The 113226-nt window shown below is 60.8% G+C and carries 108 protein-coding genes and 5 tRNA genes (2 of these 113 running past the window's edge); 67 read left to right on the top strand and 46 right to left on the bottom strand.

The window, feature by feature from the left end:
• The 3 genes in view from pflA to ACP8IT_RS09525 are tightly spaced (at most 56 nt apart) and all read left to right on the top strand, a layout consistent with a single transcriptional unit that may run on beyond the window.
• A protein-coding gene (gene pflA / locus ACP8IT_RS09535; RefSeq protein ID WP_005277788.1) for a pyruvate formate-lyase-activating protein crosses the window boundary here: on the top strand, positions 1 to 153 show its 3' portion. 717 nt of this gene lie to the left of the window's left edge; only the last 153 of its 870 coding nucleotides appear in the window; its start codon lies off the left edge, out of view; its stop codon occupies positions 151 to 153.
• Positions 154 to 164: 11 nt separating this feature from the next.
• On the top strand, positions 165 to 1403 hold the full coding sequence (locus ACP8IT_RS09530; RefSeq protein WP_284629110.1) for an alpha/beta fold hydrolase: 1239 nt from the start codon (positions 165 to 167) through the stop codon (positions 1401 to 1403).
• Between the two features lie 56 nt (positions 1404 to 1459).
• On the top strand, positions 1460 to 2365 hold the full coding sequence (locus ACP8IT_RS09525) for an SPFH domain-containing protein (protein ID WP_490289977.1): 906 nt from the start codon (positions 1460 to 1462) through the stop codon (positions 2363 to 2365).
• Positions 2366 to 2369: 4 nt separating this feature from the next.
• Here ACP8IT_RS09525 and ACP8IT_RS09520 read toward each other — a convergent pair whose 3' ends face one another.
• Positions 2370 to 3764 carry a peptide MFS transporter gene (locus ACP8IT_RS09520; protein ID WP_490289976.1) on the bottom strand — a complete coding sequence of 465 codons (1395 nt, stop codon included), beginning with the start codon at positions 3762 to 3764 and terminating at the stop codon, positions 2370 to 2372.
• A gap of 41 nt (positions 3765 to 3805) precedes the next feature.
• On the opposite strand from ACP8IT_RS09520, the gene ACP8IT_RS09515 reads away from it, so the two are divergent.
• Both ACP8IT_RS09515 and bioD read left to right on the top strand, forming a co-directional pair.
• The gene (locus ACP8IT_RS09515; RefSeq protein WP_490290604.1) at positions 3806 to 5080 is read left to right on the top strand and encodes an adenosylmethionine--8-amino-7-oxononanoate transaminase; all 1275 of its coding nucleotides are present in this window, start codon (positions 3806 to 3808) and stop codon (positions 5078 to 5080) included.
• Positions 5077 to 5751, top strand: coding sequence for a dethiobiotin synthase (bioD, locus tag ACP8IT_RS09510; RefSeq protein ID WP_490289975.1), 675 nt, complete (start codon positions 5077 to 5079; stop codon positions 5749 to 5751). Before ACP8IT_RS09515 ends, bioD begins: the two co-directional genes overlap by 4 nt.
• A 21-nt stretch (positions 5752 to 5772) precedes the next feature.
• Here bioD and ACP8IT_RS09505 read toward each other — a convergent pair whose 3' ends face one another.
• The 3 genes from ACP8IT_RS09505 to bcp all read right to left on the bottom strand — a co-directional run bounded on the left by ACP8IT_RS09505 (position 5773) and on the right by bcp (position 7933).
• Complete coding sequence (locus tag ACP8IT_RS09505; protein ID WP_490289974.1) at positions 5773 to 6759, bottom strand: HNH endonuclease signature motif containing protein; 987 nt, start codon at positions 6757 to 6759, stop codon at positions 5773 to 5775.
• A gap of 84 nt (positions 6760 to 6843) precedes the next feature.
• The gene (locus tag ACP8IT_RS09500; RefSeq protein WP_005284492.1) at positions 6844 to 7461 is read right to left on the bottom strand and encodes a TetR/AcrR family transcriptional regulator; all 618 of its coding nucleotides are present in this window, start codon (positions 7459 to 7461) and stop codon (positions 6844 to 6846) included.
• Between the two features lie 4 nt (positions 7462 to 7465).
• A complete protein-coding gene (gene bcp, locus ACP8IT_RS09495) occupies positions 7466 to 7933 on the bottom strand; it encodes a thioredoxin-dependent thiol peroxidase (protein ID WP_023023676.1) in 468 nt (155 codons plus the stop codon).
• Positions 7934 to 8030: 97 nt separating this feature from the next.
• On the opposite strand from bcp, the gene ACP8IT_RS09490 reads away from it, so the two are divergent.
• The 5 genes from ACP8IT_RS09490 (at position 8031) to ACP8IT_RS09470 (ending at position 12720) form a co-directional block, all read left to right on the top strand.
• Positions 8031 to 8309 carry a DUF3618 domain-containing protein gene (locus tag ACP8IT_RS09490; protein WP_005277817.1) on the top strand — a complete coding sequence of 93 codons (279 nt, stop codon included), beginning with the start codon at positions 8031 to 8033 and terminating at the stop codon, positions 8307 to 8309.
• A 58-nt stretch (positions 8310 to 8367) separates the two neighbouring features.
• On the top strand, positions 8368 to 9645 hold the full coding sequence (locus ACP8IT_RS09485) for a glutaminase (protein WP_490289973.1): 1278 nt from the start codon (positions 8368 to 8370) through the stop codon (positions 9643 to 9645).
• An 83-nt stretch (positions 9646 to 9728) separates the two neighbouring features.
• Positions 9729 to 10907: an ABC transporter substrate-binding protein gene (locus ACP8IT_RS09480; RefSeq protein ID WP_490289972.1), complete on the top strand. Its 1179-nt coding sequence runs from the start codon at positions 9729 to 9731 to the stop codon at positions 10905 to 10907.
• A complete protein-coding gene (locus ACP8IT_RS09475; RefSeq protein ID WP_126319676.1) occupies positions 10907 to 11962 on the top strand; it encodes a FecCD family ABC transporter permease in 1056 nt (351 codons plus the stop codon). Before ACP8IT_RS09480 ends, ACP8IT_RS09475 begins: the two co-directional genes overlap by 1 nt.
• Positions 11953 to 12720, top strand: a complete 768-nt coding sequence (locus ACP8IT_RS09470; RefSeq protein WP_490289971.1) for an ABC transporter ATP-binding protein — start codon at positions 11953 to 11955, stop codon at positions 12718 to 12720. The genes ACP8IT_RS09475 and ACP8IT_RS09470 overlap by 10 nt, the downstream gene beginning before the upstream one ends.
• 326 nt (positions 12721 to 13046) lie before the next feature.
• Here the strand turns inward: ACP8IT_RS09470 and ACP8IT_RS09465 are convergent, their stop codons facing one another.
• The 4 genes from ACP8IT_RS09465 to ACP8IT_RS09450 all read right to left on the bottom strand — a co-directional run bounded on the left by ACP8IT_RS09465 (position 13047) and on the right by ACP8IT_RS09450 (position 14799).
• Positions 13047 to 13310 carry an HNH endonuclease gene (locus ACP8IT_RS09465; protein ID WP_490289970.1) on the bottom strand — a complete coding sequence of 88 codons (264 nt, stop codon included), beginning with the start codon at positions 13308 to 13310 and terminating at the stop codon, positions 13047 to 13049.
• On the bottom strand, positions 13303 to 13659 hold the full coding sequence (locus tag ACP8IT_RS09460; RefSeq protein WP_490289969.1) for a WhiB family transcriptional regulator: 357 nt from the start codon (positions 13657 to 13659) through the stop codon (positions 13303 to 13305). Before ACP8IT_RS09460 ends, ACP8IT_RS09465 begins: the two co-directional genes overlap by 8 nt.
• A gap of 608 nt (positions 13660 to 14267) precedes the next feature.
• On the bottom strand, positions 14268 to 14612 hold the full coding sequence (locus tag ACP8IT_RS09455; RefSeq protein ID WP_298694167.1) for a hypothetical protein: 345 nt from the start codon (positions 14610 to 14612) through the stop codon (positions 14268 to 14270).
• Positions 14605 to 14799 carry a hypothetical protein gene (locus ACP8IT_RS09450; protein WP_298694165.1) on the bottom strand — a complete coding sequence of 65 codons (195 nt, stop codon included), beginning with the start codon at positions 14797 to 14799 and terminating at the stop codon, positions 14605 to 14607. The genes ACP8IT_RS09455 and ACP8IT_RS09450 overlap by 8 nt, the downstream gene beginning before the upstream one ends.
• 112 nt (positions 14800 to 14911) lie before the next feature.
• Between ACP8IT_RS09450 and ACP8IT_RS09445 the strand changes: the two genes are divergently transcribed.
• Positions 14912 to 15217 carry a helix-turn-helix transcriptional regulator gene (locus ACP8IT_RS09445; protein ID WP_298694171.1) on the top strand — a complete coding sequence of 102 codons (306 nt, stop codon included), beginning with the start codon at positions 14912 to 14914 and terminating at the stop codon, positions 15215 to 15217.
• On the opposite strand, the gene ACP8IT_RS09440 is transcribed toward ACP8IT_RS09445, so the two are convergent.
• A tRNA-Lys gene (locus tag ACP8IT_RS09440) sits at positions 15180 to 15255 on the bottom strand. The genes ACP8IT_RS09445 and ACP8IT_RS09440 overlap by 38 nt on opposite strands.
• A gap of 209 nt (positions 15256 to 15464) precedes the next feature.
• On the opposite strand from ACP8IT_RS09440, the gene ACP8IT_RS09435 reads away from it, so the two are divergent.
• Positions 15465 to 16670, top strand: coding sequence for a L,D-transpeptidase (locus tag ACP8IT_RS09435; protein ID WP_023016992.1), 1206 nt, complete (start codon positions 15465 to 15467; stop codon positions 16668 to 16670).
• A gap of 20 nt (positions 16671 to 16690) precedes the next feature.
• Positions 16691 to 17635 carry an MsnO8 family LLM class oxidoreductase gene (locus ACP8IT_RS09430; protein WP_490289968.1) on the top strand — a complete coding sequence of 315 codons (945 nt, stop codon included), beginning with the start codon at positions 16691 to 16693 and terminating at the stop codon, positions 17633 to 17635.
• A 28-nt stretch (positions 17636 to 17663) separates the two neighbouring features.
• Here the strand turns inward: ACP8IT_RS09430 and ACP8IT_RS09425 are convergent.
• Positions 17664 to 17739 (bottom strand) — tRNA-His (locus ACP8IT_RS09425).
• A gap of 49 nt (positions 17740 to 17788) precedes the next feature.
• The gene (gene orn / locus ACP8IT_RS09420) at positions 17789 to 18430 is read right to left on the bottom strand and encodes an oligoribonuclease (protein WP_005284470.1); all 642 of its coding nucleotides are present in this window, start codon (positions 18428 to 18430) and stop codon (positions 17789 to 17791) included.
• Between the two features lie 161 nt (positions 18431 to 18591).
• Here orn and ACP8IT_RS09415 point away from each other — a divergent pair, with 161 nt between their 5' ends.
• Positions 18592 to 20151 (top strand): alanine/glycine:cation symporter family protein, encoded by a 1560-nt coding sequence (locus tag ACP8IT_RS09415; RefSeq protein ID WP_490289967.1) that lies wholly within the window; start codon positions 18592 to 18594, stop codon positions 20149 to 20151.
• Here the strand turns inward: ACP8IT_RS09415 and cmrA are convergent.
• From cmrA to ACP8IT_RS09395, 4 genes are all read right to left on the bottom strand, one after another.
• Positions 20148 to 20948, bottom strand: a complete 801-nt coding sequence (gene cmrA / locus ACP8IT_RS09410; RefSeq protein ID WP_490289966.1) for a mycolate reductase — start codon at positions 20946 to 20948, stop codon at positions 20148 to 20150. The two genes, ACP8IT_RS09415 and cmrA, sit on opposite strands and share 4 nt — an antisense overlap.
• 363 nt (positions 20949 to 21311) lie before the next feature.
• A complete protein-coding gene (locus ACP8IT_RS09405; protein WP_284641491.1) occupies positions 21312 to 22154 on the bottom strand; it encodes a hypothetical protein in 843 nt (280 codons plus the stop codon).
• Between the two features lie 477 nt (positions 22155 to 22631).
• Positions 22632 to 22705 (bottom strand) — tRNA-Arg (locus tag ACP8IT_RS09400).
• Between the two features lie 40 nt (positions 22706 to 22745).
• The gene (locus tag ACP8IT_RS09395) at positions 22746 to 23669 is read right to left on the bottom strand and encodes a LysR family transcriptional regulator (protein ID WP_490289965.1); all 924 of its coding nucleotides are present in this window, start codon (positions 23667 to 23669) and stop codon (positions 22746 to 22748) included.
• A gap of 66 nt (positions 23670 to 23735) precedes the next feature.
• On the opposite strand from ACP8IT_RS09395, the gene ACP8IT_RS09390 reads away from it, so the two are divergent.
• The 6 genes from ACP8IT_RS09390 (at position 23736) to ald (ending at position 30814) form a co-directional block, all read left to right on the top strand.
• Positions 23736 to 25787, top strand: a complete 2052-nt coding sequence (locus ACP8IT_RS09390; RefSeq protein ID WP_490289964.1) for a bifunctional copper resistance protein CopD/cytochrome c oxidase assembly protein — start codon at positions 23736 to 23738, stop codon at positions 25785 to 25787.
• A 192-nt stretch (positions 25788 to 25979) separates the two neighbouring features.
• Complete coding sequence (locus ACP8IT_RS09385) at positions 25980 to 26576, top strand: single-stranded DNA-binding protein (protein WP_490289963.1); 597 nt, start codon at positions 25980 to 25982, stop codon at positions 26574 to 26576.
• A 110-nt stretch (positions 26577 to 26686) separates the two neighbouring features.
• On the top strand, positions 26687 to 28357 hold the full coding sequence (gene ettA, locus ACP8IT_RS09380) for an energy-dependent translational throttle protein EttA (RefSeq protein WP_005277855.1): 1671 nt from the start codon (positions 26687 to 26689) through the stop codon (positions 28355 to 28357).
• A 12-nt stretch (positions 28358 to 28369) separates the two neighbouring features.
• The gene (locus ACP8IT_RS09375) at positions 28370 to 28783 is read left to right on the top strand and encodes an acyl-CoA thioesterase (RefSeq protein ID WP_005277857.1); all 414 of its coding nucleotides are present in this window, start codon (positions 28370 to 28372) and stop codon (positions 28781 to 28783) included.
• Positions 28784 to 28825: 42 nt separating this feature from the next.
• Positions 28826 to 29464, top strand: coding sequence for a DUF8185 domain-containing protein (locus ACP8IT_RS09370; protein ID WP_005277859.1), 639 nt, complete (start codon positions 28826 to 28828; stop codon positions 29462 to 29464).
• Positions 29465 to 29722: 258 nt separating this feature from the next.
• Positions 29723 to 30814, top strand: coding sequence for an alanine dehydrogenase (gene ald, locus ACP8IT_RS09365; protein ID WP_023030326.1), 1092 nt, complete (start codon positions 29723 to 29725; stop codon positions 30812 to 30814).
• A gap of 132 nt (positions 30815 to 30946) precedes the next feature.
• Here the strand turns inward: ald and ACP8IT_RS09360 are convergent, their stop codons facing one another.
• Together ACP8IT_RS09360 and ACP8IT_RS09355 are read right to left on the bottom strand one after the other, a co-directional pair.
• A complete protein-coding gene (locus ACP8IT_RS09360) occupies positions 30947 to 31330 on the bottom strand; it encodes a globin (protein ID WP_005277863.1) in 384 nt (127 codons plus the stop codon).
• Positions 31331 to 32335, bottom strand: a complete 1005-nt coding sequence (locus ACP8IT_RS09355) for a mechanosensitive ion channel family protein (RefSeq protein WP_023017003.1) — start codon at positions 32333 to 32335, stop codon at positions 31331 to 31333. It abuts the gene before it with no gap.
• Between the two features lie 156 nt (positions 32336 to 32491).
• On the opposite strand from ACP8IT_RS09355, the gene ACP8IT_RS09350 reads away from it, so the two are divergent.
• On the top strand, positions 32492 to 33649 hold the full coding sequence (locus ACP8IT_RS09350) for a cystathionine gamma-synthase (protein WP_490289962.1): 1158 nt from the start codon (positions 32492 to 32494) through the stop codon (positions 33647 to 33649).
• Between the two features lie 26 nt (positions 33650 to 33675).
• Here ACP8IT_RS09350 and ACP8IT_RS09345 read toward each other — a convergent pair whose 3' ends face one another.
• Positions 33676 to 35547: an FAD/NAD(P)-binding protein gene (locus ACP8IT_RS09345; protein ID WP_490289961.1), complete on the bottom strand. Its 1872-nt coding sequence runs from the start codon at positions 35545 to 35547 to the stop codon at positions 33676 to 33678.
• A gap of 79 nt (positions 35548 to 35626) precedes the next feature.
• Between ACP8IT_RS09345 and ACP8IT_RS09340 the strand changes: the two genes are divergently transcribed.
• The gene (locus ACP8IT_RS09340) at positions 35627 to 36316 is read left to right on the top strand and encodes an SDR family oxidoreductase (RefSeq protein WP_490289960.1); all 690 of its coding nucleotides are present in this window, start codon (positions 35627 to 35629) and stop codon (positions 36314 to 36316) included.
• A gap of 4 nt (positions 36317 to 36320) precedes the next feature.
• On the opposite strand, the gene pepN is transcribed toward ACP8IT_RS09340, so the two are convergent.
• Positions 36321 to 38837 (bottom strand): aminopeptidase N, encoded by a 2517-nt coding sequence (pepN, locus tag ACP8IT_RS09335; RefSeq protein WP_490289959.1) that lies wholly within the window; start codon positions 38835 to 38837, stop codon positions 36321 to 36323.
• A 98-nt stretch (positions 38838 to 38935) separates the two neighbouring features.
• Here pepN and ACP8IT_RS09330 point away from each other — a divergent pair, with 98 nt between their 5' ends.
• Complete coding sequence (locus ACP8IT_RS09330) at positions 38936 to 39559, top strand: mycothiol-dependent nitroreductase Rv2466c family protein (protein WP_284610604.1); 624 nt, start codon at positions 38936 to 38938, stop codon at positions 39557 to 39559.
• Here ACP8IT_RS09330 and ACP8IT_RS09325 read toward each other — a convergent pair whose 3' ends face one another.
• A complete protein-coding gene (locus tag ACP8IT_RS09325) occupies positions 39560 to 39961 on the bottom strand; it encodes a hypothetical protein (protein WP_284610603.1) in 402 nt (133 codons plus the stop codon).
• A 119-nt stretch (positions 39962 to 40080) separates the two neighbouring features.
• Here ACP8IT_RS09325 and ACP8IT_RS09320 point away from each other — a divergent pair, with 119 nt between their 5' ends.
• Positions 40081 to 40560 carry a ribose-5-phosphate isomerase gene (locus ACP8IT_RS09320; protein WP_005277878.1) on the top strand — a complete coding sequence of 160 codons (480 nt, stop codon included), beginning with the start codon at positions 40081 to 40083 and terminating at the stop codon, positions 40558 to 40560.
• A gap of 89 nt (positions 40561 to 40649) precedes the next feature.
• On the opposite strand, the gene ACP8IT_RS09315 is transcribed toward ACP8IT_RS09320, so the two are convergent.
• A complete protein-coding gene (locus ACP8IT_RS09315; protein WP_484483921.1) occupies positions 40650 to 41483 on the bottom strand; it encodes an aldo/keto reductase in 834 nt (277 codons plus the stop codon).
• A 135-nt stretch (positions 41484 to 41618) separates the two neighbouring features.
• Positions 41619 to 41690: transfer RNA gene (locus ACP8IT_RS09310), tRNA-Gly, on the bottom strand.
• Positions 41691 to 41811: 121 nt separating this feature from the next.
• Here ACP8IT_RS09310 and ACP8IT_RS09305 point away from each other — a divergent pair.
• From ACP8IT_RS09305 to ACP8IT_RS09265, 9 genes are all read left to right on the top strand, one after another.
• On the top strand, positions 41812 to 42669 hold the full coding sequence (locus tag ACP8IT_RS09305) for a DUF1542 domain-containing protein (protein WP_302522024.1): 858 nt from the start codon (positions 41812 to 41814) through the stop codon (positions 42667 to 42669).
• 134 nt (positions 42670 to 42803) lie between these two features.
• Positions 42804 to 42877: transfer RNA gene (locus tag ACP8IT_RS09300), tRNA-Pro, on the top strand.
• 94 nt (positions 42878 to 42971) lie between these two features.
• On the top strand, positions 42972 to 44327 hold the full coding sequence (gene tig, locus ACP8IT_RS09295) for a trigger factor (RefSeq protein ID WP_490289958.1): 1356 nt from the start codon (positions 42972 to 42974) through the stop codon (positions 44325 to 44327).
• Between the two features lie 191 nt (positions 44328 to 44518).
• Positions 44519 to 45130: an ATP-dependent Clp protease proteolytic subunit gene (locus ACP8IT_RS09290; RefSeq protein WP_005277891.1), complete on the top strand. Its 612-nt coding sequence runs from the start codon at positions 44519 to 44521 to the stop codon at positions 45128 to 45130.
• A gap of 20 nt (positions 45131 to 45150) precedes the next feature.
• On the top strand, positions 45151 to 45774 hold the full coding sequence (locus ACP8IT_RS09285; RefSeq protein WP_005277894.1) for an ATP-dependent Clp protease proteolytic subunit: 624 nt from the start codon (positions 45151 to 45153) through the stop codon (positions 45772 to 45774).
• Positions 45775 to 46043: 269 nt separating this feature from the next.
• Positions 46044 to 47546, top strand: coding sequence for a peptide MFS transporter (locus ACP8IT_RS09280; protein WP_005277899.1), 1503 nt, complete (start codon positions 46044 to 46046; stop codon positions 47544 to 47546).
• Between the two features lie 323 nt (positions 47547 to 47869).
• A complete protein-coding gene (locus tag ACP8IT_RS09275) occupies positions 47870 to 49174 on the top strand; it encodes an inorganic phosphate transporter (RefSeq protein WP_005277901.1) in 1305 nt (434 codons plus the stop codon).
• A 3-nt stretch (positions 49175 to 49177) separates the two neighbouring features.
• The gene (locus ACP8IT_RS09270) at positions 49178 to 49468 is read left to right on the top strand and encodes a hypothetical protein (protein WP_005277904.1); all 291 of its coding nucleotides are present in this window, start codon (positions 49178 to 49180) and stop codon (positions 49466 to 49468) included.
• 164 nt (positions 49469 to 49632) lie between these two features.
• Positions 49633 to 49887, top strand: coding sequence for a hypothetical protein (locus ACP8IT_RS09265; protein WP_005277906.1), 255 nt, complete (start codon positions 49633 to 49635; stop codon positions 49885 to 49887).
• An 83-nt stretch (positions 49888 to 49970) separates the two neighbouring features.
• Here the strand turns inward: ACP8IT_RS09265 and fabG are convergent, their stop codons facing one another.
• A complete protein-coding gene (gene fabG, locus ACP8IT_RS09260) occupies positions 49971 to 50735 on the bottom strand; it encodes a 3-oxoacyl-ACP reductase FabG (RefSeq protein WP_284629140.1) in 765 nt (254 codons plus the stop codon).
• Positions 50736 to 50965: 230 nt separating this feature from the next.
• On the opposite strand from fabG, the gene clpX reads away from it, so the two are divergent.
• A complete protein-coding gene (clpX, locus tag ACP8IT_RS09255; RefSeq protein ID WP_023017073.1) occupies positions 50966 to 52261 on the top strand; it encodes an ATP-dependent Clp protease ATP-binding subunit ClpX in 1296 nt (431 codons plus the stop codon).
• A gap of 39 nt (positions 52262 to 52300) precedes the next feature.
• Here clpX and ACP8IT_RS09250 read toward each other — a convergent pair whose 3' ends face one another.
• Positions 52301 to 53059, bottom strand: a complete 759-nt coding sequence (locus ACP8IT_RS09250) for a TetR/AcrR family transcriptional regulator (RefSeq protein WP_005277915.1) — start codon at positions 53057 to 53059, stop codon at positions 52301 to 52303.
• Positions 53060 to 53467: 408 nt separating this feature from the next.
• Between ACP8IT_RS09250 and ACP8IT_RS09245 the strand changes: the two genes are divergently transcribed.
• Complete coding sequence (locus ACP8IT_RS09245; RefSeq protein ID WP_005277917.1) at positions 53468 to 54430, top strand: malate dehydrogenase; 963 nt, start codon at positions 53468 to 53470, stop codon at positions 54428 to 54430.
• On the opposite strand, the gene panC is transcribed toward ACP8IT_RS09245, so the two are convergent.
• Together panC and panB are read right to left on the bottom strand one after the other, a co-directional pair.
• Positions 54427 to 55248, bottom strand: coding sequence for a pantoate--beta-alanine ligase (panC, locus tag ACP8IT_RS09240; RefSeq protein WP_005284412.1), 822 nt, complete (start codon positions 55246 to 55248; stop codon positions 54427 to 54429). The genes ACP8IT_RS09245 and panC overlap by 4 nt on opposite strands.
• A gap of 11 nt (positions 55249 to 55259) precedes the next feature.
• Entirely contained in the window at positions 55260 to 56081 is an 822-nt protein-coding gene (panB, locus tag ACP8IT_RS09235) for a 3-methyl-2-oxobutanoate hydroxymethyltransferase (RefSeq protein ID WP_005277923.1), read from the bottom strand.
• Positions 56082 to 56138: 57 nt separating this feature from the next.
• On the opposite strand from panB, the gene ACP8IT_RS09230 reads away from it, so the two are divergent.
• The 5 genes from ACP8IT_RS09230 to ndk all read left to right on the top strand — a co-directional run bounded on the left by ACP8IT_RS09230 (position 56139) and on the right by ndk (position 61747).
• A complete protein-coding gene (locus tag ACP8IT_RS09230; RefSeq protein ID WP_035108406.1) occupies positions 56139 to 58871 on the top strand; it encodes a valine--tRNA ligase in 2733 nt (910 codons plus the stop codon).
• Positions 58871 to 60442, top strand: a complete 1572-nt coding sequence (folC, locus tag ACP8IT_RS09225; protein WP_005277926.1) for a bifunctional tetrahydrofolate synthase/dihydrofolate synthase — start codon at positions 58871 to 58873, stop codon at positions 60440 to 60442. Before ACP8IT_RS09230 ends, folC begins: the two co-directional genes overlap by 1 nt.
• Positions 60439 to 60933 (top strand): DUF4233 domain-containing protein, encoded by a 495-nt coding sequence (locus tag ACP8IT_RS09220; protein WP_005284398.1) that lies wholly within the window; start codon positions 60439 to 60441, stop codon positions 60931 to 60933. The genes folC and ACP8IT_RS09220 overlap by 4 nt, the downstream gene beginning before the upstream one ends.
• A gap of 5 nt (positions 60934 to 60938) precedes the next feature.
• Positions 60939 to 61250, top strand: coding sequence for a hypothetical protein (locus ACP8IT_RS09215; RefSeq protein ID WP_005277932.1), 312 nt, complete (start codon positions 60939 to 60941; stop codon positions 61248 to 61250).
• A gap of 86 nt (positions 61251 to 61336) precedes the next feature.
• On the top strand, positions 61337 to 61747 hold the full coding sequence (ndk, locus tag ACP8IT_RS09210) for a nucleoside-diphosphate kinase (RefSeq protein ID WP_005277934.1): 411 nt from the start codon (positions 61337 to 61339) through the stop codon (positions 61745 to 61747).
• Positions 61748 to 61894: 147 nt separating this feature from the next.
• Here ndk and ACP8IT_RS09205 read toward each other — a convergent pair whose 3' ends face one another.
• Positions 61895 to 62245 carry an ArsR/SmtB family transcription factor gene (locus tag ACP8IT_RS09205; protein WP_023017078.1) on the bottom strand — a complete coding sequence of 117 codons (351 nt, stop codon included), beginning with the start codon at positions 62243 to 62245 and terminating at the stop codon, positions 61895 to 61897.
• Positions 62246 to 62355: 110 nt separating this feature from the next.
• Between ACP8IT_RS09205 and arsB the strand changes: the two genes are divergently transcribed.
• The gene (arsB, locus tag ACP8IT_RS09200) at positions 62356 to 63420 is read left to right on the top strand and encodes an ACR3 family arsenite efflux transporter (RefSeq protein ID WP_023023548.1); all 1065 of its coding nucleotides are present in this window, start codon (positions 62356 to 62358) and stop codon (positions 63418 to 63420) included.
• Here arsB and ACP8IT_RS09195 read toward each other — a convergent pair.
• Positions 63417 to 64184 (bottom strand): hypothetical protein, encoded by a 768-nt coding sequence (locus ACP8IT_RS09195; protein WP_005277943.1) that lies wholly within the window; start codon positions 64182 to 64184, stop codon positions 63417 to 63419. The two genes, arsB and ACP8IT_RS09195, sit on opposite strands and share 4 nt — an antisense overlap.
• A gap of 223 nt (positions 64185 to 64407) precedes the next feature.
• Here ACP8IT_RS09195 and ACP8IT_RS09190 point away from each other — a divergent pair, with 223 nt between their 5' ends.
• From ACP8IT_RS09190 to ACP8IT_RS09150, 9 genes are all read left to right on the top strand, one after another.
• A complete protein-coding gene (locus tag ACP8IT_RS09190) occupies positions 64408 to 68271 on the top strand; it encodes a translation initiation factor IF-2 N-terminal domain-containing protein (protein ID WP_490289957.1) in 3864 nt (1287 codons plus the stop codon).
• Positions 68272 to 68495: 224 nt separating this feature from the next.
• Positions 68496 to 68801, top strand: coding sequence for a 50S ribosomal protein L21 (gene rplU, locus ACP8IT_RS09185; RefSeq protein WP_005277949.1), 306 nt, complete (start codon positions 68496 to 68498; stop codon positions 68799 to 68801).
• 43 nt (positions 68802 to 68844) lie between these two features.
• Positions 68845 to 69123, top strand: a complete 279-nt coding sequence (gene rpmA, locus ACP8IT_RS09180) for a 50S ribosomal protein L27 (RefSeq protein ID WP_005277951.1) — start codon at positions 68845 to 68847, stop codon at positions 69121 to 69123.
• A 563-nt stretch (positions 69124 to 69686) separates the two neighbouring features.
• Positions 69687 to 70886, top strand: coding sequence for an IS30 family transposase (locus tag ACP8IT_RS09175; RefSeq protein WP_490289838.1), 1200 nt, complete (start codon positions 69687 to 69689; stop codon positions 70884 to 70886).
• A gap of 34 nt (positions 70887 to 70920) precedes the next feature.
• Complete coding sequence (locus tag ACP8IT_RS09170) at positions 70921 to 71730, top strand: class C sortase (protein WP_490289956.1); 810 nt, start codon at positions 70921 to 70923, stop codon at positions 71728 to 71730.
• A gap of 75 nt (positions 71731 to 71805) precedes the next feature.
• Positions 71806 to 73338: a GTPase ObgE gene (obgE, locus tag ACP8IT_RS09165; RefSeq protein WP_284610815.1), complete on the top strand. Its 1533-nt coding sequence runs from the start codon at positions 71806 to 71808 to the stop codon at positions 73336 to 73338.
• A gap of 137 nt (positions 73339 to 73475) precedes the next feature.
• Positions 73476 to 74708 carry a glutamate 5-kinase gene (proB, locus tag ACP8IT_RS09160; RefSeq protein ID WP_005284367.1) on the top strand — a complete coding sequence of 411 codons (1233 nt, stop codon included), beginning with the start codon at positions 73476 to 73478 and terminating at the stop codon, positions 74706 to 74708.
• A gap of 22 nt (positions 74709 to 74730) precedes the next feature.
• Positions 74731 to 75660, top strand: a complete 930-nt coding sequence (locus tag ACP8IT_RS09155) for a D-isomer specific 2-hydroxyacid dehydrogenase family protein (protein WP_490289955.1) — start codon at positions 74731 to 74733, stop codon at positions 75658 to 75660.
• 156 nt (positions 75661 to 75816) lie between these two features.
• Positions 75817 to 76506 carry a metal-dependent transcriptional regulator gene (locus ACP8IT_RS09150; RefSeq protein WP_023030362.1) on the top strand — a complete coding sequence of 230 codons (690 nt, stop codon included), beginning with the start codon at positions 75817 to 75819 and terminating at the stop codon, positions 76504 to 76506.
• Positions 76507 to 76542: 36 nt separating this feature from the next.
• Here the strand turns inward: ACP8IT_RS09150 and ACP8IT_RS09145 are convergent, their stop codons facing one another.
• From ACP8IT_RS09145 to ACP8IT_RS09130, 4 genes are read right to left on the bottom strand one after another with little or no spacing between them, the layout of a single operon-like run.
• Complete coding sequence (locus ACP8IT_RS09145; protein WP_005284360.1) at positions 76543 to 77340, bottom strand: metal ABC transporter permease; 798 nt, start codon at positions 77338 to 77340, stop codon at positions 76543 to 76545.
• Positions 77328 to 78152, bottom strand: coding sequence for a metal ABC transporter permease (locus ACP8IT_RS09140; protein WP_237800918.1), 825 nt, complete (start codon positions 78150 to 78152; stop codon positions 77328 to 77330). The genes ACP8IT_RS09145 and ACP8IT_RS09140 overlap by 13 nt, the downstream gene beginning before the upstream one ends.
• Complete coding sequence (locus ACP8IT_RS09135; RefSeq protein ID WP_490289954.1) at positions 78149 to 78847, bottom strand: metal ABC transporter ATP-binding protein; 699 nt, start codon at positions 78845 to 78847, stop codon at positions 78149 to 78151. The genes ACP8IT_RS09140 and ACP8IT_RS09135 overlap by 4 nt, the downstream gene beginning before the upstream one ends.
• The gene (locus tag ACP8IT_RS09130; RefSeq protein ID WP_284624356.1) at positions 78844 to 79923 is read right to left on the bottom strand and encodes a metal ABC transporter substrate-binding protein; all 1080 of its coding nucleotides are present in this window, start codon (positions 79921 to 79923) and stop codon (positions 78844 to 78846) included. Before ACP8IT_RS09130 ends, ACP8IT_RS09135 begins: the two co-directional genes overlap by 4 nt.
• A gap of 225 nt (positions 79924 to 80148) precedes the next feature.
• On the opposite strand from ACP8IT_RS09130, the gene ACP8IT_RS09125 reads away from it, so the two are divergent.
• From ACP8IT_RS09125 to ACP8IT_RS09075, 11 genes are all read left to right on the top strand, one after another.
• A complete protein-coding gene (locus ACP8IT_RS09125; protein WP_490289953.1) occupies positions 80149 to 81417 on the top strand; it encodes a glutamate-5-semialdehyde dehydrogenase in 1269 nt (422 codons plus the stop codon).
• A gap of 4 nt (positions 81418 to 81421) precedes the next feature.
• Positions 81422 to 82348: a cutinase family protein gene (locus ACP8IT_RS09120; RefSeq protein ID WP_490289952.1), complete on the top strand. Its 927-nt coding sequence runs from the start codon at positions 81422 to 81424 to the stop codon at positions 82346 to 82348.
• An 18-nt stretch (positions 82349 to 82366) separates the two neighbouring features.
• Positions 82367 to 82984 (top strand): nicotinate-nucleotide adenylyltransferase, encoded by a 618-nt coding sequence (nadD, locus tag ACP8IT_RS09115; protein WP_005277988.1) that lies wholly within the window; start codon positions 82367 to 82369, stop codon positions 82982 to 82984.
• Positions 82985 to 83101: 117 nt separating this feature from the next.
• Entirely contained in the window at positions 83102 to 83545 is a 444-nt protein-coding gene (gene rsfS, locus ACP8IT_RS09110) for a ribosome silencing factor (RefSeq protein ID WP_490290603.1), read from the top strand.
• Between the two features lie 7 nt (positions 83546 to 83552).
• Entirely contained in the window at positions 83553 to 84251 is a 699-nt protein-coding gene (locus ACP8IT_RS09105) for a histidine phosphatase family protein (RefSeq protein ID WP_005277992.1), read from the top strand.
• Positions 84251 to 85048: a DegV family protein gene (locus ACP8IT_RS09100; RefSeq protein ID WP_237792450.1), complete on the top strand. Its 798-nt coding sequence runs from the start codon at positions 84251 to 84253 to the stop codon at positions 85046 to 85048. The genes ACP8IT_RS09105 and ACP8IT_RS09100 overlap by 1 nt, the downstream gene beginning before the upstream one ends.
• Positions 85049 to 85206: 158 nt before the next feature.
• Positions 85207 to 85884, top strand: a complete 678-nt coding sequence (locus ACP8IT_RS09095; protein WP_487282079.1) for a ComEA family DNA-binding protein — start codon at positions 85207 to 85209, stop codon at positions 85882 to 85884.
• Between the two features lie 20 nt (positions 85885 to 85904).
• Positions 85905 to 87308, top strand: coding sequence for a ComEC/Rec2 family competence protein (locus tag ACP8IT_RS09090; RefSeq protein WP_490289951.1), 1404 nt, complete (start codon positions 85905 to 85907; stop codon positions 87306 to 87308).
• Between the two features lie 7 nt (positions 87309 to 87315).
• Positions 87316 to 88284, top strand: a complete 969-nt coding sequence (holA, locus tag ACP8IT_RS09085) for a DNA polymerase III subunit delta (protein WP_284631084.1) — start codon at positions 87316 to 87318, stop codon at positions 88282 to 88284.
• A 10-nt stretch (positions 88285 to 88294) separates the two neighbouring features.
• Positions 88295 to 88684, top strand: a complete 390-nt coding sequence (locus tag ACP8IT_RS09080) for an ankyrin repeat domain-containing protein (protein WP_005284315.1) — start codon at positions 88295 to 88297, stop codon at positions 88682 to 88684.
• Positions 88681 to 89328, top strand: a complete 648-nt coding sequence (locus ACP8IT_RS09075; RefSeq protein WP_005284313.1) for a LysE family translocator — start codon at positions 88681 to 88683, stop codon at positions 89326 to 89328. Before ACP8IT_RS09080 ends, ACP8IT_RS09075 begins: the two co-directional genes overlap by 4 nt.
• Here the strand turns inward: ACP8IT_RS09075 and ACP8IT_RS09070 are convergent.
• Together ACP8IT_RS09070 and ACP8IT_RS09065 are read right to left on the bottom strand one after the other, a co-directional pair.
• A complete protein-coding gene (locus ACP8IT_RS09070) occupies positions 89325 to 90686 on the bottom strand; it encodes a type II restriction enzyme (RefSeq protein ID WP_490289950.1) in 1362 nt (453 codons plus the stop codon). The genes ACP8IT_RS09075 and ACP8IT_RS09070 overlap by 4 nt on opposite strands.
• On the bottom strand, positions 90679 to 91521 hold the full coding sequence (locus ACP8IT_RS09065; RefSeq protein WP_284629179.1) for a DNA adenine methylase: 843 nt from the start codon (positions 91519 to 91521) through the stop codon (positions 90679 to 90681). Before ACP8IT_RS09065 ends, ACP8IT_RS09070 begins: the two co-directional genes overlap by 8 nt.
• 430 nt (positions 91522 to 91951) lie before the next feature.
• On the opposite strand from ACP8IT_RS09065, the gene ACP8IT_RS09060 reads away from it, so the two are divergent.
• Complete coding sequence (locus tag ACP8IT_RS09060) at positions 91952 to 92530, top strand: TetR/AcrR family transcriptional regulator (protein WP_005278014.1); 579 nt, start codon at positions 91952 to 91954, stop codon at positions 92528 to 92530.
• Positions 92531 to 92628: 98 nt separating this feature from the next.
• Here ACP8IT_RS09060 and rpsT read toward each other — a convergent pair whose 3' ends face one another.
• Positions 92629 to 92892: a 30S ribosomal protein S20 gene (gene rpsT / locus ACP8IT_RS09055; protein ID WP_005278016.1), complete on the bottom strand. Its 264-nt coding sequence runs from the start codon at positions 92890 to 92892 to the stop codon at positions 92629 to 92631.
• 225 nt (positions 92893 to 93117) lie between these two features.
• Positions 93118 to 93654, bottom strand: coding sequence for a type II toxin-antitoxin system PemK/MazF family toxin (locus tag ACP8IT_RS09050; RefSeq protein WP_023017102.1), 537 nt, complete (start codon positions 93652 to 93654; stop codon positions 93118 to 93120).
• An 18-nt stretch (positions 93655 to 93672) separates the two neighbouring features.
• Here ACP8IT_RS09050 and lepA point away from each other — a divergent pair, with 18 nt between their 5' ends.
• From lepA to efeB, 4 genes are all read left to right on the top strand, one after another.
• Complete coding sequence (gene lepA, locus ACP8IT_RS09045) at positions 93673 to 95523, top strand: translation elongation factor 4 (RefSeq protein WP_490289949.1); 1851 nt, start codon at positions 93673 to 93675, stop codon at positions 95521 to 95523.
• Between the two features lie 246 nt (positions 95524 to 95769).
• Positions 95770 to 97671: a phospholipase C gene (locus ACP8IT_RS09040; RefSeq protein WP_490289948.1), complete on the top strand. Its 1902-nt coding sequence runs from the start codon at positions 95770 to 95772 to the stop codon at positions 97669 to 97671.
• A 3-nt stretch (positions 97672 to 97674) separates the two neighbouring features.
• Positions 97675 to 98796, top strand: a complete 1122-nt coding sequence (locus ACP8IT_RS09035) for an EfeM/EfeO family lipoprotein (RefSeq protein WP_490289947.1) — start codon at positions 97675 to 97677, stop codon at positions 98794 to 98796.
• Positions 98796 to 100022, top strand: coding sequence for an iron uptake transporter deferrochelatase/peroxidase subunit (gene efeB / locus ACP8IT_RS09030; RefSeq protein ID WP_490289946.1), 1227 nt, complete (start codon positions 98796 to 98798; stop codon positions 100020 to 100022). The genes ACP8IT_RS09035 and efeB overlap by 1 nt, the downstream gene beginning before the upstream one ends.
• A 399-nt stretch (positions 100023 to 100421) precedes the next feature.
• On the opposite strand, the gene ACP8IT_RS09025 is transcribed toward efeB, so the two are convergent.
• A complete protein-coding gene (locus ACP8IT_RS09025; protein ID WP_237800943.1) occupies positions 100422 to 101411 on the bottom strand; it encodes an HNH endonuclease signature motif containing protein in 990 nt (329 codons plus the stop codon).
• 157 nt (positions 101412 to 101568) lie between these two features.
• Here ACP8IT_RS09025 and ACP8IT_RS09020 point away from each other — a divergent pair, with 157 nt between their 5' ends.
• On the top strand, positions 101569 to 102945 hold the full coding sequence (locus ACP8IT_RS09020) for a M20 metallopeptidase family protein (protein WP_490289945.1): 1377 nt from the start codon (positions 101569 to 101571) through the stop codon (positions 102943 to 102945).
• A gap of 2 nt (positions 102946 to 102947) precedes the next feature.
• On the opposite strand, the gene ACP8IT_RS09015 is transcribed toward ACP8IT_RS09020, so the two are convergent.
• The 9 genes from ACP8IT_RS09015 to brnQ all read right to left on the bottom strand — a co-directional run.
• Positions 102948 to 103328: a hypothetical protein gene (locus ACP8IT_RS09015; RefSeq protein ID WP_023017110.1), complete on the bottom strand. Its 381-nt coding sequence runs from the start codon at positions 103326 to 103328 to the stop codon at positions 102948 to 102950.
• A complete protein-coding gene (locus tag ACP8IT_RS09010) occupies positions 103328 to 105127 on the bottom strand; it encodes a BCCT family transporter (RefSeq protein WP_490290602.1) in 1800 nt (599 codons plus the stop codon). Before ACP8IT_RS09010 ends, ACP8IT_RS09015 begins: the two co-directional genes overlap by 1 nt.
• 141 nt (positions 105128 to 105268) lie before the next feature.
• Positions 105269 to 106960 carry an FUSC family protein gene (locus ACP8IT_RS09005; protein WP_490289944.1) on the bottom strand — a complete coding sequence of 564 codons (1692 nt, stop codon included), beginning with the start codon at positions 106958 to 106960 and terminating at the stop codon, positions 105269 to 105271.
• Between the two features lie 60 nt (positions 106961 to 107020).
• Positions 107021 to 108469, bottom strand: coding sequence for an ATP-binding cassette domain-containing protein (locus ACP8IT_RS09000; protein ID WP_284624367.1), 1449 nt, complete (start codon positions 108467 to 108469; stop codon positions 107021 to 107023).
• Positions 108466 to 109287 carry an ABC transporter permease gene (locus tag ACP8IT_RS08995; protein WP_005278043.1) on the bottom strand — a complete coding sequence of 274 codons (822 nt, stop codon included), beginning with the start codon at positions 109285 to 109287 and terminating at the stop codon, positions 108466 to 108468. Before ACP8IT_RS08995 ends, ACP8IT_RS09000 begins: the two co-directional genes overlap by 4 nt.
• Positions 109284 to 110249, bottom strand: coding sequence for an ABC transporter permease (locus ACP8IT_RS08990; RefSeq protein WP_490289943.1), 966 nt, complete (start codon positions 110247 to 110249; stop codon positions 109284 to 109286). The genes ACP8IT_RS08995 and ACP8IT_RS08990 overlap by 4 nt, the downstream gene beginning before the upstream one ends.
• Positions 110246 to 111766, bottom strand: coding sequence for an ABC transporter substrate-binding protein (locus tag ACP8IT_RS08985; RefSeq protein WP_023017116.1), 1521 nt, complete (start codon positions 111764 to 111766; stop codon positions 110246 to 110248). The genes ACP8IT_RS08990 and ACP8IT_RS08985 overlap by 4 nt, the downstream gene beginning before the upstream one ends.
• 188 nt (positions 111767 to 111954) lie before the next feature.
• Positions 111955 to 112974, bottom strand: a complete 1020-nt coding sequence (locus ACP8IT_RS08980) for an LLM class flavin-dependent oxidoreductase (protein WP_490289942.1) — start codon at positions 112972 to 112974, stop codon at positions 111955 to 111957.
• Between the two features lie 192 nt (positions 112975 to 113166).
• A protein-coding gene (gene brnQ, locus ACP8IT_RS08975) for a branched-chain amino acid transport system II carrier protein (protein ID WP_490289941.1) crosses the window boundary here: on the bottom strand, positions 113167 to 113226 show its final stretch. Its footprint extends 1368 nt past the window's final position; 60 of the gene's 1428 nt are visible here — the last part of the coding sequence; the start codon falls outside the window, past its right edge — the gene reads right to left on this strand; its stop codon occupies positions 113167 to 113169.

The raw sequence follows: 113226 nt of genomic DNA, 5'->3' as shown, positions 1-113226 counted from the left end.
CGCGTCGAGGTCTTGCCCTTCCACAATATGGGCAAGGACAAGTGGGAGGGGCTCGATATGACCTACCACTTGGCAGATACCAAGCCGCCGAAACCGGAGGACGTGGAAAAAGTCCGCGACGTTTTCCGCGCAAAGGGCCTGGAGGTCTACTAACCTGGGTGGGCATGACTCACTACCGCCGCTTCGGCCACGATATTATTGAACACACCCTGGAAGTCCCGTGGGATTATGACAATCCGCGCGGGACTTTTGCTCTCTATGCCCGTGAAATCATCCCGCCAGGAGGCGAGGACCTGCCGGCGCTTTTGTACCTGCAGGGCGGCCCTGGGTTTCCGGCGCCGCGGCCGGTCAAGCCGACGGGGCTTATCGGCAAGGCGCTCGAGCGCTATCGCGTCATCCTCCTCGACCAGCGCGGCACGGGGCGTTCGCACCGCATCGATAGGCTGAGCCCCGCAGAAGAGCGCAGCGCCGAACACCTGGCCTTGCTGCGCCAAGACAATATCGTGCGCGATGCCGAGCGCCTGCGCGAGCACCTGGGGCTGGAGACTTGGTCCCTGTTCGGCCAGTCCTTCGGCGGCTTTTGCATCACCGCGTACCTGTCCCAAGCACCAGAGTCGGTCAAGCACGCGTTTTTCACCGGCGGCATCCCCACGCTGCAGGGCGCAGATCACCTCTACCGCGCGACCTTTAGCAAGCTCAAGGCCCGCCAGGAGCGCTTCTACCGCGAATTCCCCTGGGTGCAGCGCCGCATCGAGGAAATCATCGACCACCTCGATAATTCCGACGAGCGCCTGCACACCGGCGAGCGGCTGTCCTCGCTGCGCTTTCGCACCATTGGCACCGATTTGGGGCGGGGCACCGGCTTCGACGGCCTGGCCTACCTCCTGGAAGAGCCCTTCCGCACCGTGCGGGGAGAGAAGGTGCTGCGGGATGATTTCCTGTGGGGCATCGGCGAGCGCGTGAGCTTTGCGGAGGCCCCGCTTTATGCGGCGATCCACGAGTCCATTTATGCCGGCAGCGGCGGGCAGGCGGCGACGCAGTGGTCGGCACACCGCGTGCGCGAGGAGTTCCCGGAGTTTGCCGAGTCCGGCACCTGGCTGACCGGCGAGCATATTTTCCCGTGGCAGTTCGACGAGGACCCGGCGCTGCAAGCATTCAAGGAGGGTGCGCACGGCTTGGCGGAGCGGGAATTTACTGCGCCTTATGCGCTTGCCGATGCCCCCACCACCGCCGCCGCCATCTACCTCGACGATATCTTCGTTCCCCTGGAAGAATCCCTGGCCACCGCCGCGCACTTGGGCGATCTGCGGCCGTGGGTGACGAATGAGTACCAGCACAATGGCATCGGCGAGAACGGCGCGGAGGTGATGGGCAAGCTCTTTGCGCTTATCGATGACCACTAGCGAACGCTTTCTGCCTGTGCGAAAATTAATTTCACACACGTAGTTAGGGAGAGGAAATGTTGAGCTTAATCATCATCGGCGTCATCATCTTGCTGATTCTCGCCACCGTATTCGATGGGTACTACATCGTGCGTACCCGCGAGGCGGCCATCTTGGAACGGTTGGGTAAATTCCAGACGGTCGCCCACGCGGGCTTGCACTTCAAGATGCCCTGGATCGACCGCGTGCGCGATAAGATTTCGCTGCAGGTGCGCCAGCTGGACGTGATGGTAGAAACCAAGACGAAGGATAATGTCTTCGTCCAAATTCCGGTCGCGGTGCAGTACGAGGTCGTAGAGGGCCGCGAGCGCGAGGCCTTTTATATGCTGTCCAACCACGAGCAGCAGATCGTGGCCTATGTGCAAGATAATGTGCGCTCGTCGGTGGCGAATATGGGCTTGGATGAGTCCTTTTCCTCCAAGGACACCATCGCGCAGAACGTGGCGGCCTCGCTGCGGGATAATATGGCCGAATACGGCTGGAACTTCGTCAATACGCTGGTAACCGATATCCGCCCGGATTCCCGCGTGCGTGAATCCATGAACTCCATTAACGCGGCGCAGCGCGAGCGCGAGGCGGCCATCGCCCAGGCGGAGGCGGAAAAGATTCGCGTGGTCAAAGAAGCCGAGGGCGCTGCGGAGGCGAAGAAGCTGCAGGGTAGGGGCGTTGCTGAGCAGCGCAAGGAGATTGTAGAGGGCATCGCCCAGCAATACGAGCTACTGCGCGATGCCGGGGTCCAGGAATCCCCCGAGGTCCTCATGCTGGTATCGCAGTACCTCGATGCGATGGTCGATGTCTCGAATAACGGCCAAGCCTCCGTGCTTTACATGCCATCCAACCCGCAGGGCATGGGCGACCTGTTCAGCGGCATGCGCGACGTGCTCATGGCGGACCGCGCGCTCGACGAGTCCGCCGGGCGATAGGAGCCTACCTGCGCCGCAGGAGTAGCACCAGCCCCAGGATGACGGGGACGCCGCCCATGATGATGAGGTAGGTCGTTTCGGCGGATGCCGAGGTGGGATCGTACAGCTGCGACATCGAACCGGCCAGCGAGGTGCCGATGGCCATGGTGAGGAAGTACAGCGCGGAAAAGCGGGTGGCATAGGCCCGCGGCGCGTGGGCGGCGGATGCGGCCATGCCCACTGGGCCGATGAAGAGCTCGCCGAGAGACATCAAAAAGATGGTGCCCGCTAGCACGAGGAACGGCGTGGAATTTTCCCCGCCGCCGACAAAGGGCAGCAGGAGGAACATGCCTGCACCGGCGAAGATGATGCCGCAGCCCATGAGCGCGCGCCGCGAGTTGGCCCAGCGCGTCATGCCCGCGGCCAAGGGCAGCGAGAGTAACAGGATGAATAGCGGGTTGAGTGATTGCGTCCACGCCGGCGGGATTTCGAATCCGCCGATGGTTCGGTTGAGGCGCTGATCCGAATAGACCGCGAGCACGCCGTATATTTGCGGCTGCAGAGTCCAGTAGGCCGTCGAGCAGGCGAAGAGCGGAATGAAATCCAGGATGCGGCGCCGCTCATCCGCGGTGACCTGCGGGGATCGCAGCATGCTGGCAAAAAGCCCGGCCGCGGCCGCCACCGTGGCGATAAGAAGCAGCACCGTCAGCGTCCCCGGGGAGACGGTGATGACGAGCAGCACGCCGGCCAGGAGCGCGGCCAGCGCGACCAGCCCCGCCTTGCCTGGGGCCTGGGTAGGGTGAGGCGGGCGCGATGGCACATCTATCTTTTTCCGCAGCGCGCCGTAGGTGGCGCATCCGCAGCACATGAGCACCGCTGCGGCGAAGAATCCGGCGTGGTAGCCGTATTCCTCCGCCAGCCACCCAGTGAGCATGGGGCCAAAGAGCGCGCCGACATTGATGCCGAGGTAGAAAATCTGGAAGGCCCCGTCGCGCGCGCCGGCCTCGGCGGGAAAAGCGGCGCCCAGAATCGTAATCGCGGCGGTCTTGAGCAGCCCCGAGCCAAGCGCGAGCGGCAAGAGCCCGATGATGAGCCCAGCGGTGCCGGGGATAAGCGAAAGGGCAAAGTGTCCGCACACCAACAGCCCAGCGCCGGTAAGCAAGGTGCGCTCGGCGCCCAAGAGGCGGTCGCTGACCCAGCCGCCCACAAACGTGAAAAGATAGAGCAGGCTGCCGTACGCGCCGACGAGCGCGGTGGCCTGCGTTTGCTCCATGCCGAGCCCGCCGGAGGTGGAGTAGAGGTAGTACGCGAGGATGGCTTGCATGCCATAAAAGCTGAAGCGCTCCCACATCTCGATGCCCGCAACCGCCGGCAAAACCACGGGTACGCGGCGAATTGAACGCCGTTCAAGAACTTTCATAAAAAGGACTATAGCGGCCGAGAGTGTGTGCTAGATCTAATTTGGTGGATATTTCTACTAACGACATAGCGACAATCGATGCCCACCACATCTGGCACCCCTACGCCGAGCCCGGCGCGCCCACGCGCGTCGTGGAGTCGGCCGCAGGCGTCTACCTCACGCTTGCCGATGGCCCCCAGCTCATCGACGCCATGTCCTCCTGGTGGGCCGCCGCCCACGGCCACAGCCACTCGCGGCTTACCGCGGCCGCCAAGGAGCAGATCGACCGCATGAGCCACGTGATGTTTGGCGGGCTCACGCACGAGCCGGCGGCGCGGCTGACGGCCAATCTCATGGAGCTTACGCGCCACGACTTCGCGCAGGTCTTTTACGCGGACTCGGGATCGGTCTCGGTGGAGGTCGCCATCAAGATGGCCCTGCAATACCAGCAGGGGATTGGCCACTCGGAGCGCACCAAGATGCTGACCTGGCGCTCGGGCTATCACGGCGATACCTTCGCCGCGATGAGCGTGTGCGATCCCGATGGTGGCATGCACTCGATGTGGACCGGCACCCTGGCACAGCAGATTTTCGCCCCGGCACCGCCCACGCGCGGAGCGAGCGAGAAGGCGCGCGAGGACTACCTGCGCGAACTGGAGGGCTGCATTACCGACGAGGTCGCGGCCCTTATCATCGAGCCCGTCGTCCAAGGCGCCGGCGGCATGCGCTTCCACGACCACGAGTTGGTGCGCGGGGCGCGCGAAATCTGCGACCGCCATGGAATCCTGCTGATCGCGGATGAAATCGCCACGGGGTTTGGGCGCACCGGGGACCTCTTTACCACCCAGGCGGCGGGAGTGGTGCCGGATATCATGTGCGTGGGTAAGGCGATGACCGGTGGTTTCATGACGATGGCCGCCACGCTGGCCACCGCCCGGGTTGCCGAGGGAATGCACCCACGCGCGCTTATGCACGGCCCGACCTTTATGGCCAATCCGCTGGCTTGCGCGGTATCTGCCGAGGCAACCTCCATGATCCTGGAGGGAACGTGGCGGGGGCAGGTTGCGGGCATCGAGAAGCAGCTGCGCGCCGGGCTTTCCGGGCTAGAGGACGAGCCGGGCGTGGCGGACGTGCGCGTCCTGGGCGCTATCGGCGTGGTGGAGATGGAGCGCGACGTCGATATGTCAGGCGCCACGGATGCGGCGGTGGACCAGGGAGTGTGGCTGCGCCCGTTTGGCCGCCTTATCTACACCATGCCGCCGTTTATTAGCACCGAGGACGAGGTCGCGCAGATTTGCCGCGGAGTGCGCGCTGCGGTGGCAGGAGGAAAGCGATGATTATCTTTGTCACCGGCACCAATACCGACGTGGGAAAGACGGTGGTCACGGCGGCGCTCGCCAGCGCCTTTGCCCAGAGCGGGCGCGAGGTCGTCTATGCCAAGCCCCTGCAGACCGGCGAGCCGGACAATAGCGGTGACGCGGCGACGGTGCGGGCCCTGGCCGGGGTCGAGGTTATGGAGATGGCGCGCTTTCCCGAACCGCTAGCACCGAACCTCTCGGCGCGCCGGGCGGGCATGACTCCGCCGAGCAAAGAGGAGCTCCGGGACTGGGTGGCGGGGCTGGATGCACCAGGCCGTGTGGTGCTGGTGGAAGGCGCCGGCGGTCTGCTGGTGCGTTTGGCAGACGACTACACGCTTGCCGATGTCGCCACCAACCTCCTCATCGTCACCTCCCTCGGCCTCGGCAGCCTCAACGCCGCCGAGCTCACCGTCCGCGAGGCGCAGCGGCGCGGGATTAACGTGATGGGGCTTATCGGCGGCAGTTTGCCCGCGAGGCCGGATCTGGCGACGCGGCTGAACGTGGACGAGCTGCCGGCGGTCACGGGCTGCCGGTTGTGGGGCAGAGTGCCAGAGGGGGCCGGAGCGCTGGGCCGGGAAGACTTCGCCCGGATGGCCAGAGAGCTCTTTCCCGGTGATGTGTGCGCGCAGTTGCTTGCGCACGCCGAGTAGCGCTACCTCGGTGAGGCAGCGCTAGCGGACCCAGCGGACCTTGCCGTTTACCCGGGCAAGGCGGCCGCGCAGGGGAGGGGCATTGGGATCGTCTTGGTTCACCCCGTTGTGGTATGGGCAACACACCGTGAGGTTATCCGCGTTGGTCATCCCGCCGTGCTTCCACGCCTGCAGGTGATGGATCTGAGACTTATCCGCCGGGTGATTGCACGGCGGCCACGGGCAGGTGGGGTTTTCAGCGGCGGCCATCAGCCGCTGCTTTTCCGAGGCAAACCGCGAGGTCCGATACAGGTTGACCGGGCCCTTTACCGGGTGGATTAGCGTGGCTAGCCCGTGCTCACTGAAGGTGCGCTCGACGAGCTGCGCGCCGGTGATGGTCGAGCCGTTGGTCAGCCGAAGCGTGACCTCGTCGCCATCGCCTTCCAGTATTTGATCCAGCGCGTTGAGCGGGATAATCACGTTCGTCGTGGTCTGCACCGTGGCAGCGCCCTCGCCGCGGAGGAGTTCGCGGAAGGATGCCAGTGGGTTTTCGGGGTCGAGGGCGGAATCGAGATCCGCGAGGAAGGACGAGGGCGCGGTAATGCGCATCGTCCACGGGCCTTCCGGGCGGCGCAGGAGTTGCACGCCCTCGCGCGGCGGCCGGCGGCGAGGGCGCCATTCGCGCAGGCGCTTTTTAGCAAGCCGGGCAATCTCGGAGGCTGGTCCGTGTTGCCGGCACAGCTCTACGCGCAGGTTCCACGCGGCGCGCTTGGTGGCCGCGCGGGTGGCGTATTTCTCGATGAGTTTCAGCGTCACCAAATCGTGGTGGCGCGCGCCTGCGGCGGCAAGGCGCTGCTTGCGGCTAAAGGAAGTGGTGCCGAAATAAACCTCCGCCAGGCAGAGCAGCTCGCGGGCCTCGACATTCGGTAGGCCGAGCTCAACGAGGGCGCTTTCAGGCATACCGTGGGCCTCGGCGAGGATATCCATCGCCGAGGAAATCTGGGTGGCATAGGCCTGCAGTGCGTTCATGCCTGCAAATCTAGGCGCGCGCTACCGCGGCGCCAATCGCGCCCAGCGCCGGCCTGTGGATAACTTGTATAAACGTCTACAAACTTATCCCGCGGCAACCGCGAAGAGATACGAAATCAGCATGCGCTTTAGCTCCATGACCACGGAATCGAACTTGTCTGGATCGCCCGAAATGGCGTAATTGAGCAGCGAGACTACGGTGTGGATAAGGAAGCGCGCCAGCTCAATGCGTTGCGCATCGCTGTGCTCGGTGGCCAGCGGGCGAAGGATCTCGGCGAGCGGCTCCAAGAGCTGCAGCTCGGTATCGGCGGCCGTGGCCCGCGTCGCTGGGGTGGACTGGATGGCGTGCCAAACGGCGCGCCGGGAAGGATCCTCGCGCCACATCCGCGCCAAGTGGTCGATGAATTCATCCAAAACATCCGGCCACTGCGGGGCCGGCACGAGGCGCGAAAAGCACTCGATTTCGGCCAGGCTGGTGGCGGTATCTTGCCGGTCGAGCTCGCAGATGAGCACGTATTTATTGGCAAAGAACTGATACAGCGTGCCGATGGGGACCCCAGCGCGGTGGGCGACTTCATCGAAGGTGAAGGATTCGAAGCCGACATCGACAAGCACGGCGCGCGCCGCCAGCACAATGCGCTCAAAGCGCTCCCGGCTGCGCGCCTGCGCTGGCCGACGCCGCGGGACGAGGATCTCCTCCACCGGCTTACTCGAGGCCCTTCATCACGCGCGCGACGTGCCCGGTGGCCTTCACGTTGTAGTGGGTTTGGCCGATGGTGCCATCCGGCTCCACGAGGAAGGTGGAACGGATAACGCCCTGGACCACCTTGCCGTAGTTCTTCTTCTCCCCGAAGGCGCCATACGCGGTCATGACGGACTTATCTGGATCAGAAAGCAGCGGGAAGTTGAGATCGTGGTCATCGCGGAACTTCGCCAGCGCCTCGGGCTTATCGGGGGAGATGCCTACCACCGCGATATTGAGGTCATTGAGTTCCGCTAAGGAATCGCGAAAATCGCAGGCCTCCTTGGTGCAGCCTGGGGTATTAGCGCGCGGGTAGAAGTACACCAGTACGCGCTGGCCTGCGTAATCGGAAAGGGACACGGTGTTGCCGGTGGCATCGGCAAGCGCAAAAGCGGGGGCAGTATCTCCTACGTTCAAACGAGTTTCAGTCATGGACCCCACTTTACGTGCTCCCCGGCCTGCGCGGGGGAGGCCCTGCACGGTAAGATAAGCTCGTTAAGAGCGAAACTTAAGCTAAGAGGAGAATTCCGTGGCACGCAATATTGAAGATATTCAACGCGATATCGAACGCACCCGGCGTCAGCTGGCTAGCACCCTGGATGAAATTGCGGATCGCAGCAAGCCGCAAAACCTCGTCGATGACGCCAAGAACGCCGCCACCGAAAAGTTGCAGGACCGCAACGTGCAGTTGGTGCTCGGTGGCGTCGGCGCGGCCGTTGCTGGGCTGATCGCCTATTCCGTGTTCCGCTCGCGCCGCCGCAAGAGCGACCTGAAGGAATTGCAGCGCTTGCTGTCTGAGCGCCACTAATTTTCCCCGCCTTACCCCCACGCGCGCCGTGGGGGCTTTTTTCGTATGCTAAGTTGCGATGAAAACTCCAATTCCTTTTTATTTGCAGGAAATTTTGACCCAGGTGCGAGGAAATCGCAGCGGCGCGGTGGCGGACTATATTCCCGAGCTCGCCAAGGCGGAACCGGACTACCTCGGCGTGGCCATCTGCACCACGACGGGGCACGTATATTCCGCTGGCGATGCAGAGGTGGAATTTACCTTGCAGTCCGTGTCGAAGCCCTTTGCGTATGCCCTAGCGCTGCAGGAACTCGGCTTGGATGCGGTGCGTGAGATCGTTGGTATGGAGCCGTCCGGCGAGGCCTTCAACGAGCTTTCGCTGAACCGCTATGACCACCGGCCGGTGAACCCGATGATCAATGCGGGCGCGATTGCGGTAACGCAGCTGATTAACGGCGTGGATTCGGATCCCGCCGAGCGCGTAGAACAGTTGCGCAGCTACTTTTCGCGGCTGGCGGGCCGCGAGTTGAAGATTGATGAAAAGGTGCGCGATTCCGAGCTGCAGGTCTCCGATAGGAACCTGTCTTTGGCGCATATGCTGCGCAATTACGACATCATCCAGGACGAGGCCCACGATGCGGTCTCGACCTACGTGGAGCAGTGCTCGATTAGGGTCACGGTGCGCGACCTCGCCGTGATGTCTGCCACCCTGGCCAATGGTGGCACGCAGCCGGTGACGGGGGAGAAGATCCTGGATGCCGATGTCTGCCGCCTGACGCTTTCTGTCATGAGCTCTGCGGGCATGTACGACGGCGCTGGGCGATGGATGGCCGAGGTCGGAATCCCAGCGAAATCCGGCGTTTCGGGCGGCCTGCTGGGCACCCTGCCCGGCCAATTGGGGGTCGCGACCTTCTCGCCGCGGCTCAATAAGGAGGGCAATTCCGTCCGCGGGGTGGATGCCTTGACCTTGCTTTCGAAGGATATGGGGCTGCACTTGATGTCCACGGATGAGCGCTACGGCGTGCACCCGGTGCGCAGGATGGAGACCGAGGACGACCTCACGGTGATCTTCCTGCAGGGCCTTATCAACTTCAACGCGGCGGAGACCATCTTGCATCAGCTCACCGAATGCGAATTCGGCGAGGGCACGGTGGTACTGGAACTATCCCATATCACCGGATCCAACCGGATGGGCCGGCGCATGCTGAAGGAAGGCCTCCGGCGTATCCGCGAGGCCGGCTTCGATATCGCCATCGTGGATCCGGACGGCGAATTGGAGGACCGCACCATGGCGGATGGCACCGAGGTGCCCAAGGGCGAGCCGGAAGACTACGCAATTGCTGAGGAAGCAGTTTAGGTTTGGGTCACCTTACTTGGTTGGGGTAGGATAAGTTCGCCCTTATCCTCGTATCGAGGATTCCGATCGACCAAGGAGTCAAAATGGCATATAGATTCCCCAAGGTATTGGCCGTGGTAGCGGCCTCCGCCACCGCACTGGCAGGCTGCAGCGCCGCCGAAGAAACCACCAACAACACCAACAGCAGCAGCGGCAGCGACGATGCCGCCCTGTCCTTCACCGACCTCGCGGGCCGCGACGTAGAACTCGACAAGGCCCCCGAGCGCGTCCTATTGGGCGAAGGTCGCTCCCTCTTCGCCACCGGCATCCTCAACACCGAAAACCCACTGGATAAGGTCGTGGGCATCGGATCTGACCTGAAGAAGAACGTGCCGGACTACTACAACGTCCTGGAAGAAAAGCTGCCCAAGGTCACTGAACTTCCGGAAGTCGGCGCCATCAGCAAGGGCGATGTCACCGTGGAAAACCTGGTGAGCCTGGACCCAGACCTCATCGTGCTGTCCAAGGACCAGTATGACGCCTCGCAAGAGGCGGGTCTGACCGAAAAGATGGACCAGGCGGGCCTTAAGTACGCCGTGACCGATTTCCGCGCCAAGCCACTGGAAAACACCACCAAGTCCATGGAAATCTTCGGTGAGATCTTCGGCAAAGAAGAGCGCGCCGAGGAATTCAACAAAGAGTGGCAAAAGACCGTGGACCTGGTCAAGGAGCGCGCGGACAAGGTAAAGGACAAGCCCAAGACCTTCGTTTGGCGCGCGGCCGGAGTCATGGACTGCTGTGGCTCGTGGAATAACTCCAATATCGCGCAGCTGGTCAACGAAGCCGGCGGTGAAAACGTGGCCGATGGCATCATCCCGGGCGAGGTCGGTGCCGTGACCCCAGAAAAGGTCCTCGAATCGGACCCCGATATGGTGATTGCGACCGGCGGCGACTGGTCCGAGAAGAAGGACGATGAGGGCAACCCCGTCGGCTACGCTGCGGTGGGCTATGGCATCGGCGAAGATGAGGCGGAGGCGAGCATCGCCAAGCTGCCGAGCAACCAGCCAGGATTCGAGAACCTGCGTGCGGTCAAGGAGCACAAGCTGCATGGCATGTGGCACCAGTTCTACAACTCGCCGTTCAATTACTTAGCGCTGCTGCAGATCGCGAAGTGGATCAACCCGGAGGCGTATGAGGATATGGACGTCGACAAGGAGTGGATGCAAGCGCAAGAAAAGTACTCGCCGGTTGCTGGCGAGGGAACCTTCTTTAGCACGAATTAATGGTAAGCGCGGAGGTAGCTGCCCTTACGCAGCAACACAAAAAGCTCACCTGGCAGCGCATTAGCATCGTCGCGGGCCTGTGCCTCATCGCGGCGGTGGCGTTTGTGGTCAGCAACTTCGTTGGCGCCATCGACATCAGCCCCGGCGAGGTCATCAGGGGCATCGTGAAGCCCTCGAGCCTGGATGACCAGACGCATACGGTGCTGTGGAAGCTGCGCCTGCCGATGGCCGTCATGGCCCTGCTCATCGGCGTCAGCCTCTCGCTGGCCGGCGCGGAGATGCAGACCATCTTGAATAACCCGCTGGCGGAGCCGTTTACGCTCGGCATTTCCGCTGCGGCGGCCTTCGGCGGTGCTAGTTCCATCGTGCTGAAGTGGCAGTTGCTGACCCAGCCGCAGTTCAACCTGGCGCTGGTGGCGTGGTTGTCTGCGGCGGTGGCGACGGCGATCATCGTCGTGGCTGCCATTATCCGCGGCGCGAAGGCGGAGACGATGGTGCTGCTCGGCATTGGTTTGGTTTTCTTCTTCCAAGCCATGCTCGCGCTTATCCAATACCAGTCTTCGGCCGAGGCGCTGCAGCAGATCGTCTTTTGGTCCATGGGTTCGCTCACGCGCGCCAACTGGGTAGCCAACGGCGTGCTCGCGGGCGTGCTGCTGGTTGCCCTGCCCATTTTGTGGGCGCTGTCGTGGCGGCTTACGGCCTTGCGGCTTGGCGATGCCCGCGCCGCCGCCATGGGTATTAACACCGCCCGGCTGCGCGTGGTGGTGCTCATCGTGGTTTCCCTCGTGGCGGCAACGACGGTGGCCTTCGCCGGCATCATCGGCTTTATCGGCCTGGTGGGCCCGCACATCGCCCGCATGCTGGTGGGCGAGGACCAGCGCTATTTCGTGCCCGCCTCCATGGCCGCTGGTGCGGCCGTGATGTGCGCGGCGCACGCGGCGAGCTTGATGATTAAGCCGGGTCTGGCCATCCCGATTGGTATCGTGACCTCGCTTTTGGGCGTGCCGTTCTTTATCGCCATCGTGATGACTCGAAGGAGGGCGCTGTGGACGTAGAACTTACCCTGCGCGGTATAAGCGCGGCCTACGGCAAGCACACCGTGCTCGAAGCGGTCGACGTGGATACGCTGCAAGGCGGCCAGTTGGTTGGCCTGCTAGGGCCCAACGCCTCCGGCAAGACCACGCTGATCAAGTCCCTTGCCAGCGTGCACCACGGGTACAAGGGCGAGGTGGATTTTCTGGTGGATGGCGAAAGCCCGCGGGGCAAGCGCCGCCGCCAGCTCATCGGCTACGTCCCGCAGGATCTGCCGAGTACCGCGGCGCTGCGGGCGTTTGAGACGGTGCTGATCGCGGCGCGTCGGGAAGCATGCGAGGATCCCATCACCCGCAGCGCCGAGGTGCTGCACGCGATGGGGCTGGACTCCATTGCCTCGCGCTACCTTAACGAGCTATCTGGCGGCCAGCGCCAGCTCGTGGCCGTGGCGCAGATGCTGGTGGGAAATCCCGGCCTGATGCTCTTGGACGAGCCGACGTCTGCGCTCGACCTGCATCGCCAGTTCTTCGTCCTCGAGGAGGTGCGCGAGAAGGCTAGGCGCGAAGGCAGCCTGGGGCTGGTCGCCATTCACGACATCAACCTGGCCGCGCGCATGTGTGATCAGCTGGTGGTGCTCAAATCGGGCCATATCCGCGCCCAGGGCGCGCCTGGAGACGTGCTGACGTGCGAGCTGGTGGAAAGCGTCTATGGGGTAGAGGCGGACATCGTGGAGCACCGCGGTGTTCCCGTCGTCGCGCCCCAGCGCGTGAATAAGCAGTAAAACAAGCAAAGGCCGAGCGAGATGCTCGGCCTTTTTGCTAGCTTTGAAAGCGAACTTTGAAAACGAAAAAATCGCGAGGCATATACCTCGCGATTTCGCTGTTGTGCGCCATCAGGGAATCGAACCCCGAACCCACTGTTTAAGCGTTTTGGCAGCGTGAGCGTAGTCTTTCCGAATGACATATTTAACTGATTTTGCCAAATCTCTTCGGGCGCGGGGGTGCCGTAAGGAAACCGTATCGCTACGCCGGTATCACGCGGCGCGGGACTGCCCAGCACCCGGATTCTTTAAAAAATCCGGGTGCATTTGGTTCAATCGTGAACGTTTTACCACTTTCGCGATGGCGGCGCGCGATTCGGCAACGGATAGCGCTTGCGCCATTCATCGAGCGGCATCGCCCCGCGCGAGCTGTTGCACCTACGATGCGCGGGCGCGAGATTGTCCAGCGAGTTATCGCCACCCAACGAGCGCGGCACGATGTGGTCGATAGAGTCAGCGCCGGGCATTCCGCACAAGTGGCACACGCGCCCCTTGGCCGCGAACACGGCGGCGGTCAACCGCGCAATCTTGCGGCCATTCCAATCACTCATGACTAGACCCCGCCGGTCGGTTCGCGTAGTACCCCTCGAACGCCTGTTGCATCGAGCCCTCTATATCCCCATTGAGGGCAATCAACTCTAGCGCTTTCCATGAGCGTCGCCGCCCGGTCGTTCCCGTCAATGCGATAGGCACACCGGCGCGAATGACACCCACGTCTTTGGATAGGGCACTATCAGCGGCACACTCTCTAAGCACGGGACATGACTCGCAAATCTTCCTTTGGTCAGCTCTATCGAGCCCATCAGCTCTAAGGCAAGTGGGGGACTCCCAAAGGCTGGGGTCAGTTCCCCTACAGGCGGCACGGGTACGCCATTCTTGGTTATTGCGGTAGGTCAACATAAGTGCTCATTTCTTAGCTACAGGTTCAGCCCAGGGGGCTAGATAATGAACCCCACGGGGTTTAGTTGTTGGTTGGTGACCCCCCATTGGATAATTCCCATTTTTGTCCACTTTCCATCGTCACCCCATGACTGGTAGGCCCTTGTGCCGTGACGGGCATAAGGGCCTTTCAGTGCCGCCCGGTCTCTGGTAGCTAGTCAGAAATCGGGGGTAAACCTGCGCTAATGGTCTACACTTTGGAATCGGCGAAAGCACTGTGAGCGCACGCGGCTGTTGTTATCCCGGTGCTTACGTCATGAGCCGGGGATCGCACCTCAAGGTGGGTGCTGGATTCAGTTATTTGAGTCATCTGGTTGTCAATGTTCCTAGCGACTCATGTGGGATTGGCCCCGCCGCGATTGCGACGGAAGATAGCGGGGTCAATCCACATCAACCGCTAGAACAACTGGGAATTCAGGCGCTTAGCTTTACACTCCGCGCATTCCCTAACACCGTCCTGCTCGGGCGGCACGTGATACGCCGCGAAATGGCGTAAACACACCGTGCACCTGATAGGTGAGCGGCGGTGCGGCAATCTCTGCGTGCACGCCGGGCAATCCGAGTTGTACTTAAACGCCATCGTCGGGCACACCCGATTCGGCGGCAACGAGCGATGCCGTGACTAGATACCGCTGTAGCCGCGTAAGCTCCTCAGCCGGGTCATCGAACATCGGGTTAAACGATTCGTTCACGATGAACCTCAACCAATCCATAGCGGCGGTTTCTTCGTCAGTGCCGCGCGGATTGCGGCCCTCGTCGAAAGCAAGGCGCGTATTCTCATAGAGGTTTTCCACGCGTGCGCCCCGGTCGGCCAGGGCGCGCAAGCACTGGCCCTCTAGCTTCATGTAGGCACACAGACGATTGATTAGCTCGGTGGTTTCAAGTTCGCTTATAAAGCGTGCGGGCCTATCCATTAGCCGATTTCCTTTCGCTAGCGGCGATAGCTTCAATGGCGGCGCGGTCAAACACACGAATTCCGCGTTCGCCAAATTCACCTATCGGCGTGAGTTTGCCGGCGAGCACGCGGCGGTTTACCTGTGCGCGGGTAATCCCTAGTAGGCCCGCCGCCTCTTTCGTGCCGATAAGTACCGGATTAGTCATAGGACACATTAGAGCACATACGGCACGTGTCTGGCAATAGTAAACAGCTCATTGAACACAATTAGAGTGCGTCACTTGACACAATTACCTGCATACGACAACAATTAGACATATGACTACATCGATACAATTAGGCGGCCAGGTGCCAGATTGGACTATTGCGGATCGTGTGCGGAAGGCTCGCGAGTTTGCGGGGCTAAAGCAATTAGAGCTAGCGGAGAGCGTGGGAATGGCACGCACGTCGCTGGCACGTATTGAACAAGGGAAATCGGAGCCGCGTAGGCCTACTCTTATCGCTATTGCGTTCGCTACCGGCGTTTCTCTGGAATGGCTCGAACATGGCGAAACCCCCGCGGGGCCTGGGCCCAGCGGGGGTGATGTGGTGCGCCATCAGGGAATCGAACCCCGAACCCACTGATTAAGAGTCAGTTGCTCTGCCAATTGAGCTAATGGCGCAGTGTTGACGTCCTGCCGTGCGGCTCTCTGTGCAACGAGTAGAAACTTTAGCACCCCGGTTGAAAAACTGTAAAATCGCCTGGTCATAGCGTGTTTTCGGGGGAGTATAACAGTTTGGACAATGGTGCGCTTGTTTCTGGTATTTGGGGTGGCAAGGCGATAATCTGGATTGGTCTTGAAAGAACTACTGTGTTTCTAAGGTCTACTTAGTGATTAACTCCCTCTCTAATTCCCGCCGCATTGCTGCTGCGAGCATTGCGTGCATTTCCCTGGTAGTAGCCTCGTGCTCCGTTGATTCCGCCGCCGAAAACCGCCCGGAGGATAAGGAAACTACCTCGAGCTCAGCAGAGAAATCTGAGCAGAAAGAAAAGTCGAAGCTTTCGGCTTCCGTGAAGGATGGGGCAGAAGACGTCGATCCATCCAAGCCTGTCACCGTGGAATCTACCACCGAGCTCAAGAGTGTGACCATGACCAATGAGCTGGGCGTGGAAGTAGAAGAAAAGCTCTCTGAGGACGGTAAGAAGTGGACTACGGCCGAGGATCTTGGCTATAACCACACCTATTCCATCGTCGCCTCCGACAAGGACGGCAATAAGAAGAACCTGAGCTTTTCCACCTCGCAGGCCGCGGGCGTCGCCCAGGTGGCGATGACGCCTATCCCGGGCTCCGAGGTGGGCGTGGGCCAGGTCATCGGCGTCAATTTCGGTACCTATATCACCGACCGCAAGGCGGCAGAGGACACGATTACGGTCAAGACCAACCCAGAGGTGGAAGGCGCGTTCTACTGGGTGAATAACCAAGAGGTGCGCTGGCGCCCCAAGGAGTATTGGGAGCCTGGCACCAAGGTCGAGGTCAAGGTCGATCAGTACGGCAAGGATCTCGGCGGCGGAATCTACGGCGGGGAAAATACGGGGACGGATTTCACCATTGGGGATCGCACCGTCGCGCTGGTGGATAACGCCACCAAGACCATGAAGGTCTATAAGAATAAGGAGCTCCTGCGCACCATTCCGGTATCGCTGGGCCGCGATTACCAATACGACACCCCGAACGGGCGCTATGTCATTGGCGATCAGCACCAGTCGCTCTTGATGGATTCTGAGACCTTCGGGTTGCCGCACGATGCGGGCGGGTACAGCACCGAGGTGGACTGGGCTACCCAGATGTCTTATTCCGGCATCTACGTGCACTCTGCGCCGTGGTCCGTGTGGGCGCAGGGTAACTCCAATACCTCCCACGGCTGCATCAATGTCACGCCAGAGGCCGCGCAGTGGTTCCAGAACACCGTCAAGCGCGGCGATATCGTCCGCGTATTCAATACCTATGGCGAGACGCTCAATCCCATGGATGGCTTGGGCGACTGGAACCTGTCCTGGGAGGAATGGTCCAAGGGCAACGCAGACGCTAATCAATAATCCGCACAATCTTTAGGCGCATGGCTACAGTGGTGGCCATGCGCTTTTCTATTTTGGACCGCGGGGCGGCGGGCACACTCGATGGGGTAGCCGAGCATGCGCAGCACGTGGAGCGGCTGGGGTTTCGCAGGTTTTTCCTCGCCGAGCACCACGGCGTGCCGGGCATCCCAGCGGGCCAGCCGGGCATGTTGGCCGCGCACGTAGCGGCGCGCACGCAGCGCATTCGCGTGGGCACCGCAGGCATCATGGTGCTCAACCACCCGCCGTTTCTTGTCGCGGAACAAATCAACCTTCTGGAGGCGTTGTATCCGGGCAGGATCGATATTGGGTTGGGGTCCTCGGTGGGCTTTACGGCACCGGTGCGTAAGGCCCTGCGCCAGGGCGATCCGCTGGAGCTCAAGCCGCAGTTCGAGAACGAGGTTGAGACCCTGCTGCGCTACCTGCGCCGCGAGGAGGCGGTCACGGTGCGGCCCGAGTACGCGGGCACGCCCCTCTATATCCTCGCCGGCTTCCGGTCGGTTACGGTGGCCGCGCGGTTGGGATTGGGCGTCATCCTGGGCGGGCCCGTAGAGATGCAGGAAAAGGCGGCGCGGCTTTACCGCGAGCACGCGCTTGCCGATGCCCCACCTATCATCTCCTCCCTCAATATCGCCGTCGCCGATACCGCGGACCAAGCGCGCGACCTTTTGCTGCCTGAGTCCTATGCAAAGGTCATGGCCCAGTCCACCGGGGAATTCGCGCCGCTGCGCCCGGCCCGCGAATTGGACCTGGAGGGGCTAACGAGCCAGCAACAGCGCCGTATCGACGAGTCCCTGGGCCACGACGTCTGGGGGACGGTGGGGGAAGTGGGGGAGGAACTAAGGGGCATCGGCAAGCGGCTGGGTGTCGATGAGTTCCTGATTACCGGAGACATGCCGGATCTCGCGGGGAGGGCCCGCTCGGAGGAAATGGTGGTGGAGATATAAAAAATCCCGAGCGCGGGGCTCGGGAGTTTGGGGTGGCTGACGGGACTCGAACCCGCGACAACCAGGATCACAACCTGGTGCTCTACCAGCTGAACTACAGCCACCATCGTTGCGCGAAAGCAACGAGATATAGGTTAACTCACGCCGCGTAAATTACAAAAACGCCTGGTAATCGGCGGTGGTTTCGGCCTTGAGGTCCTCGGCTTCGGTAGAAGTTGGGCCCTCATCGGTGCGAAAGACGCTGCGGCGATAGAAATCGAGCTCGCGGATGGACTCGATGATGTCCTGCAGTGCGCGGTGGGCCATGCCCTTATCGGGCTGGTTGTAGTAGGCCCGCGGGTGCCAGCGCCGGGCGAGCTCCTTGATGGTGGAGACGTCGATCATGCGGTAGTGCAGCGCCTCATCCAGCCGCGGCATGTAGGCGCGGATGAAGGTGCGATCGGTGGCGATGGAATTGCCGGCCAGGGGAGCGGGGTGCTCGCAGTGCTCGTTGATGAGCGCCAGCACGGCGTCCTCGGCCTCGCGGATGGTGGTGGTGGACTGGCGGATTTCCTTGTCGAGGCCGGAGTTCGCGTGCATCTCGGTGACGAAGGAATCCATCTGGGATAGTTCCTCTTCGGTGGCGTGGACGACGAGATCGATGCCCTTGCCAAGGATATTCAGGTTGCCGTCCGTGATGACTGCGGCCACCTCGACGATGACGTGGCGCTCTGGGTCGAGGCCGGTCATTTCCAGGTCGATCCACACGAGGCGATCATATTTTGCGGCGATTTCGGGAGAAGACATGCGTTCCATTCTAACCCCGGCCGGCCGGGCCCTCCGCGCGCCCCGATCCGCACCCCGCAAAGCAAAAGGAAAAATTTACCTATCGTTTTACCTACACTGGGAAGTGATTTACGGCATACTTTCTATATCGTGCTTCACAAGGGAGGTGCGAATGACTAAGGAGTTTCTCGATGGCAAACTTTCTCGATGCCCTCAATTCCATAATTTGGTCGCCCGCCCTCGTGTTTTTGTGCTTGGGTGCGGGTGTTTATTTCACCGTGGTAACGCGGGGCCTGCAGGTCCGGTGCCTGCCGGATATGCTGCGGCAAATTTCCAAGGGCGAAAAATCCGATGACGGTGTTTCTTCGTTCCAATCGCTGATGGTCTCGCTATCTGGCCGTGTGGGCGTGGGTAATATCGCCGGCGTGTCCACGGCCATCGCTTTCGGTGGCCCGGGTGCGGTGTTCTGGATGTGGGCGGTGGCGCTTTTGGGCTCGTCCACCTCTTTCATTGAGTGCACCCTGGCGCAGATTTATAAAGAAAAGGACCAGGACACCGGCGAGTACCGCGGTGGCCCGGCTTACTACATCGAAAAAGCGTATAAGCACACCAAGGCCGCGCCGTTCATGATGGTCTATGGCATCCTCTTTGCCATCGCCATGATTTTGGCCACCAGCTACTTCCTGCCGGGCATTCAGGCCAATGCTGTGGCCGCAGCGGCCGATACCGCGTGGGGTGTTAACTCCACCTGGGCCGCGGTAGTCCTGGCCGGCATTTTGGCCATCATCATTATCGGCGGCGTCAAGCGCATCGCTACCTTCGCCACCCTGGTCGTGCCGTTTATGGCCGTGATTTACATCGGCATTTCCATCGTCGTGATGCTCATCAACTACTCGCAGATTCCAGAGGTCTTTGGCCTCATTTTTAAGTCTGCCTTCAACCTCGAGGCCGGGTTCTCCGGCATGCTGGGTGTGGCCATCATGTGGGGTGTCAAGCGCGGTATTTACTCCAACGAGGCTGGCCAGGGCACCGGCCCGCAGTCCGCTGCCGCCGCGGAGGTCTCCCACCCGGCTAAGCAAGGCTTCGTGCAGTCCTTCGCCGTGTACATCGACACCCTCTTCGTCTGCTCCGCAACGGCGTTCATGATCATCTCCACGGATATGTACACCGTTTTCCGCGGCGAATCCGAGGACGGTGAGGTTGTCTACCAAGGCTCGCTTCCCGATGACGTCGCGGTAGGCCCCGGCTTCGTCCAATCCGGCCTCGATAGCGTCTTTGCCGGCTGGGGCCCGACGTTTATCGCCGTGTCCATTGCTTTCTTCGCCTTTACCACCGTGCTGGCGTACTACTACATGTCCGAGGTTAACTTGACCTACTTCAACCGTTGGGTCAAGTCTCGCCCGATTCGCCGCGGCCTGGTGTGGGCGCTGCGCATCCTGATCATCGTCTCGGTCATCGTGGGTGCTACCACGACTCCGGGCTCGGCCTGGGCGCTTGGCGATATCGGCGTCGGTACCACTGCATGGCTAAATATCATCGCCATCCTCTTCCTGCAGGTTCCGGCGCTTAAGGTCCTGAAGGACTACGAGAAGCAAAAGAAGGCGGGCAAGGATCCGGAATTCGACCCAGAAGCGGTGGGCATCAAGAATGCCGATTTCTGGGTGGACCGCAAAAACGCCCGCGCGGCGGCACAAGCCGCCAGCAAGCAAGCTGCCGGCAAGCAGGCCGCCGGCGAAAATGCGGAAAGCTAGCCCATCTGGGAATAAAACCGCCCAATGAGCGGCGCGATGACTGGGGTCGGCAGCACCTTGCTGACCACGTTCATCGCCTTTGACAAGGGGCCAGGGACCACGCGTCGCTGGCCTTTTTGCATGGCCGCGATGGTCTCTTTGGAGCAGGACTCATACGTGGTCCACAGCGCATCGGGCACGACCTTATCCACGATGGTCTGGTCCTCTTCGGCGATGGTCGCCTCGCGCACCGGACCAGGAGCAAGCAATGTACAGCTGATGCCAGAGCCCTTGAGCTCATAGTGCAGCGCCTCCGTAAACGCATTCACACCGGCCTTGGTAAAGACGTAGGTCGCGTTATTGGGGATGGGGATATTGCCGGCCGTTGAGCCCACATTGCAGATGGCGCCCGCACGCCGTGGGAGCATGTGTTCCAGCGCGGCGCGGGTCAGGCGGTGCACGGCGGTGCCATTTAAGGCGAATTGGGAGGACTCGTAGCCCCAGTCCTGGTCCATGAAGGGCCCGAAGCTGGCGATGCCGGCGGAATTGACCAAGATGGAGACTTCCTTGGAGGAGATGGCATCAATAACCGCCTCGACCCCTTCATCGGTGGCCAAATCCGCGGGCAGGGCACTGGCCTCAATATGGTGGCGGCGCTCAAGTTCTGCGGCTATGTCTTCCAAGATTTCGCCGCGCCGGGCAACGAGGATGACGTTATAGCCCATCGATGCGAAATCGTGGGCCATCGCCTTGCCGATGCCCTGACTAGCGCCCGTAACTAGGGCGTAGGAGGTACGAGATGGTGCCGGAAGTGACATTGTCGAGCCTTTCGAAGGTGGCCAAGTACTGAAAGACCCAGCGTAGACAAAAAGCCGGCATGCTGCGAAAAAGTCTCGAGGCTTCAAAGGTATAAAGAGCTTCGAGGGCCCTCCTAATAAGCCATCAGGCGGCCATTCAGCTCCCCCGTGGATGCTACGCTCCGGAAAAGTATCGGGAATGTGACTGGCGAAGATTCTCTTCACTCGCGCTAGCAACCGCCACAATTTCCATATCCGGATCATTATTGGATCGGTCTAAACGCAATCGTTCACGCGTAGCTGCGGAGAGTGAATCGAACTTTTCACATCGGACAGTGCCCTTTTTGCGATGGTATTCAATCAAGAATGCTGGCATGGAGCTTGTCACTTTCCTTTCTGCGCGATATCTGACCGTACTTTAACTAATTCCGAAAGTCTATCTTCGAGTATGCCAAAAGCACGGCTCCTCAGCTGACGAATTTCCGAATGCAGTGGGCCGACTCGCCTCGTGGAGCTAAAGGGGATGAAGACACTATCAGCGACTCTCTCCGCTTGATGGACAGTGTCAGAAGCCTCATGCAGAAGTTCCATCTCCGTGCGAGCCGCGGGGTTCGGTTTCGCACCAAATTCCAGGTAGCGAATGTCCCTGCCGTAGATATCAGCTGCGACCTCGTAGAGGTTCGCCCATTGGGCCTGCATGGCTGTTCTTATTTGAAACTCAGCGCGCCCCGCAGGGGTGACAAGGTGCAAATGTATGGCTCGGTAACCGGAGTGCGCATTCTCTCTCATGTCACTAATCTCGACCTTGGTTGCACCGGCGTTTAGAAAATCTTCCTTAAAAAGTTCAGCTATTTTAGTTTGCTCGGATAGGGTTAAATCGCAGTCAAACCTAAGCCCTGACACGTCCCAGATGTTTTTCAGCGGATATGTTGGCATCCTCCGAAGTTTTTCTATAAGCGTGCCGAATGTCTTAACCCTGGCGGCAAATACATAATCGCCCGAGTCAGGCCTGATCGATCCTTCTTGTTCATTTAATGGATAAATTAGGCATCTGACTGTGTTGGTTGCTATTTCCATCAGAGCGTCGCAGAGAACGGCTTGGTGCTCGAGGAATCGAAGAAGTATCTCCTCGTCGTACGGGGTGCCTTTGCGCAGATTGCTTCCGACTTTGTGTACCTGATTCCAGGTGAATGAATCTCGGTCGGGCTTGGTCTTTATGAAGTCCATGTCAGTTCTGTAGGTTCCGAATAATATCCCTAAGCGGATAAGTTGCTGGGGCAGAGAGGTTGAGTTTTAACTCTATCTTTCCCCGTCCTACCCATTTTTGCAGTAGTCCTGGGTTGAAGTAGGGACCTCGCGGGCGGAGCTTATGGCCGAATTTCGTGTGGTGATCCAGGCATCTTGACTGTGGGCTACTTCTTTCGGATATGTTCCATTCGGCACTCTCTTCACACCGCACGATTCACGGCAGACCTTGGCATCGCTGGCAATTAAGGGTGGGCAAATCCTAGAGTGCTTCAGATGATATTTGGACACTCGAGCGTAACCATTACGAAGGACAGATACGGTCATCTTTATCCGGAAGATTTAAGCGCGTTCACTTCCGGTTGCGATACGTTATTTTCAAAGGATTGTGCCCATTGTGTGCCCAAAGGCCACTTTCTTCGCGATGTTAATCCGTCAGAAAGTGGCCTTGAGCTGCGGTGCCCCCAGCAGGACTCGAACCCGCGACACATGGGGTAGAAACCCACTGCTCTAATCCGCTGAGCTATGGGGGCTGGACAGCACACTCATATTAGCCCACAGCCACGGCGATTCCTAAGCCAGGGGGCGGGCGGAATCGTGCGCGCGCAAAATGTCGACCAATTTTTGGGCGGCCGGGGTAAGTTCGCGGTCGGAGCGATAGGCCAAGATGGCATGGAAGCGCGGAAGATCCTCTTTGACCGTTAGTTTAGCGATGCCCTGCGGATGCAGCGCGGGGGCGCACCGGGGCATGAAGCTGATGCCAAAGCCACTGGAAATCATCGGGATGGCGGCATGCAGCGATGCGACGTCTTGAATGTGATCCGGCTTGTAGGAGGGGTGGTTCTCCCACAGGTCATCGTAAAGCTCAGCCATGCCTGGAAGCTCGCGGCAGTGGGGAGGCACCAGCCAGGTTTCCTCGCGCAAGTCCTGCAGGGAGACGGGGGAAGGAAGATCCGCCATGGCCTCTGGTACCGCGAGGGAGTAGTCGAATTCGGCGACGTCGTGGATGGTGAGCTCGGGGGAGTAGCGGCGGATGAAGGCTTTGGGGTCGGACGTCGGCAAGAGCGCGAGGTCCACCTGGCCTTCCAAGAGCCGCTTGATGGCAGTGGCGGCGGTGGAATCATCCAGGCTGATGCGGGCTGAGGGGTGGAATTCGGTGAGCTCGGAGAGGACGGAAGGGGTAAATTCCCAGTTTAAGATGGGGCACGACGTCAGGGACACGGTATTGGCGTTTTCGCCGGTGATTTCGCTGATGTGGCGTTGGGCATCGGCAAGCAGGGCATCGACCTTGAGGGCGGTGTCATAGACATAATCACCCGCCTCCGTGGTGGTTACGCCCGAGCGCCCGCGGGAGAGCAACTGGGTATTGAGCTCCTTTTCCAATTTGCGGATGGAAAGGCTCAGGGAGGGCTGGGTCATTTCAAGGGCTGCGGCGGCATGGGTGAAGGACCCATTGTCTACAACGGCACGGAAATAAAGAAGTTGACGGGTGTCCATAGGCTCTATCATGGCACATCCAGGGGCAAAATATGCGTTCGCTTTGCATTAGGGTGGCCCTATAGAATGCGAGCTATGGTCAATACGCTGGTCAAAGGCACGCAGTCTGGAACGCAAAAACCCCGTCCTTCCTGGGGAATTTTTATTGCAGCAATGCTTTTTGCTGGCTTGGTCGCGGGGTTCATTTCCCTATTCTTATTGGCTGATTCCTTGGCTGCCCTAGGTATTCCGGACCCCGGGCGGATTACCACCTTTGGCCTGCCGCTTTTCCGTGGGCTGGCGTGGCTGTTGATGGCGCTGTCCGTGGGCTCCTTTCTGGCCTCGTCGTTTCTCATCGCCCCGCGCGGGGACAACGATTCCCTCATCGAGGCGCCTTTATCGGTCGACGGCCATATCGCCGCCCGCACTGGCACGTGGTCGGCCTTCGGCGTTGCGGCCGTGGGGCTGGTAGAAATCCCGATGATCATGTCGGACCTGACCGGCACGCCATTTTTTAAGGTCTTCAACCTGACCATTTTGAAAATGGCCTTTACGGAGATTTCCTCCACCATCGTGTGGGGAATCGCGGTGCTTATCGCCCTTACCGTGGGAATTATTGGCAGCTTCAGCCGCACCTGGGCCATGCAGCCGGTCCTGCTTTTGCTGTCCATCCTGCAGGTGGTTCCCATCGGACTTGAGGGCCACTCCGCGACCGGCGGCGACCACGACTACGGCACGAACTCGCTGCTGTGGCACCTGGTATTTGTGATGCTGTGGGTGGGCGGCCTCATGGCGCTCATCGCGCACGGACGGCGCCTGGGCCCGAACCTCGCCTTCGCCGTCAAGCGCTATTCCGCCATCGCATTCATGGCCATCGTCGTGCTGGCCGTGTCTGGCCTGGTCAATATGCTCATCCGGATGGATATTTCGGACCTGCCGCAATCGCCCTACGGCATCATCCTGATCACCAAATTCGTGCTCACCATCCTGCTGGGCATTATGGGGCTTATCCACCGTGAACTCACCATTCCGCAGTTAGATAAAAACCCGCGGCTCTTTATCCGCATCGCCATCGTGGAGCTCGCGGTCATGGCGGGCACGATTGGCGTAGCCATCACCTTGGGGCGCACCGTGCCGCCGCCACCGCGGGATCCGAACTTGAGCTCCATGCAGATCCTCATGGGCTATAACCTGCATGAGGCGCCCACGGTATTCAATATCTGGACGATGTTCCGCTTTGACATCATGTTTGGCACGATTGGCCTGCTCTTGGCCGCGGCATATGGCTACTGCGTTTACCGCGTGCACAAGCGCGGATTGAGCTGGGACAAGGGGCGCACCGCGTGGTTTATGGTCGGTTCGCTGGGCCTTACGCTCGTCATGTCCACTGGCCTAGGCCTGTACATGCCAGCAATGTATTCCATCCACATGCTGGTGCACATGATTTTGTCCATGACCATTCCGCTGCTCATGGTGCTAGGCGCGCCCGTCACCTTGGTCATGGAGGCCTACGAACCGGGCCCGAAGGGCCAACCCAGCCCGCACGATTATGCCTTGGCGCTGACCCAATCTAAGTTCGTGCGGGTCATTACCAATCCCTTCGTGAACTTGGCGCAGTACCTCTTTTTCCTCTACGTGCTCTATCTTTTCCCGAGCCTGTACGAATTCGCCATTTCGGAGCACGCCGGCCACCTCATCATGAACTACGTGTTCCTCATTTCCGGCTACTTCTACTTCTGGGAGGTCATTGGCCCAGATCCCTTGCCTAAGCGCCATTCCACGCCCTTCCGGCTTGGCATGCTTTTCTTGTCGATGCCCTTCCACCTCTTCGCCGGCGTCTACCTGATGCAGCTGCAAACGGTGCTTGGCCTCGACTTCTATCAGTACCTCGAGCTGCCTTGGGATCAAGACTTGCTGCAGGACCAGCGCGTGGGCGGGGGCATCGCCTGGGGCTTTGGTCAATTCCCCTTGGTCATTGTCTTTGGCAAGCTCTTTTTGGATTGGCTGCGCGATGACCGCGCGACGGCGCGGCGCCACGATGTGCAGGCGGAGGCGGACGATGACGCTGAGCTCGCCCGCTATAACGCGATGCTGGAGGATATGAGCCACGGCGATGAAAGCGGGTTCCGCGGGCACTAATTTATTGCCCACCTGTGGATAACCCACCCGAAAGTGACCATCCTGGGGCCGTTTTGTTGAAGGGGACAACAAGTTATCCACAGTACTGGGCGGCATGGCATGGTGCTGGTTGCGCTGCGGCAGCAGGATGTGAAGGCGAGCGAGGGACATACCACTCGCGAACCCACAACCTAGTAAAGGAATTTCAGCACCATGTCTCAATATCCAGTGATGTTAACCGGCCGCCTTACCCAAGATCCCATCTTGACCAAGACCTCGACCGGCGCATATAAAACCAAGCTGCGCATCGCCTCCTCGCTGCGCGTGCCTGATCGCCCCGCCGATACCGGCACCGACGCGGAGAACCAACGCGGCCAGCAGCAGTGGCGCGATGTAGACCACCTCTTTATTGACGTGGAAATGTGGAACCAATTTGCCATCAACGTCAAGAAATCCCTGGCCAAGGGCATGCCGCTATTGGTCTGCGGCTCGATCGTCTCCGATCAGTGGCGCGATGATGAAGGCAAGGACCACTACCGCACCTTTATCAAGGCGCAGTATGTGGGCCTGGACCTAAACCGCCACGTCATCGGAGCAAAGCGCTTGGCGCCGCAATACAACCAGGAAAACATCGCCATCCCAGAGCTTGGCGAAAACGAAGTTGTGCCCGACGTGGATAACTCCGCGCCGGGAGATACCGCCGCCGATACAGCTGCAGACCGCATCCAAGCGGGAAATAGTGCGGCAGCCCAAGACGGCGAGGAAGTAGCAACGCAAGAGGAGGAGGCCGCCGAAACCGTGCATGTATAGCGCCAGCCATTCGCCTCGGGTTCGCCCGACCCGAGGCACCTAGGCGCGCATTCTGATGTAGTGTTTGTGTAGATAAATACGTCTCCCAAATTTTTGCAAAGGGGTAAAAAGTGGGCGAATTCATCTACACGATGAAAAACGTGCGCAAGGCAATTGGCGATAAGGTCATCCTTGATGATGTCACGATGGCGTTCTACCCGGGCGCCAAGATTGGTGTGGTCGGCCCCAACGGTGCCGGTAAGTCCTCCATTCTGAAGATCATGGCCGGCTTGGATCAGCCTTCCAATGGTGAGGCATTCCTCGACCCGGGCGCTACCGTGGGCATCCTGCAGCAGGAGCCGCCGCTGAATGAAGAAAAGACCGTGCGCGGCAACGTCGAGGAGGGCCTCGGCGATATCTTTGAAAAGAAGCAGCGCTTTGAGGAAATTGCCGAAGAAATGGCGACCAATTACAGCGATGAGCTCATGGCAGAAATGGGCAAGCTGCAAGAGGACTTGGATGCCGCCGATGCATGGGAGGTTGATTCCAAGATCGAGCAGGCGATGGAGGCATTGCGCTGCCCGCCTTCCGATGCCCCAGTGACCAACCTCTCCGGTGGTGAGCGCCGCCGCGTGGCTCTGGCTAAGCTCCTGTTGACGGAGCCAGACCTGCTGCTTCTGGACGAGCCCACCAACCACTTGGACGCCGAGTCCGTGGAGTGGCTGGAAAAGCACTTGGCGGATTACCCAGGTGCCGTCTTGGCCGTCACCCACGACCGCTACTTCCTGGATCACGTCGCGGGCTGGATCTGCGAGGTGGACCGCGGCAAGCTGTACCCGTACGAGGGCAACTACTCCACCTACCTGGACAAGAAGCAAGAGCGCCTCCAGGTTGCCGGCAAGAAGGACGCCAAGCTGCGCAAGCGCTTGAAGGACGAGCTGGAATGGGTACGCTCCGGTGCCAAGGCTCGCCAGGCCAAGAACAAGGCTCGTTTGGAGCGCTACGAAGAGATGGCTGCAGAGGCAGAGAAGTACAAGAAGCTGGACTTCGAGGAAATCCAGATTCCTACCCCGCCGCGCTTGGGCAATAAGGTCGTCGAGGCAAAGAACCTGGTCAAGGGCTTCGATGATCGCACCCTGATTAAGGACTTGTCCTTTACCCTGCCGCGCAACGGCATCGTCGGTGTCATCGGCCCGAACGGTGTAGGTAAGACGACGCTGTTTAAGACCATCGTCGGCTTGGAAGAGCCGGATGATGGCTCGGTTGAGGTCGGCGAGACCGTCAAACTGTCCTACGTGGACCAGAACCGCGAGAATATCGACCCAGAGGCTACGGTGTGGGAGGTCGTCTCCGGCGGACTGGATTATATTCACGTTGGCCAAAATGAGATGCCATCGCGCGCATACCTGTCCGCGTTCGGCTTCAAGGGCCCGGATCAGCAAAAGCCGTCGAAGGTGCTCTCCGGTGGTGAGCGCAACCGCTTGAACTTGGCGCTGACCCTGAAAGAGGGCGGTAACCTTATCCTTCTTGACGAGCCAACCAACGACTTGGACGTCGAAACCCTGGGTTCACTAGAAAACGCCTTGGAGAAGTTCCCTGGCTGCGCCGTTGTTATTTCCCACGACCGCTGGTTCTTGGACCGCACCTGTACCCACATTCTGGCGTGGGAAGGCAACGTTGCCGAGGGGCAATGGTTCTGGTTTGAGGGTAACTTTGGTGACTATGAGAAGAACAAGGTGGAGCGTCTGGGAGAAGACGCCGCCCGTCCTTCTCGCGTCACTCACCGCAAGCTCACCCGATAATCCCTGAGGAGAATGATGGCGACCGATAACGCGCATACCCACCAAGTGCCCACCCGCTGGGGCGATTTCGATATGTACGGCCACATGATGAACGCCAACTATATCGAGGTTGCCCAGGAGGCACGCTTGGCTTTTGCCAAGGAGAATATCTATGCCAAGGGCATCGATTTCATGGCCTTGGTGCGCCATCTCGACGTGGACTATATGCGTCCCATTCCCTTTGAGGGCAATGCCCACGTCATCGTGGAAACCACCGTTTCCCACATCGGCTCGTCGTCCTTTACCACTTCCCAGCAGGTCAAGACCGCTGCAGGGGAGGTAGCGGCCACGGTGAATTGTGTGCAGGTAGTCATTGACAAGAAAAAGCACACCCCGCGCCCGCTGACGGATGAGGAAAAGGATATTCTGCAGATGAGCGCCTCTTAAACGGCGCACAGTGCACATATAGAAAGGTAGGGCCCGCACGCCATGGTCACCGAGTCGCTTGAAATTCGCAGCGGAGGACCTGGCTTGCGGGCCCTTCTTGCGCGCGCAGTTGGGGTAGACGCGAATGCATCGGTGCGCCTGCGCCAGCTTGCCGATGACGTCGTTGACGCCTTCGTCACCACCCCCTTCGAGGTTGTCGCCTCCCGGCGGGTGCAGGGGAAAGTCTCCCGCGATGGGGCAGTGGTCTCCGCGGAGACGCTGGAGCAACAGCTCGCGGAACACGATGGCACCGGCGTTATGGAACTCGGCCCGTCCCGCGATGCGTCGTGGCCGGGCGCATTGCCCCCGGCGACCGGCTTTAGCGTGGTAGATACCCTGCCGGTGACGGTAGTGCGCGAGCTCTCGGACCAGGGACAGAAGCTGACCCGGGAGTTTTCCGGCCCCATGGGCCCGCCGCCCAGCCTGCTTAATCAGACCGTGGTCACGGTTGAGGGCAATGGGCAGACGGTGGAAATCCCGATGCGGATGATCTTTGCCTGCACCAACTTGGGGCTAATTCCGGGGTTCTCTGCCTCCATGGATATTCCGCGGCACCTGCGAGTGTCGAGCCTTGGCCGGTGGGTGCGCCTTGATGCACCGTTTGGCAGCATCTACCGTTCCACGCGGTTATCCGTGCTGTAAAACTCCCCGAATCTGGTATTTCGCCGCCCAAAACGGACAGCGAACAATATCTATAACCCAATAGTCGGGGGTGGTGGATATTTTCTGGGTATGCATTTCTAACCCTATACACTGCAGTATCGAGGAAATCGTGATTATTGTAGTCACCCCCGTTCGTGAAATACGCACAAACTAATATCCTCCTTCGCATTCTGCGTTAACCTGACAGCGAGAAGTAAATTTTCGCCTCTGTAACCAACACATGAAGGAGAAGCCACCGTGCGCATTTCTGTACCCAAAGAAATCATGAATAATGAAAGCCGCGTCGCCCTCACCCCAACCGAGGTGCGGACCTTGGTTACTGATGGGCACGAGCTATTCATCGAATCGGGCGCGGGCGTAGGCGCGTCCTTCCCCGATGAGGAGTATGTAGAGGCTGGCGCTACCATCGTTGATTCTGCGGACGAGACGTGGGCCAAGGCCGAGCTCTTGCTGAAGGTTAAGGAGCCGCTGGAGTCCGAGTACCAGTACCTGCGCTCGGATCTCACCGTCTTTACCTACCTGCACTTGGCGGCGGATCGCCCGCTGACGGAGGCGCTGACGGAAGCGAAGACAACCTCCATTGCCTATGAAACCGTGACGGACCGCCGCGGCACTCTGCCGCTTTTGACCCCCATGTCCCAGGTCGCCGGGCGCTTGGCTGTCATCGAGGGCTCGCACCACCTGCTGTCCACTCAGGGCGGCCGCGGCCTCCTGGTTTCTGGCATCCCGGGCACCCAGCCTGCGCGCGTGGTGGTCATCGGCGGCGGCCAGGTAGGCGCGTCCGCGGTGGCGATGGCGCACGGCCTGCGCGCGGAGGTTACGGTCTTGGACGTGGATCCACACGTTTTGCAGCGCTTTGATGACCAGTACGCCGGCGGCGTGCGGACCCTGATTTCTGACCCATCCACGCTGGATAAGGAGCTGGAGGAGGCCGATCTCGTCATTGGCGCCGTCCTGATTCCAGGCGCTGCGGCACCGAAGCTGGTGCGCGAGGAAACCGTGAAGAAGATGAAGGAGGGCGCGGTGCTTGTCGATGTCGCCATCGACCAAGGCGGCTGCTTCGAGAACTCGCGCAAGACCTCCCACGACGAGCCGACCTTCAAGGTGCACGACACCCTCTTCTACTGCGTGGCCAATATGCCCGGTGCGGTGGCCAATACCTCGGCCCGCGCCTTGGCCTCGGCGACGCTGCCGTATATCCGCGCGGTGGCCAACGACAACCTGGATGCCGCGATCGAGCGCTTCCCGGGACTGCGCTCCGGCGTGATGACCCGCGGCGGCAAGCTGATATCTGAGCCGGTACGCCAGGCTTTCGACTGGAAAGACTAAGCATCCGGCAGCGCTAACTTGGCGCTAGCGCACAGTAAAAGAGGCCCGCGCACTTACCTAATGTAGAAGTGCGCGGGCCTCTTTGTACAGCCTGTAACGCCTTGCACAGGCAGCGCTACAAGCAGGTGAAACTTAAGGCGCTCTATTGATGAGCATGGCGGCGACGCGCTGCATGTGGTCCCAAATCATGGTGCGATACGCCGGCGGGATGGTGTCTTCCTCGATACTATCGAGGGATTTTCCCATCAGCTCGAGCCAGCGGTCGTGAGCTTCCATATCAATGGGAAAGGTTGCATGCCGCATGCGCAGGCGCGGGTGGCCGCGGTTTTCGGAGAAGTGTTGGGGACCGCCCCAGTACTGAATCAGGAACCAGGTAAGGCGCTGTTCCGCGCCTTCCCAATCCTGATCCGGGTACATGGGGCCAATCACGTCATCTTCTTTGACCTGGTCATAAAAGCCATGCACGAGACGCTCAAAGGTAGGGGTCCCACCGATGGCTTCATAGACGGAATTCATTTAGGCATCGTCTCCCTTATGCGGATTGGCAATGCCGATGCCGTGTGGGTAAGGGGTGCTGATGCCCTCTGCGTGCATGACGTTGAGGACGCGGGACTGGACAAAGCGCTGGACATCCCACTGGCGGCCCGGCAGCGTCTTGGTGGACACGCGGAAGGAGACGTAGTCCGGCTCGAACTTGGACATGCCGTCGATGCGCGGGGTGCTGAGCACCATCTTGCGGATCTTTTCGTCCTTGACGGCATCCTTGACGGCCTTGTCGATGACCTCCCCGGCAACCTCTGGGTCGTTGGATAGCCCGACGGGGATTTGGATGCGGGCAACGGAGTACTCATCGGAGTGGTTAGCCACCTGCAGGATTTCGCCGTTGCGGACGTACCAAAGGGCACCGTCGATATCGCGGACGGTGGTAATGCGCAGGGAAATGGACTCGACGTCACCGAAGACGCCGTTGCCCAGGTCAATGACATCGCCAATGCCGTATTGATCCTCAATGAGCATGAAGATACCGGAGAGGAAGTCTCGGACCAGTTCTTGTGCACCGAAGCCGAGGGCAACACCGATAACACCGGCAGAAGCGATCAGCGGGGCAACGTTGACTTCCAATTCATCCAGGATGGCAATGCCAGCCGAAACCCAGACCACGATGGCAACCGCCGATCGCCCCACGCCGGCGAGGGTCTTAATCCTCGAGGCGCGGCGCGCCTCCCTGGTTTCTCGCAGGGTGTCATCTGGCTGGCTATCCTCCCCAGGCCTGCTGCGGGTGCGGCTGGGCTTTTTGAGGGTGGAGGCCTTAATGCTGTTTTTCGCCAGCCGGTTGATGAGGTGGCGCAGCGCCCAGTGCGCAATGAAGGCCAAAATGATAATGAGGCCGATGCGGATGGGCCGCTCGATAAGCCAAAGTTGAACGTTCTCGTCGTTCCAGAAGCTCGATACGGACTCTACTGCATCGTCTTTTTTCTCTGCAGCTCCCTGAGCCATGGTAAATAGGTTCGTACTCATCATTCTTTCTTGATCGTGGACACAAACTAACCGCACCCATTCTAGAGGAGAATCCTGAAATCTCACTGACGGCGCCGAATCGGCAATGCGTGGAGAGGGCAGAATATAAATTGCCGAATGGCCGGTGTGGATGAACCGCTTAGTCTACGATTGGGAGGCATGACTGAACACAGCGCGCATAACTTGGCAAAAGGATTTTCATCCCGTTCCATTCACGCTGGATATCACCCGGATCCGCACATGGGATCCATCAACGTGCCGATCTACGCCTCGACCACGTTCGCCCAGGATGGCCTCGCGCAACTGCGCGGCGGCTTTGAATACGGGCGCGTGGCCAACCCGACGGTTCGATCCCTCGAGAAGACCTTGGCTGCACTGGAGGGCGCGGATTACGCCCGCGTCTTTGCCACCGGCATGGCAGCCGCCGATACGATGGTGCGCATCTTGGTGCGCCCCGGCGACCACGTCATTTTGGGCAATGACTCCTACGGCGGGTCCTACCGCCTGCTTAATGATTTCACGGAGTGGGGCGTGGAGATGTCCATTATCAACACCTGTGATGTCGATGCCGTCGCCGCCGCAGTAAAGGACAATACCAAGCTCATCTGGTTGGAAACCCCGACCAATCCGGCGCTGAATATCACCGATATTGCGGCGGTGGCCAAGGTCAAGGGCAATGCGCAGGTGTTGGTGGACAATACCTTTGCCACCCCGTACCTGCAGAACCCCCTCGCACTGGGTGCGGACCACGTCCTGCACTCCACCACGAAGTACTTGGGCGGGCATTCCGATGTCCTCGGCGGCGCCGTAGTTACCAATGACCCCGAGGTGGATGAGCAGCTGCTGTATTTCCAGGGCAACGTGGGCGCGGTCGCCTCGCCTTTCGATGCCTACCTGACTGCGCGTGGCATCAAGACCCTTGGCGTGCGCATGGATCGCCACTGCGCCAATGCGCAAAAGGTGGCGGAATTCTTACAGGCCCGCCCAGAGGTCAAACAGGTGCGCTACCCGGGATTGGCAGAGCACCCGGGCCACGAGCTGGCGGCGCAGCAGATGCGCGGGTTCGGCGGCATGATGTCCGTGCGCTTCCACGACCCAGAGCACGCCAAGCAGATTTGTTTGAATACGCGCCTTATTTGCCTGGCGGAATCGCTGGGCGGGGTGGAATCGCTCATCGAGCACCCGCAGAATATGACCCACGTATCGGCCGAAGGCTCCGAATTGGTGCCGCCGGAGGACATGGTGCGCATCTCCATCGGCATCGAGGACATCGATGACCTTCTGGAGGATCTGCAGCAGGCGCTCGACGCCCTCTAAGTCGCGCTCACAGCGCAACCGCGAACTTACCGGCCGCCGACAACCTTGAGCAGGGAGCCGGCGGTCTTATCGGTTTCCTGCAGCATGAGCGGATCCGTGCCCGGCATAGGGGAGATCGTTGTATCCGGCCACTGCGCATAGGTGGGAATGCCCACGATATGCAGGCGCTCATCCAGGCTGCCATCTGGGTGGACGGAGCGCCGCGTGGCACCATCGGTTTCGGGGGAGCCGGTGTCCTGCCTGTGATCGGCAAACGGGCGCACCCGGCCAGTCTCTACCAATCCGCGAGTGAACGGATCGCCGGCGACGCGGATATCGGGCTTGTGCATGAAGGCATCGACAAGCGTGGGCGCTGACGCCGAACGCGGGCCAGAAGTCAGGGTGTAATGGTCTGACTCGATCGCGAGGGTGGGGTGATCGCCGAGGAAGTGGACCAGGTGGGCATCGACAAGCGCGAGCAATTGGCGCACGCGGAAAAGCGGAGGTCCCGAGCCCACCATCTGCCCAAAGGCCATAAATTGCGCATAGCGGCCCGTGCGGGACTCGCGGGTATAGCGGCCCTCCGCGCCGAGGATGGAGGCGGGCTTGCGCGACTGGGACAGCGACCACAGCGCGGCCTTCATGGGCGAATCGTGCCCGGCGGCAGCCTCCTGGATATCACCCGCCAGGCTATCCGCAATGTGGGCGGTGAGCGCCGAAATATCGCCGGTAAAACCAGCGACCTGGTACATAAGATCTGTCATATCCCACGGCAGGGTGACCAAGGGAGCGAGGGCGGTGCCGAGATCATCCGGCGCGGTGGAATCGATGACCGCGAGGATCTCTTCGCGCGGGCGGAGCAGCGCCGCCGGATTCACCCGTTCCAGCGTGGTGATATACGCCTCGTAGCTATCGCGGGCGATGGCGGGCCAAACCTGGGTGTCAAAGTCGATGTCCTCAGTGCCCTGGAGCTTGTCGATGACCTCATGCAACCGCCGCCGCGGCATCGTGGGCGGCAGCTCGTTGTACTCGGACTTGGGATGGAAGGGATAACCGCGGCCGGATGAGACGATGAAATGTGGTTCCTTCCCGCTCGCCTCGTAGCGCAGGCCGGAGCGGGTGGTGGCATCCTCGACGAACCTGCCGCCGCGCTCGATGGTGGTCAGCGCCATGATGTCATAAAAGCCCATGCCAAGCCCGCGCACCAGCACGTCTTCGCTGGCGGGAATGGCTTCGTAGTCTTGTTCCACGGGGTTGCCTGGCGCGATCCAGCGCAGCCCAGACTCCGCCAAGCGCTGCTCCTCATCATTAAAGCGCGGCGCCATCCAGCCATAGGCTAGGACCGTAGCATCGGCGCGCACCTGCGAACCATCGTCCAGGTGCAGGATATCGGCCGCGCCGTCCGCGGTAATGGTCTCCACGCGGTGGTGATGGCTGACCGTAGAAATGCTCTCCGGCAGGCGCGCCAGCACCGCGTCATAGACCCAGCGCAGGTACTCGCCGTATAGTGCGCGGGTGGGGTTGGATTCCGGGCGGGTGGCGGCCAGCTCCGCGCGGTACTCAGTGGCAATGTGTGGGGCGGGAGGGTGCTGTGCATAAAGCTCGCGCTTGGCAGGAGCTACCTTATTGCCCTCACCGCGCAGCAGCTGGATCCACTCGTATTGCGTCGGCCCCTCGAGCACGGGGGCATCCACCGTCGCGCCGGGCTCGGTAAAAAGCGTGACGGCGCCAGCGCGCGTATTCATGCATAGGGTCTTGGTTTGGGCGGTGTCCCAGACCCGGCCGGCGCCGTGCTGGGCCTCGTCGATGAGGTGGACGGTAACGGGGGAACTGGAATCATCCATGCGGGCGGCGAGGCGTTCCAAGATGGAAATGCCGCGCGGGCCCATGCCGACGATCGCGATTGCAGGAGTAGCCATAGCCCCTATCGTTCCACATTGCGGAACGGGGACGGACGCCGCGCACCGCTAGCATCCATTTTCCCTATGATGGGGTGGCATGACTGATACCACGAATGTGCCAGAGAAAATCGCCGTCGTTACCGGTGCCACCGGTGGCATGGGGCGCGAGATTATCAAGGATCTCGCCCGCGATCACCACGTATATGCGCTGGGCCGCAGCGCCGATGCGCTGCCAGAAGCCGCGAATATCACGCCGGTTGCCAGCGACTTGGTCGCCGGCTTGGACGAGGGCATGCAGCTGCCCGAGCTAGAGCGGGTCGATGTCCTCGTGCACGGCGCGGCGCGCGCCACGAAGTTCTCGGTGGAAGAGGCCACCCCGAAAGATTGGCGCGCCCACATGGACTTAAACGTCCACGCGCCAGCAGAGGTCACCCGCGCGCTCTTGCCGCAGCTGCGCAAGGCAGAGGGCACCGTCGTCTTCATCAACTCTGGGGCGGGGCGCAAGAGCTACGGCGATAATGTGGTCTACGCTGCCACGAAGCACGCGCTGTATGCGCTTGCCGATGCCCTGCGTATCTCCGAGCCCGGTATCCGCGTCTCCACCGTGGCGCCAGGCCCCACCGATACCCCGATGCTGGAGGGCCTGCAGGACTATAACCCGAACGAGGTTATTGCGCCCGTTGAGGTGGCGCGCGCCATCCGCACCGTTGTGGAGGCAGGGCCTACTACCCAGCTCACGGAGATCCAGGTGCGCCCGCGCATCGAACTGAATCTCCGCAAGAACTAGGCACTTAGTTGGCGTCGACCTCTCGGTTGCGCAGGGCGCGGGCTACGCGGTCGCGCTGCTCGGTGATCGCGCGGCGCAGGCCGCCTGCCAGATCCTTCTGCAGGAAGGCATCGGCGCGATCGAGGCCGTCTTGGGTGATATCCCAGGACGGGAATAGCCCGGTGACGGTGGTCAGGCCCACCTCGGAGGACTGGGAATCCCAGATCTTTTCGGCCACCTCGAAGAATTCCGCGGTGGGCAAGAGATCATCGGAGTGCGGGTAATTTAAGCCCTCCAGCTTGGAGGTGAGCTCGCGGTTGGTGAGATCCCCGGCGACGATCTCTTCCCATACCGCGCGCTTATTATCCGCGGTGGCAATCGCGGCGCGGGCGCGCAGGGAAGAGTAGTGGCCGGTAGCGGAATTATCGCGCTTGAGCTGGGCGGCGATGGCGGCCTCGGCATCGGCAAGCGCGCCCGCGGCAGCAAGCGCTGCGACGGCGGACCAGCGCAGTCCGGCATCATCAGAATCCGCGAGGAGATCGTGCAGGTAGTCCCGGGCCGGCTCGTGCAGCCGAATCCGAGACAGGGCCTGCGTGCAGATGATGGAACGCTGCGCATCGGTGCTCCGGGTGCCATCGACAAGCGCCTGCGCCAAAACCGTGCTGTCTTTCGCCCACGCCGGATCGGCGTAGTTCTTCAGCGCGGTAGAAGCCTGCGAGACGATGCGCTCGAGGACGGCTAGCTCGGTCTCCGCCTTCATGCCGCGGGCCACCAAGCGGATGAAGTCGCGGGCGCGCATGGTGCCGGCGCGGGTCATCTCCCAGGCGGTGGACCAGCAGAGGGTGCGCGCCATGGGGTCGTCGAATTTCTCGATATTATCCAGCAGGAATTGCAGGGAACCTGCGTCCAAATCGATGAGGCAGTAGGTCAGATCGTCATCGTTGGGCAGGATGAAGTCGATGTCATTGAGGTCGCGGCCGACCAGCTCTAGGATCTCGGTGGATTTGCCCTCCACGTCCATCTCAAGGCGCTCGGTGCGCACGACCTTGCCGTCCTGCGTACTGTAAAGGCCGACCGCCACGCGGTGGGTGCGCAGGGTATCGCCGCGTTGGGTAAGGTGAGCCTGGGTGATGGTGCCGTCATCGTCGGCCGCCGTGGCAACCGCCAGGGTATTAATACCAGTGGTCTTCAGCCATTGCTGTGCCCAGAAGGAGAGATCGCGCCCGGATGCCTCTTCGAGGTGGCGGAGCAGATCATCGAAGGTGGCGTTACCCCACGCGTGGGCGGCGAAGTGGCGGCGCACGCCGGCGAGGAAGTTCTCGCGGCCAACGTAGGCCTGCAGCTGCTTGAGCACCGAGGCGCCCTTGGCGTAGGTAATACCGTCGAAGTTTTGCTCCACGGTTTCGATATCGCTGGCATCGGTGGAAATGGGGTGGGTGGTAGGTAGCTGATCCTGCTGGTAGGCCCAGGACTTTTCCACGTTGGCGAAGGTGACCCAGGCGGTATCGTATTCGGTTTCTTCCGCCTGCGAGATTGCTGCGGACCAGGTGGCAAAGGACTCGTTGAGCCACAAGTCATTCCACCACTGCATGGTCACGAGGTCACCGAACCACATGTGGGCAAGCTCGTGCAGGACGGTATCGGCGCGGCGCTCGTACTTGTAGTGCGTGGCCTGCGAGGTAAAGACGTATTCATCGCGGAGGGTTACGCAACCGGCGTTTTCCATCGCACCGGCGTTGAACTCGGGGACGAAAATCTGGTCGTACTTGCCAAAGGGGTAGGGGAAGCCGAAGTTGCGGTGGTAGAAGTCGAAGCCCTGCTTGGTCTCAGTAAAAAGGCGCTCGGCATCGAGGGAATCTGCCAGCGAGGCGCGGCAATAAATACCGAGTGGAACCTCGAGCTTTTGCGCCGGCTTGCCCTCGGGGTGCTCGGTCAGCTCGCCGCGCCAAGTGTCGGTGACCTCGTGGTAGGGGCCTGCGCACAGGGCGACCAGGTAGGTCGAGAGTGGGTAGTCGATCTCAGAATGGGAGGTATCGCCCTCGCGGGTGACCGGGCCATTGGTGATAATGGTCCACTCCTCTGGGGCCTTAAAGTGCAGGGAGTAGGTGGCCTTCAGATCCGGCTGGTCGAAGCAGGCAAACACGCGCTTGGCATCGGCGGTTTCAAACTGGGTGTAGAGGTAGACCTCGTTATCGGCAGGGTCCACGAAGCGGTGCAGGCCCTCGCCGGTGCGGGAGAAGGGGATCTCAGCGGTGACCTCGAGCGTGTAGTCCGCTACCTGCAGCCCGGAGAGTGGAATGCCGTAGGTGGGGTCATAGGACTGCGTGGGCAGCGGGTTTCCATTCAGGCGTACCTCGTGCAGCTTGTCCGCGCGCAGATCGATGAAGGTAGAACCGGCCTCCTGGGTGCTAAAACGCACCGTAGTGGTGGACAGGAAGTGGGTATCGGAATGCTTAAGGTCTAAAGTGACATCGTAATGGTCAACGTTGAGCATCTGGGAGCGATTTTTTGCTTCCTCCCACGTGAGGTTTACAGAGGTCATTGCCTAGATTCTCCTTTGCTAACGAAAATAGTGATGCATCAAGGTTAGCAGCGCGTTTACAGTGGTGGGGCAAACTGCACTTATTTCAAGGAGGAATAATGACTACCCCAGTTAAGTTTTGGTTCGACGCTTCCTGCCCGTTCGCATGGGCAACGTCCCGCTGGATCAAAGAGGTAGAAAAGGTCCGCGATATTGCCGTGGAATTCGAGCCGATGTCCCTGTCGGTGCTTAATGATGGCCGCGATCTTGATCCCGAATACATGGAAATGATGGAGGCCAACTGGGGCCCTGCCCGCGTATTCGCCAAGGTTAAGACCGAGCAGCCAGAAAAGGTTGATGAGCTTTATACCGCCATGGGCACCCTGATCCACGCCAAGGGCAACGGCGGAAAGAAGGGCGATGGCGGCTATGACGAGATCATCGCCCAGGCATTAGAGCAGGTTGGCCTCCCCGCAGACTTTGCGGAGGTGGCACACACCGAGGAATACGACGAGAAGCTGCGCGAGTACCACCACAACGGCATTTCTTCCGTGGGCGATGAGGTAGGAACCCCGGTTATTAAGCTGGGCGATACCGCCTTCTTTGGCCCGGTTATTACCCGCGTTCCCAAGGGTGAGGAAGCCGGCGAGCTTTTCGATGCCTCCGTGCGCCTAGCCCAGTTCCCTTACTTCTTCGAGCTCAAGCGCTCCCGCACGGAGATGCCGCAGGTAGAAGAGGACTAGTTATAAGCGCTGCTGGTCTTGCTTGCGGCGCACCGCGGCGGCTAGGCAGCACACCGCGATGACCGGCGTGAGTAAAAACGCCGGTACCCCGGCGATATTAATAATGGGCAGGGCCGTTTGCGCTTGGAATTCTGACCAAGCGGCGGCCACCCACGTAGCCCATGAGGCCGCGGTGAGCAGGGATAAAATCCCAATCACGGCGGCCAAACCGCCGAGGCGATTTTTCTTTATTACCCGCTGATTCAGCCACCACAGCCCCAGAACAAGGTGGGCGAGTGTGAAAAGTACGGAATGAATAAGCGGCACGAGGTAGTTCTTATTGATTAAGAAAATATTCGCCGCAAATAACAGCACCGCGATAGCAAGGATGCTGCCGTAGAGGGCGAGGACGCGAGGGCTCATGTTTTAGCCTTTCTGTGCAGCACGTAGTCTGCGCTTTAGTTTAACAGCGCCGGGCTATGAGCGAAATAGGTTATGCAAAGTGGTGCCTAGAAGGCGGCGGTGCCGGTATTGTGGGGGTTATGCGCGTATATCTTGGAGCTGACCACGCAGGTTTTGAAACCAAAAACCTGATTTCTGAACACCTCACCAAACAAGGCCATGACGTTATCGACTGCGGCGCCCATACCTATGACGCCGAGGATGACTACCCCGCATTCTGCATTGAAGCGGCCCTGTGCACCGTCAATGATCCAGGTTCCCTAGGGATCGTACTGGGGGGATCCGGAAACGGCGAGCAGATTGCCGCCAATAAGGTCAAGGGCGCGCGCTGCGCGCTGGCATGGTCGCCAGAAACGGCGCGCCTGGCCCGCGAACACAATAATGCGCAGCTCATCGGCATCGGCGGCCGTATGCACTCGCAAGAAGAAGCCTTAGAAATCGTGGATGCCTTCTTAGATCAAGAATGGTCCCGCGCCGAGCGCCACCAGCGCCGCATCGATATCCTTGCAGAATATGAGCGCACCAATATCCCACCCGAGCTTCCTAAGGACCCGCGCTAAAATCGTTGGGATCCCCTAGCCGATATAAATAAACGCCGCGGGCCTTTGTTGGCCACGCGGCGTTTTATGTGGTGATTACGCCGAGCGCATTAGGCGTCGTTCATGTCGTTGGGGTGATGCCCACCGCGGCCGTCTTCGCCCTCTTCCAAAGAGGTGATTGCCGCCATTTCCGCATCCGTGAGTTCGAAGCCGAAGACATCGAAGTTTTCTGCGATGCGGGAAGGCGTCGAGGACTTGGGGAAGAGGATGACCCCATTTTGCAGGTGCCAGCGGATGATGACCTGGGCTGGGGAAACGCCGTGTGCCTCGGCGGCTTCAGTAACCTCTGGTGCCTCCAAGATATCGCTCTTGCCCTGCCCCAGCGGGCCCCATGCCTCGATGGCGATGCCGTGGGCGCGGCCTGCGTCTAGTTCGCGCCAGCGCTGCAAGTAAGGGTGCAGTTCCACTTGGTTAATCGCGGGGACGACATCCGTGTGCACCTCCAGTTGATCTAAGTGCTCGGGCTCAAAGTTGGACACGCCAATGGACTTCGCTTTGCCCTCTTTGCGCAGTTCAATGAGCTGTTTCCAAGCTTCCACGTACGTGCCCTTGGCCGGGGTAGGCCAGTGGATGAGGTACAGGTCTACGTAGTCAAGTCCCAGCTTCTGCAGGGATTCATCCAGCGCCGCGGCGGCATCGGTGTGGCGGTCATTCCACAGCTTGGTGGTAATGAAGAGTTCCTCGCGCGGGATGCCGGAGTTGGCAATGGCCTTGCCCACGCCTTCCTCATTGCCGTAAATAGCTGCGGTATCGATGTGGCGGTAGCCCACGCGCAGCGCCTCAGCTACGTATTCCTCGGTCTTTTCCGGGTCCATCTGGAAGACACCAAAGCCCAGCTGGGGGATTGTATTTCCATCGTTCAAAGTAATATTAGGTACGGTCATGGACACCAGATTACGCTTTTCTGGCCACCGACCCAATGTGATGTATTTATAGCTGCGCTTGGCGGGAGATGGGCATCGGCAAGCAGGAGCCTAGCTGCAGATATGGAAAAACCCACCATACGGTGGGTTAAAGCGAGGGAATGACGGGAATCGAACCCGCGTCTTCAGCTTGGAAGGCTGAGGTATTAGCCACTATACGACATTCCCACAGCGTTACCTTGAACGCTGTCGGCTACTTTAGCGCATGAGCGCCCCAAAACGAAAATAGGGAACACGCGCAGTGGGTAGGCCGTTAAAATAGGTAGGACCAATTCCAGTAAAGAAAGCGATGATTGTTGTGGAACTCCTACTTCTTGTAGTCGTACTCGGTGGCGGCGCGTGGTACCTATCCTCGCGCAGCTCAAAAAAGAGCCGGGAGGAGCGAGAGGCGCAGCAGTTAGCGGATGCCCAGGCGGATGCGCGTCGGTGGATTGAGCGCCTGGGCGGCCAGGTTATGCAGATTTCCGGTACGGATACCGCCTCGCAGCAGGCAATGGCGGACGCATCGGAGCGCTTTACCGCAGCCAACTCCGCTATTTCGCGGGCCACTACGGTCAAGCAGGCCAACTTGGCCCGTGAATCGGCGCTTGAGGGCATGCATTACGTCAATGCTGCCCGCGAGATTATGGATATGAATCCGGGGCCGGAATTGCCGCCGCTGGAAGGCCAGCGCGCCGCGGGCAAGGTTACCGAGAAGCGCACGGTGGATGCGAATGGCGAGCAGCTGACTGCGTCCCCGTACGCCTCCGAGGAAACCCCGAACTATTACCCCGGCGGAACCGTGGCTGGGCGCCCCGTTCCGGCCGGTTGGTACTCCCGCCCTTGGTGGGCGGATGCCCTGCAAACGGGCGTGTGGATGATGGGTTATTCCATGATGTTTAACGCCATGTTTGCCGGCATGTCCGGCGTGGGCTATTCCGCAGCCGCCGCAGAAAACGGCGACTGGGGCGGCGCCGAGGGTGGCGAAGGCATGGACGGAGCTGACGGCGGCGGAGACGCAGGAGATGCCGGAGACGCCGGGGATGCCGGCGATATGGGCGGCGATGCCGGAGGGGGAGACGCCGGTGACGGTGGCGGATTCTTCGATGGATTATCTGACGGCGATGGCGGCGGCTTCTTTGACGGTATGTTTGATTTCGATTTCTAAGTCAAGCGGCCAGAAATTATGCCGTTAACCTGCGTCTACGCCCTTAACAGGGGGTTGATTTAGGAGATTTAAATCCGACACGCTAAACTGTCTCAGGTATGCAACGCAGCCAAGGCAACTTGGTGGCCTACATACGGGGCGTGGCGCAGTTTGGTAGCGCACCTGCTTTGGGAGCAGGGGGTCGCAGGTTCAAATCCTGTCGCCCCGACGTATGGGGGTCTGAAAATGCCCTAATAAGGTTTTTCAGACCCCCTTTAATTTTTATGTACGTAGAAAAACAATGAAGCCAGGGAGATTCACTCGTGAAGACCACCGTAGACAAGCTGAGCGATACCCGCGTTAAGCTCACCGTCAACGTTCCGTTTGCGGAGCTAGACCAGGAAATCGATCAAGCTTACGCGGCAATCGCGCAGCAGGTTTCTATTCCAGGTTTCCGTAAGGGCAAGGCCCCGCGCCAGCTGATCGACGCTCGCTTCGGCCGCGGCCCGATTCTGGAGCAGGTTGTCAATGACATGCTGCCTTCCCGCTACGAGCAGGCCGTTCAGTCCGAGGACCTGAAGGTCATCGGCCAGCCGGACGTAGATATTTCCAAGATCGAGGACAAGGACTTCGTCGAGTTCACCGCCGAAGTTGACGTCCGCCCTGAGTTCGAGGTTCCGGACTTCTCCGAAATCTCCATCACCGTCCCAGCCATCAAGGCCGGCGAGGAAGACGTGGACAAGGCCCTCGAGGATCTTGCAGAACGCTTCGGTGAACTGAAGGACACCAAGCGCAAGATGAAGACCGGTGACTACGCCATCATCGACATCACCGCAGAGGTTGACGGTGAGAAGATCGAGGAGGCTTCCACCGAAGGCCTGTCCTACTCCATTGGTGATGACAACCTCATCAAGGGTCTGGACACCGCACTGCGCGGCATGAAGACCGGCGAGGATAACGAGTTCACCTCCACCATTCAGTCCGGCGAGCACAAGGACGAAGAGGCTACCTTCAAGGTCCACGTGCAGCAGACCAAGGAGCGCAAGCTGCCGGACATGGACGATGAGTTCGCCCAGATGGCCTCCGAGTACGACACCATCGAGGAGCTGCGCGAAGCCACCAAGACCGAGGTTGAGGAGTCCAAGAAGGCTGAGCAGGCCGGCCAGATCCGCGATGAGGTTCTGAAGGCTGCGCTTGCCGATGTCGACTTTGAACTGCCCCAGTCCGTCGTCGACGAGCAGGCTCACGCCCAGCTGCACCAGATCCTGGGCCAGCTGGCACACGATGAGAAGGCGCTGGCACAGCTGCTCGAGGCACAGGGCAGCTCCCGCGAAGAGTTTGATCAGCAGACCCGCGAGCAGGCCGAAGAGTCCGTGCGCACGCAGATCTTCTTGGATGCCGTGGCAGAAAAGGAAGAGCCGGAAGTATCCCAGCAGGAGCTCTCGGACCACATCCTGTTCACCGCGCAGTCCTACGGCATGGACCCGAACCAGTTCATCCAGCAGCTGCAGTCCAACGGGCAGATTGCCAACCTGTTCTCTGACGTACGCCGCGGCAAGGCACTGGCTGCCGCCATTTGCCGTACCACCGTAAAGGACGAAGAAGGCAACGACGTTGACGTTGAGCAGTACTTCGGTGAGGTAGAAGAAGACGAGAACGAAGCTACCGACGCGGAGTAAATCTTCTCCTTAAAAGCCCAGCTTGGCCCCTCGCACCGGCGAGGAAGTCTGGCTGGGCTTTTCTCATCGCCGGGTCGAAAAAGCAGACAAAGATCGGTGCAAACGCTGATAGCGAACAGACCCCACAATTATCGCCACATTAAGTAGTGTGGTGGCATTAGAGATTAACCGTCCTCAAGGAGACTTTTCGAATGTCTAAGAAATCTGACCAGCTTCAGATGACCACCCCAGCAGGCTCCGGCCTGAACTTGGGTGACAGCGTCTACGAGCGCCTGTTGCACGAGCGCATTATCTTTTTGGGCACCCAGGTAGACGATGAAATTGCCAATAAGCTGTGTGCACAGATTCTGCTTCTTTCCGCAGAGGATCCCACGCGCGATATTTCGCTCTACATCAACTCCCCGGGTGGCTCCGTGACCGCGGGTATGGCCATTTATGACACGATGAAGTACTCGCCGTGCGATATCTCCACCTACGGCATGGGCTTGGCCGCTTCCATGGGCCAGTTCCTGCTCTCTGGTGGTACGAAGGGCAAGCGCTATGCGCTGCCGCACGCTCGCATCATGATGCACCAGCCTTCCGCTGGTGTAGGCGGTACCGCTGCCGATATCGCCATCCAGGCGGAGCAATTCGCCCAGACCAAGCGCGAGATGGCCGAGCTCATTGCAGAGCACACCGGCCAAACCTTCGAGCAGATCACCAAGGACTCTGACCGCGACCGCTGGATGACGGCGCAGCAAGCCAAGGAATACGGCATTGTTGACCACGTTATCGAGTCCGTGAACGGCCCACTGAGCAACTAGGGAATAAGGAGAAAATCACTATGAACAAGTCGCAGATGCCAAGTTCCCGTTACGTACTGCCTTCCTTTATTGAGCAGTCCGCTCAGGGGACGAAGGAAACCAACCCGTATTCCAAGCTCTTTGAAGAGCGCATTATCTTCCTGGGTACCCAGGTCGATGACACCTCTGCCAATGACATCATGGCCCAGCTGCTGGTTCTTGAAAGCCAGGATCCGGACCGTGACATCACCATGTACATCAACTCGCCCGGTGGCTCCTTTACTGCCCTGATGGCAATTTATGACACCATGCGCTACGTGCGCCCCGATGTGCAGACCGTGTGCCTGGGCCAGGCGGCTTCTGCTGCCGCAGTGCTTTTGGCCGCTGGTGCTCCGGGCAAGCGCGCGGCGTTGCCGAACTCCCGCGTATTGATCCACCAGCCTGCAACCCAGGGCACCCAGGGCCAGGTCTCGGACTTGGAAATCCAGGCCGCAGAGATCGAGCGTATGCGTACCTTGATGGAAAACACCCTGGCGGAGCACACCGGCCGTACTGCCGAGCAAATCCGCATCGACACCGACCGCGATAAGATCCTCACCGCGGAAGACGCCGTGGAATACGGAATCATCGATACCGTCTTTGAGTACCGCAAGCTCAATTCTTAATACGGTGCTGGTGGGCTAACTCCATCAGCTAACACCCTGCGAGGCCGCTTCGAGAGGAGCCCTCGCAGGGTTTTATTATGTGCATATGAGTGCGCTCGATATATGCCTATGAGGGGCGTAGCAGGGGAGTGGTAGTGCGCGAGCGGCTACCCCAAATGGGTGAATCTTTCAGAGAAATATCTGCAGGTCGTTAGGCAGATTTTTCAGTGCGATGTTTCACGTATAATGCCCGATTTGTGAATTAGACCTCTGAGTGGTCGTATTATGCTATGACAAATAAGGATCCAGAGGCGGAGGAACAGACCTCCGCACCCGCTGCTTCGAGCGGGGAGCGCACATTCTTCGGCCACCCGTGGGGGCTGGCTAACCTGTTCGGCGTGGAGATGTGGGAGCGATTCAGCTTCTACGGCATGCAGTCCATCGTGCTGCTGTACATGTACTACGCCACGACCGATGGTGGCCTCGGCCTCGACCGCGGCGATGCAACATCGATCGTCGGCGCGTACGGCGGCTTGGTGTACATGGCCTGCCTGTTGGCATCCTTGGTAGCAGACCGCATCCTCGGTGCGGAGCGCACCCTGTTCTACTCCGCGATCATGGTGATGGCCGGACACCTCGTCTTGGCTTTCATCCCCGCCGTAACCGGCCTGGCTATCGGCCTTATCCTCATCGCCGTTGGTTCCGGTGGCGTGAAGACCACCGCGTCGGTGGTGCTGGGCTCGCTGTATAGCCGCGACGATCCTCGCCGTGACGGCGGCTTCTCCATCTTCTACATGGGCGTTAATATCGGTGCCCTTTTTGGTCCGCTTCTTACCACCGCAATGTGGGGCTGGAAGGGCTTCCACTGGGGCTTCGGTATCGCTGCCGTCGGTATGGCCTTGGGCCTTATCCAGTACACCATCATGCGTAAGACCACCATTAAGGATGCCGGCCACGAAATCCCGAACCCGGCGGACTCCAAGCAGCGCATGATGGGCCTTGGTGCGATCGTCGTCGTCATCCTCGTCATGGTCATTGGCCTGGGTACTGGAATCATCAAGGTGGAGTGGCTGTCCAATATCGTTACCGCCGTTGCCCTTATCGCCGCCGTGTACTTCTGGATTCAGATGTACACCTCTGATTTGGTGACCCGGAAAGAAAAGAACCGCCTCTTGGGCTTTATTCCGATGTTCATCTCCGGTGTGCTGTTCTTCGGTATCTTCCAGCAGCAATTTACCGTGATGACCATTTACGCCGATGTGCGCTTGGACCGCCACATCTTCGGCCTCGAGATCCCGCCGTCACTGGTGCAGTCCATTAACCCGATCTTCATCGTTATCTTCTCCGCAATCTTCGCAGCGATGTGGACGAAGCTCGGTGACCGTCAGTGGTCCACTCCGGTGAAGTTCGGCGTGGCCAATATCATCATCGGTGTCTCGCTCTTCTTCTTCCTGCCGTTCTCCGGTTCGGGCGCAAACTCCACGCCAATGTATGTCATTATCTGGATCCTCTTCCTGTTCACCATGGGTGAGCTCATGCTGTCCCCGGTGGGCAACTCGCTGGCCACCAAGGTGGCTCCAGAGGCATTCCCATCGCGCATGATGGCCGTGTGGATGATGGCCGTGGCCATGGGTACCGCGCTTGCCGGCTCGCTGGCTAGCTTCTACAACCCAGAGGATGCGGCTGCGGAAAACACCTTCTTCATTTCCCTGGGTGTCGCTTCCATCGCGCTGGGCATCGTCCTGCTCGTGCTGAGCCGCTGGGTGGTCAAGAAGTTCGCTACCTTCCGTTAAAATGGGAAGTAAACACCCTATATTTTGAGAGGTGCGTTGGCGTTAAGCCGGCGCACCTCTCTTAGTGTTTTATACCACGGTATTAAAGGCTGAAGATAGATTAGATTTTTGAAAAAATACTGGTAGAACGCGGATTTTCGGTATGGGGCTGGTGCCAAGCTGCGCGCGGAAGGTTAACACTAGGCAAAGTGCAGTTTACTTCTTAGAAACGCTATTGGCTCGCCTTATTATTGCGGGGTACGCTGCTCTTGGTGCGCGACGAATAACGGCGTCGCAAATGCACTTTCTCGTCATTTGTTGATTGCTTACAAGGGGCCAATGCTGTGACAGCGACTTTGATTATCTTGGGCATTGTGGTGGTTACCGCCCTAGCCTTCGACTTCACCAATGGTTTTCACGACACCGCCAATGCGATGGCAACCTCCATTGCCACCGGCGCGCTGAAGCCATTTACCGCGGTAGCGATTTCTGCCGCGCTCAACCTCGTCGGCGCATTCCTGTCCGTGAATGTCGCGGCAACGGTGGCTAAGGGCATCGTCAACCTCGATTCTTATGACCTGTCGGGCGCAGCCGCTGATTCCGATGGTCAGGCCCTTTTGATGGTGGTCTTTACCGGCCTTATCGGCGGTATTCTCTGGAACCTGTTCACTTGGTTGCTCGGACTGCCGTCCAGCTCTTCCCACGCCCTTTTCGGTGGCCTTATCGGCGCCGGTTTCGCAGCCATGGGCACTGGGGGAGTGGAGTGGACCTCCATCATGGCCAAGATCATCATTCCGGCTGTGGCCTCTCCGATTATCGCCGCCTTGGTATCTGCCTGCGCCACCTTCCTCGTGTATTGGGTAACCAACACCATTCCAAATAAGGAAAAGAACGAGCACTTCCGCCACGGCCAGATTGTGACCGCTTGCTTGGTATCGCTGGCGCACGGTGCCGGCGACGCTCAGAAGACCATGGGCGTTATCTTCCTCGCCCTCGTGGCCTCAGGCCATGCGGTTGCCGATGCCCGCATTCCCACCTGGGTCATTGTTGCCTGTGCGATTGCCATTGCGGCCGGTACGCTGTCCGGCGGCTGGCGCGTTATCCGCACCTTGGGCAAGGGGCTCGTGGAGATCGAATCCCCGCAAGGTATGGCAGCCGAGGCAACGTCTGCGGCCATCATCTTGACCTCCGCTACCGGCGGCATGGCGCTTTCTACGACTCACGTATCCACCGGTTCCATCCTTGGTACCGGTTTGGGCCGCCGCGGCGCGGAAGTTCGCTGGGGCGTGGCGATGCGCATGGTGGCTGCTTGGCTCATTACGCTGCCCTGTGCTGCTTTCGTTGGCTTCGCATCGTGGTGGCTGGCGCACGGCGTTTCCTCTGTCACGACGGTAGCTACCGGTGCCATCGTGGACTTCGTCCTGCTCCTGGCCATGACCGCGCTCATCGTTATCCGCTCCCGCATGAACCCGGTCGATGCCTCCAACGTCAATAATGACTGGGATGACAACGCTGAGTCCGTGGATTCCTCCTTGGAGCCACGCGTTGGCGCGAAAGAGTCCGTCGCAGCCGCAGGGGGTATGACCCCGGTAGCGGCCGTCGACGGGAGCACGAACCCCACCTCATCTACTCCGAACGAGGAGCGCTAGAACATGACTGCTGCAGAAATCTTCGAATCTATTCTTCGCGTCGCTGGATTGGCCCTCGTCTTCGGCGCCGGCATTCCCTTGCTCTTCGCCCTGGGCATGCGTTCCATGACGGGCGATCCCATTCGGGATGATAACGGCGTGGTGGTAGGAGATACTCCCGCGAGCCGGCAAATGAAGGTGCTGGGTTGGACCGTTTATGCCGTACTAGGTGCCATCATTGTGGTGGCAATCGCGTGGATTGCGCGCGATACCCTGAACCATTACTTCGGCTTCGCCCCGTTCGGCGACCTTTAAGAGTCACCCGCGGGCCGAGGGAACGAGCCCGTGACCATGTAATACGCCTCACAGCCACTTAAAGTTAACAAAAGGTTAACTTTAAGTGGCTTAGGGGTTGCTTAGTGGGTAAGTACCAAGTATATTCAACCCTATCAACAGTGCAACATTGAGAGGTGAGAGAGATGAACACGATGCGGACCTTCTTTGGCGGCATTAGCGATATGTTCAAGGACTCCACCACGGGTACGGGTTTGGATACGGTGTCGCAGACGCCGGTTTCTGCCCGCGTAGCGGAAAATCTCGTTGACGCGGGGCTGACCCCCGCGACGACCAAGGACGTCGCTGAGTCCTTCGCATTCGTTGCCGGCCACGCGCCAGATGAGTTGGAAATGCTCGATGTCGAGGCATTCTTGCTCGAATTCGGCTGGCTGCAATAAAAGCCGCACTAGATAACCCCGCCAGGCACCATCCTCGGTGTCGGCGGGGTTATCTGCGTTATAGGGCTGGGCATCGGCAAGCGCTAGCGCGGCGGCAGGATGGCCTCCGGGGTTTCGGGCAGGAGCTGGCCGCCATCAATAATGAGCGTTTGGCCGGTGATATATCCGGCCTCGGTGGAGGCGAGGAAGGCCGCGGCATTGCCAATATCGCGGGGGCTGCCAAGCCGGTGCAGCGGGATGGAGCGCGTCATTTCATCGAGGTAGTCCTGGCCCTGCGCTTCGAGGCCTTCGGTGAGGATATTTCCGGGCAAAACGCCATTGATGGTGATGCCATCGCGGGCGATTTCTAGGGCAGCGGAGCGGATAAAGCCCTGTTGGGCCGCCTTGGAGGCGCCGTAATGTGCCCAACCGGGAAAGCCGGTGTGCGAGCCGGTAATGGAGGTGGTGATAACGATGCGCCCGTAGCCGCGCTCCTTCATATACGGCAGGGCTTCTTGCACGACCTTGAACGTGCCGTGGGTGTTGATTTCAAACATTGTCTCCCACTGTTTATCGGTCATCTCTTCCAGCGGGCAGTTGGGAAAGACCCCGGCATTGGAACAGACGATGTCGATCGCCCCGTGTGCGGCGTGGACCTTGGCAAACATTTCTTTGATGGAGGCCCTATCGGTGACATCGACGGGGTAGGCGGTGGCACCGAGCTCTGCGGCGGTGGCTTCGGCCTTGTCGGTATCAATATCGGCGATGATGACGTTGGCGCCGGCTTCGCGCAGGGAGGCAACGATGCCCTTGCCGATGCCCGCAGCCCCGCCCGTGACAATCGCGGTACGGTTAGTGAGGTCAAACATGAAATGGCTCCTTCGGCGGTGGTGGAGGAAGTAGAGGATCCAATCTCAAGTTTAGTGGTGTGGGCGGATAAAGATCTGCGAATTTCGCCACGCGGAGGGAATGAATAGGAGCCGTGTCGGGTTGATTTACTAAGGTAGATTTTTGAACAACCAACCGCGGGGACGGAAGTGAGCGAGCCTTCCTACCCACCTTTAAAAGCGGTAAAAAAGAGCGAGTGTGAAAGTACTGAATGGCACGTATGCAAGAAAGCGCTGATCTCCTGAAGTGTTCCTTCTGCGGAAAGAGCCAAAAGCAGGTGAAAAAGCTCATTGCCGGTGGCGGGGTCTACATCTGCGATGAGTGCATCGAGCTCTGCAATGAGATTATTGAAGAAGAGCTCGGCCACGAGCAGGCCGAGGAGTCTTCCGAGGCGGAGGTGCGCCTGCCCAAGCCTTCGCAGATTTCTTCCTTTTTGGATAAGTACGTCATTGGCCAGGACAAGGCCAAGCGCGTGCTGTCGGTAGCGGTGTATAACCACTACAAGCGCATTAAGGCCGAAGAATCCGCCGCGTTGGATGCGCGCCGGAAGAAGGCCGAGGGCGAAGAGGTAGAGATCTCTAAGTCCAATATTTTGATGCTGGGGCCTACCGGTTCCGGTAAGACCTACCTGGCGCAGACCTTGGCGCGCCTGCTGGATGTGCCTTTCGCCATCGCGGATGCCACCAGCTTGACCGAGGCCGGTTATGTGGGCGAAGACGTAGAAAATATCCTCTTGAAGCTGCTGCAGGCAGCGGACTTTGACGTGGAGCGTGCCCAGCGCGGCATCATCTACGTCGACGAGGTGGATAAGATTTCCCGCAAGTCTGAAAACCCCTCCATTACCCGCGATGTCTCCGGCGAGGGCGTGCAGCAGGCGCTGCTGAAGATCCTGGAGGGAACCGTGGCCGCCATCCCGCCACAGGGCGGGCGCAAGCACCCGAACCAGGAATTTATCCAGCTAGATACCTCCAATATCCTCTTCATTGTCGCTGGCGCGTTTGCGGGCCTCGACCAGGTGATCGCGGATCGCGTGGGCAAGAAGGGCGTTGGCTTTGGCGCGAAGCTGGGCACCGAAGACGAGCGGGAAAAGGTGGACCTATTCTCCCAGGTGCGCCCGGAAGACCTCGTGAAGTTCGGCTTGATCCCAGAATTTATCGGCCGCCTGCCCGTGGTGGCGACGGTGGATAACTTGGACCGCGAGGCCCTGGTCAAGGTGCTTACTGAGCCCAAGAACTCGCTACTCAAGCAGTACAGCCGCCTATTTGAGATGGATGACTGCGAGCTGCACATGGAGGACGGGGCGCTGGATGCTATCGCTGAGCTCGCCCTCGAGCGCAAAACCGGCGCGCGCGGCCTGCGCGCGATCCTGGAAGAGCTGCTCGTTCCAGTGATGTTTGAGCTGCCAGACAGAGAAGATATTTCCGCCGTGCACATCACCGCAGACTGCGTCACCCAGGGCGCAGAGCCCGAATTCACCTACAAGGATGAGGCGAAGGAATCGGCTTAGTGAGAAGGGGGCACCGGCAAGCAGCCGGTGCCCCTACTTTTATGCCTCGCCGTAGATATCTTGCGGGGAGGCTTCATCGCCCTCGTCGGCATCAGAAGGCACCAAATAAGACTCGTGGCCGGAATCGGGGATATTGGCGGTGAGGAATGCCAGCACGGCATCGACGGTAAGCCGGTGCATGCCGTCGGTATTTGCCTGGCTGGACATATCCACGCCCAACAGGTTGTCCATCATCGCCCGGTTGGTCACGCGGTACGAGGTGAGCGAGGCGATGATGGTGAAAATATCGTTGGTGGAAATGCCCGGGCGGAAGGCGCCGGCGTCCTGGCCCAGCATGAGCAGGCGATCGAGGTGAAGGGCGACGCCGCTAAAATCCGCCACGGGATTGGTGGAAGAGCCCACGATGGACTGGGCGGTTTCCCAGGTCATCATGCGGATGGCCTCGGGGTGGTTGACGTACTGCCAGAAGATCCAGTCCACCAGCTTGCGCACGCCCTCGACTGGGACCGCGGAATCGAGTTCCAGGTCTTCTTCGTCAGGGCGGAGGCGCTCGGCGGCGGTGCTTAGAGCGCTTAAATACAGGCCCTGCTTATCGCCAAAGTGGTAGTGAATCATGCGCTTGGACATGCCGGATTCCGCGGCGATGGTATCCAGCTTGGTTTCAGAAAAACCCCACGCGGAAAACTGGGAAATGGCGATATCCACCACGGCATCGGTGCTGATGGAATCCGCAGCGTGAGTGTCGGAGTCCTCCGCCTGCTCCGCAGCGTGCAGCGGTTCGGTGTGCTCAGTGCTCATAGCATGTGTCCTATCTCTGCTTCGCGGCGCCGATGTGGCGATGGTGGGTAGTGTCTCGGGAACTGCACGGCCGGCCTCATGCTGGTTTGATGCGGCAGTGGTTGGCCACCGTGCAGCCGCCCACAGGCAGTGAATGCATCCCTGCAAGCGCGCTCCCCAGTGGGGTCTGTGCCGCTTCCATCATGCCCGATTAGCCCCACCCCGCGGGAGGTATGTGCCCATTGGGGGCGTTAATTTGGAGGTAAACGGGGGTAATATCCGGAAATTTGGCGGCGTTTTCCCTCCGAAAGAGGGGGATTTATTTCACAACACGCTACCTCCGTATAGCGCTAAGCTCGGGGGTAGATACATCCCGTGGAGGGTGGCGTGCATGAGGGACGCTTACAACTCCACGACATATGAGGAGGAATGAGCATGACCCAGCCAGTAAAAGTAACCGTTACCGGCGCCGCCGGAAATATCGCCTACTCCCTGCTGTGGCGGATTGCCGCAGGCGACGTATTTGGCAAGGACACCCCGGTAGACCTTGCCCTCTTGGAAATCCCCGCGGTAGTAGAAAAGGCCGAGGGCGTGGCCATGGAGCTGCGCGATTCCGCCCTGCCGCTGGTGAATTCGATTGCGGTGACAGATGACCTCAAGGTCGCCTTCGAGGATGCCTCCGCCGCATTCCTCGTCGGCTCCCGCCCGCGCAGCAAGGGCATGGAGCGCGCGGATCTGCTCGAGGCCAACGGCGCCATCTTTACTGAGCAGGGCAAGGCCATCAATGACTACGCGGCGCGCGATGTTCGCGTGCTGGTGGTGGGCAATCCCGCCAATACTAACGCGCTGATTGCCGCGCATAGCGCGCCGGATTTGGATAACTCCCAGTTCAACGCGCTCATGCGCCTGGACCATAACCGCACCTTGGGCCAGCTGGCGGCCAAGACAGGCAAGGCCACCAAGGACTTTTCCAAGATTGCGGTCTGGGGCAACCACTCCGCCACCCAGTTCCCGGATATCGCTTTCTCCAACGCGGAGGTAGATGAGCAGTGGTACCGCGAGGAGATGATCCCCAAGGTGGCCAAGCGCGGCGCGGAGATCATCGAGGTGCGCGGCAGCTCGTCCGCGGCGTCGGCTGCATCTGCGGCCGTGGACCACATGCACGATTGGGTCCACGGCACCGAGGATTGGCGCACCGCCGCCGTGCCTTCGGATGGCTCCTACGGTGTCGATGAGGGCCTCATCTGCGGCTTTCCCACCATCTGCCGCGACGGCAAGTGGGAAATCGTCCAAGGCCTGGAGCTCAGCGATTTCCAGAAGGAGCGCATCGAGGCCTCCGTGCAGGAGCTGCGTGAGGAGCGCGAGGCCGTAGCCCACCTGCTGAAAGGTTAAGCCTCCAGCACCAAGTTATCGATGAGCCGCACCGGCCCCACATGCGCTGCTACCAGCGCCAAGGCGGGCCGGTGTTGTGCATCTACGGGCTCGAGCGTGGCCGGGTCCACCACGGTGAGGTAATCCACCGTCACGCCGGGGGAGGAAGCGAGCTGGGCCTCAGCTTCTTCACGTGAGGCGCCATCCTGCAGCGCGAAGAGTGCCTGGGATAAGGCGACCGCCTGCTCACGCTCGGCGGCACTGAGGCGCGCATTGCGGCTGGACTCGGCCACGCCGTCCGTTGCGCGCACGATGGGCACGCTGATGATGTCCAGCGGCAGGTCGAGGTCCGCCACCAGGCGGCGGATGATCGCTACTTGCTGCGCATCCTTTTGCCCAAAATAAGCGCGGTCTGGTGTGACAAGGTGAAACAGCTTGCTCACCACGGTGGCCACGCCGTCAAAGTGGCCGGGGCGCGAGGCACCTTCCAAGACCGAGCCCATCTCACCCGTGCGCACCCACACCCGCGGGGTGCCACCCGGGTACATTTCCTCCACGCTGGGGGCGAAGACCGCATCGACTCCCAACGAGTCCAGCAGTGCGGCATCCGCGTCGAGGGTGCGCGGGTAGGCGCGGTAGTCTTCGCAGTCGCCCAGGTCCGTGAACTGGAGGGGATTGACAAAGACCGAGCACACCACGGTGTCGTTGTCTTCGCGGGCGCGGCGAATGAGGGAAGCGTGGCCGTCGTGAAGCGCGCCCATCGTGGGCACCAAACCCACGGAACCGGACGCTGCCGCGCGGAAGGCACGGAGTTCGGATTTAGTTGTGAGGATCTGCATGGCTTAAGACCTTAGTCCTCGAAAGACTCCTCGGCGTTGGGGAAGGAACGTTCACCCACATCTGCGACATAGTCCTTCGCTCCTTCCAGCAGCGCGCCGCGCAGATTCGCGTAGCGGCGCACAAAACGCGGCGCCTTGGGACCTCCCAGGCCGAAGGCATCGGTCCACACCAGAATCTGACCGTCGGTCTGCGCGCCGGCGCCGATGCCGATGGTGGGGATGGGCAGCTCCTTGGTCACCTGCTCAGCAAGGGCTGCCGGGACCATCTCCAGCACCACGGCGAAGGCGCCGGCCTCGGCGAGGGCGCGGGCGTCGTCGTGAAGCTTCTCCGCACCGGCACCCCGGCCTTGGACCACGAAGCCGCCCAAGGCGTGGACCTGCTGGGGTGTAAAGCCAATGTGGGCGCAGACCGGGATGCCGGCGGCGACAAGCGCGGCAACAATGGGAGCGCGCTCCGCACCGCCCTCCAGCTTCACGGCCTGCGCGCCGGTTTCCTTCATGACGCGCACCGCGGTCTCCAGCGCCTGGGAGGGGCCGTCCTCATAGGAGCCGAAGGGAAGGTCCACCACCACGAAGGCGCGGGAGGTCGAAGCAACCACCGCGCGGGCCAGCGGGATCATCTCATCGAGGGTGAGCGAGAGCGTGGTTTCGCGGCCCAGCACCACGTTGGCCAGGGAATCGCCGACGAGCAGGAGATCGACCCCGGCTTCATCGAAGATTTCGGCGGTCAAGCAGTCGTAGCTCGTCAGGCACGCGAAGGCCTGAGAGTTGTCTTTGGCTTGGGTGAAGTAACGGGTGCGGAGGCGGGCGCGGTGGCCAGGGTTGTGAGACATGCCCTTACTCTAGACAGGCCGGTGGTGCCAGTTGACGCACAGGGTAGAGTTGGCCAGGTGACTGATCAGAATAAAGAGCAACTCGTTGGCACCAACCGCGCGGACCAGCTTCCCAAGTCCTGGGAGCCGCAGGCAGTAGAAAAAGACCTCTACGAAGGCTGGGTAAGCGCCGGTTACTTCACCCCGGATGCATCCTCGGAGGCGGAGCCCTATTCCATCGTGCTGCCGCCGCCGAACGTCACCGGCCAGCTGCACATGGGCCACGCCTTGGACCACACTCTGATCGACTCCATCATTCGCCGCAAGCGCATGCAGGGCTATGCCACCCTGTGGCTGCCGGGCGCTGACCACGCAGGCATCGCCACCCAGACCAAGGTGGAGGCCCGTCTGCGTGAGCAGGAGGGAAAGAAGCGCTGGGATTATGAGCGCGAGGAATTCATCGACAAGGTCTGGGAATGGAAGGAGCAATACGGCGGCACCATCCAGAACCAGATGCGCGCCATCGGTGACTCCGTGGACTGGACCCGCGAGCGCTTTACCCTGGATGAGGGCCTGTCGCGCGCGGTGCAGACCATTTTTAAGAACCTCTACGATGAGGGCATGATTTACCGGGCCAACCGCCTGGTCAATTGGTCGCCGGTGTTGGAGACCGCCGTTTCTGATATCGAGGTCGTCTACAAGGACGTCGAGGGCGAGCTGGTCTCCATCCGTTATGGCTCGCTCAATGACGATGAGCCGCACCTCATTGTTGCCACCACGCGTGTGGAAACCATGCTTGGCGATGTCGCCATTGCCGTCCACCCCGACGATGAGCGCTACGCCCACCTCGTGGGCCAAGAATTGGATCACCCCTTCCGCGATGACCTGAAGCTGAAGATCATCGCCGATGATTACGTGGACATGGATTTTGGTACCGGTGCGGTAAAGATCACCCCGGCCCACGATCCAAATGACTACGCCATGGGCACCCGCCATAACTTGGATATGCCGACGGTGATGGATACCACCGGCCACATCGCGCATACCGGCACCCGGTTTGATGGCATGACGCGCGAAGATGCGCGCGTGGAAATTAGGGAGGCGCTGCGGGAGCAGGGGCGCATCCTCAAAGAAATCCGCCCCTATGTTCACTCCGTGGGCCACTCGGAGCGCTCCGGCGAGCCCATCGAGCCGCGCCTATCGCTGCAGTGGTTCGTCGATGTCGCGCAGATGGCGAAGGCTTCCGGTGACGCCGTGCGTGAGGGCGATACCGTCTTGCACCCGCAGTCGCTGGAACCGCGCTATTTCGAGTGGGTCGATGACATGCACGATTGGTGCATTTCCCGCCAGCTGTGGTGGGGCCACCGCATCCCCATTTGGTACGGCCCGGAGCGCACGAACGAGTCCGGCGAGGTCGAACGCGACATCGTGTGCGTCGGCCCCGATGAGGAGCCGCCGGCAGGATACGAGCAGGATCCGGATGTCCTCGATACCTGGTTCTCTTCGGCGCTGTGGCCATTTTCCACCCTGGGCTGGCCCGATAAGACCCCGGATCTGGAGAAGTTCTATCCCACTAACGTGCTGGTCACGGCCTATGACATCTTGTTCTTCTGGGTCGCACGCATGATGATGTTTGGTACCTTCGCCGGCACCAAGACCCCAGAGCTTTTGGGTCAGGGCACCGATGGCCGCCCGCAGATTCCTTTCAAGGACCTCTACTTGCACGGACTTGTGCGCGATGAGCAGGGCCGCAAGATGTCCAAGTCCCTGGGCAATGGCATTGACCCGATGGACTGGGTGCGCGATTACGGCGCCGATGCGCTGCGCTTTACCCTGGCCCGCGGCGCCAACCCGGGCGTGGATTTGCCGCTGGGCTCTGACGCCGCTGCGGCATCGCGCAATTTCGCTACCAAGCTCTTTAATGCCACCAAGTTCGCGCTGATGAACGGCGCCGGCGTGGCACCGCTGCCAAAACGCACGGAGCTTTCCGATGCCGACCGCTGGATCCTCGACCGCGCCGAAGAGGTGCGCACTCAGGTCGATGCCTACTTGGACGATTATCAATTTGCCAAGGCCAACGAGCTGCTTTACCACTTCACCTGGGATGAGCTCTGTGACTGGTACCTGGAGATTGCCAAGACGCAGATCCCGCGTGATGGCGAAACGGTAGAAGGCCGCAATACCCAGATCGTTTTGGGCCGCGTCATCGACGTGGTGCTGCGCCTATTGCACCCCACCATGCCGTATGTGACCGAGGTGCTGTGGAAGGCATTGACCGGCGGGGAATCCATCGTCATCGCCCCATGGCCCACAGTAGCCGATACCAACGGCGGCGCCACCAAGGACGCGGTGGCCGCCCGCCGCATTGACGATGCCGATAAGCTCATCACCGAGCTGCGCCGCTTCCGCTCCGATCAGGGCGTCAAGCCATCGCAGAAGGTACCGGGCCGCCTCGACTTCGCCGCGGCAGACCTGCAGGGCCAAGAGGAATTGGTCCGCAACCTGGCCAATACCACCGCGCCGGACGAGGACTTTAACCCCTCGGCCTCCATTGAGGTGCGTCTGTCCCAGGCCACCGTGGAGGTCACGCTGGATACCCACGGTGCGGTCGACGTTGAAGCCGAGCGCAAGCGCCTGGAAAAGGATCTGGCCAAGGCCAATAAGGAACTGGAACAGACAGGCAAAAAGCTGGGCAATGAGAACTTCCTGGCCAAGGCGCCGGAAGACGTGGTCAATAAGATTCGGGCGCGCCAAGACATCGCGCGCGAGGAAGTCGAGCGCATTACCAGCCGTTTGGAGGGCCTTAAGTAGTGTCAGATCAGCGCTTCAATCACGACGCCAACGGCAATGGCGAGGCCGCCGGGGGAGAGGACGATTTTGAGATCGTCGACGCCCTCAAGGAGGGTACCGATGGCACCCCGGTGGAGATCACGGAATCGGGCCTGACCCTGAACCTGGGCATGGGCGAGGACGAAGAATATAATGACGCCGCGCCCCAAGAGGTATCCCCGGAGGAGCTGCAGGCGCTCGGTGAGGTGGAAGACGAGCTCAACCAGCGCTGGCCGGAGACCAAGATCGAGCCCACCCTGGAGCGCATCGAGATGCTCATGGATTTGCTCGGCCACCCCGAGCAATCCTTTGATGTCATCCACATCGCGGGCACCAACGGCAAGTCTTCTACCGCGCGCATGGTCGATTCGCTGCTGCGTTCCTTCCACCGCCGCGTGGGCCTGGTCACCAGCCCGCACCTGCAGCGGGTCACCGAGCGCATCGGCATCGATGGCCGGCCCATCCACCCGCGCGACTACGTGCGCCTGTGGCACGAAATCAAGCCGTATGTGGAGATGGTGGATGCGCGTTCCGATGTCCCCATGTCCAAGTTCGAGGTCCTGGTGGGCCTGTCCTATGCAGCGTTTGCCGATGCCCCCGTTGACGTCGCCGTCGTCGAGGTTGGCCTCGGCGGGCTGTGGGATGCCACGAACGTGGTCAATGCAGACGTCTCCGTAATCACCCCGGTGGGTCTTGACCACACGGATTACCTGGGCAGCGATATTCGGGAGATTGCGGGGGAGAAGGCGGGCATCATCAAGCGCCGCGCCGATGCCGAAGACCCGCTGACCCCGAACGAAAACATCGCCATTATTGCCGAGCAAGTCCCCGAGGCCATGCAGGTCATTCTGCAGCGCGCGGTGGATATGGATGCGGGCGTGGCGCGCTCCGGCGCAGAGTTCGCGGCCCTAGAATCCCGCATCGCGGTCGGTGGCCAGCAGGTCAATATCCAGGGCCTCGGCGGCATGTATGAGGATATTTTCTTGCCGCTGCACGGCGAGCACCAGGCCAAGAACGCGGCCGTTGCCCTTGCGGCGGTGGAAGCCTTCTTCGGTGCCGCTTCCGGGCATCCTCTGGATATTGCCTCTGTGCGCAATGGTTTTGCCAAGACGATTTCGCCCGGCCGCCTTGAGCGCGTGCGCACCTCGCCCACGACGTTTATCGATGCCGCCCATAACCCCCACGGCGCCAAGGCGCTCGGCGCGGCGCTCGACCGCGATTTCGACTTCGCGCGGCTTATCGGCGTAGTCTCCATCTTTGCCGATAAGGACGCCCAGGGAATCCTCGCCGCGCTGGAGCCGTATTTGAGCGAGGTAGTCATTTCCCAGAATTCCTCGCCGCGCGCGCTCGATGCCTATGAACTAGCGGAAACGGCCCGCGATATTTATGGCGAAGAGCGCGTCTATGTGGCCGATGATCTGCCCGGTGCCTACGCGCAAGCCGTGGAGCTGGCCGAGGAATCCGAGGTGCAATCCGGCTCCGGTATTGTCATTACCGGTTCGGTGGTCACCGCAGGTGAAGCCCGCGCGATGTTTGGAAAGGAGCCCGCATGACCAGCCCTGATCCCCGGTCCCGCCCGTCTCGTCCGCCTCGTCCGCCGCGCCGCGGCGATGAAGTCGCGGATAATGAAATCGGCCCATTGGGCTTGGGGCAGGACCCCGTCAAGGATCCGCTCAAGAGCTTTAATGGCATGGTCATCGCCAGCTCGCTCATCATGGAGTCGATCACGCTCGTTTTAGCCCTGCCTCTGTTGTACAAGCTGTATGACGGCACGCTGTGGACGCCGTTTAACTACGGTGTGGTCGTAGGTGCCCTGATATTCCACCTGGGCATGATCGCGTTTATGAATAAGAAGTGGGCGCTGACCGTCATCGTCTGGGCGCAGCTATTGGGGCTTATCCTGGGGTTTATGGCGCACTGGTCCATCGCCGCGATCTTCATCATCTTCGGCATGGAGTGGCTGCTCGCGGCGTATTTGCGCAGTAACTTAATCGCCCGCATGAAGCGCGGTTACTTAACTACCCAGCACCTCAACCAGAAGTAGGGGCCATGCGCACCGTCTATCTCGTCCTCGCGGCCCTGGCTTGCATTGCCGCGGTAGCTGCCCGCGCGGCCACGGGTGCGCCGTGGCTGCCGCTAGTAGCGCTTATCATTGCCGCCGTATTTTTGGCCCTGGCCCTGCGCGCTAATTTTCAGCGGGCAGAAGAAGCCACCATTGATGATTTGGATAAAGAGCAGCGCGCAGAGATTAAACGTTTGCTGGGCAACGGCCAGTTCGGCACGGCCGTCAACCAAGTGCGCCTGTGGTTTCGGGGTACCTCCCACGAGGGCGCGACGGAGATAGTCCAGCAGCTTACTTAATGCTTATTAAATGCCGACCACTACGCTGCCCCCACTTATAGCCCTCGGTCGTGGACGAGTTGTGGGTATTCGGTACAGTATGGGGCATGACTGAACGTACATTGATCCTCATTAAGCCGGACGGCGTAAAGAATGGCCACGTGGGCGAGATCATCGCCCGCATCGAGCGCAAGGGCCTCAAGCTGGCCGAGCTGGACCTGCGCGTGGCTGACCGCGAGACCGCAGAAAAGCACTACGAAGAGCACAAGGACAAGCCATTCTTCGGCGAGCTGGTGGACTTCATCACCTCCGCACCGCTGATTGCCGGCGTTGTTGAAGGCGAGCGCGCCATCGAGGCATGGCGCCAGCTGGCCGGTGGCACCGACCCCGTTTCCAAGGCCGCACCGGGTTCCATCCGCGGTGACTTCGCACTCAGCGTGGGCGAGAACATCGTGCACGGCTCCGACTCCCCAGAGTCCGCAGAGCGCGAGATCGGAATTTGGTTCCCGAATCTCTAAGTACTGAAGCTACCTAGATTTCAAGGAAGCCCGAGCGTTAAGCTCGGGCCTTTTCCTTTATAAAGGGATTTATTAAGGGTCTAAAAACGTTGATTGGCTCACAGAATTGCGGGCATATTAGCTCAAAGTTTTATAGTTAGTGGCTCTTTAATCGAAGGAGAGTAACTTGCACAGTGCGGTGAAAGCTTGTTTTTGCACTTCATGGGTGACGGTGCGGCCAGTTTGCCGTTTGGCTAAGAGGCCAGCATCCCGCAATTTTGCAAGATGGTGAGACACCGTCGGCTGGCTGAGACCGGATAATGTGGTCAGTTCGGAAACGCTCATCGGGCCGCAGCCTTCATCGCACAAGATGGATAAAAGACGAAGTCGGGCGGGATCTGCAAGTACCTTGAATTGCTGGGCAAGATGCACGGAATCGGCCTGGTCTATGGGGCCGTTGCTGAGTGAACAACATTCGTTGATGTGGGGATTTTTGGTCGTGCCGTGCGAAGAAACCATGCCTTTAGTATATGGGCGTTTGCCTCATCTATTCATATTGACGAGCATCGATATGAACGGTTACAGTAGTGCAGAATACAGTGCTACTTGGGTCAATAGAGGAGACGGTTATGGCTACATCACAGCAGCCGCGTTTGGCTTTTCTCGATCGCTTTCTTCCCGTGTGGATCATCATAGCTATGATTCTTGGCCTGCTTATAGGCCATTTTCTTCCGGGAATTGGAAGAGCGCTCTCAGCTTTGGAAATTGGAGGTATTTCCCTTCCAATCGCTTTAGGGCTGCTGGTGATGATGTATCCACCGCTTGCTAAAGTGCGCTATGAAAAGACCCGGGAGATTGCCACTGACAGACGGCTGATGACCGTGTCGATCGTCTTGAATTGGCTTGTGGGGCCAGCATTCATGTTCGCACTGGCCTGGCTATTCTTGGCGGATCAACCCGAGTTGCGCACGGGTCTTATTATTGTCGGCCTCGCCCGCTGCATCGCCATGGTCTTGGTGTGGTCAGACCTATCCTGCGGTGACCGAGAAGCCACGGCAGTATTAGTAGCAATCAACTCCGTTTTCCAAGTTGCGATGTTCGGTGTCCTGGGGTGGTTCTACCTGCAGATACTGCCGGGATGGCTGGGCCTTGATACCACCTCTGTCGAATTTTCTTTCTGGTCCATTGTTACTTCGGTGCTCGTATTCTTAGGCATCCCGCTTTTGCTCGGGGTTATCTCCCGAGTATGGGCAGAGAAAACTAAAGGGCGTGAGTGGTTCGAAAACCGTTACCTTCCTGCGGTGTCTCCTTTGGCAATGATCGGTTTGCTGTACACAATCGTCTTACTGTTCTCCCTGCAGGGAGAACAGCTCGTGGAGCAGCCGATAGCGGTGGTTAGGGTAGCGGTGCCTCTGATGCTGTACTTTGTCGGGATGTTCTTTCTGGCTTTGGGCGTAGCTAAAGCTGCCGGAATGAATTATGCACAGTCTGCCTCAGTGGCCTTTACCGCAGCGGGAAATAATTTTGAGTTAGCCATCGCGGTGTCCATCGGTACCTTTGGTGCCACCTCTGCTCAAGCGTTAGCCGGTACCATTGGGCCTCTTGTTGAAATTCCGGTTTTGGTTGGCTTGGTATACGTAATGCTCTGGATTGGTCCCAAGTTATTTCCAGGAGACCCGAGTCTGCCGAATTAGCGTCTGCCAAGTTGATACAGGCACCGCACTCCAGTAGGGGTGAGGGTGATGCGCCAGCTTTCTATTTTCGAGCGCAGGCCAATATTTTCTACCTTCACTAGCCCATGCTTTTTTAGTTCCTGGAGCGCATCGGACAGGGGATCTAGCTCCACCTGCATCAGGCGGGACAAAGCCTTAGTGGTGGTCGTATTGCCCTGGACGGCCCCGGCGGTGACGAGGGCGGTGAGGATATCGAGGTGGGCATCGGCAAGCTGCATGGCACTATCCGTGACCCCTTCTAAGGGATCTTCAGCCACGATGCGCTGCATGCGGCGGCGGCCAATGCGGAAGGACTGGGAAAACATGGCCCACAAGCCCAGCGGGAGTGCGAACGCCGACACCGCGCCGGTTAAGATACCTTCCACGGGTGGGGCCAGGGAAATGTCCGGCAACCAGCCAGCCGCGGATAGCGGGGCCATGGCTAGCGGTAGAGCAATTGGAATTACTGGCGCCCAATAAGCAATGGCGGGGTAATCGCCCTCGAGGTAGATATCCTGGCTAGCCCCAATGGAGCGGGGATAGTGGCGGATGAGGGGCACTAATCCGATGACTGCAAAGACCGCAAAAACAGCGGCGCCTATCAGCATGTAGCTGGCCCCCGTTTGAGCAAAACCGAGGGCAAAGCCGGCCGGAACGCCGCATAAGCACGCCTCTTTCGGCGTAATCTCATTGCGCTGCCGGTACTGCGATAATGTTCGGGCGGGACGTGGTGCCAGTTCTGCCATAAGTTCAAACGTATCATCGCCCACAGCCTGCTCGCCCCGCCAAGATTCTGTGACACAATGGAACTCACGCGCAGCGCGCGCATAATTTCATAATCCTACAAGCTTTAACGCAGTGCGTTTATCGTGGCTATTCGTGCGGCAGCGGCGCGGTCCTTTTGGGGCTGTGCCTGCGCCCGAGTGGCCGACGCACCATACAATCGAAGTACAGGAGTAAGCCCAACTAATGGCGGCACAGAACTCTCAAGAAACAACTGAAAACCTCCAGGCAGCCGCGGCTTTGGCCCAGCGCATAGACCCGAGCGAGCTCAAAGATAAAACCCGCGTGTATGCCTTGGCCAAAAAGCTCGGCTTATCGTCACGCCAGCTGGTGGCCCAGCTTAAGGACATGGGCCTGAACAAGACCGCGCAGAGCTCCATTACCCGCGCGGAAGCAGGCGACCTTTTTGCTGCTCTAGCCCGCCATGAAGGGGGCTCGGATGCGGAGCAGCCTGCAATCGCGGACGAGAGCCCGGCAGAAGCAAAGCCTGAGAGCAAGACCAAGACCACCAAGCGGGCTCGGCGCACCCGCAAGGCCACGAAGAAGTCCGCGCCCGCGGCAAAGAAAAAACCAGCGCAGGCAGATGCCGCGGAGGCAGATAGCGCCCCGGCTGACAACACCGCAGCCGATGCGGAAGAGGAAAAGAACCTGCGCTATCGCGTGCGCAAGAACGTGGATAATGAAATCTCCCAGATTGAGGAAAAGGTCGATGCATCGCTGGTAAAAAGCGCATTGCCGGATGTAAAGCAGGCGCCGGACCGTCTGCCGGATCCTGAGCCGGCGAACGCGTCTGCGCGCGCTGAAGATGATGCCGACGCTAATGCCACCGACGCTGCCGCTGCTGGTGCTGGCGAAACGACCGGGACCGTGGATCCCGCCAAGCTGCATGAGGTGTTGGCAGAGGCCGGCGAGGACTTCGACGATGATTACTATGCCCCGCGCATAGTCCCGCGCGCGGAGACGGATGACGATTCCGCCGCGTATGACTTCGCGCCGCTGTTTATGCCACCGCAGCAGGACGCCGCCGAGCTTGGTGAGGATGAGGCCGCAGACATGGCGGCGATCGCTGAAGCCGCTGATGCGGCGGAGCCTAGCGACGACGCGGAACCCGACGAGGCCGAGGCAGGCAATAAGGCAGCGCGCGGGGGTTCTGACAAGCGCCGCCGCGGCCGCCGCGGTACCTCCCGCGGGCGCGGCGGGAACGAGAGCTCCAAGAAGGAGGCGGCGGATAAGGAGCCGGAGCTTATCGATGAGCCCAAGGCTATCCGCGGCTCCACCCGCATCGAGGCGCAGAAGCGACGCCGCGCAGAATTGCGCGAGAAGGGCCGCGAGCGCCAGCACATCGTCTCCCAGGCGGAATTTTTGGCGCGGCGCGAGGCCGTGGAGCGCACCATGGTGGTGCGCGATAAGCAGCGCGAGGACGGCGCGGGCGTCGTCACGCAGGTTGGCGTGCTTGAAGATGACCTCTTGGTCGAGCACTTCGTTACCACCGAGTCCCAGGCCTCCCTCATTGGCAATATTTACTTAGGCCGCGTGCAAAACGTCTTGCCGTCTATGGAGGCGGCATTCGTGGACATCGGCCAAGGCCGCAATGGTGTGCTCTATGCCGGCGAGATTGATTGGCGCAAGACCAAATTGCACGGGCGCTCCCGGAAGGTAGAAAATACCCTGAAATCCGGCGACCAGATTTTGGTGCAGGTGGCAAAGGACCCGATTGGCCACAAGGGTGCGCGACTGACCACCCGGATTTCCTTGGCCGGGCGCTACCTCGTCTACGTTCCAGGCGGGCGCAGCGCCGGAATCTCGCGCAAGCTGCCGGCACCGGAGCGCAAGCGCCTGAAGGACATCTTGGGCCGCGTCGTGCCAGGCGATGGCGGCGCCATCATCCGCACCGCTGCCGAAAACGTTCCCGAAGAGGCCATCGCAACAGATGTGCAGCGCCTGCATAACCGGTGGGAAGATATTTCTGCCCAGGCCAAGAAGGAAAAATCCTCCAAGGGCGCTAAGCCGGTCACGCTCTATGAAGAGCCGAATATGCTCATCAAGGTTGTCCGTGACCTCTTCAACGAAGATTTCCACCGCCTGATCGTGGATGGGAAGCGTTCCTTTAATACGGTCAATGCCTACGTGGAATCCATGGCCCCGGACCTTGCGGACCGCGTGGTGCGCTATAAGCCGAAGGACCACGGCGGCCAGGACGCCTTTGCCGCCTACCGCATTGATGAGCAGCTGCATAAGGCGCTCTCGCGCAAGGTGTGGCTGCCCTCTGGCGGCACCTTGGTCATCGACCGCACCGAGGCCATGACTGTCATCGACGTCAACACCGGCAAGTTCACCGGCTCCGGCGGCAACCTGGAAGAGACCGTGACCCGCAATAACCTGGAGGCTGCCGAGGAAATCGTGCGCCAAATGCGCCTGCGCGATCTGGGCGGCATGATTGTGGTGGACTTTATTGACATGGTGCTGCCGGAAAACCAGGATCTGGTTTTGCGGCGCCTGAAGGAGGCCTTGGGCCGTGACCGCACGCGCCACCAGGTGTCCGAGGTTACTTCCCTGGGCTTGGTGCAAATGACGCGCAAGCGTTTGGGCACCGGCCTGGTAGAGACCTTTTCCACCGAATGCGAGCACTGCCATGGCCGCGGCATCATCATCCACGAGTACCCGGTCGATGAAGCAGAAGACAACCACTCCGGCCACCACTCGCACGGTTCCTCCAAGGCTCACAAGAAGCCTGAGCACGATCCCCAGCAGCATCCGGCTGCCGTGGTCATGCACGAGCACGACGATGAGGACGAGCGCGCGGAGAAGAAGGGGCAGAAGGGACGCAAGGGCCGCAGGAATGCCACGTCCCAGCCGCAGAAGTACCAGAAGACGGACGCCCCGCTCTACGGCAACGAGGACGAGCAGTCACCGTCGCTGGAAGAGCTGGTGGCCAATGTCGTCGTAGACGATGAGACCGGTGACTCCGAGCAGAAGGATTCCCAGAAGCGTGCCGATAACGCCCGCGGACACCGCGACGACCGAGGCCGCAGCGAGGGCAAGCAGAAGAAGCGCCGCCGGGCGCAGAAGAAGTCTGAGGTCTCTGAAATCGAGGCCATCGCCTATGCCGCGGCGGACAACGCCGCCGAAAGCGATGAGGTACAGGAATTTAATTCCTATGTGCCCGATGGCCGAGAAGCACCGGCGAAGGAGAAGAAGCGCACCCAGCGGGGCAAGAAGCCGCGCCGGGCAACGCGGACCTCGCCTGCGACCCGTCGCGCGCAGGAGCAGCCGAACAAGCGCCAGCAGGCCGCTGAAGGAAAGGCTGAGGAAAAGAAGGCAGAAGTTGCCGATGCGCCGGAGAAGACCTACGAGGAGGCAGTAGCCGAGTTTGAGGCCTCTCCGCGCCGCAAGCGCCGCACACGCGGGAATTCGCGTTCCGATAATCGCCCGCGCCCAGAGGATTTTGCCCAGCCACAACAGGCGGAATCCGCGAGTTCCTCCGATAAGGCCCGCGGTGACGATGTGGCCCAGCAGGAAGGCGAGCAGCAGCAGTCCCGGGGCAAGGCACGCGGGCGCGGCCGGCGCCGCAGTGTTCGCACCCAGCCGAACTCTCGCCGGGCTACCGTGCAGGCTTCGCACCGGGCCAACGCCCAGGAGGCGCAGCACGGCGATAAGGGCGAGGACTCCTCGCGGACGGCGGAGCAGCGCCACGAAAATATCAGTGGCGGGAAGAAGAATTCCCCGGCACAGGGAGGCCGTCGCGGCAAGCGCCGCGTGGTGCGTACCAACCCGAGGGATAAAGCCACCTCGCACAACGCGGGTACGCCTTCGGCTACACCTGTTCAAGGGGAGAAGGATTCCCAGAAGGCTAGCGCCCCGCAGACCGAGACCAAGGTTATTCGCCGTGGGAAGAAGCGCGCGGTGAAAAAGACGGGGGCGCCGGCAGCAGCTGCGCGACAGGAACGTGCTGGGGAAAAGGCGTCTACTAACGCGCCGGAGACCCCGCAGACTGGCGCTAAGGATGCGGGCCGGCGGCGGCGCCGCGTAGCACGGCGGGCTACGTCCTAGCGCACCGCCACGCGGGTACGAAGTGCGTGGTTTGTATTTTGTACCCGCGGCGGGGTAGTCTTTGACAGTCGCTGTTTAGAACTCTCGGCGCTGGATCAGCCCACAATTGCCGCCCGGTAATTGCGGACATGTTCGCGCGAGGTCTGAACGCAATATGTAAGTGTCCATTCGGATGACGGCCTGGATGCCGTGTCCGAGCGAGTTTAGATAAGGGGTAACCCTCTATGTACGCGATCGTCAAGACCGGCGGCAAGCAGTACAAGGTTGCTGAAGGTGACCTCGTCAAGGTCGAGAAGATCGAGGGTGAGCCAGGCTCTGCCGTGGCTCTCACCCCGGTTCTGCTCGTCGATGGCGCCGCTGTGAAGTCCAAGGCCTCCGACTTGGAGAAGGTTTCTGTCTCTGCGGAAATCGTTGAACAGGGTAAAGGTCCAAAGATTGATATCCTGAAGTACAAGAACAAGACTGGTTACAAGAGGCGTCTGGGTCACCGCCAGCCTCTGACCACCTTGAAGATCACCGGTATCAAGTAAGCCTTAACCGGGCTGCAATTCATCCCCGAAGGAGGGAAACGACATGGCACACAAGAAGGGTGCTTCCAGCTCCAGCAACGGTCGCGATTCCGAGTCCAAGCGCCTCGGCGTCAAGCGTTTCGGTGGTCAGCAGGTTAACGCCGGCGAGATCATCGTGCGTCAGCGCGGCACCAAGTTCCACCCAGGTGAGAACGTTGGCCGTGGCGGCGACGACACCTTGTTCGCACTTGCTGCTGGCTCTGTAAAGTTCGGCATCAAGCGTGGCCGTCGCATGGTCAACATCATTCCGGCTGAAGAGGTTGCTGCAGAAGCTACTGCTTAACCTGTAGAACTTAAATCCCGAGTCCTAGGGCAATCGAGCCCTGTAGGACTCGGGATTTTTGCGTTCCAAATTGCCTCTTGAGTTCAGAGGGTCGTTGCAACACTTTCCCTTAGGAGGGTGTTGTTGTGCCTGGAGTTGTTGGCCCGTTTCATTCGTTGTCTGAGTCGGATCGTCGTGGCTTGGTCGCCTTGGTTGGCAGTGGGCGTAGTGTTCGTTCGGCTGCTGGTGAGCTTGGCTGTCATTACGCGCATGCTTTGAATTTTTGTCATGCTCATGGATTGCCAGTCATACATAAAGCCAAACGAGTTGATCGTCGCGGTAGCCAGGCTTTACAGCTTGTAGAACTAGTTAAAGACGGACTTTCGGTACACCAAGCCGCCAAAACATGTGGGATGCATCCCACCGCTGCGTATGCCGTTGCTACAGAAGCTGGGTGCCATATCCGGCTAACGAGGTATGCCCGGAAAGTCCGCCAAACACAGTTAAGGGTGGAATACTTACGCCTTCGGTTGGCGAGCTTGCCTGTTTGTGATGCTGGGACTGCAGTAGGAATTGATCGTCGATTGTCTTTAGACTTCGAAAAAGGTCTCATCAAATCCGGAGGGCCACGTAAAGAGTTCATACCTGTCGGCGAGGATGCCACCACGTATAAAAGACTCATGAAAGCGCTGCGCCAACGCCATGACGTCATCGAATCTGGACGGCTTCGGCCCCCTGCCTTGCCTGTCGGTGTGGATCCGTATAAACGCATCAGTGATCGCTATATTTGCTTTGAAGAACGCGTTATTATCGCCGACCTTCTTCGTGAGCATGTGCCGCTGCGGGAAATCGGGCGCCGTTTAGGGCGAAGTGCTTCGTCAATTCAGCGTGAAGTACGCAGAAACCACAGCGCTGAAGGCCCGTACCGTGCGGAGACCGCCCAGTTAAAGGCTTGTGCGCGTAGGCTGCGGCCGAAAATACCGAAACTGCTAGCCAACAAAAGGTTATGGGACTATGTATGCACACAATTGCGGGCACAATGGTCACCGGAGGAGATTTCCAATCGCCTGCCCATCGACTACCCCACTGATAAGGACATGCGCATTAGTCACGAAACGATTTATGACGCCTTTTATCTACAGTCCAAAGGAAGACTCAAAGACCTCGGCCTGGACTTGCCTACCGGCAGAAAGAAACGCAAGAAACGCCAAACACGCACCACCACACCGGCCCAGCAACGCTTCGTTGACGACATGATCCTCATCGACGACCGGCCAGAAGAGGTTACTGAACGTATTTTGCCAGGCCACTGGGAAGGCGACCTCATCCTTGGTAAAAATAACCAATCAGCGGTGATCACGTTAGTAGAACGCGTTAGCCGATTTGTTGTCCTTGGCCACCTGCCAGGAAGGCATACCAGCAAAGAAGTATTCACAGCCCTGCACAAGGCTGTTGCTGGAATCGATAAAGCTATCTGGTCATCAATTACCTGGGACCAAGGAAGTGAAATGGCTGGCCATAAAGCCTTTACCATGGCCACTGACATTCCCATCTACTTCTGCCATCCAGGATCGCCGTGGGAGAGAGGCAGCAACGAAAACACCAACGGCAGGCTCAGGAGAAACCTTCCCAAAAACAGTGACCTGTCCATCTACAGCGCCGAGGACCTGGAGATGATCGCCAACATTCACAACCACAAACCACGCAAAGCACTCAACTGGCGCACCCCAGCCGAAGTCATGACCAACGCCCTGACACAAACCGGTAGTATCAAACCAAAGTAACCGTCATCGTTGCAACGACCCCTAGAATCCGCCCTTGCTGCTGTATCCGGTGGTGTCTACTTTGGCCAACCAGAATAAGCTGATGCGGCAGACCGAAACTTATAGCGGAAAGGTCGAAGATCTAAGTCAAGAGGAAAAAGACCGCCAACTTGCCCGCGCACGCGAATATAACGAGCGTCTGCTGGCTGAAGGCCCGCACGCTCGTCCGCCGGTGGATAGCGATCCAGGCATGGAAGACTATATGTCCCAATTGAATATTGACGATCCTACCGACATGATTGCCCGCATTCGCATTCCGCGCATCAATGTGGATTTGCCCGTCTTCCACACCACTGCGCCGAAGGTGCTTTACGATGGCGCCGGCCACATGTATGGCTCCACGCTTCCGGTTGGCGGTGATGGAACGAATGCGGTGATCTCTGCCCACACGGGCATGGTCAATGCGGCGATATTTGATGAGCTTCCGCGTTTGCAAGAAGGCGATGAGATTTTCATCGAGGTTATGGGGGAGCGCCTCCGGTACAAAATGACCGGCAGGGAAGTGGTCAAGCCTGAAGCTTATGACGCGGTGACGTATGAGCCCGGCCACGATAAGCTCACTCTGATTACGTGCACTCCCTATGGTCTTAATACCGATAGGTTGCTTGTTCACGCGGAACGCGTACCGCTGGAGCCAGGGAACCCAGAACCTGATACTGCTGGATTCGGCTGGTCGTGGTGGATGATTCTGGTCATCGCGATCATCTTGCTCACCTTGCTGGTCATCCTGTGGAAGAACTACAGGCGGCGCAAGAAGAAAAAGCAGCAGGAAGCTCAACAAGCATCTGCCAAAGGCGAGCTCTAAAATTCCGCGCATCGTGGATAGTGGGGTGGAGCTGATAGACTTTAGTATCTAATTGATAGCGAAGAGAGGCTGTTCATGGCACGTTTTATTGACCGCGTCGTCTTGCACTTGCAGGCTGGCGACGGTGGGCATGGCTGCGTGTCTGTCCACCGTGAGAAATTCAAGCCATTGGGCGGGCCAGATGGCGGCAATGGTGGTCACGGTGGCGACATCATCTTGGAGGTCTCAGAGCAGATCCATACCTTGATGGACTTCCACTACAGGCCGCATATTAAGGCCGAGCGTGGCGGCAACGGCGCCGGCGATATGCGCAATGGCGCGCGCGGGGAGGACCTGATTTTGGAGGTTCCCGCGGGTACGGTCGTGCGCACGGAAAAGGGTGAGACTCTAGCGGATCTCACCGTGCCGGGCACGCGTTTCGTCGCGGCTGAGGGCGGTTTCGGTGGCCTGGGCAACGCGGCGCTGGCGTCTAAGAACCGCAAGGCACCGGGCTTTGCGCTGCAGGGCGAGCCGGGCCAGGCCCATGATTTGGTGCTCGAGCTGAAATCCATGGCGGATGTGGGACTCGTCGGTTTTCCTTCGGCGGGCAAGTCCTCGTTGATTTCGGTGCTCTCTGCTGCCAAGCCGAAGATCGGTGATTACCCGTTTACCACCCTGCAGCCTAACTTGGGCGTAGTGGATATGGGCGATAGCTCCTTTACCATTGCCGATGTCCCTGGCCTTATTCCCGGCGCCGCCGATGGCAAGGGCTTGGGGCTGGACTTCCTGCGTCACATCGAGCGCACGGCGGTGCTAGCCCACGTGGTTGATACCGCGTCCATCGAGCCGGGCCGCGATCCGGAATCCGATATTGAGGCTTTGGAAAATGAGCTGGCCAAGTACCAGGACGCGCTGGAAAGCGATACCGGCTTGGGGGATTTGCGCGAGCGCCCGCGCATTATCATCTTGAACAAGGCCGATGTCCCAGAGGCGGAAGAGTTGGCAGAGTTCGTCAAAGACGACTTAGAGGAAAAATTCGGCTGGCCCGTTTTTATCATTTCCGCTGCTGCGCGCAAGGGCCTCGAGCCACTGAAGTTTAAGTTGATGGAGATGGTTACCGAGCACCACAAGGCACAGCCCAAGCCCAAGCGGGATGCTTCCCATACCGTGATTCACCCCAAGGCCCAGGCGCATAAGAAAAACACCGGCAGCTTCGCGGACTTTAATGTGCGCCCGGATCCAGAGGTGCAGGGCGGATTCATCGTGGAAGGCGAAAAGATCGAACGCTGGATTACCCAGACCGACTTTGAAAACGATGAAGCCGTGGGCTACCTGGCGGATCGCCTAGCCAAGGCCGGTGTGGAAGACGAGCTGCACAAGCAGGGCGCGGTGGAAGGCTGCCCCGTGACCATTGGCGGGATTACCTTCGAGTGGGAGCCGATGACCGGCGGCGATCCCACCATGGCCAGCCGCGGCGAGGATGCCCGCCTGAAGGGCACCAACCGCGTCTCCGCGGCGGAGCGCAAGCGCGCCTCCCAGGCCCGGCGTGGCTTGGTCGATGAATTCGACTACGGCGACGAGGAAGAGGTCACCCGCGAGGGCGCCAACCGCGACCGCTGGCAGGGTTAGCCACCGCGCGAGTGGGGAAGTGGGGCCTCGTCCGCTGGGGCGAGTGCCCCCACCCCGGGCATAATGTGCTGCGCACATGGGGGAAATACGCCCCAATGAAGGGGACTCGTGCCGGAAGCTTTGTACACTATTGAGTTATGTCTTCTGATCAACAGAAAGAGCCCATTCTTCCGCTCCCCGTAGAGCCGTTTGATGGCCCTACCGCTGATACCCCGTTCCCTGAAGCCCTCGATGAAAACCCGATAGCCTCCGGGTTTGAATCCGAATTGCGCAACTCTATCGCTGAGGCCAAGCGCGTCGTTGTAAAGATCGGTTCCTCGTCGCTGACGGATGAGAATTTCCGCGTCTCGCAGGAAAAGATCGATCACATCGTGGATGCCGTCCACGCGCGCATGGGGCGCTCTGATGTCATCATCGTTTCCTCCGGTGCGGTCGCTGCTGGCATGGGCCCGCTCGGCCTGCACCAGCGCCCCACTGACCTGGCTACCAAGCAGGCCTCGGCGTCTGTAGGCCAGGTGCATCTGGCCTATGAGTGGGGCCGCTCCTTCGCGCGCTACCAGCGCACCATCGGTCAGGTGCTGCTCACGGCGTCCGATGCCGGGCACCGCGACCGCGCCCGCAACGCGCAGCGCACCATTGACCGCCTGCGCCAGCTGCGCACCATTCCCATCGTGAACGAAAACGACGCTGTGGCCACCTCGGAGATGCACTTTGGCGATAACGACCGCCTGTCGGCCTTGGTCGCCAACTTGGTGGGCGCGGACGCGCTCTTCCTGTTCTCTGATGTCGATGGCCTCTATGACAAGAACCCGGCCGAGCCGGATGCGAAGTTCATCGATGAGGTGCGCACCGGTAAGGATCTCAAGGGCGTTGTTGCTGGCGATGGCGGCAAGGTCGGCACCGGCGGCATGGCCACGAAGGTCTCTGCTGCCCGCCTGGCCACCCGTGGCGGTATCCCAGTGCTGTTAACCTCTACCGATAATATTGGGCCTGCGCTTTCCGATGCCTCCGTGGGCACCGTCTTCCACACCCGCGAGGAACGCCAACTTTCAGCCTGGAAGTTCTGGGCGCTCTACTGCGCCGATACCGGCGGAGCCGTGCGCCTAGATGAGGGGGCAAAGGAGGCCGTGACCAAGGGCGGTACCTCCTTGCTCGCTGTGGGTATTACGGATGTCCGCGGTGAATTCAACAAGGGCGAGATTATCGATATTTTGGGCCCGAAGGGCGAAGTTATCGGTCGCGGAGAGGTGCGTTTTGATTCCGAGGAATTGAACGCCATTAAGGGAATGCAGATGAGCGAGCTGCCAGAAGATAAGCGTCGCTCGGTTGTGCACGCGGATTACCTGTCCAACTTCGCCTCGCGCATCTAGCCGTGTGCCGTACGCTGGTCCCATGAAGTATTTTATGGGACCAGAAATTTGGCAGCCGATGGTTGATGACCTGAGCGCTGCCGGCCACGAACGCGTAGAAAACCTCGAAGACGCAGAGGTTTATATCAATACCACACCCAGCCCGCGCCGGATCCCGGAGATGCCGGATAATATCAGCTGGGTGCAGCATTGTTTTACCGGGGTTAACCAACTCATTGATGCAGGATTGATTACCTCTGAGGGGCTGCCGTGGTGCAATTCCGCCGGCGCCTTTGCTAAGCCGGTGGCCGAATCCGCCTTGGGCCTCCTGCTCTCCCAGGCGCACCAGCACAAGGCCTTTGCGCAGGCCGGCACGTGGTCGGTGGCCAAAGAGCTGGATGAGGCGCAGGAGTGGATTTATGACCAGCAGGGACCGAAGAAGGTGGCGATTTTGGGCGCTGGGGGCATCGGCAAGCAGCTCATTGCCTTGCTCAAGCCCTTTGGGGTCCACATCACCGCCATGAATCGCTCCGGCCGCCCGGTGGAGTGCGCCGACGAGGTGGTGGCCATGGATGACGCCGCGCACGTGTGGGGCGAGGCCGATGTCATTTTCTGCATCCTGCCCGCCACGGCGGAAACGGAGGGGCTTATTGATGCCGCGAAGTTCCGCGCCATGAAGCCGTCTGCGCTGTTTATTAACGTCGGGCGTGGCAGCACCGTGGTCACGGATGATTTGGTGGATGCCTTGCGCGAGGGCGAGATTGCCGGCGCCGGTTTGGAGGTTGTGGACCCAGAGCCGCTTCCCGATGACCACCCGCTGCTCTCCCTGCCCAATTGCACCATGACCCCGCATATCGGGGCGACGAAGCACGTGGCGCAGTATCACATGGGCGATATTTTCAATGCCAATGCCGCCGCGTGGGACAAGGGTGAGCCCATGCCCACCCAGGTGGACCCAGAGGCGGGATACTAGAAAAATCAAAAGCCACGGACAGCGATGGCTGGGTGCGTCGTGTGTGTACCGAAGAAAGGACGTACCGCCCACTGTCCGTGGCAAGTGAAAATAAAAGTTCAACTCGTTGAACTACTGCTAAACTAACACTTATCCAAGGACGACGCAAGCACGATTATGAAGATGGTGGATATGCACCTAGAAGAACTGCCTACCCGCAGCCAGGATTATCTTAAGGTTCTGTGGGATTTATCGGAGCACTCCGGTGGCGCCCCGGTAGCGCTGAAGGATGTGGCGGCGCGCCTGGAACAAAAGGTGCCCACCGCCTCCGAGGCGATTAAGAGGCTCGCCGCCCAAGGACTGGTGGAGCACGAGCGCTATCAGGGCGTCTCATTGAGCCCTGCAGGCCGTGAACTGGCGATGCAGATGGTGCGCCGCCACCGCCTATTAGAAACCTTTTTGGTAGAGACCCTGGACTATTCCTGGGACGAGGTGCACGAGGACGCTGACCGCCTCGAGCACGCCTGCTCCGATCGCTTTATCGGCCGCATCGATGCGCTGCTGGGATCCCCCGACCGCGATCCGCACGGCGATCCCATTCCCGATATTGGCGGCGGGATCGAGGATCTTGGCACGCTCACGCTCGCCAGCGCCCCGCTTGATGCGCCCGTGACCGTAGAGCGCGTCTGCGATGAGGATCCAGGCTTGCTGCGCTACCTTGACCGCTTTGGGGTGGAGCTGGGCAACGAGCTGCGCGTAAGCGATAGCGTGGCCGGGTTATTGACGGTGCAGACCGAAGGCGGCGAGATGTCGCTGGCGGAGGTGGCCGCCCGCGAGATCACAGTCCGCCTGGCCTCGACTAAATAACGCGCGGCGCAGCGCGGCGCCGTGCAGCGCCGCACGCTAGGAGACTGCCTTATAGGCCGTCATGCTGGCGAGGTAGAACACGCCGGCCACAATGGCGATGGTGCCGCCGGCCGAAAGGCTCAAGTGCGCAGCGATAAAAAGCCCGGCCACCGCGATGGTGATGCCGATGATGCCCGCCCCGATAAGCAGCGCCTCCGGGCGCGATACCCACGGGCGCAGGCCCGCGGCTGGGGCCACGAGCAAGGCGATGGACAAGATGGTGCCGACGGCGGGGATGACGGCGGCCATCGTCAAGCAGATAAGGCCGAGCGTCAGGGCATCGTAAAGCCCGCTATGCGGGGACGTGGTGGGGTCGAAATACGCCTGGAAGAGGCGGCGCCGGCAGGCTAGTACCGCCAGCAGGCAGATAATGACCAGGCCGGCTGCGACGGCGACATCGCGGTGGTTGACCGTGGTAAGCGAGCCCACCAGGAAGCTATCGACGTGCAGCGGCAGCGGCTGGAACCAGCGCAGCAACAAGATACCCATCGCAAACCCCAGAGTGAGCGTGGTGCCCGCCGCAGCGGTGGAGGAGACGCCGTGCACCTTGCCCAGGTAATGCATGAAAATCGCCAGCGGAATGCAGACCGCCACGGAGCCGAGCATGAGCCCATCGCTCAAGTTGGCACCCAGCGCATTGGCCACGACGACGCCGAGGACCGCGCCGGGAAAGGTGCCGTGGGAGAGGCTCTCAGCAAAAAAGACGCGATTGCCCAACACCATGAGCGTACCTACCAGCCCGGAGAGGCAGCCTACCGCGATGGCTTCGAAGAATGGCAAAGTTAAGACACCCATATGCGCCTGCCTAAAAGTGCGAGCGGAACGGTCAGGGACAGCGACAGCGCGACGATGGCTTGCGGGGAAATCTGGTGGGAGGTCACCGAAAGCATGAGCCACAGGCCCACGCATACGGCGACTACCGCGCCCACCAGCGCCCACAGGAGCATCTGCAGTGGGGTGCTAGCCAGGACGCGCCCGACCAGGCCCGGGACCACCACGAAACCCAAAACGAGCAATACGCCGATGGCGGAGCTCGCGGCGACGACGATAAGGCCCACCGCTACGTTGGCAGTGACATCGATTAGCCCCACGCGGATGCCGGTGGCGCGCGCGGATTCGCGGTCAAAGGCGACGGCTACTTGCGAGCGCCAGGTGGCCAGAATGAGCAGGGCGGCAACCACGCACAAGATGATCGAGGGGATCATGCGGTCAGTGGTGATATCGAGCAAGCGGCCAAACATAAGGGCCTCCAGCTGGCCGGAGCGATCCCCCACGGCGAGGCTGATGACCACGCCGATGCCATACATCAAGGTCAGTACCACCGCGGTGCCGGATTCATGGTCGTGGCCATCGCTGCCGGAATTCAGGCGCGCCAAAATGAGCACGGCGACACCCGCGGCGACGGCGGCACCGGGCAAGATGCCGGGAAAGCCCGCCACGGCCAGGCCGATGACGATGCCCGGGAATACCGAGTGGACCAGCGCCTCAACGCTAAATTCCATGCGGCGCAGGTTGACCACCACGCTGACCACCGCGCCGGTTAAGGCCACGCACAGCAAGAACAGGGCGGCGCGCTGCATGTAGGGAGCAGTAAGCAGAAGCGTCACATGTCCCCCTGTAATACCGACGTGGCCTCCAGGTAGCGCTCGACTGCATCCTCGGTATCGAGGACCTCGCTGTGGCCGTCCACGATGAGCATTCCAGCATCGCAAGCGCGCTGCGCCAAAATGGGATCGTGGGTAGAAATGAGCAGGGCAACCCCGCTTTCCTTAAGCTTGGCGATGATCCCTAAAAGCACCTGCCTGCTGTCTTGGTCCAGGCCATTGAAGGGCTCGTCCATGAGCACCAAGTCCGGGTGCGCGGCGAGCGCGCGGGCGATAAAGATGCGCTGGCGCTGCCCGCCCGATAGCTTATCCCAGCGGGTCTTCGCCTTATCCGCCATGCCGACGAGCTCTAGCGCTTGGTTGATCTGCGGGCGCAGGCGGCGCATGCTGCCCATGCGCTCCCACCACGAGGCCTTATTGAGCAGACCCATTTCCACGACCCGGCCGGCGGTGACGGGAAAGGTGGGATCGCAGGTGTGGTGCTGGGGAACATAGCCCAGCGTCGCCGTGCGCTGATGCTCGCCGCGCAGTGTGGCAAGGCCCGCGATGGCTTTTAAAAGCGTGGACTTACCAGCGCCATTAGCCCCCAGCAGCGCGATGGCCTCACCTTCGTGGATGGTCAAGGAGACATCGTCCACGATGGTGGTGGTGCCATAGCCGCAGGAGGCATGGGAAAGCTTTAAAAGCGGTGAACTCATCGTGCGTTATCCAGGCTTTCTGGCAGATCGGCCGCTTCACCGTCCCAGGCATCTACCAAGGTGGTGACGTTGTGGATGATGGAGCCGATGTAGGTGGCGCCGTCGCTATTCGGCACGCCCAAGGAGTCGCCGTACAGGGCGTCGTCATCCATAATGGCCTTGACGCCTGCGGCGCGGGCGATGGCCTCGATGGACTTAGAGTTATTGGAGTTTTCCGCGAAGATGGCCTTGGCGCCGGAATCGCGAACCTCCTTAGCGGCATCCTCGATGTGCGAGGAGGTGGCGTCCTGCTGGTTATTGAAGTCCGTGAGCGCGGAGCCGATGAACTTCACGTCATAGTCGTTGGAGAAGTAGCCAAAGGCATCGTGCGAAGTAAACAGCACGCGGTCCTGCTCGGGGACGGTCTCTAGGGACTCGGTGACCCACTTATCCAGCTCGTCGAGCTGCTTGGTGTACTTTTCGCCGACCTCCTTCACGGATGGCTCCTTATCGGCCAAGGCATCCACGATGTTTTCTACCTGGATCTTGGCGTTCTTGGGGGAGGTCCATACGTGCGGGTCGTGGGTGAATTCTGGTTCCTCGCCGTCCTCACCGGGGAAAGGCCACTCGCGCAGGTCTACCTTGTGCTTGGAGTTGTCATCGCCGGCGGTGACGATGGTCTCGCCGTCAAAGCCGGAAGACTCCACGGCGTTATCGAGGAAGTGCTCGAGATCGACGCCGTTTTTAAAGAGGAAGTCCGCATCCGCCATGGCACTCATCTGCTGCGGGGTCATCTCGTGCTCGTGCGCGCTGGCATTCGGCGCCAACAGGCAGGTGAGATCGAGGGTGGTATCGCCATCGCCCTCGGTGGTTTCCTTGCCGCTGGAATCCACCTTGTGGAGCGTCATGCCACCCTGGGCAATCTGGGTGAGGTAATCGCAGATCTGCGTGGTGGTAGCAACGGCCTTGATGGTCTGATCGTCGCCCGATCCGGAGCCCGCGTCGGAACCGTTGCCGCCGTCGTTCGTGCTGCAGGCGGCGAGGGCGACCCCGCTCAGGGTCAGCATCAGGCCCAGCTTGGCCACGTTCTTTTTCATGAGTGCTCCTTTTGTGCAGTGAAACCTATCAAGCAAAGAATAAACATACCCAAGTAACTATTTCAAGGAATTGAACAATTGGATTTGTAGTTGTGAGCTTTACCGCACTCTCGGGTGCGGGTAGAGGGGGTGGTTTTCTCTGCGTGGCCTGCCTAATTTAGGCAAAGCGTGAGGTACACGGCGGGCGGCTGAAAAACTCGGGCGGGTACGTTACTCTGGTATGACATGAGCAACACTGAACGCGAAGAAGTTCTGTCCAAAGCCCGTGCTGCAAAGGACGTTGCGCCCGTCGTGGCGCAGCTGTCCACGCCGCGCAAGAATGAAATCTTGCAGCGCGCAGCCGAAAATCTCATTGCCCACACCGATGACATCCTTGCTGCCAACCAGCAGGATATTGAGGCCGGCCGCGAGCGCGGCATGTCCGATTCCCTGATTGACCGCCTGACCTTGGACGCCGCCCGCGTTGAGGGCATTGCCGATGGCCTGCGTCAGGTCGCTGGCTTGCAGGACCCGGTAGGCGAGATCCTGCAGGGCCGCACCATGGATAACGGCATCCAGATGAAGCAGGTGCGTGTCCCGCTCGGCGTGATGGGCATGGTGTACGAGGCCCGCCCGAACGTCACCGTCGATGCCTTTGGCCTTGCGCTGAAGTCCGGCAATGTGCCGCTGCTGCGCGGTTCCAAGTCCGCGCGCAACTCCAATACCAAGCTGGTGGAGCTCCTGCAGGATACCCTCGCGGAGTTCGATCTGCCGCGCGAGGTGGTCCAGCTCCTGCCGTGCGAGACCCACGATTCCGTCCAGGACTTGATTACCGCGCGTGGCCTGGTGGATCTGGTTATCCCCCGCGGCGGCGCCAAGCTCATCGAGGCCGTGGTTACCGGCGCTACCGTTCCGGCCATCGAGACCGGCACCGGCAACTGCCACTTCTACATCGATGCCTCGGCCGACATGGACAAGGCCATCGACATGGTCATCAACGGCAAGACCCGCCGCACCTCGGTCTGCAACTCTACGGAGTGCGTGCTTATCGATGCCGCGTTTGATGATGCCACCAAGCTGCGCATCGTCCGCGCCCTCCAGGACGCAGACGTCACCGTCCACGGCGACGTGGACGAGCTCGAGGGCTTCGGCGCCAAGGACGTCGTCCAGGCCACCGAGGAGGACTGGCGCGAAGAATCGCTGTCCATGGATATCTGCGCCAAGGTAGTCGACGGCGTCGACGGTGCCATCGCGCACATCGCGGAATTTACCACTGGCCACACCGAGGGCATTGCGGCCCAGGATGCCGACGTCTTGGTCAAGTTCGGCAACGAGGTCGATGCCGCGGCTGTCATGCTGAACGCCTCCACCGCGTTTACCGATGGCGAGGTTTACGGCATGGGTGCAGAGATCGGCATTTCCACCCAGAAGCTGCATGCCCGCGGCCCAATGGCCCTGCCGGAGCTGACCTCTTCCAAGTGGGTCCTCCAAGGCACCGGTCACGTGCGCCCATAAGAATATGCGTCTTTTCTCTCGCTCTCGCGCCGCCGCTGGTTTCGTAACTATCGCCGCCACGGCGGCGCTTGGCGCGTCTATGCTCGCCCCTGTCGCGGCGGCGGGGCAGCCCCACCCACAGGCCGAAACCTGCCCCGACTACGTCTTCCTTGCCGCGCGCGGCTCGGACCAAAACGAAGAGCACGGCGAGTACTTCGGCCCGCAGCGCTACTCGGAACAGGGCGCGGAATCCAATGGCTATGAAGGCCCCAACCTTGCCGCGCTCTTCCACTTGGTAGAACAACGCCACCCCGGCACCATGGATAATGCCTACGTGCTGGCGCTGGATGCGGATGCTTATCCCGCCTCGATGAACCTGCCACCGCTGGCCCAAGAGGGTGAAAACCTGCGCCCGCTGCAGCTGATGCGTCGCCTTGGTGGGGTGCTGCTGGAACACCCCTTGCATGAGCTGGTCTATCAGGTCACCGTCGGCTTTGTGCAGAGCCTGCGCAGCGGCATGAATAACGCGCCGCGCGTGGTGGAGCAGTACGAAGAGGAAACGGGCTGCAGCCCGCGCTATATCACCGCCGGGTATTCGCAGGGAGCGATTATCGCTACCAGCGCGGAGCGCTACCTCGCGTCCCAGGACAAGCTCGCCGGGGCGATCTACATAGGTAATCCCTTGCGGCGCCCCAGCGGCATGGCCGGGCCGATTCCGCGATATCTCATTCCTCATAGCGCTGCACTGCCGGCCGATCACCGCATCGATTACTGCCTTGCCGGCGACTTCGTCTGCGATCTCAGCCTGCGCAACGCCAAAGATGCCTTGGCCACAAAGGCCGCCCACCACGCTTCGTATTTCCGCGATAGCAAGGGCGATGCGGCAGTGGAACAGGACAATGCCCGCGTGGCCGATACCGTGGCTGGCTGGCTTAATGCCCCAGCAGGGTAGCGGCTATACTCTCCAGCCATGACCAATTCCCAGCGCATTGGGATCATGGGCGGCACCTTTGATCCAATCCACAATGGCCACTTGGTCGCCGCCAGCGAGGCGGCGCACCGCTTTGCCCTCGATACCGTAGTCTTTGTACCCACCGGTCAGCCGTGGCAGAAGGCCTCCCGCGAGGTCACGGCCGCGGAGCATCGGTATTTGATGACCATGGTGGCAACGGCCTCCAACCCGCGTTTTACCGTCTCCCGCGTGGACATCGACCGCAAGGGCCCTACCTATACCATCGATACCCTGCGCGATCTGCGCGAGCTTTTCCCGGGCGCCGAGTTCTACTTCATCACCGGTGCGGATTCCCTACAATCCATCATGAGCTGGCATAATTGGGAAGAGATGCTGGACATGGCGCACTTCGTGGGCGTTACACGCCCGGGCTACGAGCTGAGCACGGATATGCTGCCGGCCGGCTCGCGGGAAGATATCAACCTCATCGATATCCCTGCTATGGCCATTTCTTCTACGGATTGCCGCGAGCGCGCCGCCCAAAACCGCCCGGTGTGGTACCTGGTTCCGGATGGGGTGGTGCAATACATCACCAAAAATAACCTGTACTCTGCGCAGCCGGATAAACCTTTATAGTTCAAGTTTGGGCACAATCGCGCCGAACGTGCAAGAATAGACAGCTAAAAGACACTTCCTCACCAGACGCGAAAAGGGAATTTTTATACATTGTCTATTTCTGATCTCGCCCGCCGCATGGCGGCAACCGCGGCGCACGCCGCACAGGACAAGCTAGCAAGCAATATCGCGGCAATTGATGTCTCCGATGTCCTTGCCATCACCGAGGTTTTCGTGCTGGCTTCTGCCGATAATGAGCGCCAGGTCGGCTCCATCGTGGATGAGGTGGAGGACCAGATGACGGCCCAGGGCTTCGAGCCGCAGCGCCGCGAGGGCAACCGCGAAAACCGCTGGGTGCTTCTGGATTATGGCAATATCGTCATCCACGTGCAGCGCACGGACCAGCGCGAGCACTATGGGCTCGACCGCCTCTACCACGATTGCCCCTTGTTGGAGATCGAGGGCATTGAGCCGCCCGAGCGCCCCGGCGATTGGACCAATGGCGTCAATCCGCGCACCGTGGATTCCATTGATGAGCTGCCATTGGCGCAAAAGGCCCCTGGCGAGGACGAGGAGCTTTAACCCCACCATGAGCCGCCGCCTGATTCTGATCCGCCACGGACAAACCACCTACAATGCCTCCGGCCGCATGCAGGGCCACTTGGATACTGAGCTTTCCGATGTCGGCTACGAACAGGCCCGCGCCGCCGCGCGCCTGCTCCGGGATCAGGGCGTGGTAAAAATCGTCGCCTCCGATTTGCAGCGCGCGCGGGAAACCGCGCGGGTGGTGGCAGAATCGCTCGGCTTAGACTTTTCTACGGATCCCCGCCTGCGCGAGACCAATCTGGGGCAGTGGCAGGGCAAGAGCTCGGCCGAAGTGGATGCGGAATTTCCCGGCGCCCGCGCCATCTGGCGCCACGATCCCACTTGGGCCCCGCCAGAGGGCGAGTCCCGCGTAGATGTGGCGCGGCGGGCTCGTCCGGTCATCGACGAGCTCATGCAGGAATTTTCCGGCTGGGATGACGGCGCCGTGCTCATCGTCGCCCACGGTGGTGCAATCTCCGCGCTCACGTGCCACCTGTTGGGCTTGGATCACGGCCAGTACGGCATTTTATCCGGCCTGAAAAATACCCACTGGTCGCAGCTGACCGCCCGCCCGGATTTCAACCCGGAAACCCCCGTGACCTCCCTGGAGTTCACACCGGAGACGGTGGCGAGCGCACAGTGGTACTTCGACGGCTGGAATATGGGTGGCGAGGTCACCGGTGATGGAGGGGCAGATACCTAGTGACCGTTCGCGTCATTACTGACTCCGCGGCCAGCCTGCCCCCAGAGATTGCTGCAGAACTCGATATCACCGTCATTGACCTGCACGTGATGGATAGCGAGGACAAGGGCGGAAAACTGCGCACCACCTCGGGCCTGTCCTCCCTCGAATTGGCCGCGGCCTACGGCCGGGAAATGGAAAAGGCACAGGATGATGGCGTGATCGCCATCCACCTGTCCAAGGAGCTTTCATCTACGTGGTCGGCGGCGGTGGCTGCGGCAGGGGTTTTTCCTGATACGGTGCGCGTTATCGATTCCGGCTCGGCCGGCATGGTCATGGGCGCGGCGGCGATGGCGGCTGCTACCAAGGCGGCACAGGGCGCGGCGCTGGAAGAATGCCACGCGGCGGCGCTCGACAGCATCGAACGCGCGGCTACCTGGGTGTACCTACATTCCATGGAGGATATGCGCCGCTCAGGCCGCATGTCTGCCGCCACCGCCATGTTGTCCACCGCGCTTTTAGCCACCAAGCCGATTATGTCCATCGTGGACGGCAAGCTGGAATTGGTGGGGAAAACCCGCACGCAGACCAAGGCCTTTACCAAGGTGGTAGAGATCATCGCCGCCCGCGCCGCCGGGGAGCCCGCCTTCATCGCCATTCAGCACAACCAGGCCGGCGAAGCGGCAGACAAGCTGCAGGGCCTTTTGCGTGATGCCTTGCCAGAAGGCACGTCCTTTATCACCACGCCCTTAACTGAGGTGTTAGCCGTGCACGCTGGTCCCTCCGCCATCGGGGTTTCTGCGGTATTTAGCTCCTAGTCCCTCGCACGCACGCGCGAAGCTGGCCGGCCTGTGGGCCCCTGATTGTGGATAACCGCCCCGCCTCAGCCCGTTTGGTTGCGTCCCGCAACGACTTATCCACAGCGCCTCCGCCCACATCCCCGCACCGCACGCGGGGGCTTCCTAGCCTGTGAGCTATGGCGTCTCCCAAAATCAGCGAACGACTCCGCGAATTTACCCAACCCACCGGCGAGGAAGAACTCCTCCGCGTCGATTACCCGCGCCCGCGCGTGCGCATCAGCCGCTGGCAGGCGTGCGCGGTAGCCATCATGGTGGTGGTGGGCGTCATTATTTGGCTGGGCCTGAGCTCCCGTAATTCGGATGAGTCCGGCATGCCCGAGCCCGCAGCGATGGGCAGTACCACCGCCGAGCCCAGCGCGGAGGCGAGCGAAATCGTCGTATCCGTCGTCGGCGAGGTTGCAGCGCCCGGCCTGAAGACCCTCGAGCCCGGCGCCCGCGTCGCCGATGCCCTCGCCGCAGCCACACCCCTGCCGGAGGCGGAGACCATGACGCTCAACCAAGCGCAGCGGCTTGCCGATGGCCAGCAGCTCCACATCCTGCCCCAAGGTGCTCCGCCAGACCCCGCGCTTGCCGATGCCCCCACCGCCGCACCCGCCGGCGGCGATAAAGTCAGCCTTAATTCCGCGACCGCCGCCGATCTCATGGATCTCAACGGGGTAGGGGAGGTCACCGCGGAAGCCATCGTCTCCTTCCGCGAAGAGCGCGGGGGATTTAAGGACGTCGAGGAACTCCTCGAGGTCAGCGGGATTGGGCCTGCCAAGTTTGCCAAGCTCAAAGATGACGTGCAGCTGTAGGCAGAAGAGGCCACGCCGCGATGAAAGAACTCCGTCTGCTGCCCGGCGCCCTGACCGCATGGGTGGCGGTCATCGCGGTGCTGGTTTTCGGGCAGGGGTGGGCCGTGGCGTGCATCGGCAGCGTCGTAGGGATATGCCTGCTCGCCCGGCACTGGGGCCAAGCCATCTTTTGCGGCGTGCTCGCCAGCGCCGCCGCCTTCGTTGCCGCGGTGCGGCAGGCGCGTGCGGCCGCTTTCGAGTTCGGCCGCGAGATCACCGGCCGCGTAGTCACCGCGCCGACCCAAACGAGCACCGGCGGCTGGCTCATCCGGCTCGATGTTCCAGGCTATCCCGCGCAGCTTCCGGTCTTTAGCCCCGATCCGCTTAGCGCACCCGCCGGAACGCAGGTCACGGCCGCGGTACAGCTTTCCGAGTCCGATCAACCCGGAGTGGGAACCGTGATAGCCAACGCCTCTCACCTGCGTATCGACGCGCCCCCTTCGGGCCTGGCCGGCTGGGCCGCGCGGGTGGCCGATAACTTCCGCGCGGTCGTACTAGAGGCGGTAGGCCCGAGCAGCCAGGGGCTTATCCCAGGCATGGTGCTTGGCGATACCTCCCTGCAAAGCCCCGCCGAGCGCGATCTCTACATCGATACCGGGCTATCGCACCTCAGCGCAGTGTCTGGTGCCAATGTGGCCATCGTTTGTTCCTTTGCCGCCATCGTCTGCGCCGCGTGCGCGGCCGGACCGCGCACTAGGGTGGCGGTCTCGCTGGCAGCGCTAGCCACCTATGTCGTCTTGGTGGGCCTTGAACCATCGGTGCAGCGCGCGGCGGTCGCCGGGGTAGTAGGCCTGCTCGCGGTGCTGCACTCTTCCACCATGGAACCCATCCACGCGCTCAGCCTCGGCATCCTCACCCTCCTTTTCGTGGATTCGGACCTCGCGGTGCACTTTGGCTTCGCGCTATCGTGCGCGGCGACCTTCGGCATCGTCATGCTAAGCCCGCTTATTTATTCGCAGCTCGCGGTCACCGGCTGGCCCGCCATCTTTCTGCGTGCTATCGCGGTGGCGATTGCCGCCGATATCCTCACCCTGCCGCTTATCGCCCTCATGTCCGGCGAGGTATCCGTCGTCTCGGTCCTCGCCAATGTCTTGGTAGCACCCGCCACCGCGCCCATTACCGTGGTAGGGCTGCTCGCGGCCATCGCCGCGCAGCTAGGCCCCTTGAGCATCGTCGCCGCGGGATTATTAAAACTCATCGAACCCGCAGCGTGGTGGATCAATACCATCGCCCACGGCGTGGCCAGCCTGCCCGTGGTCACCATCACCGCCCACCCGCTCTTTACGCTCCTCGCGTACGGATGGGTCATCGCTGGGCTGCTCTATCATCGGCCGTGGCTAACCTTGGCAGGGGTCATCGCTTGTCTGGGAGTGCTTGCCGCCTAGCGCTAAAATGATGGGCATGCCTCCTGTACACCTCATTCTTGGCGACGATGAATTCCTCACCGAACGCGCCCGCCACACCATCCACAAGGCCGCGGCCGAAGGCGAGGCCACCCGCCCCGAATTGATGACGCTGAAGGCCTCCGAGGTATCCGAGGGCGAAATCTTAGAGGCCACCAGCCCGTCGCTGTTTGGCGATAACCGCGTCATCGTCATCACGGACTGTGAACGTGCCGGGAAAGAGGTAGTCGATATTATCCTGCGCGCCTGCGTCAATCCGGCGCCGGGCATGACCATGGTGGTGGTCTATTCCGTGGCCGCGAAGACGCTGAAGAAAAAGAAGAAGCCGCCCGAGCTAGTGGCGAAGCTGCGCAAGATTGCGGAGGTACACGAGGTCTTTTCGCTCTACCCCAATGAGCTGGGCCAGTGGGCCACCCGCGAGTTCGCCTCCCACGGCGTGCGCCCCACCCCGGATGTCGTGCACGCTGTACTCGACGGCGTCGGCTCCGACCTCCGCGAGCTTGCCTCCGCCATCTCCCAGCTCGTGGCCGATACCGGTGGCAATGTCACGCAGGAAGCGGTGCGTAATTACTACGTCGGCGTGGCCGAGGTAGCCAACTGGGACATTGCCGATGCCGCCGTCGCCGGCCGCGTCGAAGCCGCCGTCTCCACCTGCCGGCGCGCCCTCCAGCTCGGCGCTAGCCCCGTGGCCATCGCCGCGGCCTTGGCCAATAAGGTAGGCGCCGTGGCGCGCCTGTATTCCGCCCGCGGGGACCAGTACACACTTGCCAGCCAAACCGGACTTGCCCCGTATGTGGTAAAAATGACCCAGCCGGTGGCTAGGCGCTGGACTGCCGATGACATCACCGCCGCCGTCATCCTCGTCTCCGAACTGGATGCCGCCGTTAAAGGCCAAGGTGGTGAGCCCGAATTCGCCGTTGAGGCGGCCGTAAAACGAATCGCGGAATTGGCACGTTAAGCTAGAGTCCATGTCTGAGGAACAAGTGCAAGAATTCGCCGGTCGGCTCTTTGACATGGCGCGGGAGGGAAACCCCGATCTCCTGAACTATATTGACCAGGGCGTCAATATCAATCTGGTCAACCAAGACGGCCAGTCTTTTCTCATGCTTGCCGCCTACCACGGCCACGCGGAACTCGTCACCGCGCTGGCAGAGGCCGGCGCCGACGTGAACTTGCTCAATGATCGCGGCCAATCGCCCCTGGCAGGGGCGATCTTCAAAAAAGAAGACGCGGTTGTCGATGCCCTCTTAAACGCCGGTGCCTCCGCCACCGCCGGCCAGCCAACCGCCATCGATACGGCCCGCATGTTTGGCCGCGAGGACCTGCTTGGCCGCCTGGAAGACGAGTCCGCGCAGTGAGCTGGACTTCCTTTTTCACCATCCTCCTGATGAATCTGGTGGGCGTGGCCTCACCGGGCCCGGATATCATCCTGGTCACCCGCTATGCCACCAAGTCGCGCCGCCACGCCATCGCCGCGGCCGCGGGCATTCAAATCGGCGTATTGTTCTGGTGCGGTGCCACCGTCTTTGGCGCGGCCGCCCTCCTGACCGCCTTCCCCGGGATCTTAGGCGCGGTCCAGGCCATCGGCGGTAGCTTCCTCGTCTTCATGGGATGGCGGGCGCTGCGCAGCGGCCTCGAACAGCGCACCAACCCTCCCGTTGATTTGGAGGATGCCGAGGCCAAGCTGGGCCGGCTGCGCCACTCCTTCAAGATGGGGCTGGCAACGAACCTGTCGAACCCGAAGATTGTGCTCTTTCTCGCTGCCATGATCGCCCCGCAGCTGCCGGCATCCCCACCGCTGTGGCTGGCCATCGCGCTGACCCTGGCGCTGGCGCTCTCGGCCTTCGCTTTCTTCCTCGTGGTGGCCATGGTGATTTCTACGAATGCGGTGCGCCGCAAGCTCATCGCCGCGGGCCCGTGGATCGATATCGGATCGGGCCTGTTCTTCATCATTGCCGGACTCGCGCTCGTGGTCGCCGGAGTGCAGCAGCTCGTTACCTAAAGCCCAGGCAGGGTTTCAGGTTCGCCCTCTGCCACCACATCCAGCGCCCACTGGATCCACCGCGCAACCGTCGAGGCCCGCCGCCTCGCCGTGCCAGCGCCCAAGCCGAGTCCTTCTATCGCCGCCGCAATCTCGTGCGCCTCGGCCACCTTCCCTCGCCGCAGGCTTATCTCCAGCGCCTGCCGGAAAACCCGCCGCGCCGCCAACGCGCGCAGCAGGGCAGCGTTGCGCCCATCGCGCCGCGGCTGTGCGATGGCCTTTTCGCCGCGAGGGGTGAGCTGATAGTGACCATCGGCAAGCGCCAGCAGCCCGAGGTAGCAGGCCGCATTGGCGTAATAGTCCGCCTGGCGCAGATGGAAATCGTACTGCTCGGCGATGTCCTCCTTGCTCATCGGCTGCTGCGCGATGATCTCCACGAGGTTGACCACGCGCTCAAAACTATTGGCCTGCGGGAAGGGAATCCCCGCCGGCTCCGGCTCGGCATCGACGGAGCCAATGATGCCCAGCGCATCCTCCACGTTGAGGTGCGAAGCGCTCAAGGCGTAGCGGGCGTGGTCGACCAGCGCGATGCTGCGAAAATCCGCGGGATCGCTGAAATCGTACCGGTACAGGTGGAAAATCCCATTCGAGTAGACCAAAAAGACCGGCACCACGGACTTGGATAGCCATTGCTGGAAGCGCCGGTACGGAAAATACAATTGCCGGATATTGAAGTCCTCGGAGATGTGGTTTTTCGCCTCCACCAGCACCAAATGCTCGAGCGATTCGAAGCCGCCGTCGATTTCCATCTGCGCGCGGTCGACCTTGACTTCCAGCCCCAGATCCGGCACCGGAATCGTCATCTCCAGCGACGACATGCGCCCGGCGACGGTGGCCTGCAATGGTTCGCATCCCAGGAAGTGCTCAAGCATGCCGCTTGCCGATGCCACATTCAACGCCATCGATTCCGAGTTCACGCTTTCGATATCGAGGGTGTCAAGGCCCGCGGGCATGTCTAACGTGCGCACAGAACCCGCCCCGGCGTGGGTGGGTTCCGGGAACCGTTCGTACAGGTCCAACGGCCCAACAAAGTATTCGCTGCGGCTCACTGGGAGAATCCCAAGCCCCAATTCCTTGAAAATCCACGGCCGAGAGGTGGAAAAGTCGTGCTTGGCCATCAGCCGCGGCTCCCGGCCGGAAAGCTCCTTTAGCTCCTTGGTCGTGAGGTAGAAGTACCCTTTTTCTTCCAGCTGCTCGCCACACCCTGAGGCCAGAATGCGCAGCCATCCCCAATCATCGAGGCCAAGCTTTTCGCCCTCGGGGACACCGAACAGCGCGCGAAGCTCCCGCTGTTCCTGTGCGCTCGGTGCTTTACTCATGGCCCACCTCGTAGTTGCGCACGAGCACTTCATCTACTTTGCCGCGGCGCGATCCCACGGAATTGATGGCGCGGGTGGCCGCCACGGTGTCGATGGAAAAATCCGCGTAGAGCTCGCGGATGAACTCCGTGGCGGAATTGGACAGGAGGAACTTCACCCCGCGGGCATCGAGATCATCGCACACCGCCTTCAAGCGCTCTTGCTCCGCGCGGTCAAAACCGCCTTTTTGATAACCGGTAAAGGAACTGGTGACGTTGACCGGGTCATAGGGCGGATCGAAATAGACAAAGTCTCCTTCACCAGCACCTGCCACCGCCGCGGCGAAATCGCCCTGCGTGAAGGTAATGTCATTGTCCCGAAAATACTGGTGGACCCCGCGCAGCGTATCCGCATCACAAATTGTGGGGTTCTTATAACGACCAAAAGGCGCATTGAATTGCCCCGCGGAATTTACCCGGTATAGGCCGTTATAGCAGGTCTTATTCAGATACAGCGTCCGCGCGGCGCGCTCGGTGGCAGAAAGCGCCGCGAACCGTTCCGTATCCCGGTCCACCGCGCGCAGCTGGTAGAAAAAGTCCGCGTCATTCGGATAGGTCGAAACCAGGCTGATGAGCTCGTCGACGCCTTCGCGCACTACCTCATATAAATTAATCAGCTCCGAGTTGAGGTCATTGACCCGCGCAGAGGCCGGGGTGAGCGAAAATAAAACCGCGCCGCCGCCGATGAAGGGTTCATAATAACGCCGCGGCGTCCCAGCGGGCAGGGCGGCGTGAATATGCGGTAAGAGCTGGCGTTTCCCGCCGGCCCATTTCACCAGAGGCTTGACGTTGTTCATTGGTGACTTATCTTAGCCGCCCCCGCAGACACGAACACCATCGCCCTTTCGAACATATTAGCCCATAAAGGTGTACTTCGGCGTGCTGAAGAGTATCGGCCTGCATGGGGAGAGCTGCCTGGGCCCTGCTTCCGGCGCTAGCACCCGCTCGCGGGAGAAGCCCAGCGCCCCTGCCTTCCTGTGCCGCGCGTCCTGCGTGCTCACATGTGCCGGCGCTTCGGCGCAAAATATCCCTGCGGTTGACTGTCTACGGGCCGAGAATTCCGCGTTGACATGCGGGAACCTCAGCGCTTTGTGGTGGTTAGGGAAGCCTAGCAAGGGTCGGTTTTTCTTGGCGGGGAGAAAGACTATAAGGTGAAGAAAAATCTCATGTTTAAGGGGATTGAATAGTTGGGTTTCCCACGGGGTCGTGGGAAAGAGGGGAGAGAGTATGCCGCGCATTTCAGAAATCCGCGTCGCAGCACTGCGGCTCGTCATTGACCACGGGTATGACGGGTTCACCATGGAAACGCTTGCACAAGACGTAGGGATATCGCGGCGCACCCTTTTTAACTACGTCAAGGATAAGGAATCGGCGGTTCTGGGCCCGGAGGTTTCGGAAAAGTTCGACCAGCAATTGCAGAACTTCGCCGCTGGCCTGCCCACGGGTAGCCTGCGGGAGGATTCTGCGATCATGGCGAATGCGGAATTTGATCACGCCGTGGGCAACGATCATTTCCCGGAGATTTCCCAATTGACCGCCCAGGCGCTTTCCCAAGACGGGAAGTTGTTGTCCATGTATTGGCGCCGAAACGAGCGCGTCATGATGCACATCCGCCGGGCATTGCAAGCGCGCGAAGGGTGGAAGGCCTCGGATCCTAGGCTCATTCCGACGGTCAATATCATCCACACGCAGTTTCAAACCGCCATCCAGACTTTCGTGGAAACCCATGGCCGGACATCCTTATCGGTGGCCTATGCGGATGCGGGCAAGATCTTCGAGGCCTACTTCGACGATGACCTAGCCTAGGTCCATCCGACGCAACAAAACCGGCGCAATAAAAATCCCCCAAACAAGCCGCTGCACACAGGCAGCGCTTTGCTCGGGGGAGACAAGAAGGCTAGTTACTAGTCCATCTTGTTGAAGGCGGTGGCCAAACCGGACTTCTTGTTGGCAGCAGCGTTGCGGTGGAAGACGCCCTTGGAAACGGACTTATCCAGCGCACGGGAAGCAACGCGCAGCTGCTTTTCTGCTGCAGCCTTGTCGCCAGCCTCTACGGCCGCACGGAACTTGCGGATCTCGGTGCGAACCGCAGAACGCACGCTCTTGTTGCGCTGACGAGACTTCTCGTTGGTCAGAACGCGCTTCTGCTTGGACTTGATATTAGCCATGAAAATACCTCTTGATAATCGAAGATGATTGATTCAGAAACAAACCCGCCGGACGTGTCCCGCGAAGCCCCTCGCTAAGAACGAGGAGAGCGCTCGGCGCTGGTATTCGAAGAGCGGACCCAAGGTCCTGCCCGCCCCGACCAACGCGCCCGGAAAGTAAGTAACTTGCACATAATAGCAGCGCAACCGCGCACCAGCCAAGTCTGCGGGCGCCGCGCCGCTGAACTACGCCCAGTGATAGCGCGAGCGCAAGCGGTTGGCAATCCGTTCGAACCTGCGTTCTGGAAAAAGGATGCCCTGGCGGCGCACCTGCTCCTCGGAAACCTCCAATAAACGGTCCAAGCGCACCCAGCAATTGCGCCCAGAGGCGTCCCATTCGCCGCAACCGATTTCGAGCCAGGCATCGTCAAGCGCATGCTCCGGATTGGCGGAAATGAGCAGGCCCGTCACGGTGGTGCGGGTGCGCCCGACCACCAAGATTGCGCGCTCGCGGGGAGGGGACTGCTTGCCTTCCGAAGGCGTCCACACCCACACCACCTCGCCGGAATCGGCCTGGCCATCCATATCGGGGGAGAAGAAGATGGAGCGGGGGTGCGCCGCGGTGGCCTCGACCTGGATGGAGGCGGCCTTGCGCGGCTCGTGGCTCTGGGTGGACCTGTCCAGCCCTAACTGGGAGTTGATGCGGTTGAGGCCGGAGTCCACGGGCTCGCGCTCGCTGATTCCGAGCGCCTCGCGCAGACGGGTGAGCATGCCGGAATTCATGTCGACTATTGTAGACGTATGTCTGAAAACTTTGCGGCCACGACGTTTACGGATCCCTCCCGGATCCGTAACTTCTGCATTATTGCTCACATCGACCACGGAAAGTCGACGCTGGCAGACCGCATCCTGCAGCTATCCAAGGTGGTTGCGGAGCGCGATATGCGTGACCAGTTCCTCGATAACATGGATATCGAGCGCGAACGCGGCATTACTATTAAGGCGCAGAACGTGCGCCTGCCGTGGGTGCCGCAATCGGGGGCATCGGCAGGCGAGCAGATCGTCATGCAGATGATCGATACTCCCGGCCACGTGGACTTTACCTACGAGGTCTCCCGCGCGCTCGAGGCGTGTGAGGGCGCCATCCTGCTTGTCGATGCCGCCCAAGGTATCGAAGCCCAAACCCTCGCCAACCTGTACTTGGCGATGGAAAATGACCTGGAAATCATCCCGGTGCTCAATAAGATCGACCTTCCCGCGGCGGACCCGGATAAGTACGCGCTGGAAATCGCCAATATCATCGGCTGCGAGCCCGAGGAAGTGCTGAAGGTATCGGGCAAGACCGGCGAAGGCGTGGTTGAGCTGCTCGATAAGGTCTGCGAGTTGGTGCCGCCGCCTTCCTCGGAGAATGCGCCCGATGCGCCCGCGCGCGCGATGATTTTTGACTCCGTCTATGACACGTACCGCGGCGTGGTGACCTATATCCGCATGGTGGACGGCAAGCTCACTCCGCGCCAGAAGGTGACGATGATGTCCACCAACGTCAACCACGAGCTGCTGGAAATCGGCATCGTCTCGCCCACGATGCAAAAGTGCGAGGGATTGGGCCCCGGCGAGGTGGGCTACCTCATTACCGGCGTGAAGGACGTGCGCGAGACCAAGGTGGGCGATACCGTCACCTGGTCCCACGGCGGCGCCGAAACCCCGCTCAAGGGCTACAAGGACCCTGAGCCGATGGTCTATTCCGGGCTTTTCCCCATCTCCCAGGCCGATTTCCCCGACCTGCGTGATGCGCTGGAAAAGCTGCAGCTTAACGATGCCTCCTTGACCTTCGAGCCCGAGACCTCCGTCGCCCTTGGCTTCGGCTTCCGCTGTGGTTTCTTGGGCCTGCTGCACATGGAAATCACCCGCGACCGTCTGGAGCGCGAGTTCGGTCTCGACCTGATTTCTACCGCCCCGTCCGTGACCTACCGCGTGGTGGGAGAAGACGGCGAGGAAAGCTGGGTTCACAACCCTTCAGATTGGCCGGAAGGCAAGCTCAACGAGGTCTACGAGCCCATTGTCTCCATGACCGTCATCGTGCCCGAGCAGTTCGTCGGCCCGACCATGGAGCTCTGCCAATCCAAGCGCGGCCAGATGGGTGGGATGGATTACCTGTCCGAAGACCGCGTGGAGCTGCGCTACACCATGCCCTTGGGTGAGATCATCTTCGACTTCTTCGACATGTTGAAATCCCGCACCAAGGGTTACGCCTCGCTCAACTACGAGGAGGCCGGCGAGCAACAATCGGACCTAGTCAAAGTGGATATCCTCCTCAACGGTGACCCGGTCGATGCCTTCTCCGCCATTATCCACCGCGATTCCGCCCAGTGGTACGGCAATAAGATGACCAAGAAGCTAAAGGAATTGATTCCACGCCAGCAATTCGAGGTCCCCGTCCAGGCGGCCATTGGTACCAAGGTTATCGCCCGCGAAAACATCCGCGCCATGCGCAAGGACGTGCTGGCCAAGTGCTACGGCGGCGATATCTCGCGTAAGCGCAAGCTGCTGGAAAAGCAGAAGGCGGGTAAAAAGCGCATGAAGACCTTGGGCTCCGTGTCGGTGCCGCAGGAGGCCTTCGTGGCGGCGCTGTCGACCGACGGGGACGACTAAGCACTGGAAAGCGCAGCGTAATAGTACCTTAACTTTCAGTTAACAATCTCCGCGGTGGCCGCCGCCTAAAAGCGAGGCTGAGCTGCACCTATAGGGCATTCCTGAGACTAGGAATGCCCTTTTTGAGTATTTGCGGTTTATGGGTGGGCGGCGTTTAATTTCGAGTCGAAAGCGACCGATGACTCTTCGGCGAGCCACAGCCACTTTCTCCCTCTTTGTTTCACTCGACTTAAGGCGGAAAATAAGATGAAGCTTCGCTCTCGCGCTGTGGCAGTGTGCGCCGCAGCCGCTGCCACAACTTCCTTGGTCCCCGGTATCGCACAGGCCGAAACCAAGACCCCCATCGATCACGTCGTGGTCATTTACTCCGAAAACATTTCCTTCGACCACTACTTCGGCACCTACCCACACGCCGCAAATAACGACGACGAGAAACTCCAGGGCAGCGAGAAGCCCGCCCCCAAATTCATCGCCAAGGACGATACCCCGCGGGCAGAAAACCTCGAAAATACTGACCTGCTGGGGGAGAAGAACCCCAACTCCATCAAGCCCTTCCGCATCGCTCCCGAACACGCCGTGACCACGGACCAGAACCACCACTACGCCGATGAGCAGGAAGCCTACAACGGCGGCAAGATGGACAAGTTCCCGGAGACGGTGTCCACGGACATCGATAAGTATGGCGAAGGCTCGTACGCCACCCCCGGCATGACCATGGGATACTACGACGGCAATACCGTGACCGGCATGTGGAACTACGCGCAGAACTTTGCGCTGAATGACAACAGCTTTTCCACCATCTTCGGGCCCTCCACCCCGGGAGCGCTGAACCTGATTTCCGGCACCGTCGCCGATGCCACCATGCACGACCCAGCCACGGGCGACCAGCAAAAAATCGAAGATGGCAAGAACCACGCCCTGGCCGGCGTATCCGAGGACGGCAGCACCGCCACCGTCGTGGGCGACCCGGACCCGCTTTTCGATGACTGCTCCAATAAGTCCTCCGCCGGTACCAACCAAGTTACCGCGATGCACTCCAAGAACATCGGTGACCAGCTCAATGATAAGGACGTCACCTGGGGCTGGTTCCAAGGCGGATTCCGCCCCACCGATGAGGCGACGAAGGACTCCCGCGCCCGCTGCGGTTCTTCGCACACCACGCTGACCGGCCAGAACCAGACGGATTACAACCCGCACCACGAGCCGTTCCAGTACTACGCCTCTACCGCCAACCCGCACCACCTGGCCCCGTCCAGCGATGACATGATTGGCAAGACCGACCAGGCAAACCACCAGTACGACCTCGCGGACTTCGATACCGCCATCGAGCAGGGCAACCTGCCCTCCGTGTCCTTCCTCAAAGCCGCCAACTACCAGGATGGCCACGCCGGCTACTCCAACCCCCTGGATGAGCAGGCGTTTATCACTCACTACATCAACGAGCTGCAGAACTCCCCGGAGTGGGATTCCACCGCAGTCGTCATCGCCTACGACGATTCCGATGGCTGGTACGACCACAAGGCGCCGGAAATCCTTAATGGTTCCGCCGACCCGCACCAGGATAAGGAAATCTGCACCGCCGCTGCCGCAAAGGTAGGCATCAAGGGCGATAAGAACGGCCAGTGCGGACCCGGCACCCGCCAGCCGCTGCTGGTTGTATCCCCCTACGCCAAGACCAACCACATCGATTCCACCTATACCGAGCAGACCTCGGTGACCAAGTTCATCCAGGACAACTGGGGCCTTGGCCGCCTGGGCGGCGATTCCTTCGATGACCGCGCGGGTGAGCTCACCGGCATGTTCGACTTCGCCGCCGCGGAGAAGGCCCCGAAGCTCTTCCTCAACGAAACCGATGGCACGGTGGCGGAGGATTACAGCTCCGTCGAGCGCGTCGACGACACCTCGCGCGCTGGCACCAACCTGAAGCCGGTTGTCGATGGCATGAATGACACCAAGGTTACCGAGCAGGGCGTTCCTGCCGTGACCACGCTGGATAAGGCCCAGCAGCCGGACACCAACCACGCCGCATCCGGTTCCTCCAAGGCAGGCATCATCGGCATCCTCGCCGCACTGGGCATCGCCGCCGGCATCATCGGCTGGTTCATGAGCGGCCACCCCGGCCTTGATTTGAAGAACCTGCCATTCTAATTTATGAAGATTTCCCGTTTCGCCACCGCATTCGCGCTCGCCGTTGGGCTTTCCATCCCGCAAACGGCTGCCCAGGCGAGGCTCGCCGGGCACAGCGACGAGCAACCCACGCGCGAGCTCGCCGTGCGCGATGTGTATTCCTGCCCGGCGCCAGAGGACGTGCAGGGTGAGGCGAAATGGAAGATCAATAACACCACCGGGCTCGCCCTCACGGTCTACGTTTCCGATGACAAGGGCAATGCCTACCAGGTGCTCGAGCGCGTCGGCACTCCCGCTGTCCGCGAGTGGAACCCGCAGCTAGAGGATGGAACCTACCACCTGACCTGCGTATTTCACAACGATTCCGCAGTGGAGTCGGATGCCTTCACGGTAACGGGGTCCACGGTGAGCAACGCGCCCAAGATGGTTCCCATTACGGATCACGAGGTCGCCGCGGTGTCCATCAAGCAGGCAGAAAACCAGAAAGAGCGCATGCCGGAGCTGCAAAAGCGCGCGCATGCGCTTGCCGATGCCACCTCCTCCTCCCGCTCCGCCGCCAAAGCCGCCTACCTCGACTACCTGGAGTATTACCGTTCCTTCGACGATTCCAGCGCGGAGTGGCCGGGCCCGGATTTGGAGGGTTACGAAGACATCGAGCGCATCCTGTGGTCCAATCGCCCGCCTAGCGATGCCGCCCTGCCCGCCACCGCGCTTGCCGATGCCACCGATAAAACCGCCCACGCCCTCGATACCGCCCATTTCGCCATCCCCGCCCCGGATTATGGGCTGCGCGCGCATGAGGTGATGGAGGAGTTCGAACGTTTTGATTTGCGCGGCGAGCGCGATTTCGGCGCCCATGCCCTGCCTGCCGCCCTGCGCGGGGTTATTACATCGACGCGGATGACGATGGATCCCGTGCGCTCTTTGGTCGAGGATCGCGGTTTAGACACCGCTCCCATCTATGATCAGCTCGCGGACTTGGACGCCCTTGCTGAGGAATTCGACGATAAATACGGTGGTGCGTCTAGCGTCGCTTTTGCGGACTGGCCGCAGGAGGACCGCTTGCGCTTGCAGGCGGGCGTCGCCAAGGCGAATGAGCTGCTCGCCCCGGTTGCCACCATGACCGTTATCCGGAGGATGAACTAGTGCCGTGCCCGTTTAACTTTTCCCGACGCTCCTTTTTGTCTGGCCTCGCCGCCTCCGCGGCCGTCGGCGCAGCCTCGGGAGCAGGAGCCGAGCCCACCTCGCTTCCGCTGGAATCCACCGATTCACTGGATCGCCCGGGCGCGCTGGATTTTCACGGCGAACACCAGCAAGGCATCATCAATCCCCCGCAGAAGTACTCGGAAATAGTGGCGCTGGACGTGCAGGTCAAGACAAAAGCCCGTTTGGACAAGCTCCTGCGCACGCTAAGTGAGAGGGCGCGCATCTTAACCGCAGGTGGCACTCCCGCGCCCGATGGCATTGCTTACCCTGCAATGGATTCGGGCGAGCTGGGCCCAGAGCTGCCGGCCGATCACTTATCCATCACCCTCGCGGTGGGCGATTCGCTTTTCGATGACCGCTTCGGCCTTGCCGCCCACAAGCCCGCCCACCTGCGCGCGATGGAAGCATTTGCCGATGACTCCCTGCAAGAAGAAATGTGCCACGGTGACTTAGCCTTGCAGATTTGCGCCGATGAACGCGATACCGTTCTCCACGCGCTGCGCGATATCTTGCGACATACGCGCGGCGATGTGGCGGTGCGCTGGCGGCAAAATGGTTATATGAATTCCCCGCGGCCATCGGGCACGCAGCGCAATCATTTGGGGTTTAAGGATGGCATCGTCAATCCTGACCCCGATGACTACGATTCGCTCGTATGGGCCGGTTCGGATGAGCCTGCCTGGGCCGCGGGCGGTAGCTATATGGCGGTTCGGCTTATTGCCATGTACACCGAGTTTTGGGATCGCATTTCCATCGCCGAGCAGGAGCAAATCTTCGGCCGCGACCGCGCAACGGGCGGCCCGCTATCGGGCGGCGGCGAGCACGCCGAGCCGGATTACCTCGATGACGCCACTGGCGATGTCATTCCCACCGATGCCCACATCCGCCTGGCCAACCCCCGCACCCCAGAAACCGCTGACCAACTTATGCTGCGCCGCGCTTATAATTACGACAACGGCGTGCGCGATAATGGCACCCTCGACGTGGGGCTGGTCTTCATCTCCTTCCAACAGGACCTGGAACGACAATTCATTACGGTGCAAAAACGCCTCGAAGGCGAACCGCTGGCTGATTATATCCGCCCCTACGGCGGCGGCTACTTCTATGCGCTTCCCGGCATCACCAATGAATCCGATTATTTCGGCCGCAGCCTCCTCGAAGCCTAAAACCTCCTACCCAGCTAGCCACTGGTCGCTCGCGAACATCTATCACCGCGCCAAGGCCCTGACTTAGCACCCAGCGATGGAGGCACACCACAAGGCACCGTCGGCACAGGGTCTCCGGGTGCACCGTTCTCCCGGCACAAAGATCCCAGGGCCCCTAGATCCCATGGTGGCCGAGTCTCTTGGCATTCGGTTCCCACGGTGCACAAGCCTTACGGCGCACGGGTCTCACAGCATACGGGCCACAGGGTAGAAGGCTTATGGCATGCCAAACCGGCAACCGCTAAACCAGCGGTTGCTATCGGCGGCAATGAGAAGAGCAACGGTAGGAAAAGGTGCCACTTACTTAGGAACCGCAGAACTGCTCGGGCCCGGCTCAATCGAATTAAGTAAAGGCGGCACCTAGCTGGGCGGCGAGGCCCAGGGCGGAAGCCATTCGATGCGGCCGCGGTGTCGATGCAGGCGGCCGCGCACCGGCGGGGCGTGCGGGTCATCGTCGTTGACGCCGTTGTGGTAGGGGCAAGCAATGGTCAGGTTGTCCATATTCGTCTCGCCGCCGTGCTTCCACGCCTGGAGATGGTGGACTTGGCATTTATCGGCCGGATAATTGCACTCCGCCCACGGGCAGGAGGGGTTTTCGGCAGCGGCCATCAGCCGCTGCTTTTCAGAGGCGAACCGCGAGGTCCTATAGAGGTTGACCGGGCCCTCGAAGGGATGGATGAGGGTGACAAGTCCAACCTCGGCAAGCTTTTTCTCCACCAACTTGGCCCCGGAAATTTCGGCACCGTTGGTCATCTGCAGCGTGACCTCTTCGCCGCCACCATTTAATATCTCATCCAGCTCATCGAGGTGGATGACGATATTGGTGCTAGCCACCGGGCGCGTGGCACCACCGCGGAAGAAGATGCGGTCGACGGCCTCGAGCGGGGAATCCTCCCCAATGGTGGAGTGCAGGTCGGCGATGAAATCGGAATCTCCAGTAATAGACAGCGTGGAGGGCCCGCCTTTGCGCCGGGTCATGCGCACCCCGCGCTGGGGCTGGCGGGGAGGATACATTTCCTTGAGCCGAGTGCGCGCCAGCTTGTCGATGTCCCCCGAAGTTCCACACAACTCTGCCCGCAGCGCCCACGCATCCCGCTTCGTCTTGGTGCGGGAGACGTATTTTTCAATCAACTTGAGCGTGGTTAAGCAGTGCTTCGTCGCCCGGCACGTGCGCTGGCGGCGGGTAAAGGAGGTGGGGCCGAAGTAGGCATCGGCAAGCAGCAGCAATTCGCGCGATTCCTGCCGGGAAATGCCAAGCCGCCGCAGGTCCGCCTCGGCAAGGCCGAAGACCTCGCCGAGAAGCTCCATCGGCGAGGTTAATTGGCGGGCGTAGTCTTGCAAGCGGGTCATGCCTGCGAGGTTAAGCCACCGTCCACCCGCGGGAAAGCCTGCGTCGCCCCGCCTGTGGATAACTCGCCCCACGCGTCACACCTGACGCCTCGACGCCCATTCACCCTGTGGATAACCTGCGGTATTGTCGAATACGACAGCGAGTAAAGGAGCCCACATGACTGATCCCACGAAAATTGTCCGCCCCAACCACCCCGGACGTAAGTCCGTCCCGCGCCAGGCGCAGGAGTTGCCGCCGCTGCCGGTGACAAGGGCGCGCATCGGTAAGCAACCGGCGACGGAGATTTTTCAGGACATGGGCGAAAACATGGTGGAGGACCTGCAAGAAATTCGCCGCGATTTGCACCGCCACCCGGAAATCGGGCTGCACCTGCCGCGCACCCAGCAAAAGGTCCTTGAGGCGCTTGAGGGCCTGCCTCTGGAGATCCATGTGGGGCAGGACCTTAGCTCCGTGGTGGCGGTGCTGCGCGGTGGCAAGCGCGGCGAGCGGCCGGTTTCGGTGCTGCTGCGCGCGGACATGGACGCGCTGGAGGTGCATGAGCAGACCGGCAGTCCCTTTGCGTCGATCAACGAATACATGCACGCCTGCGGCCACGACCTGCATACCGCGGGGCTGATTGGGGCCGCGCGCATGCTGTGTGAGCACAGTGAGGAGCTGCATGGCGATGTCACCTTTATGTTCCAGCCCGGCGAGGAAGGCCCGGGCGGTGCGCAGCCGATGATCGAGGAGGGCGTGCTTGATGCCGCTGGCCGACGCCCAATCGCCGCCTACGGCCTGCACGTGGGCCCGCAGGACCGGGGTACGTTCCACTATGTTCCCGGGCCGATGATGGCAAGCTCGTCCAACCTGACCATTACGGTGCTGGGCAAGGGCGGGCACGGGTCCCGCCCGCACGATGCCATCGACCCCGTCGCGGCGCTGGCGGAAATCCAGATGGCACTGCAGACCGCGCTGACGCGCCGCTTCGACGCGCTGGAGCCCATCGTGATCACCGTGACCAACCTATGGGCGGGCAATGGTGCGTATAACGCCATTCCGGATCGCGCGGCGCTGGGGGCGACGGTGCGCGTGCTTCGCGATGAAAAGATCGACGCCGTCCGCCAAATGATCACCGAGGTCTCTAGCTCGGTGGCTGCCTCACACCGGTGCACCGCGCAGGTGGATTTCGAGGTGTTGTATCCCACGACCAAGACGAACCCGCGGGAGAACCAATTCGCTGCCACGCTGTGGGGGCAGATGTTTGGCGCGGAAAACATGCAGCCCTTCGAGGCCCCTATGATGGCGTCCGAGGACTTCGGCTATGTCCTTTCCCAAGTGCCGGGCACGTTTATGTGGATGGGCACGGCCAACCCTTCGACGCCCGAAAACCAGCGCGAGTGGAATCACTCGCCGATGATGCGTTTTGATGACTCCGTGCTCGGCATGCAAGCGGCGGCGCTCGCCGCCGTGGCTTTCGAGCGACTGGCCACCGAAAACGAGCACCCTTCCGCGCAGACCAAGGCCATGCGCGAGGCCGCCGGCGTGCAGAAATAATGTTAATGTCGGCGGATAACGGCAGAGCCGAGGCCGATGAGCGCGATGGCGCCGACAATGATGGAGGCTACCGGCCAGTACTGCGGGAAGTACTTGAGCGTATAGCCGAAGACCTGGCCGTCATCGAAGCGCCGCGCCAAGGCGAAGGGCATCCACCACAGCTTGCTTACTGCGAGCACCGCGCCCAGTACACCGGCGATGATCCGCCCGCGCCCGCGTAGAAATAAACTGGCAGCCACGAGTACGATGCCGACGATGGTGAGTGCGAAGAGCAGGGGAGTGTTCGTGCTAAGCGGCGATCCGCGCAATAAGAATTCGTGGTCAATCTCGTGCTGCTCTATGAGGGTGTAGCCGTCGAGGACGACGTCGCTGGGAAGACCCATTACTTCTCCTCCTCTGGGTCGTAGCCATCGGACCATTCGCCGGTTTCGAAGTCATAATCGACGTTTCGACCTTCTTCGTCCGTGCGCTGGTACCACTCAGTGTAGCGGTCTGCGGCGGAATCGAAGTCATGGCCGGCCCCGCGGCCGTCTTCGGCGTGCTGGACGGAGAACTCGAATTCATCGCCATGCTCTGCGATGCCGCGCATGACCGCATTGTCCATCGCCGAACGAGCATAGGTGCGGCGGATAAACATCGGATCAGAGCGCAGATCCTTGATGAACGCCACCATCATGGTCAACAGCACGAGGCAGAAGGGCAGCGCTGCCAGGATGGTGAGGTTTTGCAGGCCCGTGAGCACGTCTTCGCCGCCGGTCAACAGCATGACGATGGCAATTCCCATCATGCACAGGCCCCAAAAGATGACGATGAGCTTATTCGGGGTTGGATCGCCCTTGGAGGACATGGTGCCCATGACCACGGATGCGGAGTCAGCCGAGGTGACAAAGAAGACCGCGAGGATGACCAAAAGGATAAAGGGGGTGATGGTGCCAAGGGGAAGATCCTGGAACATCGAAAAGAGCACCTGTTCATTGGAGGATTCACCGTCGATGCCCTCTACGCCATCTCGGCTGAAGGTAATGGCGGTGCCGCCAAAGATGGTAAAAGCCAGCGCCAAAATGGCGGTGGGGGCGAAAATGGTCACGGCGGCGAATTCGCGAATGGTGCGGCCGCGGGAGATGCGGGCGACGAACATGCCAACAAACGGCGTCCACGCAATCCACCAGGCCCAGTAAAACGCCGTCCAGTAAGACTGGAATTCTATGGTCTCATCGCCCCAGGACAGCCCCTTGGCCATCATGGGCAGGAATTGATCGATATAGGTCACGATGCCCGAAGGAATCAGGTTCAGCAGCAATAGGGTGGGCCCGACCAAGAAGACGAAGGCAATAAGTCCCAAGGCCAAGGTGATATTGAAATTGGACAGATAGCGCACGCCGCGCGCGACGCCGGAGACCGCGGAGATAATAAACGCGCAGCCTAACACGGCGATGACGATGATGAGCGCGGAATTGGTCATGGGGCCCGCGCCGCGAATGATACTGACACCCTGGCCGATTTGAATAGCAGAAAGCCCCAAGGTAGCGGCGGTGCCGAAGAGGGTGGCGATAAGCGCCATGACATCGATAAGCTTGCCCAGCGGGCCGTCCGTGGCACGGGAGCCGAAGAGCGGCTGGAAGATGGAAGAAATGAGGGGAACGCGCCCGCGCCGGTAGGAGGAATAGGCAATGGCCGCGCCGACTAAGGCGTAGGCCGCCCATGGGGAAATGCCCCAGTGGAAGTGCGACTGGGCCATTGCCTGGTGCAGTGCCTCGACGGAGCTGCCATTATCCACGGTGTGCGGGGGAGGGCTGAGGTAGTGCGATAGCGGCTCGGATGGGCCGTAGAAGAAGATGCCGACGCCGATGCCGGCGCCAAACATCATCGCTACCCAGCTGAAGTAGCTGAATTCGGGCGTTTCCGTATCCGTGCCAAGCTTGATGCGGCCGAGGCGGGAGAACCCGATATAGGCCATGGTCACGGTGGCTAGCAGCATCGTGATATTGAGCAACCATCCGGTATTGGTGATGGCCCAGTTAAAGGCAGTGGAGGAGGCGGCGGCCAGGTTATCGGGCATGGTAATGCCCCACATAATGAAGGCCACGATGAGGAAGGCGGTGATGGAAAATAACGATTTATCCAGGCCGAAGCGGTTGCGTTGGTCCTCAACGCTGATGCCAGGCACCAGCCCGGGGTGCATATTGTGCGGGTAGAGCCCGACGGCGCTGCCCTTATCGTGCGGTTCGAGGGAGCGCTTGTAGGCGCGGGAGGAAGAAGTCACGGTGTCCTTAGATCGGCGGGGTCCGACCTAATTGTTCAGCACCACAGCGCATTCCACAAGCTAGCGCGGTTGGGCATGCGCGGCGTGAATCTGCTTGACGATGCCATCTAGCTCCTCCCTGCTTGCCATCCTGAACGGGTGCGTGGAGCAATAGTCGAGCAAGAAATAGCCCGCGTGCTGGATGGCGATGTGCCGCTGCCACAATTCTCGCGCGGTGGCGGGGTTATCGGCGGCGAGGGATTGGATGGCGCGGCGCTCGGATAGCAGCTCGTATTGCAGGTCGCGGCGGCTGGCGAGGACCTCTTCGGGAGTATTGATAAACAGGAGCCCGAGCAGGGTGGACATGGATTCCATGGCGCGGGTTTGCAGGCGGTGCTGGTTCCGGACGGGCGCGGAGCGCTGCCAGAACCACAGCACGATGGTGGCCACGATGATGGAGATGAGGACCTCGCTGATGCGCGCCTGGATGGTGGGCCAGAGGGGGCGCTGCGCGGAATTGCCCATCAGCAGCGCGAGCGGGGTGGAGAAGATGACGCAGATGGCGTAGTTCTTGGCCACGAAAATCTCCGCGCAGAATTGGCAGGCGGCGAGGGCTAGCAGCAGGCTCCACCCGGACACGCCGAAGTAGTGGAAGATAGAAAACAGCATGACGCCGACGATGGAACCGGCCATGCGGTGGATGCCGCGGACGGTGCCGGCAACGTGGTCTGGTCCCCACTGCAGCATGAGGAAGGCGGAGACCACGCCCCAGTCTGGGCGGTCAAAACCTAAAGACAGGCTGACCATCGTGGTGATGGCGGCGGAGACCACGATCTTTTGTGTGGTCACCATGGCATGCGAGTCCCGCACCGCGGCGCGGTAGATGCGGTAGCGCCCGGTGGGGCGGGTGTGCGGGATGGCGGTGCGGTGCGGATCCACATCGGTGGCGTAATCGGTCAGCAGATCCGAAGAAGATCCCAAATCCAGCGCGCGGTTATGCGCGACGATGCGCCTTTGGGCCTGCAAGGTGCGATCCACCAGGCCCGCGGCGGCGGAGTTGATGATGCGGCCACCGCGGATAATGCCGGCATCGGCAAGCGCTTGCCAGGCCGTCGACAGCGCCGTTTGGGCCTGGTGGTGGCGCGCGAGGGAATCGTCCTCGCCGGAGACAAACGCCGCGGTGGCCTTTTCCAAGCCGGCGACGGCGCGGCGCTCGGGGCCGTGCACATCAATGAGCGCGGGCGCCATGCCCAGAATCAGGCTGGCCAGCACGCCCGTTAGGGACCAGAAGAACAGCTGGCCGACGCTCGTATCCGTCCGCGCCAGCATCACCGAACCGCCGCCGACCAAGACGAGGAAGAAGGCGCCCGGCGGCGGCAGGCGCAGCGCGTTCTGGGTAAAACCGCAGAGCGCGGCGAGCAAGAGGGAATAGAATCCGGCGAGCAGCAGCCACCAGTGCCCGTGCCCGGGGACGAAAATGAGGTGGCCGACCAGCACGCCCACGGTCGCCACGGTGGTCAGGGCCAGGCCCGCGGTGAGGATGACGCGGGGCCGGGTGCGAAAGGGGTGGCCCTCGCCGAAAATCACGGCAAAGGCGCCGGTGGCCAGCAGCAGGATGGCGTAGTCGTGGCCGGTGAGCAGGGCGAAGGCGCCGGGAAGCAGCAGCGCCAAGGCCGCGCGCAGGGCACCGGGCCAGCGCACGGAGGCGGTATTAAAAGCGGTCAGCAACTGGGTGGTGCTGGGGCGTTGCGGGATAGGGTGGTCGGTGCTCACGAGCCTGCGGGACTCCTTTCGTTAGAAACTTCTACCGCAACCACCCTACGCTGCGCGAGCTTATTGCCCAGCGGCGGCGATGAGCCGGCGGGTGTAGTCGCTCTTGGGCTTCGACCACACGCGCTCGGTGGGCCCGTGTTCGACGAGCTCGCCGCGGTTGAGCACGGCGACCCTATCGCAGAGCCCGCGCACCACGGAGAGGTCGTGGGTGACAAAAAGCAGGGTCAGCCCGCGGTCCTCGATGAGGCGGGCGAGCAATTCCAGCACCTGGGCTTGCACGGACATGTCGAGGGCGGAGACGGCTTCATCGGCAAGCAGGATATCCGGCTCGCCGCACAGCGCGCGGGCGATGGAGATGCGTTGGCGCTGCCCGCCGGAAAACTCGTGGGGAAAGCGGTCGAGCGCCTTGCCGGACATGCCCACCTCTTCCAACGCGGCGGCGGCGCGCTCGCGCTGCTCGGACTTGGGCAGGCGCCCGGGCATGGCCTCGGCGATGGATTTCCAAATTTTTAGCCGCGGGTTCAGCGAACCTTGCGGGTCTTGGAAGACCATTTGCACGCGCCCGTCCACGGTGCTAGTTCCAGAGGTGGGGGCATCTAGCCCCGCCACGATCTTCAGCAGGCTGGTTTTGCCGGAACCGGAGCCACCGACGATGCCGAGCCGCTCGCCGCGGCGCACGCGGAGATCGATCCCCGCCAGCGCGGCCTGGGAGCCATGCTGCTTGCCGATGCCCTCCAGCACCACCACTTCCTTCTCCCCACCCGCCGGGGCAAGGGCGAAGTTGGGCGGCTGCGAGGCCGAGACCAGTTCTTGGGTATAGGCGTGGCGCGGCTGAGTGAGCACGCGCTCGGTGCGGCCTTCCTCCACGATGTAACCATCGCGCATGACCAGCACCCGCGGGCACATGCGCTGGATGACGTTGAGGTCGTGGGTGATAAAAAGCAGGGCGGTGCCGCGTTGTTCGGTCACGCGCTCAATGACGCGGAGGACCCCGTCTTGCGTGGTGGCATCGAGGGCTGTGGTGGGCTCGTCGCAGATGAGTATGTCGGGGCTTCCCGCCATGGCCATGGCTAAGAGCACGCGCTGGCGCTGCCCGCCGGATAGCTGGTGGGGAAAGCGCGAGGCGAGCCCGGCGTCGAGGTCGACTTCTTCTAGGGCCGCGGCGATATCGTACGCGCCGGCATGAGTGAGCTGGGTGCTAATGCGCATCAAGGGATCCAGTGCGCTCATGGGTTCTTGGAAGACCATGGCCATGGTTTTTCCGCGCAACGGGCGGATGGCGGAATCCCGCGCGCCGATGATCTGATGATCGGCCACGGTGACCTCGCCGGTGGCGGAAATGCCCGTGGGCAGCAGGCCCATGATGGATAGCGCGGTCAGTGATTTACCGGAGCCGGATTCGCCGATGATCCCGAGTTTTTCGCCAGCCTCGAGCTCGAAGCTAATCGGGCCGACGAGGGAGGATTCAGAGGCGCTGAGGCTGAGATCGCGCACGCTTAAAAGGCTCATCGCGTGGCTCCTTTCATACGGGGGTCGAGGGCGTCACGGAGGGCATCGCCAAGCAGGTTAAAGCCCAAGACCGTGGCGGCGATGGCGAGGCCCGGCCACAGGGCCTGGAGGGGATCGGTGCTCAGCAGCGACTGGGCATCCTGCAGCATGCGGCCCCACGAGGCAGCAGGGGGAGGGGTGCCCAAACCGAGGTAGGACAGGCCCGCCTCCGCGAGGATGGCGAGGGCAAAATACACCGAAGCCTGGACGATGATAAGGCCCGCGATATTCGGCAGCACGTGGCGCACCGCAACCTTCCATCCCGGCACAGCGGAGATGCGGGCGGAGGCGATATAGTCCTGCGTGACCACCTGCAGCGTGCCAGAGCGCGCCACTCGGGCAAAGGACGGGATGCCGGAAATACCGATGGCAATCATGGCAGTCAACGTCGATGGGCCCCAGACCGCGCCGGCGATGATGGCGAGCAAGAGCGCCGGGAAGGCGATGACGACGTCGGCGCCGCGCATGACCACCGCTTCTACCCAGGTGCCGCGGCGCATGCCCGCGAGAATTCCCAGCGGGATGCCGATGAGCCCGGCGATACCGACGGCGATTAGCCCTACGAAGACCGTGATTTTCGCGCCCGCCATGATGCGCGAGGCGGTATCGCGCCCGAAGCGGTCCGTGCCCAGGATGTGATCCGCGGTGGGGCCGGATAGCCGGCTGCCCGGCTGGGCGAGGGTGGGATCGTACGGCGTCCACACCAGCGATACGAGGGCGATTACGACGACCGCGCCGACGAGCACGGCACCTAGCCAACCAGAAAAACGCATTTTCATCGCGCGTCACCTGCCTTGATTCGGGGGTCGATGAGGCGGTAGGCGACATCGGTAAGCATGTTTACTGCCAGCGCGAAGGTGACCAGCAGCATGACGAGGGTCTGCACCGTGGTCAGATCGCGCACGGAGACCGCATCGAGCAGCATGGAACCCACGCCGGGGATGACGAAGACGGATTCAATGACCACGGCGCCTACCACCATCGAGGTCAATTGCAGGCCAGACACCGTCAGCACCGGCAGCGCGGCATTGCGCAGCCCGTGGCGGTGCAGGGCCTCCCGCGGGGAATCGCCCAGGGCGCGCGCGGTGCGGATATAGTCCTGGTCCATAACGTCGAGCACCGAGGAGCGCATATAGCGCGTGAGCATGGCGCCCTGGACCAGGGCCAGCGCGATGACCGGCAGGATCAGGTGGCGCAGGAAATCGCCCACGCCGCGGTTGGGCGGCACCCAACCATTGGCCGGCAGCCAGCCCAGGTGGACCGCAAAGATGGCCACCAAGATGATACCGACCAAGAAGCTTGGCACGGCGATGCCCAACTGCGTTCCCGCGGAGACCAGGCCGGCAACCCGCGAATTGCGGTTATGCGCCAGCCACATGCCGATGGGAATCGCGCAGGCCAGCGCCAAGGCTATGGCCAGGCCGATGAGGATGAGCGTGACCTGCAGGCGGTCCACAACCAGAGGGGTGATGTCCTGCTGCGAGGACAGCGACTTGCCAAAATCACCGGTAGCGAGGCCCTTCATCCACTCGCCGTATTGCGCGATGAGCGGCCGGTCGAGGCCGAGATCTGCGCTGAGCTCGGCGATGGCGTCCTCAGTGGCATTAACGCCCAACGCGACGCGCGCCGGGTTGCCGGGCACGGCGCGCATGAGCGCGAAGATAATGAGGGAGGCGAGAAAAAGCGTGAGCACAAAGCGCAGCAGCGGCCGGATTATGGCCTGGGCCCGAGAGGTACTCATTGGTCCTCCTTGTCGTCGGTGAGATCGCGCAATACGATGGCGTCGGTGACCTGATCGGTGTGCAAGCCGCTAATGCCGTGGCGCGTTAGAACGACATTCGGCATATTCATCACGGTCAGCGCGCCGGCATCGGCCATGATTTGGTCCACGACCTGCGTCATGCGGCGGGGATAGTCTTCAGGTTTCGCGGTATCGGCCTTTTCGAGCAGCTCGCGCGTGCGGGCGGAATCATAATTCAGGTAATAATCCGGGTTGCCAAAAAGCGCCGGAACATCGCGGGCCTCCACGTGGGAGATAAGCGACATCTGATAGTCCTTAGCGCCGTGGACCTGGCCCAGCCACACGGCAGGGAACTCGGCGGTTTCGAGGGTGACGTCGAATCCGACATCGGAAAGCTGCGAGTACAGCAGCTCGGAGATGGCCTGGGCATAGTAGAGCGTAGGCACGGTGATGGTGAGCGGGGTGCCTTGGGCGCCGGCATCGGCAAGCAGCGAGCGGGCCTTATCCGGGTTGAAGTCGTAGTAATTCTTGCCTTCGAACCACGGATCGGTAGGTGGGATGGGCGCGCCGCCGGTATCGGTGGCCATGCCAGACCAGACGATGTCATTGGCCGCCTTGCGGTCGACGGCGTAGGCCACGGCCTGCCGCACCCGCGGATCGTCGAAGGGGGCGCGGTCATTATTCATCGATAGCAGGACCTCACCATTGGTGGTGCCTACGTTGGTATCGATGGAATCATCCAGGGAATCGAGGATTTCCGGGTTACCCACGCCCCAGACGACGTCCACGCCGCCCGAGCGCAGCGCGGTGACCGAGGAAATGGCATCGGGGAAGTAGCGCACCGTGACATCGTGCGCAGACGGCGTGCCCCAGTAATCCTCGCGCTTGTGCAAGGAGACGAATTCCGAGGGCGAGAATCCCGCCACCTCGTAGGGGCCGGTGCCAATGGGCTGGGCCGCGAGATCGTCCATGCCCTTAGGCGACATCATCGCGCCGATGGTGGTGCCCATGGACCACAGCCAGCCGTTGGAGGGCTTAGCCAGGCGCACTTTGAGGGTGTGGTCATCGACCGCGGTGGCGCTGTCGACCGGGTCCATGGCGGAGGAAATGCCGTTGGCCCAGTCATTTTTGACGTAATTAATGGAAAAGGCGGCGGTCTGCGCGGTGAAGGGATCGCCGTTGGAAAAAGTCACGTCATCGCGCAGGTGGAAGGTGTAGGTCTTCGCATCCTCGCTGATGTCCCAGTCCTTGGCCAAGCCTGGGGTGATGGATCCGTCTTCATCGATGCGCACCAAGGTCTCATAGACGTTATCCATCAGCACCGAGGGCGCGGCGGCCCCACTCGTGGTGGTGAAGTCGAGCGAGGTGGCTCCCGAGCTGGACGCCACCGTCAGGGCGGCTTCGTTCCCGGAGGTATCTACCACCGCCGTATGGCCCGCTGAACAAGCTGTTACCGTGCCCAGCGCTGTCGCCACCGCGAGACAGCCCAGCGCTGAGCGCGCACGCAAAATTTTCATAGATGAAGAATAACTTGTGTGTTACTCAACACATAAATGCCCCAAAACCATTCGGGGGGAGGCATATATTGCCATAAATTAGGGCAATCCCAGCGGATTGTTGTGCGGCGGATTCGGTGGCACCGCGCGGCCAGCGTTGAGACCGAGGGCAGCCCAACGCGACGCTGTGTAGCGCAGCGAGGCGGGGTTTAGCGCGGGGTGCCCGCCACGTTGGCGGGATCGAGCTGCCAGCCCTCGGCCAATACGTGCATGTTCTTGATGACGTTCTCGTGCGAGCTGGACTGCAGGGAAATCATGAGCTCATCGGCCTTGGCGTGCTCTTGGAACTTCTCCAGGTATTCGGTGACTTCCTTGGTGGTGCCAACCGCGGAGTAGCGCAGCATGTCCAGGATTTGCTGGCCTTGGTAGGACTCGATGATCTGCTCTACCTGCTGGTCGGGCAAGTACTTGCCGCGGCCGGCGAAAGACTTCACGCGGTTAAAGCACACGCGCTCGTACTCAGCTTCTGCCTCTTGCATAGTATCGGCGGCGGTGACGTTGACACCGGCGATGACGTAGGGCTTGCTAAACCGCTCGGAAGGCTGGAAGTTCTCCCGGTAGTAGGTCGTTGCTTCCTCGAGGTGCTGCGGGGCGAAGTGGGAGGCAAAGGCGTAGGGCAGGCCGAGCTTTGCCGCGAGCGAAGCGCCGAACATGGACGAGCCCAGAATATAGATAGGAACGTTCGTATTGGCACCGGGAACCGCGCTGACCCCAGGAATATAGGCCTTGCCCTCCAGATAAGCGTTGAGCTCTTTGACGTCTTCTGGAAAACGCTCGGCGGATTGACCATCGCGGCGCAGCGCACGGCCCAAGGTATTCATGTCCGTGCCGGGGGCACGGCCGACACCTAGGTCGATGCGCTCTGGGTACATCTCCTCCAATGTGCCGAATTGCTCGGCGATGACATACGGCGAGTGGTTAGGTAGCATCACGCCGCCGGAGCCCAACCGGATGCGCTCCGTCTTAGCGCCGATGTGCGCGATGAGGACGGCGGGCGCGGAGGACATAATGGACTTCATATTGTGGTGCTCGGTGTACCACATGCGGGAATACCCCAGCTTTTCGGCTTCCTGGGCCAATTCCACCGACCGGTTAATGGATTGGGCAGGGGTTTCACCGTCATAGATGGTGCAAAAGTCCAATACGGAAAGTGGCGCGTGATCAGTCATGGGAAAATAATCCTTTTTCTCGCGGGGATAGTACCTATAGTGCAACGGTGCGCGGGGCGGGGCTATTCCGTACTTTTTCGCGCGACCATGCGCATCCCGGCGACCCAAGCTGAATTGAACCGCAGACAGAAACCCCGCCGTGGAACCCGGGGAATGCGGGCCCACGGCGGGGTGTGAAAGGAGAGGGAGAGCTTAGCTCTTTGGCGATGCCGCTGCATCGAGCGGGGAATCGACGACGGCGTCGCCGTCGGC

This window comes from Corynebacterium sp. LaCa_23, assembly GCF_058182375.1.
This window is presented reverse-complemented; position numbering and strand designations above follow the sequence as displayed.

Excerpts from the sequence above, each read along its gene's own strand:
- ACP8IT_RS09095 (WP_487282079.1), top strand. The coding sequence starts at position 85,207 with ATGGCGTCTCCCAAAATCAGCGAACGACTCCGCGAATTTACCCAACCC.
- ACP8IT_RS09215 (WP_005277932.1), top strand. The coding sequence starts at position 60,939 with ATGCGCACCGTCTATCTCGTCCTCGCGGCCCTGGCTTGCATTGCCGCG.
- lepA (WP_490289949.1), top strand. The coding sequence starts at position 93,673 with ATGTCTGAAAACTTTGCGGCCACGACGTTTACGGATCCCTCCCGGATC.
- panC (WP_005284412.1), bottom strand. The coding sequence starts at position 55,248 with ATGCAGATCCTCACAACTAAATCCGAACTCCGTGCCTTCCGCGCGGCA.
- ACP8IT_RS09105 (WP_005277992.1), top strand. The coding sequence starts at position 83,553 with ATGAGCCGCCGCCTGATTCTGATCCGCCACGGACAAACCACCTACAAT.
- ACP8IT_RS09120 (WP_490289952.1), top strand. The coding sequence starts at position 81,422 with ATGCGTCTTTTCTCTCGCTCTCGCGCCGCCGCTGGTTTCGTAACTATC.
- ACP8IT_RS09150 (WP_023030362.1), top strand. The coding sequence starts at position 75,817 with ATGAAGATGGTGGATATGCACCTAGAAGAACTGCCTACCCGCAGCCAG.
- ACP8IT_RS09390 (WP_490289964.1), top strand. The coding sequence starts at position 23,736 with ATGCGAGCTATGGTCAATACGCTGGTCAAAGGCACGCAGTCTGGAACG.
- bcp (WP_023023676.1), bottom strand. The coding sequence starts at position 7,933 with ATGACTGAAACTCGTTTGAACGTAGGAGATACTGCCCCCGCTTTTGCG.
- ACP8IT_RS09020 (WP_490289945.1), top strand. The coding sequence starts at position 101,569 with ATGACTGATCCCACGAAAATTGTCCGCCCCAACCACCCCGGACGTAAG.
- ACP8IT_RS09285 (WP_005277894.1), top strand. The coding sequence starts at position 45,151 with ATGAACAAGTCGCAGATGCCAAGTTCCCGTTACGTACTGCCTTCCTTT.
- ACP8IT_RS09460 (WP_490289969.1), bottom strand. The coding sequence starts at position 13,659 with ATGTTGACCTACCGCAATAACCAAGAATGGCGTACCCGTGCCGCCTGT.
- ACP8IT_RS09370 (WP_005277859.1), top strand. The coding sequence starts at position 28,826 with ATGGTCACCGAGTCGCTTGAAATTCGCAGCGGAGGACCTGGCTTGCGG.
- ACP8IT_RS09125 (WP_490289953.1), top strand. The coding sequence starts at position 80,149 with ATGAGCAACACTGAACGCGAAGAAGTTCTGTCCAAAGCCCGTGCTGCA.
- ndk (WP_005277934.1), top strand. The coding sequence starts at position 61,337 with ATGACTGAACGTACATTGATCCTCATTAAGCCGGACGGCGTAAAGAAT.
- ACP8IT_RS08990 (WP_490289943.1), bottom strand. The coding sequence starts at position 110,249 with ATGAGTACCTCTCGGGCCCAGGCCATAATCCGGCCGCTGCTGCGCTTT.
- ACP8IT_RS08995 (WP_005278043.1), bottom strand. The coding sequence starts at position 109,287 with ATGAAAATGCGTTTTTCTGGTTGGCTAGGTGCCGTGCTCGTCGGCGCG.
- ACP8IT_RS09155 (WP_490289955.1), top strand. The coding sequence starts at position 74,731 with ATGAAGTATTTTATGGGACCAGAAATTTGGCAGCCGATGGTTGATGAC.
- ACP8IT_RS09035 (WP_490289947.1), top strand. The coding sequence starts at position 97,675 with ATGAAGATTTCCCGTTTCGCCACCGCATTCGCGCTCGCCGTTGGGCTT.
- rpsT (WP_005278016.1), bottom strand. The coding sequence starts at position 92,892 with ATGGCTAATATCAAGTCCAAGCAGAAGCGCGTTCTGACCAACGAGAAG.
- ACP8IT_RS09340 (WP_490289960.1), top strand. The coding sequence starts at position 35,627 with ATGACTGATACCACGAATGTGCCAGAGAAAATCGCCGTCGTTACCGGT.
- ACP8IT_RS09520 (WP_490289976.1), bottom strand. The coding sequence starts at position 3,764 with ATGAAAGTTCTTGAACGGCGTTCAATTCGCCGCGTACCCGTGGTTTTG.
- ACP8IT_RS09350 (WP_490289962.1), top strand. The coding sequence starts at position 32,492 with ATGACTGAACACAGCGCGCATAACTTGGCAAAAGGATTTTCATCCCGT.
- ACP8IT_RS09270 (WP_005277904.1), top strand. The coding sequence starts at position 49,178 with ATGACTGCTGCAGAAATCTTCGAATCTATTCTTCGCGTCGCTGGATTG.
- ACP8IT_RS09080 (WP_005284315.1), top strand. The coding sequence starts at position 88,295 with ATGTCTGAGGAACAAGTGCAAGAATTCGCCGGTCGGCTCTTTGACATG.
- ACP8IT_RS09465 (WP_490289970.1), bottom strand. The coding sequence starts at position 13,310 with ATGAGTGATTGGAATGGCCGCAAGATTGCGCGGTTGACCGCCGCCGTG.
- ACP8IT_RS09325 (WP_284610603.1), bottom strand. The coding sequence starts at position 39,961 with ATGAGCCCTCGCGTCCTCGCCCTCTACGGCAGCATCCTTGCTATCGCG.
- ACP8IT_RS09415 (WP_490289967.1), top strand. The coding sequence starts at position 18,592 with ATGGCAAACTTTCTCGATGCCCTCAATTCCATAATTTGGTCGCCCGCC.
- nadD (WP_005277988.1), top strand. The coding sequence starts at position 82,367 with ATGACCAATTCCCAGCGCATTGGGATCATGGGCGGCACCTTTGATCCA.
- rsfS (WP_490290603.1), top strand. The coding sequence starts at position 83,102 with ATGGCGGCAACCGCGGCGCACGCCGCACAGGACAAGCTAGCAAGCAAT.
- orn (WP_005284470.1), bottom strand. The coding sequence starts at position 18,430 with ATGGAACGCATGTCTTCTCCCGAAATCGCCGCAAAATATGATCGCCTC.
- arsB (WP_023023548.1), top strand. The coding sequence starts at position 62,356 with ATGGCTACATCACAGCAGCCGCGTTTGGCTTTTCTCGATCGCTTTCTT.
- ACP8IT_RS09060 (WP_005278014.1), top strand. The coding sequence starts at position 91,952 with ATGCCGCGCATTTCAGAAATCCGCGTCGCAGCACTGCGGCTCGTCATT.
- ACP8IT_RS08985 (WP_023017116.1), bottom strand. The coding sequence starts at position 111,766 with ATGAAAATTTTGCGTGCGCGCTCAGCGCTGGGCTGTCTCGCGGTGGCG.
- ACP8IT_RS09320 (WP_005277878.1), top strand. The coding sequence starts at position 40,081 with ATGCGCGTATATCTTGGAGCTGACCACGCAGGTTTTGAAACCAAAAAC.
- ACP8IT_RS09345 (WP_490289961.1), bottom strand. The coding sequence starts at position 35,547 with ATGGCTACTCCTGCAATCGCGATCGTCGGCATGGGCCCGCGCGGCATT.
- ACP8IT_RS09245 (WP_005277917.1), top strand. The coding sequence starts at position 53,468 with ATGAGCATGACCCAGCCAGTAAAAGTAACCGTTACCGGCGCCGCCGGA.
- clpX (WP_023017073.1), top strand. The coding sequence starts at position 50,966 with ATGGCACGTATGCAAGAAAGCGCTGATCTCCTGAAGTGTTCCTTCTGC.
- ACP8IT_RS09305 (WP_302522024.1), top strand. The coding sequence starts at position 41,812 with ATGATTGTTGTGGAACTCCTACTTCTTGTAGTCGTACTCGGTGGCGGC.
- proB (WP_005284367.1), top strand. The coding sequence starts at position 73,476 with ATGTCTTCTGATCAACAGAAAGAGCCCATTCTTCCGCTCCCCGTAGAG.
- ACP8IT_RS09445 (WP_298694171.1), top strand. The coding sequence starts at position 14,912 with ATGACTACATCGATACAATTAGGCGGCCAGGTGCCAGATTGGACTATT.
- ACP8IT_RS09525 (WP_490289977.1), top strand. The coding sequence starts at position 1,460 with ATGTTGAGCTTAATCATCATCGGCGTCATCATCTTGCTGATTCTCGCC.
- bioD (WP_490289975.1), top strand. The coding sequence starts at position 5,077 with ATGATTATCTTTGTCACCGGCACCAATACCGACGTGGGAAAGACGGTG.
- ACP8IT_RS09040 (WP_490289948.1), top strand. The coding sequence starts at position 95,770 with ATGAAGCTTCGCTCTCGCGCTGTGGCAGTGTGCGCCGCAGCCGCTGCC.
- ACP8IT_RS09135 (WP_490289954.1), bottom strand. The coding sequence starts at position 78,847 with ATGAGTTCACCGCTTTTAAAGCTTTCCCATGCCTCCTGCGGCTATGGC.
- holA (WP_284631084.1), top strand. The coding sequence starts at position 87,316 with ATGATGGGCATGCCTCCTGTACACCTCATTCTTGGCGACGATGAATTC.
- ACP8IT_RS09220 (WP_005284398.1), top strand. The coding sequence starts at position 60,439 with ATGACCAGCCCTGATCCCCGGTCCCGCCCGTCTCGTCCGCCTCGTCCG.
- ACP8IT_RS09360 (WP_005277863.1), bottom strand. The coding sequence starts at position 31,330 with ATGAATTCCGTCTATGAAGCCATCGGTGGGACCCCTACCTTTGAGCGT.
- ACP8IT_RS09250 (WP_005277915.1), bottom strand. The coding sequence starts at position 53,059 with ATGAGCACTGAGCACACCGAACCGCTGCACGCTGCGGAGCAGGCGGAG.
- obgE (WP_284610815.1), top strand. The coding sequence starts at position 71,806 with ATGGCACGTTTTATTGACCGCGTCGTCTTGCACTTGCAGGCTGGCGAC.
- ACP8IT_RS09145 (WP_005284360.1), bottom strand. The coding sequence starts at position 77,340 with ATGGGTGTCTTAACTTTGCCATTCTTCGAAGCCATCGCGGTAGGCTGC.
- ACP8IT_RS09455 (WP_298694167.1), bottom strand. The coding sequence starts at position 14,612 with ATGGATAGGCCCGCACGCTTTATAAGCGAACTTGAAACCACCGAGCTA.
- ACP8IT_RS09530 (WP_284629110.1), top strand. The coding sequence starts at position 165 with ATGACTCACTACCGCCGCTTCGGCCACGATATTATTGAACACACCCTG.
- ACP8IT_RS09070 (WP_490289950.1), bottom strand. The coding sequence starts at position 90,686 with ATGAGTAAAGCACCGAGCGCACAGGAACAGCGGGAGCTTCGCGCGCTG.
- ACP8IT_RS09265 (WP_005277906.1), top strand. The coding sequence starts at position 49,633 with ATGAACACGATGCGGACCTTCTTTGGCGGCATTAGCGATATGTTCAAG.
- panB (WP_005277923.1), bottom strand. The coding sequence starts at position 56,081 with ATGTCTCACAACCCTGGCCACCGCGCCCGCCTCCGCACCCGTTACTTC.
- pepN (WP_490289959.1), bottom strand. The coding sequence starts at position 38,837 with ATGACCTCTGTAAACCTCACGTGGGAGGAAGCAAAAAATCGCTCCCAG.
- ACP8IT_RS09405 (WP_284641491.1), bottom strand. The coding sequence starts at position 22,154 with ATGGACTTCATAAAGACCAAGCCCGACCGAGATTCATTCACCTGGAAT.
- ACP8IT_RS09130 (WP_284624356.1), bottom strand. The coding sequence starts at position 79,923 with ATGAAAAAGAACGTGGCCAAGCTGGGCCTGATGCTGACCCTGAGCGGG.
- ACP8IT_RS09195 (WP_005277943.1), bottom strand. The coding sequence starts at position 64,184 with ATGGCAGAACTGGCACCACGTCCCGCCCGAACATTATCGCAGTACCGG.
- ACP8IT_RS08980 (WP_490289942.1), bottom strand. The coding sequence starts at position 112,974 with ATGACTGATCACGCGCCACTTTCCGTATTGGACTTTTGCACCATCTAT.
- ACP8IT_RS09050 (WP_023017102.1), bottom strand. The coding sequence starts at position 93,654 with ATGAATTCCGGCATGCTCACCCGTCTGCGCGAGGCGCTCGGAATCAGC.
- ACP8IT_RS09025 (WP_237800943.1), bottom strand. The coding sequence starts at position 101,411 with ATGACCCGCTTGCAAGACTACGCCCGCCAATTAACCTCGCCGATGGAG.
- ACP8IT_RS09385 (WP_490289963.1), top strand. The coding sequence starts at position 25,980 with ATGTCTCAATATCCAGTGATGTTAACCGGCCGCCTTACCCAAGATCCC.
- ACP8IT_RS09430 (WP_490289968.1), top strand. The coding sequence starts at position 16,691 with ATGGCTACAGTGGTGGCCATGCGCTTTTCTATTTTGGACCGCGGGGCG.
- ACP8IT_RS09485 (WP_490289973.1), top strand. The coding sequence starts at position 8,368 with ATGAAAACTCCAATTCCTTTTTATTTGCAGGAAATTTTGACCCAGGTG.
- ACP8IT_RS09280 (WP_005277899.1), top strand. The coding sequence starts at position 46,044 with ATGACAAATAAGGATCCAGAGGCGGAGGAACAGACCTCCGCACCCGCT.
- fabG (WP_284629140.1), bottom strand. The coding sequence starts at position 50,735 with ATGTTTGACCTCACTAACCGTACCGCGATTGTCACGGGCGGGGCTGCG.
- ACP8IT_RS09475 (WP_126319676.1), top strand. The coding sequence starts at position 10,907 with ATGGTAAGCGCGGAGGTAGCTGCCCTTACGCAGCAACACAAAAAGCTC.
- ACP8IT_RS09330 (WP_284610604.1), top strand. The coding sequence starts at position 38,936 with ATGACTACCCCAGTTAAGTTTTGGTTCGACGCTTCCTGCCCGTTCGCA.
- ACP8IT_RS09065 (WP_284629179.1), bottom strand. The coding sequence starts at position 91,521 with ATGAACAACGTCAAGCCTCTGGTGAAATGGGCCGGCGGGAAACGCCAG.
- ACP8IT_RS09315 (WP_484483921.1), bottom strand. The coding sequence starts at position 41,483 with ATGACCGTACCTAATATTACTTTGAACGATGGAAATACAATCCCCCAG.
- ACP8IT_RS09010 (WP_490290602.1), bottom strand. The coding sequence starts at position 105,127 with ATGCACCCCGGGCTGGTGCCTGGCATCAGCGTTGAGGACCAACGCAAC.
- ACP8IT_RS09375 (WP_005277857.1), top strand. The coding sequence starts at position 28,370 with ATGATGGCGACCGATAACGCGCATACCCACCAAGTGCCCACCCGCTGG.
- ACP8IT_RS09205 (WP_023017078.1), bottom strand. The coding sequence starts at position 62,245 with ATGGTTTCTTCGCACGGCACGACCAAAAATCCCCACATCAACGAATGT.
- ACP8IT_RS09355 (WP_023017003.1), bottom strand. The coding sequence starts at position 32,335 with ATGATGAGTACGAACCTATTTACCATGGCTCAGGGAGCTGCAGAGAAA.
- ACP8IT_RS09450 (WP_298694165.1), bottom strand. The coding sequence starts at position 14,799 with ATGACTAATCCGGTACTTATCGGCACGAAAGAGGCGGCGGGCCTACTA.
- rpmA (WP_005277951.1), top strand. The coding sequence starts at position 68,845 with ATGGCACACAAGAAGGGTGCTTCCAGCTCCAGCAACGGTCGCGATTCC.
- ACP8IT_RS09090 (WP_490289951.1), top strand. The coding sequence starts at position 85,905 with ATGAAAGAACTCCGTCTGCTGCCCGGCGCCCTGACCGCATGGGTGGCG.
- ACP8IT_RS09480 (WP_490289972.1), top strand. The coding sequence starts at position 9,729 with ATGGCATATAGATTCCCCAAGGTATTGGCCGTGGTAGCGGCCTCCGCC.
- ACP8IT_RS09505 (WP_490289974.1), bottom strand. The coding sequence starts at position 6,759 with ATGAACGCACTGCAGGCCTATGCCACCCAGATTTCCTCGGCGATGGAT.
- ACP8IT_RS09015 (WP_023017110.1), bottom strand. The coding sequence starts at position 103,328 with ATGGGTCTTCCCAGCGACGTCGTCCTCGACGGCTACACCCTCATAGAG.
- ACP8IT_RS09000 (WP_284624367.1), bottom strand. The coding sequence starts at position 108,469 with ATGAGCCTTTTAAGCGTGCGCGATCTCAGCCTCAGCGCCTCTGAATCC.
- ACP8IT_RS09190 (WP_490289957.1), top strand. The coding sequence starts at position 64,408 with ATGGCGGCACAGAACTCTCAAGAAACAACTGAAAACCTCCAGGCAGCC.
- rplU (WP_005277949.1), top strand. The coding sequence starts at position 68,496 with ATGTACGCGATCGTCAAGACCGGCGGCAAGCAGTACAAGGTTGCTGAA.
- cmrA (WP_490289966.1), bottom strand. The coding sequence starts at position 20,948 with ATGTCACTTCCGGCACCATCTCGTACCTCCTACGCCCTAGTTACGGGC.
- ACP8IT_RS09290 (WP_005277891.1), top strand. The coding sequence starts at position 44,519 with ATGTCTAAGAAATCTGACCAGCTTCAGATGACCACCCCAGCAGGCTCC.
- ACP8IT_RS09395 (WP_490289965.1), bottom strand. The coding sequence starts at position 23,669 with ATGGACACCCGTCAACTTCTTTATTTCCGTGCCGTTGTAGACAATGGG.